The following is a 115,343-nucleotide window of genomic DNA, read 5'->3' as shown; positions in this document are numbered from 1 at the left end:
CGGGAAGCCACAAAATGTTTGAGAAAAACCAGAATGCTGTAATCAACAGAGTTTTCGACAGAGATGATGCTCCCGTAAAAAGACCTGTTACAGCGTAATTAAGAATAATATCCAATTAAAAAAATAAAAAATACTCAATATGTCAGTTTTAGAAATGAAAGTTCCTTCACCGGGAGAATCCATTACAGAAGTTGAAATTGCAACTTGGCTTGTGAAAGATGGTGATTATGTAGAAAAAGATCAGCCCATCGCAGAAGTAGACTCAGATAAAGCAACTCTTGAATTACCTGCAGAACAAAGCGGTGTGATTACATTAAAAGCAGAAGAGGGTGATGTAGTGCAGGTTGGCCAGGTAGTTTGTTTAATTGATATGGATGCTGCCAAGCCTGAAGGTGCAAGCGCTCCGGCTGCTGAAGCTCCAAAACAGGAGGAAGCTCCGAAAGCTGCTGAACCGGCTAAACAGGAAGCTCCAAAACCGGCTGCTCCCGTAGCTGCTCCGCAAACTTATGCAACAGGAGCTCCATCTCCAGCTGCTAAAAAGATTCTTGACGAGAAAGGTATTGAAGCCGGACAGGTTTCAGGAAGCGGAAGAGACGGAAGAATCACTAAGACTGATGCAGAATTGGCTGCCGTTCCTGCTTTAGGAGGAAGCCCTTCCACAGCAACAGGTGCACGTACTACTACAACCACTAAACTTTCAGTTCTAAGAAGAAAAATCGCTTCAAGATTGGTTTCTGTAAAGAACGAAACAGCGATGTTAACGACTTTCAACGAAGTTGATATGTCTGAAATCTTCAGATTAAGAAAGCAATATAAAGAAGAATTTGCTCAAAAGCACGGAGTTGGACTTGGTTTCATGTCTTTCTTTACAAAAGCTGTAACAAGAGCATTACAGATGTATCCGGATGTAAATGCATCTATTGACGGAGATTTCAAAGTAAATTATGACTTCTGTGATATTTCAATTGCCGTTTCAGGTCCTAAAGGATTAATGGTTCCGGTATTGAGAAATGCTGAAAACATGTCTTTCGCAGGAGTTGAGGCTAATATCAAAGACCTTGCTACCAAAGTAAGAGACGGGAAAATTACAGTTGACGAAATGACCGGAGGTACATTTACCATTACAAACGGTGGTACTTTCGGATCTATGATGTCTACACCAATCATTAACCCACCACAGTCTGCAATCTTAGGAATGCACAACATTATCCAGAGACCGGTAGCGGTTGACGGACAGGTGGTAATCAGACCAATGATGTATGTAGCGATGTCTTATGACCACAGAATTATCGATGGTAAAGAATCTGTAGGGTTCCTTGTAGCGGTAAAAGAAGGTATCGACAATCCTGTTGAAATACTAATGGGAGGTGACGAAAGAAAAGGTCTTGGATTATAAAATTTAAGAAATTCTAATATTAACACAATCTCGCCCCAAAAAGGCGAGATTTTTGTATCTCTTAAGAAAATACTAAGATGATGTTCTCAAAAATGACTTCCAATATCAAAGTTTCAGTAATACCTGAATATGATAGTAAAAACAGTTATCCATCTGAAAACCGTTACGTCTTCAAGTATAATATTACGATAGAAAATGACGGCAGCTTTCCCATTAAAGTACTTAAAAGAAAATGGCTGATTTTCGACGTAGGTTTTGGATACACAGAGATTATAGGAGATGGGGTGATAGGATTGACACCAGAGATTCCCATAAGCGAAAATTTCGCTTATTTCTCCAATGTAATGCTTCGGTCCGGAGTAGGAAATATGAGCGGGAAATACCTTGTTAAAAACATGGATACCCAGGAAACCTTCGAAATTGAAATTCCAAAGTTCAACCTGCTTTCTGAAGTTTTAAGTAATTAAGAAATCCTACAAACAGAATTTGTAGCTTATTACAGTTTTTTGATATACTTATTGAGAAAAGAACCATGGATCTCTTCATTTTCTGTCATGATCAATTTTTCAAAAGCCAGAAGTGAAATTTTTGCACAGGCTTCTGCATCATCCCCGGCACGGTGGTGGTTCAGGCTTATCTGGTGATGTTCCGCTAAATGTTTCAATCCATATTTCGGAAGATAATTCCATGATTTTTTAGCCAGCTGAATGCTGCAGAGATAATTCAGTTTTGGGGTAAACATGCCGTAATGCTCGAAACAGCCTCTTAAAACACCTGCATCAAAGCTTGCATTATGGGCAATCATCAGGGTTCCATACATCATTTCTTCGGCTTCGTACCAGATTTCATCAAAAGTAGGTGCGTCTTTCACATCTTCCGGGGTTATCCCGTGAACTCCAATATTAAACCTGCTGAAATAGGGAAAGCTGGGTGGTTTGATCAGCCAGGTTTTCGTTTCCACAATTTTGGAATCCTGAACAATACAAATACCCATTTCACAAGCCGAGCTTTTTTCGTGAGTGGCGGTTTCAAAGTCTATTGCGCAAAAATCCATTTTTAATTGTGATAATTTAAATTAAATAAAGTTTAGATGTAAGTTATGAAATTTTTATGAGATCAGCTTTATTTATGGTCAAACTACCCCGTCTTTTTGCTTTGCAAAAATCCACCCCTTCAGAGAAGGGGAATTAAAGGCATTCTTAGAAAATTTATAGTTAAAATTAAACCTGGACATATTTATAATCTCGTATCTCCCATCACGAAACCCGAATCCCGCAACTACTTGCCACCTAAAAAGTGCTTAAAAATCAGCCATTTCGATTGATAGAACTCAGATTTCTGATGCTTCTGACGCAGTTTCCATGTTTGCGGCAGCTGTCCGTAAAACCCAAAATGAGCCCTTACAACAGCCCACAAGTGTGGGAATCCATTTTTAAGTCCGAAATAAATTCCGGCAATTCCATCTAAGCATAGTCTGAAAAATATGAGCCAGACAAGCTTCGGGAATGGCAGGTTTTTCAGCATCATGGAGAGATTGTTCCTGATGTTCAGGTAAGTTTTCTGTGCACTTTGCTTATTCAGGGTTCCACCGCCTACATGATATACTTTTGATCTGCCTGTGTAGAAAATTTTCTTTCCAGAGTTGATCAGCCGCCAGCAAAGATCAATTTCTTCCTGATGGGCAAAAAATCTTTCATCAAAGCCGTTCTGTTCCCAAAAATCCTTTGAACGGATAAAGAAACAGCAGCCGGAAGCCCAGAAAATTTCTGTTTCGTCATCATATTGCCCCTTATCCTCTTCCAGATCATCAAATATTCGTCCGCGGCAGTAAGGATAGCCCAGATTGTCGATGAGACCTCCGGCTGCGCCTGCAAACTCAAATTGTTTTTTATTGTTAAAGGATAATATTTTAGGCTGTATGGCTGAGATCGAAGAATCTTTTTGAAATAGATCCAATATAGGATTTATCCAGTTTTCGGTCACTTCCACATCTGAATTGAGAAGACAGTAATATTCTTTTTTTATTTCTTTTAAACCTTCATTATATCCGCCTGCAAAACCATAGTTTTTATTGTTTCTGACGATTTTTACCGTAGGAAAATGAGTCTGTACAAAGAGGATAGAATCATCGGTTGAAAGGTTGTCTATTATGTAAATATCTGCATCCTGGGAAAAGCTGACCACACTTGGAAGAAATTTTTCAAGCCAGTTTTTACCATTCCAGTTTAAGATGACAACTGCTAAATTGTTCGGCATCATTATATTTTTTCAGCATCAAACGTTTTAATGGAATCCTGGTACTTCCACTTTCTGTGGGACCAGAGATAATTATCAGGATGCTTGTTTAAGGTATTTTCCAGCAGCTGATGAAATTTTCTGACCACTTCATGTTCTGCAAACTTTTCACCTTCGGGATAGATCCTGTGATAATTTACCTGATAATAGCCGCGTTTTACTTTTTTCATTTCGCAGTAGATGAAAGCAAGGTCCATTCTGGTAGCAAGCTTATCATAGCCGATGAAAGCGGGTGTTCTCTGGTGAAGGAATTCCAAGCCGTAATTCACATTGGCAACGTGCGGTGTCTGGTCTGCCACAAACATATAGGCGGATTCACCATCGCTTTTGGACCTGAAGATATTCATGATTACTTCATTGGCCTCAAGTGCTTCATTCCCGAATTTGTTTCTTACTTTTTTCATCTGGTTTTCCCAGAAATCGCTGTTTACCTTTCTGTAGACCGGATGGCAGTGTTTCTGTGGGATAATTCTCGCAAGGGCGTTGATCCACTCCCAGTTAAAGACATGTCCGGCAAGCATAATCACATTTTTACCTTCTGCTTTAGCTTCGTGGAAGACTTCCTGATTGATATGCTGCATTCTTACCCTTGATTCTGTCTCGGAAATACTGAAAGATTTAATGGTTTCTACAAGATAATCGGAAAAATTAAGATAGAATTTCTTTCTGATGGCCCTGATTTCTTCTTCTGTTTTTTCAGGAAAAGAATTTCTGAGATTCTGGGTGATCACCTTTTTCCGGTAGCCTACCAGATAATAGTTTAAGAAAAACATAACGTCCGAAAAAATATACAATACTTTGAGCGGAAGCTTGGAAATGAAATATAATATTTTGATCAGGAAATTCATAAAACATGCAAATTTAGTGATAATAAAATTATGGTTCTATTTTTGCTTGCGATAAGTATTATTTTTTTTATTTTTATGTTATGAAAAAATTGTCGATCATAGCCTTTCTTGGATTAAGCATCCTTGCTTTTTCTCAGGAAAAAACAAATACACCGGAAGTAAGAAAGCAGGATAATGCTCTTCTGGTAAAAGCTGATCAAGCAGAATTGGATGCTAAAAAGAAAGCAGCAGAGGAAAAAGCCAAACTGCCCAAACCTTATGATCCGAAAGCGAATGCTGAAGCTGATATTAATAAACTGATTGCCCAGGCTAAAAAAGAAGGGAAGAATATCATGATCCAGGCCGGTGGAAACTGGTGTATCTGGTGTCTACGTTTTAATAACTTTGTTCAGAATACTCCTGAACTGAAGGAAGCGGTAGATAAAAACTATGTATATTATCACCTGAATTATTCACCGGATAATAAGAATGAAAAAGTTTTCTCCAAATATGTAGATATTAAGGAAAAGCTGGGTTATCCTTTTTTCATAGTTCTGGATAAAAACGGCAAAATAGTTCATGTTTTAAAAGACAGTTCGGTTCTTGAAGAAGGAAAAGGATACAGTAAGGAAAAAGTACAGGAGTTTTTTAACGAATGGGCTCCTAAATCATAAAAAAAACCGGGAAATTTTCCCGGTTTTTTTATTTACAGTAACTTCCTGATCCAGCTTAGTTTTTTATCTGAATAAGGCGGATATTTGATGTCAGGCTCGCCCCAGGTTGATTTTTCCAGGATAGATTTCTGATGCGAAAAGGCTTCAAAACCATAAGATCCGTGGTAACTGCCAATACCTGAATTTCCAACTCCGCCAAAAGGCAGACGGTGGTTACCTAAATGCATAATGACGTCATTGATGCAGCCTCCTCCAAACGATAATTTTGCCGTGAAAATCTCTTTTTCTTCAGAATTCCGGGTAAAAAGATAGGCGGCAAGGGGTTTTTCCAGTTCAAGAATAGTATTGATGGCCAGATTGAAGTTGGTAAAACTGATGACGGGAAGTATCGGGCCGAAGATTTCTTCCTGCATGATTTCATCCTCCCAGTTTACATTATTCAGCAGGGTAGGTTCTATAAACAGTTTCCTTTCGTCAGAATTTCCGCCAAAATAAACTTTATCCTTGTTAATAAGCTTTACCAGCCGGTCGAAATTTTTGCGGTTTATGATTCTAGTATAAGAGTTAGCTTCCGGTCCGTATTTGAATTCTATAATATATTTTCTCAACATTTCGAGGAACTGTTCGCGGACAGGTTCCTCAACCAAAAGATAATCAGGGGCAACACAGGTTTGCCCGGCATTGAGAAACTTTCCCCATACAATTCGTTTGGCAGCAACTTCCAGATCGGCATCTTTGGTAACAATAGCAGGTGATTTTCCACCTAATTCAAGAACTACAGGCGTTAAATTTTCTGCTGCAGCCTGATAAATGATTTTTCCAACCTTGGTACTTCCGGTGAAGAATATTTTATCGAATTTCAGTTTCAAAAGCTCTGTAGTCTCATGGATACCGCCTTCATATACATACAGATATTCCGGAGGAAAGTTTTCATTAATGAGTCTGGCCATCAGTTTCATTGTATTTTCTGCAATTTCACTTGGCTTCAAAATACAGCAGTTCCCCGCTGCAAGGGCTGCAATGACAGGAGAAAATGATAGTTGGTAAGGATAATTCCAGGCGCCTATGACAAGAACATTACCCAAAGGTTCTGTATGAATTCTGCTTTTTCCCAGTTGATTGGCCAGATTGGTTCTGACTTTTCTTGGCTTTGAAAGTGAGTTTAAATTCTTCAGATAATAATCAATATCATTCAGGATAAAGGAAATTTCCGTGGTAAATGTATCAAATCTTGACTTGCCAAAATCTCTGTCAATGGCTTCATACAAATGTTCCTCGTTATTGATAACGATATTTTTAAGTTTCTCAAGATACATTTTCCTGAACTTAATACTCTTCGTCTGTTGCGTTTTAAAAAAATCTTTCTGATGATTTACGATTTCCTGAATATTCATACGAGCAAATTTCAGAAACTACAGCAAATTTTCGGCCTAAATTACATGATATTTCTTATCGCAATTTTCACAGGATGATACAGCAATAAAGCAAATGCTGTAACTAAAGCCAGCCAGAACAATCCTGTAAAAATCTCCATATTGGAAAGAAGGATCGATTGTGCTGTTATTTTTGCTTTAAAAGCTCCGGCAGTCAGAGATAAAGATTCATTCACAGGGAGTCTGGAAAACTGAGCTCCGAATACCTGGTTCCACTGGCTGTAGAAGACAGGATTGGTATCTGTCAGATTAAAGCTTAATGTATCAGAATGTTTTAACGTTAAAAACAGCATCAGATTCTGCATTAATGCATATCCGATCGCAGTGGTCCAGAAACGGGTTGTAGTTCCTAAGGCTGTTGCATTGGAAACATATTCATCAGGCATTCCGGAAATTAAAAAGAAAACCAAAGGGGTAAACAGTAATCCCTGTGCGATTCCCTGCAGAAATAAAGGAGGACAGATCGTTGAAAGGGTAGTGTCCGGATAGAAGGTATAGGTAAACCACGCACAATCTATCGCCAGCAGCAGAAACCCGGTAAAGAAAACGATTCTGGAAGAAATGCCACGCATCAGGCAGATTCCGGATAAAATAATACCGATAAGCGTTCCCGCCACATTCCAGTATTGAATATTCACAATATAATCCCACGGCCATTTCCAGACTGTTGCCATAACACTGTAAACATTATTCAGCCCGGACCGGATCAGATAGAAAATGAAAAATAAAATCATTCCGGCGACAACATTTTTTGAACTGAAAACTTCGAAATGAAAGAGAGGTCTTTTGGAATTCCTCTGCTTAAGCATAAACAAACCTCCTGAAAGCAGAAATATAAAAAAGCACATCACTATGGTATCCGATTGAAACCACATCAGTCTTTTTCCATAAATAATAGCATATCCCCCTGACTGAAGACAGGCCCATAAGAGGAACCAGCTCGTGATATCCAGCTGATAAAGCGGCATTTTCGGAAAAAATCTGTTGGTATTGAACAGGGCAACTCCAATAATCAGGACAAAGACATGAAAATAAACCATCATCAGGATCATATGCTGAAAATCATAATTTTCAATGCTTGATTTCAGCAAAGAAGTGGTAACGGTTCCACCTGTCAGCATAATAGTATACATGAAAAGGTAGGCGATTACCTTGGCATGCCTGGTTTTCAGTTCAGCAATGATCAGCGGGAGAAAAATAGCCCCTTCCAGAAGACCGAAAATACCCTCCAGGAAACGGATGACCAGAATAACCTGATAGTTATTGGTGACGGACAGGATATACAGAATAATTACGGAAATGGAAGACATCAGCAGGACATAATATTTCACGCTGAAATAAGCCATAAACCGTTGTAAAACCAGCAGGGTAACTACAAATGTTCCGTACATCAGGATCATTAGATACTGGATGTCGTCCGAATCTACATCCATAAAAGAAGAGGTGAAGGCACTGTTGGAATGCAGCAGCGACAACAACATCAGGTGGGGAAACAATGCCAGCACCAAAAGCGGCAGCTTAAGCCATTGCGGGACCCATTTATGATAAACTGTATTATGTTGCATGGTTGTTGATGCGATGATTAGTTGATTTGATGATTAGTTGATGTGATGATGTGATGATTAGTTTGATTTGATGATTTGATGATTTTGGGATTTATTACTATGATGATCTGTTTTAATATCTGTTATCTTTCACATTAGCACATTAGCACATTAGCACATTAACACATTAACACATTAATACATCATCAAATCATCACATTACCCATCATATTTTTTTCGCGCTTACCAGAACATTCATCCCGGATAGCAGCTTTTCATTGTTTTGATTCTTATCAAGAATAATTTTTACCGGAAATCTCTGCTCAATTTTAACAAAGTTTCCTGTGGCATTATCAGGCTTAACCAAAGAAAACTGGGAGCCAGACGCCGGCGATACCGAAACTACCTTTCCTTTGAATTCAATATCCGGATAGGCATCTGCAGTGATCGTTACCTCCTGATGGGTATCAATCTGCCCGAGCTGGGTTTCTTTGTAATTGGCAATGATCCATTTTTCTTTACTTACGATCTGTACCAATGCCTGGCCTTCTTTAATCAGCTGTCCTTCCTGAATGGTTTTTTGCCAACCCAGCCGTCGTATGGGGCTGTAATAACCGTATAGGAAAGGAAAAGTCTGGCATTGTTCAGATTGGCGGAGCTTTGCTGGATCTGGCTTTTGACCGGAGCTACTTTAGTCTGCTGCTCGTTGGCACCGGCTCTTACGGCATTTTTTTGTTGTTCCAGTGCTAAAAGATTGGCTTTTGCCTGCTCGTAGGAAGCTTTTACATTTTCAAATTGCTGTTCGGTGGCAGCATCTTCTGCAACCAGGTTTTTATACCGGTTAAAATCCTGCTCTGTTTTCCAGATATCAATTTTTGCGGAAGCTATTTTGGCATCGATAATTTTAGAATCGCTTTCTTTTGTATTGACACCGCTTTCAATGGTTGTGATATTTTCAGCATTGGCATGAAGGCCGGCTTCAGCCATTTTTACCTGGTTGATAAACTCTCTGTTGTCGATCACAATCAAGGTATCACCTTTGTGCACGAATTGGTTTTCTTCAAAACGAATGGTTTTAATAAATCCTGAAACCTTGCTTGAAACCGGGGTAATGTACTGCTCAATCTGGGCATCATTTGTAGTCACATTTTTTCTTGAGAAAATATAAAAGCTTACCATCCCTGTAATTCCGCTGATGATCAGGATCCAGGCCAGCAGGGTAATGGTTTTGTTGATTCTTTTTTCCTTTTGTGTCAGTTGTTTCTTTGCCATAGTTTTTATAAGTTTCCAATCGTGTACTGGAGTTGATAGTATTTTAGTTGTCGGTTAATTTTTACGGAGATAAGGTTGGATTCAGCTTCCAGATAAGCATTATCTGCATCGATAAGCTCTGTAATCAGGCTTAATTTATTCGCATATTTGGTTTTTACAATACGGTAGTTTTCTTTGGCCTGGCCGATGGCTTCTTCAGCAATCTTTACTTTCTGATCCGTTTCTTCAAACTTTTTGTAAGCTTCATAGACGTTATGTCTTATTTTTTCGTCGTTTTCCTCGATCTGTAATTTGGCCAGATGAATATTTTCCCGGGCTTCCTGCATTCTGTATTTGTTTTTATACAGGTTTTCGATAGGATAGGTAAGATTTACCCCCAGCATTCCCAGACGGTAGGCATAAGGTTCGGGAGGAAAAAACATCATGTTTGGGTACTTGATGAAATATTCCCCGCCTGCCGTAATCTTAGGTAAATAATTCGCTTTTACAATTTTCTGATCCAGTTCTTTCAGCGAAAGATTTTTATGGGACATTTCTACAGATTCGTTTTTGTTTAAAGCTGTTTCTGTGAGTTCTTCAATATAAGGAATCGTGGTTTTGTCGGAAATAAGGTTTTCTGTATCTACGTGCATTTCCTGATTTTCCGGTAAGGAAAGAATAGTTTTAAGCTTATGTTCCGCGATCTGGATATCATTATCAAGTTCTGTCCAGCTCATCGTGTGGTTGGAAAGCTGTAAAGACGTTCTCAGGACTTCATTTACCGTTACGACTCCGTTGGCTTTTAAACTTTTTACCTGTTTGATATTGATGGAATCTTCTTTCATTTTATCATTAATAAGGCTTTGCTGCTCTTTTAAATGATGAATCTGAAGAAAGGCCGTAATGATCTCCATTTTAAGCTGTCTTTCGTCCAGATGGGTTCTTAATGCCGAGATCTCGGTGTCAATAGATGCTTTTTTTCTGTGTTCCTGATTTTTCCGCCCATGTACACCGGAATGGATGCTGAAAGCGTAAAATCATACATCCCGTTAATGACATCATATCTGGTGGCTTTATTGAAAAAGCCATTTTGATGCTGAAAGAGATTCGTCACCTGGTTATAGCTGGTGTGAAATTCTATATCCGGAAGTTTTTCCATCGCAAGGTCTTTTTCCCTGGTGGCGGACATTTCCTTTTTCAGATGGCTTATCTGTATATTCTTATTGTTTTTCAGACCGGTCTCAATTGCCTGCTGAAGGCTGAGATGCTGGTAATCGATCATTTGTGAATGTAAAAAACAGCCGGCCAGCAGCAGGCACAACGTCATGCACTGATACCGGCATGCGTTAAATATCATATTCATAATTTAATTAAAGGATTTTTGCTAGATTGATTTTGATTCAGCAAAGTTACGGAGTCCCCTGTAGGACATGATTTGTGAAAACAGAAAAAGATTTGCTCATTTGCGCCAATTCAAAAAAATCTTTATACCTTTATATAATGAATGACAGCCATTTTAAAGCAGTAGAAGAAGAGGATGCAGAGTTTTACATCTACAATGTGCTCACCGGGAATGTAACTACAGATATTCATCATCACAGTTCTGCTCAGTTAGTGTATGCAGAGGGCGGAATAGTCCATGTTTTTACAGACCTCAAACACTGGTATCTTCCTGCGCGATGCTTTATGTGGATTCCTGCAGGAACGCCGCATTATATTTTTTCGACCAGTCCCAAAGTGGATCTTTATAATTTCTATTTTAAAAAAGAAGAAAATGAAAATGGCTTTTTTGATGAAATTAATATCTATTCAGTGAGCCATTTACTAAGAGAGATGATTTTGTATACCAAAGGCTGGGATGGGAAAATCACAAAAAATGACGGAGCAAAATACTATTTCCTCAAAGCTCTGAAAGGAATTCTTCCTGAGAAAAGAGATAAAAAACTGGCTTTTCCGGTTCAACATCCGTTTCCTAAAGACGAAACCCTGTTAAAGATTGCAAAATACATTCACGCTAACCTGGAAAAGCCTCTTACGATTGAATCTACGGCGAAAGAATTCGGGATGAGCACCAGAACCCTCTCCCGGAAATTTAAAGAGATTCTGGGGATGAATTACGTCCGTTTTCTCCGTGCTTTAAGAATTACCCGTTCTCTTGAACTCATGCTGGAGGGAAAGTACAATATGTACGAAATAGCCATGATGGTGGGATACAACAGCCTGTCCTCGTTCAGTAATATTTTTAAGAAGGTTATTGGGGTACCGCCTACGGAGTATCAGCAGAAGCTGAGAGGGGATAGATAAGCTGTGTTGGAGGGTTGGAAAGTAGGAGAGTTTTGGGTTCTTGATATACTGCAAGCTAACGATTTCTTAGGTAATTATAAAGAATACATGTCGACCCCCAATTCCCCTTCTCTGAAGGGGTGGATTTTTGCAGAGCAAAAAGACGGGGTAGTTAAAAATACTCTCAAACCTTACCATTTCATTTTACAGAAAATGAAGCACAAAAAAACCACTTCAAACGAAGTGGTTTATATTTCGAGAAAATTCTCAGTTTAGCTTATTAAGCTTCTTCTTCAGATTTTACTTCCTCTTTTTTAGCAGCTGGAGCAGCTACTACAGGAGCGTCAGATACAATATCGAATTCATAGTTGTATTCAACATTTCTGTGAAGTCTGATAAGAGCTGTGAATTTACCAGTTCTCTTGATTGTGTTACCAGGAATTTTGATATATTTTTTCTCTACAGAAACACCAGCTTTTCCTAAAGCTTCAGCAAGATCAGCATTGTTGATAGATCCGAATAATTTATCACCAGAACCTACTTTTGCAGGGATAGTAATAGATGTTTTCTTCAATTGCTCAACTACACCGTTAGCTGTAGCGATTAATTTAGCTTCTTCTTCTTTTCTAGCCTCTAAAGTAGCTTCTAAAGCTGCTTTGTTTTTAGGAGTAGCTAAAAGTGCAAATCCTTGAGGGATTAGGAAGTTTCTTGCATAACCAGGCTTTACGCTTACTGTATCAAACTCAAGTCCTAAGTTTTCTACGTCTTTTTTAGGATGATATCCATTGTTGTTGTCCTTTTTTTAGATGTTAGAAGTTAGATATTAAATGTTAGACTTAAAGTCTTGTTTCTAATATCTGAAATCTAAAATCAAGTTAGAATTAATTATTTTATTCAGCAACAAAAGAAGAGGTTGCGCTCTTCTCTTATTTATTTTTTTGTCTTATTTCAATAAGTCAGCTACGTAAGGTAGTAAAGAAAGGTGTCTTGCTCTTTTGATAGCAGCAGAAACTTTTCTTTGGTATTTTAAAGAAGTTCCAGTGTATCTTCTTGGTAAGATTTTACCTTGCTCGTTTACGAACTGTAATAAGAAATCAGCATCTTTGTAGTCAACGTGCTTAATTCCGTATTTTTTGAATCTACAATATTTCTTTTCAGATTTAGTATTGATATCAAGTGGAGTAAGGAATTTTACTTCAGATTCTCCTCCAGCTGAGGCTTGTTTAGCCATTTCGTCTATTGCCATGTCTTGTCTTTTTTAAAAATAGGGTTAATAATTAAGCTCTAGCTGCTTTGATTTTAGTTCTTCTAGTTACAGCATACTCAACAGCGTGCTTGTCAAGTTTTGTAGTCAGGTAACGGATTACTCTTTCGTCACGTTTGAATGCCAATTCTAAATCAGCAACTACAGTACCTTCACCTTTAAACTCGATTAAAGTGTAGAATCCGTTCTTTTTCAATTGGATCGGATAAGCTAGTTTTTTTAATCCCCAGTTTTCTTTGGCAACGATTTCACAGTTCTTTTCTTTTAAAAGATCTTCAAATTTTTTCACTGCTTCCTCTACCTGAGCATCAGATAGAACGGGAGTTAAAATGAAAACAGTTTCGTAATTGTTCATAATGTTAAATGAATTTGTTAATTATTTCGAGGTGCAAAATTAGAAAATATATTTATAATATGCAATACTGAAAGTGAAATTGTTTCGGGATGCGGGTTTCGGGATTTAATTTAAAGTTCCGGGTTCAAGGTTTAATGTTTTAGGTTCAAAGCATTTTATTAAAGTTAAAAACAACAACAACCTAACTAGCAAACAGCAACTGAAACCCCGAACCCCAAAACTCAAAACCCGCATCTACTCCTTCCCCCTGATCTCTGTCAGGAAGTTCACTTTAATTACATCATATAAAGAATGTCTGCTTACCAGAATAGAGGCAAGGGAAGAGACCATCCCGGCCAGCATCAGATGAAAGATAAGAGAATGCCTGTCGGTCATTTCAAGCACGATAATGGCAGATGTAAACGGTGCCCTGGTGATTCCGGTAAGAAAGGCAACCATTCCTCCGAGGATGACAACGTTCGTTTCGTTCGGGGATAAATGAATGGCTCCTGAGATCACAGAACCTATGCTGGCTCCTGCTGTAAGGGCCGGGGCAAAGATTCCACCTGCGCCACCCGATGTAAAAGAAAGAGCGGGACCAAGCATTCTTAAAACAGGGACGTACCATTCTTCATGTTTATCCTGGGTAAAAAGAACCCTTTCCATAATTTCTTTTCCTGAGCCCAGAATTTCACGGTTGATAAAGTAAGCAACAGAGGCAATGAACAAAGCACAAAGTATGAGGAAAAGGATATTGGCTCTGTCGGTTTTTAGTTTTCTTTTTTCCAGTCATTCATTTTAAGCATCATGACGGAAAGCTGGCTGGCCAGAATTCCTGCAATTCCCGCTACAAGAATAATGGGAAACATCACCATCAGAGAAACATCATTGGTTTTCGGATATCCTAAATATAAATAAGATCCTGCTAAAGTCTGAGCGGTTAGCCCTGCAATGATCACAGCAGTAAATAGGGCCGTTTTAAAATAATTGATGTGGGTTTTGGAAAGTTCTTCCACCGCAAATACAATTCCTCCCAAAGGGGTATTAAATGCAGCTGCAAGTCCCGCCGCTGCGCCTGTCATAATCATGTTTTTCTTGGAGATCTTCGGCCACCAGTGGGGCAGATACTCATTCACTTTTCTGAAAACCGATCCGGCGATCTGGATGGTAGGGCCTTCTCGTCCCACAGCTCCGCCACCGATGACCAGAACTACGGATGAAATGATTTTAAAAATAATAATCTTTAAGCTAAGAAGACTTCTGATTTTGGTATGTTCCTTTGGATTGGCCAGTTCTACGGCCGCCATTACCTGCGGAATACCACTGCCTTTAGCATTCGGGGCAAATTCCTTTACCAGCCACCAGGAAAGGACAAAGCCTATCGGAGCAATGATAAAGATCATCCAGGCGTGCCAGTTCATGATGAAATTCAACAGGTGTTCTCCCCATGCGAATATCTTGGCATACATCACGGCAAAAAATCCTGTGATGACAGAACCTATCCAGAAAGGAATAGCCTGCAGCAGATTATTTTTCAGCTGTTCGTTGCGGATGTTATCGAAAGACTTTTTAAGGCCTTTTTGGATGAGGAAGAGGATTTTCAGCATTTTGTATTTTTGTGGTGTGAATTTACAGCTAAATGATCAATGATATAATTTGTTTTTTAATTTAGACAAATTGCTTTAAAAACTTATCTTAAATTCAATTTCAATCTTTTAAACAGTTTCGTTTTAAACATAAAATTATTACTCAAATTTTCAAATAAAAAAATCCCAACTTTCGCGGGATTGATTTTATTGAACGATTGGTTTTTAAATCGTATTAATTCTTCGTTTTTAAATTCTGTATTTTATTAATCATATTTGAAGCATTAGTGTTGTCAGGATTTAACTCTAAAGATTTTTTATAATTTTCCAGAGCCAGGGTGTAATTTTTAATTGAAAAATAACCTTCACCCAAGCTATCAAAAGCATTGGCTGACTGAGGTTTTTCTTTAACATTTAATGCAAAAACCTTTATAGCTTCGTTAGCCCTTGAATTTCTGAGTAAAATATATCCGATATTATTTAATGTACCTTCAAAATCCCATTTTGGATCTTTTGCTTTGATCTTGTAGTAATTTTTTTCAGCATCAGGATTGTCCGGTTTAGCGAATTCAGCAATAATGGATTCTTCTGCCAGCAGATAATTATCGGTTAAATTTTTATCCATAATCGCTGCAAGATGATTAATCATGTGATATTGCGCAGGGAAAAAATTATATCCGTTTGACATCATGATGATTGCCATATTATTTTGTGGAAAAATCCTGTAAGCGCTGACATTTCCACCAGAAAAACCATAAGACGGAATATTATTCGTTTTATTGATTTCCCAGCCATACGCAAAAACATCTTTTTTGTTTCCATACTCAAATGGCTGCCACATCATGTCTTTCGTTCCCTGATTAAGAAAATCATTTTTACTCAAATGGCTGCACCATTTTAAAAAAGCGGGCAGGGTAATGGCCAATCCATTTCCCGGGTATGCCTTTTTCCTTCGACATCTGCAGACTTTTCATATTTTTTTGTTTCCGGATTGTAATTATACTTTACAATACGATTGGGAATTTTTTCAAGAGCATTTGAAGAAAAAACCACCTGGTTTTTAGCATCATAAAATTGACTGTTCAAAATGAAATCCCCGAAAGATTGCCCGGTGATTTTCTCAATAATCATCGAAAGGAGCATATAATTCGTTTGATTATATCTGAATTCATTTCCCGTTTTAAAATCCATCTTTTCTTTACTCAAACGCTCAATAGTCCTAGAACCGGAATATTCAGGTAAAATATCACTAAAAGTAATAAAATCCGGCATTCCTGAAGAATGGGTCAGGAGGTTCTTTACCTTAATATTTTGCCAGTCTTCCGGAAGGTTTTCAACATATTTTGAAACATTGTCTTCTAAAGATAATTTGCCCTGTTCGATCAGCTGGAAAATGCCGACATTGGTCATTAATTTTGAAGTAGAATAGATCCTGAACATTGAATCAGGGCCTACCTTTTTCTGATCTTCCAGGTTTTCTGCACCGTAATATTGCTCAAAAATTACTTTGTTATCCTTTATAATGCCAATAGCTAAGCCAGGAATTTGATTTGTTTTAATGGCTTCTTTTGCATAATTATCAATTAATTTGAACGGATTGGTTTGTTGTGAAAAAGTGAAGACAGAAATATTTAAAGCTAAAGCAGTCAGAAGAATTTGTTTCATATTTTAGGATTGGTGTTTGTTATAAAACAGTTAATGAGATATTCTATTACATCGTTAGTTCGTATTTGTTATAAAATGTTACAGATTTTTGAAGTGATTAAAGAAATTTCAACGTCAGTTTTAAATTATTATTGAGAGAATCTTCCATATTTGTCACTAAATAAAAAGCTTCCCTTTTGAGGAAGCTTTTATATTCATGTTGATATTGATTAAAACTGAGGGTTGAACACCGTAATATATCCTATACAATAAAGAACCAGCATAGCTGCAGTAAATATCAAATTGGTATTCCTGAGAATGTATTTTTTGTTGATATGCAGGATGAACGATTCAATAAGAATACAGACAAGCCATAATGCATGAAATCCAAACATAAATATCAGGTAACCTAAAACATCCCAGCCGTTGGCATTAAGTATTACTATAATAAAACCAATGGTACCGGCTATTAATATTCCAAGACGGATAAGAATATGTTTTACTATATCCGGTTTCTCTTTTGAAACCAATATTTTTTCATCTTCTTTGATCTCGAAAAGTTCTCTTAATTCCTGATCCATTATCGCTGTTTTTGATAAAGCTTAATAAAGAAAGGCAAGATGCCGACATAGCCCAGAAGACTTATTACACCACAAATACGGTATACGTACATGATATCATTAATGTTGAAAAATCCTATGATAAATTCGATAAAATAGGTGGCTATGATGATGCATAGTGAAATAATTGCAATTAAAGTTACTTCTTTCATATTTTAAGATGGGTTGTGATGTTTATTTAAGATTATTGTGTTTTATGGTTAGTTTCGTAATTGACTCAAATGTACAGATAATCTTTTAATAGAAAAAAACCTCCGAAAAAATCGAAGGTTTTGTATTGTAAGATGTTTTGATAAGCTCTATCTATTTTTTAATGGTCACTTATCAGTCATCCTATATTAAATTTCTGTATTCAGATCCCAGTTCTGAAGATAATCGTGAACATGCTTCAGCATCATTCCTCCTAAAGATCCGTCTACTACTCTGTGGTCATAAGAGTGAGACATGAACATCAGCTGGCGGATAGCAATGACATCTCCGTCTTTGGTTTCAAGAACTGCAGGCTTCTTAACGATCGCTCCGATTGCTAAAATAGCTACCTGAGGCTGAGGAATAATAGGCGTACCCATCAGGTTTCCAAAACTTCCTACGTTGGAGATCGTATAAGTAGCTCCCTGAGTGTCTTCAGGTCTTAATTTCTTGTTTCTTGCTCTGTAAGCCAAATCGTTAATGGCTTTTGCCAAACCTGAAAGTGACAGCTGGTCAGCATTCTTGATGACAGGAACGATAAGGTTTCCATCAGGTAAAGCAGTTGCCATACCGATATTGATATTTTTCTTTTTGATGATATTCTCTCCGCTGATGGAAACATTGATCATTGGGAAATCCTGGATAGCTTTCACTACAGCCTTCACGAAAATCGGCATGAAAGTCAGTTTTTCTCCTTCACGTTTCTCAAAAATATCTTTATGCTTATTTCTCCATTTTACAACATTGGTAACGTCTGTTTCAATGAAAGAAGTAACATGAGGAGCAATCTGTTTTGCTTTTACCATGTTTTCAGCAATGATTTTTCTCATTCTGTCCATTGGAATGATCTCATCACCTGCTGCTACAGGAACTGTGGAAACCGGAGCTGAAGCCACAGCCTGTGGTGCTGCCGGAGCTGCAGTTTGTACAGGGGCTGTCTGCTGAGCCGGCTGATTTCCTCTGTTGGAAACGTAGCCTAATATATCTTCTTTTGTAATTCTTCCTTCTAAACCACTTCCTTTAATTGTCTTAAGCTCAGATTCGGAAATGTTTTCCTGCTGTGCAATTGATTTTACAAGTGGCGACAGGTAAAGGTCACCTGAAAATTCTACATGGGAAGGAGTGGCCTGTAACGGCTGCTCGATAGTTTTTAAAGTTTCCGGATCAGGAGTGGCTGCCGGAGCTTCTGTTGTTACTTCTTCTGAAGCTGTATTTCCGCCTTCTCCTTCAATTTCTAAAATAGCAATGGCTTCACCAACTTTAGCAACTTCGTCCTTCTGTTTCAGGATTTTTACAATTTTCCCCGAAACTGGTGTCGGAACGTCTGAATCTACCTTATCTGTTGCAATTTCTACTACGGAATCATCCTCTTTTACATTATCACCTTCATTGAATAACCAAGTGATAATTGTCGCTTCCATAACACCTTCTCCCATGGAAGGAAGCAATAATTTGTATTCTGCCATTTTTAATTTTTAGATTTTGACAAATATATAAAAAAATCGGTTTTTTTATGAAATATATAATTTTAGACAAATTCAACGTAGATATTCTCGCCTACATTGAGTCCAAACAGGCTTTTTGCCCCGTTTTTTTTACTCCCTTTATAGATCGTTAGCTCCAAAAGCTGACTGTCATTGAAGATTGCTGCCGATTGCCCGTGAAATTCCGTTTCCCTGTCCCAGTCCGAAACCACTTCCGTATGGCTGGAATATACCCTTGAAAGTGTTAAATTTCTGAATTTTATGGTGAAACCTTCATTTCCTTTACCACTGCTTTCGAAGAAATCTTTGCTGATATTTGAGATTATATTTCCGAAATTATCAATATACGTTACTTCACCAATGATCATTTTTTCAGATTCATTGAAGACCGGCTTAGGGAACAGGAGCTGTTTGGAGGTGTCTATTTTCCTTCCGATCACTTCAGGAAGCCCGCCATTCGCCAGATGTACTGCTGCAGGCACAAAAACATCAGTGGAAGTGAAATTGATCACATCATCGAAGCGGTTGTTTAAGGTAATTTCGTATATGGCTTCCGGCTTTATGTCAAAAAAGATAAGACTTAAAAGTCCGTTGTCTGCTGCTAAAAAATAAGAACCGTCTGCCTTGTACAGGATATTTTTTCTCGATCTGTTGTAAAAACTGTCTACAGAAAGAATATGAATGGTTCCTTTTGGAAAATATTTGTAGGCATTCCGTACTATGTATGAAGTCTGTATGAGGTTGAAAGCCTGTATATCATGGCTAATATCAATAATATTAACCTTAGGATTTAGAGACAGGATTTTGCCTTTTACAGCTGCAACTCTGTAATCTAAATTTCCGAAATCCGAAGTAAGGGTAATAATCGACATGGATTGTGATAGAATAAATAGTGTTTCCTGCAAAGTTATTTAAAATATAAAGAAAGCCCCAAAAGATTGTAGAAAAGAATTGATATAAATTTGAAAAAAAGCTTTAATTTTAAAATCTAATAAAAATAAAATACTGCATGTTTGAATTGACATATGATTTGGAGGACATCGATGTAAAGACCTTCTATGGCGTTAATAACCAATATTTCAACTTATTAAAATCAAGCTTTCCTACGCTTAAGATCACTGGAAGAGACCATTTTATCTTTGCAATGGGCAATCAGGAAGCTTTGGATATATTAAAACAAAAACTGGATAACCTTGTAAAATTTATCTCTGAAAATAATTCTATCGCTTTAAAGGATGTTGAAAATGTTCTGAATATCAAGGATGAGAATGAAAAACAATTGATTTTTGATCAGGATATTATTGTAAAAGGCGTTAATGGAAAGATCATCAAAGCGAAGACTACCAATCTTAAAAAGCTGGTAAAAGAGACCGAGAAAAAGGATATGGTTTTTGCCATCGGGCCTGCGGGAACCGGAAAAACCTATACCAGTGTGGCATTGGCAGCAAGAGCTTTGAGAGATAAGCAGGTAAAAAGAATTATCCTGACCAGGCCCGCTGTAGAAGCAGGGGAGAGCCTTGGGTTCCTGCCGGGAGACCTGAAAGAAAAGCTGGATCCGTATTTGCAGCCGTTATATGACGCATTAAGGGATATGATTCCTCATGAGAAGCTGGAAGGATTTATGGAGAAAAAAGTAATTGAAGTGGCTCCGCTGGCTTTTATGAGAGGACGTACACTGGATGATGCCTTTGTAATTCTGGATGAAGCCCAGAATACGACTCATGCCCAAATGAAGATGTTCCTGACAAGGATGGGGATGAATGCTAAATTCATCATCACCGGAGACCCTACCCAAATCGATTTGCCGCCGAAACAGCAATCCGGATTGAAGGAAGCTATGAGAATCCTCAGAGACGTTAAAGAAATTGGTTTTGTCCATCTTACAGAAGAAGATGTTGTAAGGCATCCTGTGGTGAAAAAGATTATTCTGGCCTACAATGAAGAAGATAAAAGGCTGAAAGATTAATTTACCTGAATTTGTTGTTGTTAAATTTTTGCATTTATCGTTGATTATTTGTGATAATATTTTAGCCACTATTTGGTGTTTTAAAAAAAGCTTAGTTTTGCCACCGAATACTAAAAAATAATCATGAAAAAATTTTTACTGATTGCAGCAGCGGCTGTAGTTGGCGCTAATCTGAGCGCTCAAGAAACAAGATTTGGAGCTAAAGCTGGTTACTCACTTTCAACTTTAAAATTTAAAGACAACGGAAATTCTGAAAACACAGATCCTTCACACACTTTCTATGTAGGTGCTTTGGTAGAGCATAAACTAAGTGATAAATTTGCTCTTCAGGGGAGGTTTTATACTCGCCGCTGGGAGGTAAAATCACTGAAAGAGTAGAGGATGAGGATGAAGCAGGTACATTCTTTAATATTAAGAATAAGACCACTTTCGGAACTATTTTGATTCCTGTTTCTGCTAAATACTTTATTACTGAAGGTTTATCAGTTTCTGCCGGAGCAAGTTTCGGACTTATCATTTCTGCAAAAACAAAAACGGTAGCAGATCTTGGTTTGGGAATGATTCCTGGATTCGAAATTTCTGCAGATGATGAGAGAGACATTAAAGACCAGGTGAATACTCTAAATATTGCTCCTTTCCTAGGTGCTGAGTATGCTTTGGAAAACGGTTTGTTTTTTGACGCCAGATACAACATGGGAGTTTCTAACTTAGCTAAAGATTCCGGAGACGGGAAACTGACTAACAGCTTCTTTCAGGTAGGTGTTGGCTTCAAATTCGGAGGAAACTAATCTTTCAGAACTTGTAAAAATAGGAAGCGGGCCAAATTTTGGCCCGCTTCTTTTAGTTGTGGATGAACCTCTGCTGTTAATTTTAAGTTAATAATAAAAATAATTAGTAATTTTGTGGCATCAATCAAACTATTTAAAAAATGAAAAAGTTATTTTTACTAGGTGCTTTTGCGCTGCTGGGCGGTGCTGCACAGGCGCAGGAAGGTTTTAAACTGGGTGGTCATATCGGTGTTCCGGTAGGAGATGCCAGCGATGCCTCTTCATTTACATTAGGAGTAGATGCTGCTTATATGTGGAATATTACAAAAGGGCTTGACCTTGGGGTAGCAACAGGATATTCTCATTTCTTTGGAAAAGATCATTTCGATGATTTTGGATTTATTCCTGTAGCGGTTTCCGGAAAATATAAATTTTCTGGAGCACCTATCTTTGTAGGATTAGACCTTGGATACGGAATTTCTGTAAAAGATGGGGTAGACGGTGGTTTCTACGCACAACCTAAGTTTGGTTACCAGATGGCTACAGGTGAGCTTTATTTAGGGTATCAGACGATCAGCAACAAACGTGACTACGGTTGGTATAGAGCCAACTGGAACGTAGGTGCTATTAATCTAGGATACAATTTCTTCATTAAATAAGAAAAAGTAGAAAATAATTCAGAACTCCGGCTTTTAAGCCGGAGTTTTTATTTATATATATTGAAGTATATTTTGGGTAAAAGAAAAAACTGTCTTTAAAATATAAAAATTGGCTTAATATTAAGACTAATGTGTTAAATATTAACGGCTTAACGTCTTAATTATTGATGTTTATTGCGAAAAAGCATGTGATTTAAAGAAAATTGAAAAATTAAAAAAATTAACTATATCAGCCTCCGATTAGTAAATTGTAATGTTTTTATTCATAAAATTGTGAAAAAATCAAAACACTACTATTATTACGTTTTATTCCTGTAAAAAGCCAATATTGATCAATGATATTAATCACATTAACAAATTTTAATATTAGCAATACCCACTGTAAATTTGCCCTCAGAAAGTATTAAAATTTTTTAAAAATGAAAAAATTATTATTAGCGGGTGCTGTTGCACTTTTTGGTTTATCTAATGCACAGATCGCAAAAGGTACTGCATATCTTTCAGGACAAGTTGGTTATTCTCAGGAAGAAAACAATAACAATGATACTAAAGTGGAAAGCTTCAGAATCGTTCCAACTGCTGGTTATTTTGTAGGTACTAACCTTGCTGTAGGTTTAGGAGTAGGTTATGCAAGTGATAAAGTAACTAAAACTACAACCGGATCAATTGCGGGAGGTAGCTTTGTTTCTGAAACTAAAAGTACTCAATCTGCATTTGTTGTTGCTCCTTTCGTAAGAAAATATTGGACTTTAGCTGATAAATTATATATCTTCGGTCAATTGGAAGTTCCAATGGAATTCGGACAAATTAAAGACGAAGCTACTACAACTACTACATTAGGATCAACTACGAATACTGCATCTACTTCTGACAAAGCTAACTACACTTCAATCGGTGTAAACGTTAAGCCAGGTTTAGATTATTTCTTAAACAAAAACTGGAGCATTGAAGCTACTATCGGTGAATTTGGATACAACACTTCTAAATTAGACGTTGATGGAGCTAAGAGCGTAAACAACTACAAGTTCGGATTAAACTTATCTTCTGTAACTTTCGGAGTTAAATATGTATTTGCTAAGTAATTAACAAAGCATTTGTAAACATAGAAGCCCTAATTATTTTAGGGCTTTTTTTATCTTTAAAAACAATTTTAAATCAATAACCATGAAAAAAATCTTATTGGCATCGGCACTTGCTTTTTGTGCAGGAATGAATGCGCAAACAAAATTCGGTGTAAAAGCAGGCTATGCTTTATCAAAACTGAACTCAAATGACGATCTTGATGCATTTGAAGGCGTAAGCGGAGGATTAAAATCCAAATCAGGCTTCTACGTAGGGGCTTTGGTAGAGCATCAGTTCAACAATAAATTTGCTGTACAGGGAGAAGTTCAGTATGCAAATCTGGGTGGAAAGGTTGAAGTTTCAACAATGGGAATTACGGTTACAGAAAAGTTCAATTTCAACAGAATTGTAATTCCTGTAACGGCAAGATATTATGCTACTCCTGAACTTGGAGTGTATGCAGGACCTTTTGTAAGCTTCAGAACAAACACGAAAGTAAATATTGACGTATCAGGAGGAATGGCCAATCAACAAGCCATCAGTGAAGGCGAACAATTCCTTGAAAAGAATTTTGATGATAATCTTAAGTCTTCTGAATTCGGCTTGGTTTTAGGGGCTGATTATAATGTATACAAAGGATTATTTGTAGATGCCCGCTACAGCTTCGGACTAACGAATATGATCAAACATCCTGTAAACGACGAAAAACTGAAAATGAATTTCTTCCAGATCGGATTAGGATATAAATTCAAATAAAAAAATAAAAAACTCTCAGAAATTTCTGAGAGTTTTTTTTATGTCTTTTTCTTTTAAGCTTGCTTATTTCCCCATCATTCCGCCCATGCCTGGCATATTTGGCATTTTGCTCATCATCTGCATCATTTGTTTTCCCTGAGGTCCCTGCATCATCTTCATCATTTTGCCCATCTGCTCAAACTGCTTCATCAGCTGATTCACATCTTCAATCTTTCTTCCTGCTCCTTTTGCAATTCTCTGTTTTCTCTGAGTATTGATAATAGAAGGTCTTCTTCTTTCGTCAGGCGTCATAGAGTAGATGATGGCTTCAATATGTTTGAAAGCATCGTCACTGATCTCAACGTCTTTGATTGCCTTTCCAACTCCCGGAATCATCCCCATAAGGTCTTTCATATTACCCATCTTTTTGATCTGGTTAATCTGCTTCAGGAAATCATCAAAACCGAATTCGTTTTTAGCAATTTTTTTATGTAGTTTTTTAGCTTCTTCCTCATCAAACTGCTCCTGAGCTCTTTCTACAAGGGAAACAACATCTCCCATTCCTAAGATCCTGTCGGCCATCCTTTCTGGGTAGAAAAGATCCAAAGCTTCCATTTTCTCACCGGTAGAGATAAATTTAATTGGTTTTTCAACAACAGAACGGATCGTTAAAGCAGCACCCCTCTTGTATCACCGTCTAGTTTAGTAAGGACAACACCGTCAAAGTTTAATGCATCGTTGAATGCCTTTGCCGTGTTTACAGCATCCTGACCCGTCATGGAATCTACCACAAATAAAGTTTCATGAGGCTTGATAAAGTAATGTACAGATTTGATCTCGTTCATCATCTGCTCATCAATAGCAAGACGTCCCGCCGTATCGACGATTACGACATCATGACCGTTGGCTTTTGCAAAATTAATGGCATTTTCAGCAATAGTAGAAGGATTGGTTGAGCCTTCTTCTGTAAATACCGGAACCCCGATCTGGCCACCCAATACCTTAAGCTGGTCAATTGCTGCAGGACGATAAACGTCACAGGCAACCAATAAAGGTTTTTTGCTTCTTTTTGTTTTTAAATAATTGGCAAGTTTTCCGGAAAAAGTTGTCTTACCCGAACCCTGAAGACCTGCAATAAGAATTACGGTAGGTTTTCCCGAAAGATTGATTCCTTCCTGAGAACCTCCCATAAGATCTACCAATTCGTCATGAACGATTTTCGTCATCAACTGTCCCGGAGTAAGAGAAGTAAGAACGTTCTGTCCTAAAGCTTTATCCTGAACTCTTTTCGTAAGATCTTTTGCAACTTTATAGTTAACGTCAGCATCTACCAGCGCTCTACGGATTTCCTTTACGGTTTCCGCTACGTTGATCTCTGTGATTTTTCCGCGGCCGGAAATATTATGTAGAGCCTTGTCTAATTTATCCTGTAAACTATTAAACATATTTATTGTAAATTATAGGTTTGCAAAAATAAGGAATTTTTTACTATTATATTATATATAAGATATAGAGATTTGTTTGTATAAAAATTATAGTTCTATTTTTGCAAAATGAATTTAATGGATAGATTAATTATCATATTATTGATTTTAATATTAAATATTATTGTATATATAATATTTAAAAAGAATATTTATGGTAAAGCAGATGCCGGAATGAAGTTTTTAGTAATAAATATATTTAAGGATATCATTTGGCTTATAATTTCTTTAATGATAATTGATAAAACAAAGGAGAACTTTCTCTTTATAGTGATATGCTTTATAGCCGCATCTCTACTTATATATATACCCATAATAAAACTCATTAACAAGTCTTGATTTTTTTGATGATAAAAATCAATTTTTAATATTGGTAAAGTTTAATAAAATCGATATATTTGCACACGATTAAAAAAGAGATATGAACAGAAAAATTTCTTCATTATTTTTCGCATTTTTATTTGTGTTTATTGGCAGTTTGGCTAGTGCACAACATGAATCTGAAGGTGAGAAGTCAGCTGAAAAAGTAGAGAACAAAGAAGCCGGAGAGAGCTTCAATGCGACCAAAATGATCATGGAACACATTGGTGATTCAAACGAATGGCATTTATGGACTACAAAAGATGATAACGGGGAAGAACATCACATATCTGTTCCATTACCAGTAATTATTAAAGATAATGAAGGATGGCATACTTTCCTTTCAAGCAGTATAGCTCACGGTCACGAACATGACGGGTATACTTTAGAAGAAGGACAGGTAGTTTCTACTAAAGGAGTACAAAAAGCAACATTATTCTCAATCATTAGTGGGAAACAGAAGTCAAATGAAGTATTCTTTGATCTTTCAATTACTAAAAATGCAGCTTCAATGTTTTTGTCAGTAATTTTTATGGCGGTAATTTTCATAGGAATGGCAAGAAACTACAAGAAATCTCAATTACCAAAAGGTGCAGGTAGATTACTAGAGCCGGTAATTGTATTCATTAGAGATGAAGTGGCAATCCCAAATATTGGGTCTGTTAAGTATAAAAGATATATGCCTTATTTATTAACTGCATTCTTCTTTATTTGGTTTAATAACTTATTCGGATTGATTCCTTTCTTTCCGTTCGGAGCAAACCTTACAGGTAACATTGCAATTACTGCTGTTTTAGCAATCATTACATTATTAATTACATTATTCAGTGCTAATAAAGATTATTGGAAGCACATCTTTATGCCGCCAGTTCCGATCTTATTGTATCCTATCATGGTTCCAATCGAGATTATCGGAGTCTTTACAAAGCCTTTCGCTTTAATGATGCGACTTTTCGCTAACGTTACTGCTGGACACATTATGATCTTAGCGATTATTTCACTAATATTCATTTTTAAATCTCCGTTCTTAGGATTTGCATCTGTACCGTTGGCATTATTTGTTTCTGTATTGGAATTATTAGTTGCTGCATTACAAGCATATATTTTTACTGTATTGTCAGCATTGTTTATTGGTATTGCTGTTGCAGAACACGAGCACGAACATGGTCATGAAGAGCATGCTCACTAATTAAAAAAAGAAAAATAATTTTTAACTAATATAATTTATTTATTATGGATTTATCAACTGGAGCAGGATTAATTTACGTAGGTATCGGTTTAGCAGTACTAGGAGTAGGTCTTGGTATCGGAAAAATCGGAGGTCATGCAATGGATGCTATCGCTAGACAGCCTGAGCAAGCTGGTAAGATTCAAGGAGCAATGCTTATTGCTGCTGGTCTTATCGAAGGTGCTGGTCTTATCGCGATTATCTTTGGTGCTTTCATCAAGTAATTATCCTCAAAAAACATTCTTAGCAGTAAAGCGGTTGGCTGCTGCTAAGAATTTTAAAAACAATCCATAAAATAACACTTAAAAAAGAATCTACAGATATGGGAATTATAGAACCTGGAATTGGACTTTTGTTTTGGATGACTCTTACATTTGTTATCCTATTATTTCTTCTTGCAAAATTTGCTTGGAAACCAATCGTTAATGCGGTTAATGAAAGAGAGACTTCTATCGTTGATGCATTAAATCAGGCTAAATTGGCTAAAAAAGAAATGGAAGAGCTTAAAGCTGATAACGAAAGAATTATTCGTGAAGCTAAAATCGAAAGAGATGCTATCCTTAAAGAAGCCAGAGAAATTAAAGATAGAATCGTAGGTGAGGCTAAAGATGCTGCTAAAAACGAAGGAGACAAAATGATTGCAGCGGCTAAGCAAACTATCCAGACTGAGAAGAATGCTGCTATGGCAGACATCAAAACTCAAATCGGTGCTTTATCTGTAAACATCGCTGAATCTATCCTTAAGCAGAAGTTGGATAACAACGAAGCTCAAAACGAATTAGTTCAAAATTATCTAAACAAATCAAACCTTAACTAAGAATGCTTACATCTAAAGTAGCTAAAAGATACGCACAGGGACTGATTGATTTCACCAATGAATCAGGTCAGACCGCTGCTGTATTTTCTGAAATGAAAGATGTAGTGAAGATCATGTCTGAATCTAAGGATTTGAACAAATTTTTCCTTACGCCTTACATAGATTCCAAAAAGAAAATAGAGGCAGCAAACGAAATTTTTAAAGGTTTTTCAGCTTCTTCACAAAACCTAATCAGATTAGTGATCAAGCATGGACGTGAGAGCCAGTTGAAAAATATCGCTCAGGAATTTATCAATAAAGTAGAGGATATCAACGGGGTACAGAGAGTAACTCTTACAACAGCGACTCAGCTTTCCAAAGAAAACATTGATCAGATCCTGAGATCTACCAATCTGGTAAAAGCAGGTTCAAACTTTGATCTGAACCTAAATGTAAAGCCTGAAATTTTAGGAGGATACATTTTAAGAGTAGGAGATCAGCAGGTAGATGCGTCTGTAAAGACCAAGCTAAACCAAGTTAAAAAAGACTTTCAGTTAAATTAAAGAAAAAACAACCATACAATGGCAGAAATAAATCCGGCAGAAGTATCTGCGATCTTAAAACAGCAATTGGCCAACTTCGACACTCAATCCAACGTTGAGGAAGTAGGTACAGTTTTAACCATCGGTGATGGTATTGCTCGTGTATACGGGTTAGAAAACGTACAATACGGAGAGTTGGTGAAATTTTCTAGTGATGTAGAAGGTATTGTACTTAACCTTGAAGAAGACAACGTAGGTGTTGCTCTACTTGGTGAAAGTAAATTAGTAAAAGAAGGAGATACAGTAAGAAGAACAAACAGAATCTCTTCTATCAAAGTAGGAGAAGGTATGTTAGGAAGAGTAGTAGATACTCTTGGTAATCCTATCGATGGTAAAGGTCCTATTACTGGGGATTTATACGAAATGCCATTGGAAAGAAAAGCTCCTGGAGTTATCTTCAGACAGCCGGTAACTGAGCCTTTACAAACAGGTATCGTTGCCATCGACTCTATGATCCCTGTAGGAAGAGGTCAGAGAGAGCTTATCATTGGTGACAGACAGACAGGTAAAACTACTGTTGCGATCGATACGATCATCAACCAGAAAGAATTCTTTGATGCAGGTAAGCCTGTATATTGTATATATGTTGCAATCGGTCAGAAAGCTTCTACCGTAGCACAAATCGTTAAAACCCTTTCTGATAAAGGTGCTTTAGCATACACTGTAATCGTTGCGGCTAACGCTTCGGATCCGGTTCCAATGCAGGTATATTCTGCAATGGCGGGCGCATCTATCGGTGAGTTCTTCAGAGACACTGGTAGACCGGCATTGATCGTTTATGATGATTTATCTAAACAAGCGGTTGCTTACCGTGAGCTTTCTCTTCTATTGAGAAGACCACCGGGCCGTGAAGCTTACCCTGGAGACGTTTTCTATCTTCACTCAAGACTATTGGAAAGAGCAGCAAAAGTAATTGCTGACGACCAGATCGCGAGCCAGATGAACGACTTACCGGATTCTCTAAAGCCAATCGTAAAAGGAGGAGGTTCATTAACTGCCCTTCCGATTATCGAAACTCAGGCTGGTGACGTTTCTGCGTATATTCCAACCAACGTAATCTCTATTACAGACGGACAGATCTTCCTTGAATCAGATCTATTCAACTCAGGGGTTCGTCCTGCAATCAACGTAGGGATCTCTGTATCCAGAGTAGGAGGTAACGCTCAGATCAAATCAATGAAAAAAGTATCTGGTACCCTTAAATTAGACCAGGCTCAGTATAAAGAATTGGAAGCGTTCGCTAAGTTCGGTTCCGACCTTGATGCTTCTACTTTAGCAGTAATCTCTAAAGGAGAAAGAAACGTTGAGATCCTTAAGCAGCCGGTAAACTCTCCACTTCCGGTAGACAGCCAGGTAGCTATGATCTATGCAGGAACAGAGAACCTTTTAAGAAACGTTCCTATCAGAAAAGTAAAAGAATTCCAGGTAGAATATATCGAGTTCTTAAGATCTAAGCACCCTGATACAATGGCGGCTATTAAAGCTGGTAAAATCGATAACGATATTACAAACGTTCTTAAGCAGGCAGCTAACGATTTAGCTTCTAAATATAACTAAAATCTTCATGGTTTAAGGTTTGGAATCCCTTCCGGACCTTAAACTTTAGACCATACACTTTGAACCCAAATTAATGGCAAACTTAAAAGAAATACGAGGCAGAATTAGTTCAATTTCATCTACGATGCAAATTACCCGTGCTATGAAAATGGTTTCCGCTGCGAAGCTTAAAAAGCACAGGATGCAATCGTAATGCTGAGACCTTATTCTGAAAAACTGCAGGAAATCATCCAGAATGTAAATTCTAGCTCTGATCCTGATCAGGTTTCTGTTTATGCTCAAAAAGAGAAGTGAAAAGAATCCTTTTCATCGCTGTTACTTCAAACAGAGGTCTTGCAGGAGCTTTTAACTCATCGATTGTGAAAGAGCTTAACAATCAGTTCAGAGATAATTCTCAATACGAAATTGAAGTTCTTACCATCGGTAAAAAGGCTTTTGATGCGGTAAGAAGAACCCGTACAGTATATTCCAACGAAAGTGCTGTTTTTGACAATTTAAACTTTGATACAGTAGCACATGTTACTGAAGGAGTAATGACCAGCTTTAGAGAAGGAAAATTTGATGAAGTTTATCTGATCTACAACAAATTTGTGAATGCTGCTACCCAAGAAGTAACTGCCGAACAGCTTCTTCCGATTTCTATGGCCGAAAAAGCCGAAGAAACTCAGGTAGAAACAGATTATATCTTCGAGCCGAACAGAAACGAAATCCTTGACAATTTGATTCCTAAAGCAATCAAAACTCAGGTTTTCAAAGCGGTTTTAGATTCTGTTGCATCAGAGCACGGAGCGAGAATGACTGCCATGCACAAAGCTACAGACAACGCCCAGGCCCTAAAGAATGATCTTGTGATCTTCTACAACAAGGCAAGACAGGCTGCTATTACAAACGAAATCCTTGAGATCGTTTCAGGAGCAGAAGCCTTGAAAAATTCGTAAAAGAATTATTTTAACATAATATTAAAGCATCGATATTCTCGATGCTTTTTTTGTTATTTATATTTTATCTATCTTTGTAAACTAAAATATTATACAATTTCTAAATGGACTCGGACATAGTCAGGCTTTTGCTAGCCTTATTTCTTGTTTTACTAAATGGCTTTTTCGTAGCCGCAGAATTTTCAATTGTTAAAGTTCGTTATTCACAAATCCAGTTAAAAGCCGCCGAAGGTAACTCTATGGCGAAACAGGCAGAGCACATTATCAAGCATCTTGATGAGTACCTTTCCGCCACACAGCTTGGTATTACACTGGCATCCCTTGCATTGGGATGGGTAGGGGAAAGTGCCCTGCATCATGTGGTTGAAAGTATCTTCCATTCTCTGAATGTGGATTTAACCCAAACAACCATTACCACCATTTCAGTGGTGACCAGTTTTGTATTGATTACGGTTATGCATATCGTATTCGGAGAGCTTATCCCAAAATCAATTGCAATTAGAAAATCTGAATCAACTACAATGGCTACAGCAGTGCCGTTAAGAGTTTTTTATACGATCTTCAAGCCTTTTATCTGGTTGATGAACCTGATGTCCAATACTTTCTTAAGATTGGTAAAAATACATCCGGCTTCAGAACAGGAAATTCACTCTACAGAAGAGCTCCAGCTTTTGGTAAAACAAAGTGCGGACAGCGGTGAAATTGAAGAAGAGAACTATGAGATTATCAAGAATGCATTTGATTTTACAGATCATTCGGCCAAGCAGATCATGGTTCCAAGACAGAATATCACGTCTATTGACTTTGAAGAAGATATCAATGAGATTATCAACAAGATCATGGATAGCGGTTATTCCCGTATTCCTGTATATCTTGATTCTATCGATAATATAATTGGAGTTCTTTATACAAAAGAGATCATCAGGGAATTTGTTAAAAGAAAAGGAGAGCTTAATCATGAAGACCTGAAAGAACTGATGCGTGATGCATTCTTTGTAGTCGGAAGCAAAAAGATCTCAGATCTCCTTAAGATTTTCCAGCAGAAAAAACAGCACCTTGCGATTGTTATTGATGAATTCGGAGGAACAGAAGGTATTATAACCCTGGAGGACATTCTGGAAGAGCTTGTAGGAGAAATTCAGGATGAAGAGGATGATGAAGACAAGCTGGTAGATAAAATGGGTGATAATATTTATTGGGTTCAGGCGACACAGCCGCTGGACGAGATTAATGAGCATTTGCCTAAAAACTGCCTCTTTCCGAAGAAAGCGAATACAATTCACTGGCAGGATTTATTCTGCATGCACTGGAAGATATTCCTGAAGAAAATGATGAATTCGACCTGGAAAACTATCACTTCAAAATTCTGAAAATGAATAATAAAAGTGTAGAGCTGGTAGAATTGGTATATGAAGGCCCGAATGTGATTAATGATCTGGCCGATAAAATAGGAGAAGTTTAAAAAATAGAAATGATTTTTTTAACAGTATAAAAGATTACGAAAATCCGAAACGTCAGTACGAAGAAGAAGTGCTGGTTTTGGATGATACCGATGAAGTATATAAGCTCGTGCTCCATAATGACGATATCCATACCTTCGATTATGTGATAGATTGCCTGATTGAGATTTGCAAACATACTCTGGAGCAGGCAGAACAATGTACCATATTGGTTCATTACAAAGGAAAATGCACGGTGAAAACGGGATCAATGGATCTTCTTAAGCCAATGCATGAAAAATTACTTTCAAGGGAATTAACAAGCGAAATAGTATAAACTGAACTCTGCCATCCGGCGGAGTTTTTTATTAGGATTAATGCCTAAATTTATCAAAAAATAAAAACTTAGGAATATTTTAAATCCAGTGACTAATGTTGGATTTTTTTATTAGAAACAAATTCTGAAGGGATTGTTTTACTTGCATTCATCTAAAATAGTATATTTGTACCAACTATAAAGAAACAAAAAAAGAATGCTTGTAATAGGAATTGCCGGAGGTACAGGATCCGGCAAAACTACAGTTGTTGACAAGATACTGCAGCAGCTTGATATTGAAGGAATGAACATCCTTTCCCAGGATAATTATTATCACGACAACCCGAATCTGACACTGACCGAGAGAGAAGCGCTCAACTACGACCATCCCAAGTCAATAGATTTCGATTTAATGATAAAACATGTGAAAGCTTTAAAAAACAATGAGTCTATAGAACAGCCCATTTATAGCTTTGTCACCCATTCCCGAACCGGCGACCATGTCACTGTAGAACCTAAAAATGTATTGGTGGTAGAAGGTATTCTGGTCCTTACCAATAAGGAATTGCTGAAAGAGTTCGACCTTAAGGTATTCGTTCATGCAGATTCCGATGAAAGACTGATCAGAAGAATCAGGAGAGATACCCAGGAAAGGGGAAGAGACCTGAACGAGGTCCTTCACCGGTACCAGACCACACTGAAGCCAATGCATCAGGAATTCATAGAACCATCGAAGAATGAAGCCGATCTGATCATTCCGAACATGAGACAGAATTCCGTAGCGATTGATTTTTTAACTACTGTTATTAAAAATTCGTTGAGAAAACATTAAAAATGAAAGAAAACAAACTTATTAAAGACATTCAGCCGAAATCTGAAACATTCAGAATGATCCAGAAATATGTTCTGAACAAATACACCATTACGATCTGTATGTTCCTCGTCTGGATGATTTTCTTTGATAAAACCTCTTTCCTTGTTATTAATGAACTGAACGGCGAGATCAGCCGATATGAAGACCAGCTGGAGTACTATAAAAAAGAGTATGAAAAAAATGATACTTTTTACAAAAAGCTGATGAACAATAAGTCGGAAAAAGAAAAATACGCCAGAGAAAATTATTTTATGAAAAAACCGGATGAAGAAATCTTTATTCTGGTGGTAGACAGTACAAATGTTGCCAAAAAATAAGAAATTTAAAGAGTGAAATAGTCAATTTTGCTTCGCAGTGAATGGTCAATAGTCAATTTATGATTCACCATTGATTTACGAAGCAAAATTGACCATTCACATAAAAAATAAACAAAGCAGTGAATTGTTAAGTGTCAATTGTCAGCGATTAAAACTTCACCATTGACCTGCGAAGCAGAATTCACCATTTACCTAATTAAATGCCAATGTCAGCAGATATACTTCCAAACTGGGAAAATTTAGTAAAAAAACAACTGAAAACAGAAGACATTTATTCCATTTTAAAGAAAGAAAATCTTGAAGGAATTGATGTGAAACCGTTTTATAGTGAAGTTCAGAAACCCTTGGCAAACCTGCCGAAAGTGGAAGAAAATACTCATCTTGTAGCCAGATATCATGAAAGTTTGGAAGAAGATGTTTTTGCCTTTATTTTAGACCATAACGTCGAAAACCTTGAGCAGAAAACAATCTTTGTAAACAATAAAGACCTTGCCGGCCACATCAGCCCGAAAGAAGAGGACCAGTACTTTTCTCTGATTGATGTTTTTAATGAAAATGAAGGTACTATTGATGACCAGCTTACGAAAGAGCTTTTATCAAAAGACTTCAGGAGGAATATCTGTGTTGATATTTCACTTCATCAGAATGCTGGAGCTGCTATTTATCAACAGCTGGGAATTGCATTGGCAAAAGCCAAAGAGCTTATCGAAGTTTATGGTCCTGAAATTTTAAACAAACTGATCTTCAGAATTGCTGTCGGAGGAAATTATTTCTTTGAAATGGCTAAACTGAGGGCTTTTAAGATTATTTTTAACCAACTTTCCAGAGAATATGGGTTAAATGAAACACCATATATTTTTGCAGAAACATCTTTAAGAAATAAAGCGGTTGCAGATAATGAAAATAACCTGATCCGTTCTACCTTGGAACTGGCTTCTGCTATGATTGCAGGTGCAGATGCTGTTTTCAGCAACAATTATCTGGTTGGCAGGAGTACTGATAATTCCGAAGAGATCTCTTTTAAGCAGCAGATCGTTCTGGCTTATGAAAGTATCATTAATGTATTTGAAGATGCATCGAACGGAAGCTATTACGTTGAAGCTATTACCCGTCAGATGGCAGAAAAATCCTGGGCACTGTTTGTTGAAATAGAAGAGGCAGGAGGATATCTGGAGCTTTTGAAACAGGGAATTATTCAGAAAAAGATCTACGACCATGCTGTTGAAGAGCAAAAATGGGTAGAACAAGGAAAAATAAAGCTGATAGGAGTTAATTTATACCCCAAATTAGGCGTTAAAAGACCAATTGAAGATCTCTACAGCGAAAAAGAAATAAAAGCCGTACGTTGGGCTGAAATGTTTGAATAAGTATTCATATTGATGCCACGAATGCCCGAATATATTAAATTTGTATTCGGACACAAATGGATTATTATATGAATATTATTTATAAAGAGGAGGCCTATCGGATTATTGGGATTTGTATGGAAATTCATAATTATTTAGGTCATGGATTTTCTGAGATTGTTTATAAAGATGCATTGGAGCTGGAATTTAGAAAAGCCGGATTATTCTATGAAAGAGAAAAAGAGTACGAGGTGGTTTATAAAGGAATTGTTCTTCCGCATAAATTTTATGCAGATTTTGTAATTAATGAAAAAATTATTTTAGAAATAAAAGGCAAAAGTCAGATTGTGGATGCTGACTTAGCCCAGGCAATTAATTACCTAAAAGTTTCTGAAAATAAATTAGCATTGATTGTCAATTTTGGCGAATCAAAATTAAACTATAAAAGAGTCATTTTATAAGCAGTAGTTATTTAAAATAATGATAAGCAAAAACTATTTAAAATAAAATATTCGTGCATTCGTGGCATTCCAACCTGGAAATTCAGAACTACATCCATGCTAATCTACACGCAGATCTGCATGCTCTATTATTAAAAAATCCCCCTTTCCGGATGTTTCTATGCAGGAAATTGTCCAACAGATCAAAGGAAAGCAAACTGCCCTGAAGAAATTTCCGTTTCTGCTGAAAGAAGGAATTATTTTTCCGCCTCAACTCAATTTAGAGCAGTCTTCTTCGGAAACTACAGCCCTCTATAAGTCGCAAATCCTCAAAGGAAATAAATTCGTGGACCTGACGAGCGGTTTTGGTATCGATGCCTATTATCTTTCCGGGAATTTCAATGAAGTGACGCTCGTTGAACAGAACTCCGAATTACTGAATATAGTGGAACATAATTGGGGAATTTTAGGCAGGAAAGCATCTTTTATCAATCAAAACCTTGAAGATTTTCTGAGTACAAATAAAGAATATTTTGATGTTATTTATTTAGATCCGGCAAGAAGGGACCAGAACAAAAATAAAGTTTTTCTGCTTGAAGACCTTTCACCGGACATTCTGCAGATTAAAGATGTTCTTCTTGCTACTGCTGATCAAGTGATTATAAAACTTTCGCCGCTGATCGATCTGAAATACCTGATCTCAGTATTATCGGGTATTTTCAGGATAGAAATTATAGCCGTAAAAAATGATGTAAAAGAAGCTGTTATCTTTTTGTCCAATGAAAAAAGAGATGGCGTTACAGTGAATTGCATCAACCTGGAAAGCGGGGAATCTGGTTTTACGTTCGTATTTGGAGAAGAGGACAGTGCTCAGGCTGTATATGCTGAGCCTGAAAAATTTATATATATTCCCAATAACAGTATTTTAAAAGCCGGAGTTTTTAATCTGATCTCAGAAAAATTCGGACTTAAAAAACTTCATCCGAATACCCACATCTATACTTCGGGTCAGAAGGTTGACGGTTTTCCCGGGAGAGTTTTAGAAATGGAAATTGTTGAATCCAAGCAGATTAAAAAGAAAGAGCAGTTTAATATTATTTCAAAAAATTATCCCTTAAAACCTGACGATATCAAAAAGAAATACGGGATAAAAGATGGCGGGGAAAGCTATCTTATTTTTACACAATCCAAAAAAGGGAAAATAATTTTAAAATCAGTATAAAAATGTTGCCGAAAAAAGTAGGATTTCTTACTTTTGGGCAATCAAAAATTAAGCATGAAATCGCTTGCTGTAAAAATAATTGATACAGACTGAAATAATGCGATTCCATATGACCTTAAAAAATAAATTTTGCATATGAAAAAATTAATTATATGTTTAGCTGTTGCAACAGTAGCCGTAAGCTGTAAAAAGATCCAGGCAGGAGGAAACAAGAATACTCTGAAACTGGAAGAAGGAATAGAAAGATATTCCGACGATGTACAGGTAGGAGGTGAAGCACACGGTCATGAAGCTGCTGCAGGACATGGTTCTGAACATGCTGAGAAAAAATCTCAGGTTTCTATTGATTTGAATGGAGTTGCCCTGAAAGGTTTTGCCAACGGAATGGAAGACAGCATGATAAAGTACCTGAAGTCAGGTCAGTATGCTTCTGCAACTGAAGATGGATTAAAATCTGTATGGTATGATTTCGATAATGTGAACTTCAAAATAGGTTCTGCCAATCAGCTGGAAGCAGGTTCTCAGGAGCAGTTGGACAACCTGGCTAAGATTTTGAAAGCTTACCCGGATGCAAAAATTAAAATCGGTGGTTATACTGATAAAACAGGAGATGAGCCTAAAAATGTGAAATTATCTCAGGACAGAGCCAATTTCATTAAAGCTCAGCTTACAAGCTTAGGTGCCGGTGGACAGATCGTTTCAGCAGAAGGATACGGAAGCCAGTTTGCAAAAGTAGACGCGAAAGCATCTGATGCAGAAAGAGCGTCTGACAGAAAAATGTCTGTAAGATTTACAAAATAAGCTAAATACAATAAAGTATATAAATGCCTTGCTCAAGCAGGGCATTTTTTTTATTTTTAACGAAACAAATTTTTACAATGCAAGAGACATTAAATTACATCAACGAAAACAAACAGCGTTTCGTGGATGAATTATTTGAGTTATTGAGAATTCCTTCTATTTCTGCAGATCCGGCTTATAAAAATGACGTATTGAAGTGTGCGGACGTGTGTGCAGAGCATCTTAAAAATGCAGGGGCCGATCATGTTGAAGTATGCAAAACAAATGGATATCCCATCGTTTTCGGAGAAAAAATCATAGATAAAACCCTTCCTACGGTACTTGTATACGGACATTATGATGTACAGCCTGCCGATCCTTTGGAATTATGGAAAAAACCGCCTTTTGAACCTTATATTGAAAAAACGGAGCTTCACCCTGAAGGTGCCATCTTTGCGAGGGGTTCCGCAGATGATAAAGGACAGTTTTTCATGCATGTGAAAGCTTTTGAAGCGATGATGAAAACAAACTCACTTCCTTGCAACGTAAAATTCATCCTTGAAGGTGAAGAGGAGGTAGGATCTGTGAGCCTGGGAGATTTCGTTAATGAAAATAAAGAAAAGCTGTCTTGCGACTGTATTCTTATCTCTGATACCCACATCTACAGCAATGAGCAGCCTACCGTAACTACAGGTTTAAGAGGTTTGAGCTATGTAGAAGTGGAAGTGGAGGGACCCAACAGAGATCTTCATTCAGGGCTTTACGGAGGAGCGGTTCCAAACCCTATTCATGTGCTTTCCAGAATGATTGCCAAACTGATTGATGAAGATGGACATATTACTATCGATGGGTTCTATGACAATGTAGAAACCGTATCAGATGCTGAAAGAGCAGATATGAACAAACTTAAGGACAATCCTGAAGAATTCAAGAAATCTATCGGACTAAACGGAGTGGAAGGTGAAAAAGGCTATACAACACTTGAAAGAACTTCTATCCGTCCTACTTTAGACTGCAATGGAATCTGGGGAGGTTATACGGGAGAAGGAGCCAAAACAGTGATTCCTTCCAAAGCTTCCGCTAAAATTTCAATGCGTCTGGTTCCATATCAGACCCCTGAAGAAATTACAGAAAAATTCACGAAATACTTTGAAAAGATCGCTCCTGAGAACGTGAAAGTAAAAGTTACTCCTCACCACGGAGGAATGCCATATGTTTTACCAAGCGATACCAAAGAGTTTTTAGCCGCTAAAAAGGCTATGGAAACAGCTTTCGGTAAAGAAGTTCTTCCTTACAGAAGCGGTGGGAGTATTCCGATCACGGCAATGTTTGAAAAAGTATTAGGAGCCAAGTCAGTGTTAATGGGCTTTGGACTGGATTCAGATGCAATTCACTCACCGAACGAACATTACGGGCTGTTCAATTTTTATAAAGGAATTGAAAGTATCCCGTTATTCTTTGAAAATTATTCTAAATAATTAATATTTTATAATCATAATGTGTAAAGCGTTCCGACATCGGAGCGCTTTATGCTTTTTTATGATAATATCGCTATCAAATGATATTTTTTTAATAATCTATGTGTTTATTTTTAGTTCAACCTAAAAATAATACTATGAAAAAAATCTATCCTTTCACATTCTGCTTGTTTTCAGCATTTTCCTTTGCCCAACAGATGGTTTCTTTTGAATATTTAGACGGCTTTCATACCGGAGATATTCATGGGCAGGGGACTTGGATCAGCACACCAACAGGCGATGTACCTCCCAATGTACTCAACCAGACCGTCTGTACAGATACGGCAACGGATGGAGCCAATTCACTGAAAATAGTAAAGGAAAATACATATGGAACTCAGTCGATTCCGATAATCGGGGCATTTGATAATCTTCCCATATTGCTTTCCTATAATAGTTTTACTGTCTCTTTTGATATCAATATGTCCCAACTCAATGGATCTATCTTTAGCTTTCAGGGAGTAAGCAGTGCTGACGAGAAATATATTGTGAGACTCGATTTTGATAATACCGGTAATATTAAGGTCCTGAAAACAATTTCAGGCCAGCCTGTAATGGAATCTGCCTCAGGAAACTGGCTTCCGAATGTATGGTATCAGATAAAGGTAGTAGGTACACCGGCGGATATAAAATATTATCTGAATGGAGTTTTAATCTATTCCGGTACGGCAGCGGAGTCAATGGACATAAACCAGCTTCGTTTCGTACATGATAATGCAGACGGATCAGCCTATATCGATAATATTAAGGTGTACAATCAGCCATTGTTATCTGTAGCAGACGGTGATATGAATAAAAAGACTGTAGAAGTATACCCAAACCCTGCTTCAGATTTTATTAAGATAAGTTCTTCAGGGAAAATAAAAAGCATAGAAATCTATGATACAGCGGGTAAAAAGATTCAGGGCGGGCTGGAAAACAATAAAGTAGACATCAGAAACCTTTCCCCGGGAGCCTATCTGATTAATATAAAAGCTGAAAATGGCAATTTTTCCGGGAAGTTTATTAAGAAATAATGTAAAGGGTTAATTTTCTTGTGTTTAGAATTATTTTCACTTATTCCGATAGATATTTTTGTGTTTTACTATATTTTCAGTTAAAATATTTTATATAAGTTAATTTTTCAGAAAAATCATTTATGTTTTATGTTTTTAACAAAAATGGGTTAAATGGTATATTTTAAGTTTTTTGGTTAAAATATTGACTTATGTTATTGAATTACAGGAATATTTTTTTAAATTAGAATAAAAGTTCTATATTTACTAGACTAATTAATAATGAAAAAAATAATATCATGAAGAAAATTTTACTATCTGTTGCGTTATTTGGTTTTCTGCTGGGTAATGCTCAAATGAACTACAGTTTTGAGACATCTCAAGGATTTAACACAGGTAATATTGCCGGTCAGGGTGGCTGGGGAGGTACTGCTGCAGCATATACTGCAGTGGTTACAACAGAACAGGCTAAACCAGGGACACAGTCATTGAAAATTACAGGTAATAATGGAACCAACCATGCTTCAGCAGGGGCCATTAGCCCTACAGTAACTGTAAACGGACCTATTGTAACCGTGTATTTTAATGCCTATTTTACGGCGGCTCCTACGGCGGGAGATGAATGTGACTTCTTCTTTTCTCCGCAATCGCCGGCCCAGAGTACAATCAATGCTAGGATGAGATTCGATTACCAGAACAATATTCATGTCATTGATATGGATCCGTTGACTCTTCAGCTTGCTTACATTGACACAGGGGTAAACTTTACCAGAAATGGATGGAATACCTATAAAATACAATTGGATTTTACGAATAACGAGGCAAAATATTATCAAAACGGAACATTGATCTATACCGGAGTAGTAGCAGGAGGTACTATGGTTGGGAATATAGCGATTACCAACGATAATTATAACAGTTCAGCTTATTTTGACGGGATTCAGGTCGTAAGCGGTGTACTGGGCACATCTGAAGCAACGAAAAAAGTAGACTACAAAATGTATCCTAACCCGACTTCTGATTTTGTTGTAGTAGAATCAAAAGACAAAATAAACTCAATTGCAGTTTATGATTTTGGTGGCAAAAAACTGGATACACCGGTTTCAGATAACAAAGTGGATTTAAGAAAACTACCTGCCGGAGTATATATTCTGAATATTGAAACGTCTAACGGAAAAGTAACCGAAAGAATTGTAAAAAAATAAGATAGATAACTCTTAACATAAAACGCTCCAAATCGGAGCGTTTTTTATTTTAAAGTCAGAGAAATTATAAGATTGTTTTAAACATGCTTTACTAAAAGTATAATAATCTGTACAAATCGGTAATTGATCTGGTTGAGTTCATTAAAAAATAAACTACTGATAAATCTTAGTCCATATAAAACGCTTCAATTGGAGCGTTTTTGTTATTTTAGGGAATTAAAATTTAGCAGTATGTTAGAAAATAAAGTAGCTTATATAACAGGAGGAACCAAAGGAATAGGTTTCGGGATAGCCAGGATATTATTGGAGAATGGTATTTCGGTAGCATTTTCAGGACGCAAAAGAGATGATGTGGAGAAAGCTGAAGAAGACCTTAAAAAATATTCGGAGAATGTTCTGGGCATTGTTTCGGATGTGAGGAACCTTGAAAGTGAAGAAGAAGCGGTAAAATATGCCGTCGCCAAATTCGGAAGGCTGGATTTTGTGATTGCCAATGCCGGCCTGGGAATATTTAAGCCGGTAGATGAATTAACTGCAGCAGAATGGAACGATATGATAGAAACAAATCTCACAGGCGTTTTCTATACATTAAAAGCCTCTGTAGAAGAGCTGAAAAAGACAGAAGGTTATTATATCACGGTTTCAAGCCTTGCCGGTGCCAATTTCTTTGAAAACGGAACAGGCTACAATGCTTCTAAATTTGGAGTGGTAGGATTTACTCAGGCTGCAATGATCGATCTCAGAAAATACAACATCAAGTCTACCGTCATTATGCCGGGATCAGTAGCTACAAATTTTAACGGAAACATCCCTTCAGAAAAAGACAGCTGGAAGATCCAGCCTGAAGATATGGGAAATCTGGTGCTTGATATTTTAAAAATGAATCCCCGTGTCCTGCCCAGTAAGATAGAGTTTAGGGCAACCAAACCAGCCTGATCAGTGCATTTAATGTATTGAATAGTAAAAAAATAAGTATTATGCATGCATAATATATTTTTTAATTATATTAGCAACTGTAAAATATAACAAAATCTCGGCATAGAACGCTATGTTTTTATGCACAAAAGGGAAAAAATAAAATAGTACACATGAAAATATTAGTTTGTATCAGTAGTGTTCCGGATACTACTTCCAAAATTAACTTTACGGCAGATAAATCTGCTTTCGACAAAAATGGAATCCAGTGGGTAATTAATCCATTAGATGAATTTGCATTGACAAAAGCGGTTAAACTTCAGGAAACTCAGGGTGCAACTGTAACAGTGATCAATGTAGGAGATGCTGCTACAGAACCTGTAATAAGAAAAGCATTGGCTATTGGTGCCAACGATGCAGTGAGAGTAAACCTTGATCCAAAAGACAGCTATTCTACGGCAAAAGAAATTGCTGCTGTAGCTCAGAATGGCGGATATGATCTTATTCTTTGCGGGAAAGAATCCATCGATTACAATGGCGGGTCTGTACCGGGAATGGTGGCTCAGTTATTGAACCAGCCTTTCGTGAATGCATCTGTAGGTTTAGACGTAAACGGAAGTGAAGCTACTGCAGTAAGAGAAATTGAAGGCGGAAAAGAAACGATATCAGTAAAATTACCTGCCGTAATTGCAGGACAAAAAGGTTTGGTAGACGAAAAAGATCTTATCATCCCGAATATGAGAGGAATTATGTCTGCAAGAACGAAGCCTTTACAGGTTGTAGAGCCTGCTTCTTCTGAAGTGAAAGTTCAGGGAGTATCTTATGACAGCGTGCCGCCAAGAGCTGCTGTGAAAATGGTTTCTCCTGACAACCTGGACGAATTGGTAAGATTACTTCACGAAGAAGCTAAAGTAATCTAACAATCTTTTAATTCTTAAATTTTTTAATCTTTAAATTTAAAAAATGGCAGTATTCGTATACGCAGAAAATATAAACGGAGTTTACAAAAAAGCGGCTTTGGAGGCAGTTTCTTATACTAAGGCAATTGCAGATCAGGCAGGAGATACCGTTACGGCGATCTCTGTAAACCCAACGGATTCTTCAGATGTATTGTACAAATATGGAGCATCAAACGTTATCAACATCAAAGATGAAGGTCTTAAAAACTTCTCGGCAAAAGCCTATGCGCAAGCTGTAAGTGAAGTGGCAGACGGAAACATTATTGTATTTCCTCACACTACAGACGCTTCTTCTGTAGCTCCTATGCTTGCGGTAATGAAGAACTATTCTTTAATTACCAACGTTCTGGAAGCTCCTGAAAGCCTTTCTCCTTTCCAGGTGAAAAGAAGAGCATTTTCCGGAAAAGGATTTATGCATGCAAAAGCTGAAGGAAATGGCGTGATCATCACGGTTTCACAAAATGCCTTCGGAGTAAAAGAAAATGCAGTATCAGGTTCTGAAGAAGTGAAAAACTTATCAGTAGCGAATGAAGATACTAAAGTAATTTCTCACGAGCAGAGTTCAGGTAAATTAGACCTTAAAGAAGCTGAAATTGTTGTTTCTGCAGGAAGAGGGATGAAAGGTCCTGAAAACTGGGGAATGATTGAAGATCTGGCCAATGTTCTTGGTGCTGCTACAGCATGTTCCAAACCGGTTTCTGATATCGGATGGAGACCTCATACAGAGCACGTAGGACAGACAGGTAAAGCAATTTCACCTAATCTTTATATTGCAGTAGGTATTTCCGGAGCTATCCAGCACTTAGCTGGGGTAAACTCTTCTAAAACTATTGTAGTGATCAATAACGACGCTGAAGCACCGTTCTTCAAGTCTGCTGATTATGGAGTAGTAGGAGATGCATTCCAGATCATTCCTGCATTAACGGAGAAGATCAAAGCAATTAAAGGATAAAAAAGTCAATAGTGAATTTTGCTTCGCAACACAATAGTCAATTCTAAGATTGACATGAAGTAATTCACGATTCACAATTTTCACAATAAAAATAAAAGCTCGGGCTTTTCCGGGCTTTTATTTTTGCGTAAAAACTGAAATCACAATAAAAAATTAATCTATATTTGTAGCTATGGATTATAAACAGCTAATTATTCGCGGAATATCGTACAGCCAGACCCAATCGGGGGCTTACGCATTGTTATTGGAGCATGAAGAAACACATATAAAATTACCTGTTGTTATAGGAAATTTCGAGGCTCAGTCTATTTCGCTGGGACTGGAAAAAGACATCCATCCGCCCCGTCCCCTTACTCACGATTTATTCACAAAATTTATAGTTTCTGCCCATTATGAGTTGGTTTCAGTAATTATTTACCAGATCGTAGACGGCGTATTTTTCTCTAATATTAATTTCAAAAATAAAGCTAATAATGAAGAGCTCATCCTGGATGCAAGGACTTCTGATGCGGTAGCGATGGCAGTAAGATTTGATGCGCCTATCTTTACCACCCAGCAGGTACTTAATGAAGCGGGAATTCTTCTTGAGCTGGAAGATGTTTCAAAAGAAGAGCAGCCGTTCTCTGAAACCGTGCAGTCTGAAGACAATTTAAAAGCCCTATCTATGGAAGAGCTTCAAAAATTGCTTGAAGAAGCCGTAAAAGAAGAAGATTTTGATACTGCTTTGGAAATTCAGGAAGAAATTAAAAGGAGGAAGAAAAAATTGATTAAAAGAGATACTTTATATAAACTATGAATTTAAAATTACGACTTACCATCCTCAGCTTTCTCCAGTTTTTTGTTTGGGGAGCATGGCTGATTACGATGGCTAATTTTTGGTTCGGCACAAAACATTGGGATGGAGCACAGTTTGGAGCTGTTTTCGGAACAATGGGGATTGCTTCCATTTTTATGCCGACTATTACCGGAATTATTGCCGACCGCTGGGTAAATGCGGAAAGAATTTTTTCGGCTCTACAAATTTTGTATGGTTTGGTTCTTTTCTTTTTGCCTCATACAGAAACTCCTGACTCTTTTTACTATGTAATGCTGGTGGCAATGTGCTTTTATATGCCGACAATTGCCCTTGCAAACTCTATCTCTTATACTGTTTTAAAGAACAGTAATCTGGATGTGGTGAAAGATTTCCCCCGATTCGTGTTTGGGGAACAATAGGTTTCATTGTGGCAATGTGGGTAACCAATCTTACTGGAAATAAAGCTACGGAAGGCCAGTTTTACATTGGAGGAGCGGCAGCTATTATTTTGGGAATATATGCATTAACCTTACCGAAATGCCCGCCACAGAAATTAATAGATAAAAATGCCCCTCTGTTCGAGCAATTAGGACTGAATGCCTTCAAACTATTCGGGAACTATAAAATGGCGCTGTTCTTTGGGTTTTCAATGCTTTTGGGAGCCGCCCTTCAGTTGACCAATGCTTATGGTGATGTTTTCCTGAGTGAATTTTCTCATTTCCCTAAATATGCAGATTCATTTGTAGTTCAGAGATCTACAATTGTGATGTCTATTTCCCAGGTTTCTGAAACCTTATTTATTCTGGCAATTCCTTTCTTTTTAAAGCGATACGGAATTAAAAAAGTAATGCTGATTTCAATGTTTGCATGGGTATTGAGATTCGGATTCTTTGCATATGGAACTCCTGACGGATATGGAGTTTCATTGATCATTTTATCATGTATTGTTTATGGGATGGCTTTCGATTTCTTCAATATTTCGGGATCGCTTTTCGTGGAAACAACTACTGATAAAAAAATCCGTTCTTCTGCACAGGGATTATTCATGATGATGACCAATGGTTTCGGGGCCTATTTCGGAAGTAATATTGCAGGTTGGGCTATTGATAAGTTCTTTACGCACAAATTTACAAATGCGGCAGAATTATCATCTTATCTAGATACAACACCTGATAACCAGAGTTTTCTAGAGATTCTTAAAAATACATTCAATGCTGCAGTAAATGCAGACGGGACGTTATCATCTGCAGTAATGCTAAGAGACTGGCAAAATATCTGGCTGGCTTTTGCGGCATACGCTTTGGTTCTTGCCATTCTTTTTGCATTTTTGTTTAAACACAAACATGATCCGAAAGATGTGGCGAATGTAAATCATTAATTTTATTGCACTGATTATTAAAATATTACATTGCACTTTTGAAAAAAGGTGCAATTTTTTTTATTTTCAGGCAACCTTTTATAATTAATTTCGTCTTATAGATAGAAACTGATACATGGAGAACCTTGAAAAGAATTTTTTACTGGCAAAAAAACAGGACAGGATGGCCCAAAAGGCCCTCTATGAAATGTTTTCGGCGAAAATGCTTGCCATATCAAATTCTTATACAAACAATCTTCATGATGCGGAAGATATCCTGGTAAGTGCATTTATGAAATGTTTTACCAAACTGGATGAATGCAGGGACTGGAAAAGCTTTCCGTTCTGGCTGAGGAAAATAGTCGTGAATGATTCTATAAGCTTCGTCAGGAAAAACAGGAATATCCTGTATGCAGATATAGAAGTGGCAGATGATTGTTCCGATGAAGATCTGGATGAAGGTCTCGAACACATCAATCTGGAAGAGATATTCTCACAGATGCCGGCAGGGTACAGGCTGATCTTCAACCTGTATGTCTTTGAAGAAAAAAACATCAGGAAATTGCAGAAATCCTGAATGTTTCAGAAGGTACCAGCAAAAGCCAGCTCAGCAAAGCAAAGAAATGGCTTGCAGAATTTTTAAAAGCAAAAGAAAATGAAAAAAGAAATACTGAAACAATTAAAATCTGATTACGAAAGGCTCGAAATAAAGCCTTCTGCAGATCTTTGGGACAGGATAGACCAGAATCCGGAGAAAACTCCGGAAACGGTATCCAAAACGTCTTTTCAGTGGTGGAAATATGCTGCTGCCGTGCTGGTATTGATTTCTGTAGGTACACTTATCTATTATAACAAATCCGGAAATGAATTTAATTATAAAAAGACAGATTATATCGTTAAGCAGGTTCTGGAAGAAACAACAAGTCCTGCAAAATCTGATCTCGGAAACCAGCCTGTTATTTCAAATAAAGAGCCTGTGCAGGAAGTTGCTAAAATTGTGAATGAAGTTCATACGCAAAAAAATTCTGAAGAAGTCTTAGCTTCCAAAAAAGAAAAAAAGCAGCCGCTCCCCAAAGTTTAGAACATAAAGAGCAGATTGTGGTTAATGAACCGGAGAATAAAACAATTTACCCGGTAAAAACGGAGGATGTTAGTCCCAATCCGCCTGTAGTGGCAGAAGTTCAAAGGCCAAAATCCAGCTATATCAATGCAAATGAGCTTCTTCAGGGTAGAGAATTTGATAAAAACCGTGCAAAAGCAGATAAAGACGACCACAAATTTGGCGTTATCCGTTTTAATAAAGTAGTTCCGACGGTAGGTAACGTAACTGTTTTAGGAGTGACCGTTTACCTGGATTCCAAATAAATCTGAAAATTTTATAAAATAAAAATACTGTCCTTGAACAAGGTCAGAGCCAGAATATTGTCTAAAAAATTAATAAAAATATGAGAACAAAGTTAGCCTTAATGACTGCCATAGTAGCTTTTACCTGCAGTTTCGCACAGGAAACACCGGAATTGAATCCGAAAATAAATCGCTACTCACAAAAGATCGATAGTATCGTAGTATCGGAAAAATCAAAAATGAATACAGAACTGGATGCTATAGATAAAAACTTCAGCGAAAAAAGATCAGCATTGAGGAAAAACTGAAGCAGCGGGAAGAAACTGCACAGAAATACCAGCAGATCATTAACGGGAAAGTTGATGCGCAGCAACAGGAGCTTGAAGCGGCAACCAAAGAAATCGTTAAAAATTCTGTTTTTATGGACCGGGATTCGGTGCGTTCTAAAAACGAATTCAGGATTGGTCATGATGGTGTAAACGTGAAATTTGGGCAGAATAAAAAGAGAAATGATCCAAAATTCTTTCTGAGGACCGTTGACCTTTCCGTAAGTATAATGGGAAGCGGGCTTACATCGAAAGACGAACCCTTCAATTTTTATAACCGTGATTCAGATACCAGAAATACGATCATTAATTCGTCTCAGTTTGCCTTGCGTTACGAAGATCAGATCGGAGGATTCAGAAGTCCTGTTTTCTACCGTTTAGGATTGGGGATGAGATCAGACAGATATGTTCCAAAATATGAAAAGGTTTTCAGACAGGATAATAACAGTCTTTTTGTAGATGATTTTGACCGTGGTAGCTTAAAGAAAACCAAGCTGAATGTTCATTATCTCTACATGCCCCTGGATCTCAGATTTGTTCTGAATCCAAAGTATACAGAATATAAAGGCGTGAAATATCTGGATAACAAGAAGCAACAATTGAGCCTGATTCTGGGAGTATACGGCGGGCTAAGACTGGCAAGTACCAACTATATCAAATATTCGAACGAGAACTCCAGGAGAATTGTAGAAAGAGAAAGAATGATGCACGGCATGAACGACTTTGTTTTTGGAGGTAAATTCGGGATCAGCTATGCAGGCTTTAATCTGTTTGTTCAGAAAGATTTTACCCCGGCATTCAATGACAGTGCCCTGCTGAAGAAAAAATATGGTCTTCAGATCGGTCTTGAGATCGCCAACCTTGATTTTTAAATTAATAACAAATGTTAGTTTTTATTGAATTAAATATAAATTTTGAAGTTTTTCTTTGTGTCTGATGAATGTCTTCATGAAGATAAACCCTTTTTAAAACACACTGTTTAAAAGTGTGTTTTTTTTGTATTTTGGCACTTTAGTAAATATGAAAAATATTCAGTTATTAGGATTGATTTTGGTGGTGATAGGCAGTTTTCTGCCTCTTGTTCATGTTCCTGTTATCGGAAACTGGAACTACTGGAAACTGGATCATTACCTGGCTATTGCATGCTGGATTTTTGCTGCATGTGCAGTTTTTGGTATTGTGAATAACAATGGGAAAGTAGTAAGACTTTTTGGAATACTTTTGATCCTGTTATTTGCATTCACGCTTGTGGCAGTTAAAATGCAGTCTCTGGAATATTTCAGCTTTCTTCCATTTAAATCCTGGAGAGAAGCCTTTGCAGGAACTGTGAAACTGAAATGGGGCTGGATTGCAGAGTTTTTAGGAGCTTTCCTTATGGTTTTTGCTGTAGGGAGCAAGAAAGTAAATAATAGAACACAGATATGAGACATTTAAAATTAGGATCAGCAGTTTTATTTGCACTGGTATTTTCTCAGGCTAAATCTCAGAAAACGGCTTTTGATAAACCCGACCAGCCGGCTAAATGTAAAAATATCAGAGACGGGAAATTTGTAAGGGTGAATTATCCGGAAGGAATCTGGCATATGACTATTAAAGATAATATCCAGACCGAATATTTCAACAATGGCAAAGATTATATAAAATCGACCCTTGTTTTTGTGGACGATTGTAATTATAAAGTTATTGTTCTGGAAAAAACGAATAATGATGACCGTATCCATACAGGGGATGTTTTCAGTAATAAAATTGTAGAAACTCAGGATAATTTACTGAAAGTACAATCTAAAATTGCAAACGACCAGTATGAAATTATCTACGTGAAAGTAAAAAAATAGAATAGTTATAATGATGCTGCAAGGCACATTTCATTAAAAAAGTAAAATATAATACACATGAAAGAAGTATTCATCGTTTCCGCAGTAAGAACACCTATAGGGAGTTTTATGGGAAGCCTTTCAACCGTTCCTGCTACAAAGCTGGGTTCTGCCGCTGTAAAAGGAGCATTAAATAAAATTGGTCTTGATCCTAAAAACGTTCAGGAGATCTATATGGGAAATGTGCTGCAGGCAGGAGAAGGCCAGGCGCCGGCCCGTCAGGTGGCTTTAGGTGCAGGTTTATCTGTTGAGACACCTTCTACTACAGTAAATAAAGTATGTGCTTCAGGAATGAAAGCCGTAACGATGGCAGCACAGGCTATTAAAGCTGGTGATGCTGATGTGATTGTTGCCGGAGGTATGGAAAACATGTCTTTGGTTCCGCATTACTACAATGCAAGAGTAGCTACCAAATTAGGCGACATCAAACTTCAGGACGGAATGTTGCTGGATGGTCTTACAGACGTATACAACAAAGTACATATGGGAGTATGTGCAGAGAAATGTGCTGTAGATTACAGTATTTCGAGAGAGGAACAGGATAATTTTGCCATAGAATCCTATAAAAGGTCGGCAAAAGCATGGAGCGAAGGAAAATTCACTGAAGAAGTGGTTCCTGTTGAAATCCCTCAGAGAAAAGGAGATCCTGTAATTTTTGCAGAAGATGAGGAATATAAAGCGGTAAATTTCGACAGAATTGCAACGCTTCCTACCGTATTCAAAAAAGAAGAGGGAACGGTTACAGCTGCCAATGCATCTACATTAAATGATGGTGCTTCCGCTCTGATCCTTGTTTCAAAAGAGAAAATGGAAGAATTAGGTCTTAAGCCTTTGGCAAGAATCGTTTCTTATGCTGATGCAGCCCAGGAGCCTGAAAACTTTACAACTGCCCCTTCAAAAGCACTTCCGATTGCCCTTAAAAAAGCAGGTCTGGAGCTTTCAGATATTGACTTCTTTGAATTTAACGAAGCATTCTCTGTAGTAGGTCTTGCCAACAACAAGATCTTAGGACTGAATGCCTCTAAAGTAAACGTAAACGGTGGAGCAGTAGCTATTGGACATCCGCTTGGAAGTTCAGGATCCAGAATCATTGTTACATTGATCAATGTATTGAAGCAGAATAACGCCAAATACGGTGCTGCAGCGATCTGTAACGGTGGTGGTGGAGCTTCTGCTATTGTGATTGAGAATTTGTAATAAGTTTAAAATCAGAAGCTTAAGGCTTCAGAAATATATAAAACGAGGTTTTCAGAACCTCGTTTTTTGTTTTCCGGGAAAAGCTTGATATACAATGGTTTCCTTTTCGGAAAGTCTGTCGCAAAGGAATATGAGACTTCCGAAAAGAGAGAACGTTATTTGCCGGCTTCAGCTTTACTTTTCCAGTATTCTACCAGCTCTTTCAGCTCTTTGATGCGTTCTTCGTATTGCTCGATAAGCTTTTCTGAAAGCATATTAAGTGTGCCAATATTAGTATCAACATTGATAACTCCTTCATTTCTTTCTACAGTATTAATATTTGTTTTTCCCTCGTCTAGTATTTCATTGATGTCTACATCTAGTTCCTGCGCTATCTTGTGGAGAAGAATAGAATTTGGAATGCTTTTATCAGACTCAATACTCGAAATTGTAGTTTGAGCAACATCTAAACGAAAGGCAAGATCTTCTTGTGACATTCCTTTAACCTCTCTATATTTTCTCACTTTGCTTCCGATACTCATTTTAGCATTATTTTGATCAAAAATAGCAATATTTTGTTAATATCCAATCTGCATAAAAATTAGTTTTGTAAAAATATAATCACTATTGTGTGATTAGAAATTTTTTATATATTTAACAAATCAAATTAACACAAAACCTATGAGAAAAAATTTTATTCTCCGGCTGTCATTTATGATAGCCTGCTCTCTTTCTTTACATTCCTGCCATACCGAAGATTTTCAGGATGAAATTTCCCGGCAAAGTACAGAAAAAGGTAAACTAAAAGCCTTTGAAGATTTTGAAAAAAGAATCCACACTTCTTTATCTGCCAGAGAAGGGGCAGAGGATAGTTATGCTTATCCTTTTGCTGAAACCCTTTACCAGGTTTTTGAAAAGAACCCTGAGTATAAAAAAAGCTTTCAGGAAGTTTTTGGTGAAGTAGATTTTGGGGTAGCTTCCCAAACGTTTGGAGAGGCTGAAAAACTGGTGTACTTTCCGATATTAAAAAATGGGAAACTAAACTATATTCTCTCATGTGCCATTAATGAAAAAAGGACGGATGCCTATTACAAAATTCTTGAACCAGGAGAAGTGAAAGAATATGAAATCGTTACCAATACATTTGCCAATTACTACGGCAGTATCTCTAACCCTACAGCCAGGAATGAACCGACCTATAATATTGAAGAAATAATTATTGAGTGGACCGACCCAATACCCTGGTGGTGGTATATGACCTATGGGGGAGCCAACACTCCCGTTCCTTTTCCTGGTCCTTCGGGAGGAAGTGTAAGTGTTCCTAATCCCCAGACGCATCCTATTGGGGGGAATAACAGTAATGGGAATAGCCCATGTGAGAAAATAAAAACTAAATTTAGTAATATTAAATTTAAAGAAAAATTTAGTTCTATGACTGCTCCAGAAGTATTTGACCTAGATCATGAAATGGCTGCTTACATGCGATATCCGACGTTAGGAACCAATACACCTCCCTCTTTTGTAAATGTAGATATGTCTTCTTGTTCTACAGATGGTGACCTTCCATCCTTCACAGAAGGTATGGCAGGATTAATGCATACCCATAATAATGCAAGTTGTAGTGGAGGAACACCAATAAAAGTACCATCCCCTACAGATATACAGACATTTTTAAATACATTGCTTCCGGAAGCAGGACAATATGCAGGCGGTTATGATAGTGCATATTCTATTGTAGCAACTTCAGGAGGAAATTATATGATTGCTTATAGCGGTACTAATTATCCTGGCTCTATGAATTATAATGAATGGGAGAGCCTTAATAAAAGCTATGAAAAAAAATTTCAAGATTTATATAACTATAATGATAATGTTACACAGGCTGACCTTGAAAGAGTTTTCACTAAATTTATGAAAGAAGAAGTAAACAGAGAGGGGTTGGAAATTTATAAAGTAACTGCAAATTCTTCTACAAAGCTAGAATACGATCCAAATTCACCAAATATGGTGGCAACACTCCCTTGTCCCAATTTTTAAAATACAATTTTATGAAAAATATATTTTTAACTCTATTAATAATAACAGCAATAAGTTGTAAAGCACAGATATATCCACTGAGAACATTTACAGATATTCCAGAAAATTCTTATTTGAAAGATACTAATAATGAATTACAATATTATGAAGGAACCTGGAAAGGAATCTGGGATAATAAAATAATTTATGTCAATTTTAAAAAAATTATAAATAAATATGATGAAACATTCAAACAATATAGAGATATTCTTATTGCAAGATTTAAGGTTACAGACATTAATGGTAATATATTATTTGATAATACTAATTTACCAGACGATGAGGTAAAAATTGAAGGAGGTAGATTTAGAAAATCCAATGATAAATATACATTTGTCTATGTAGATCCTGATCTATGTATGAGAACTGGACAAATTTTCATCAACTTTATAGATGCAACAAAAACAAAGCTACAGTGGAAATATTCTCAAAGTGAGAATTGGATAGGCGCAGATTGTTTTTATCATGGATGGGCACAAGCGGATCGACCACAACCTTTACCCAATGATATTGTATTAATAAAACAATAATAAAAGCCTCTTCGGAGGCTTTTTTCAAAAGATGAAATATGAATAAATATTTTTTATATAAAAGATTAAAGCAGTTATTATTTTCCATATTTTTTTTATCTGCTTCATTTAATTCCCAGGTTATTAAAGATTCAGTATTAGGCAGGCCTAAATTTGTGAAAGAATATGTAGTTTTTCTAAATGATTCCGGTCCATATACTTTTATGAAGGGAGACGATGAGTATGGCCATGCAACCATTATGCAGCCGGAAAATTTGCGAAGAAGTATGAGGGGAACATGGTTTGGGACAGATTTCTGTAGATATATAAACAATGAAACATACTATGATAAAAATAGAAATATAACAAAAGAAACATGGTACTACAAATCAGGAAAAATTGTAGATGATTATGATTATACATATGATAATTTGAACAGGTTAGTTACAGAAAAATCCAAAAATGATTATTCCCAGCAAACTTCACATTATTTTTATAATAAAAATGAAAAGACTGCAAAATTTAGAGAGCATTATTCTAAATGGAAAGATGAACCGATGGAAAAATATGTTAGTAATAAGGAAAGTTTTAAACCTTTATTTGTTACGAAGTTTGATACTCTTTCAAAAACAGATAGTATTTTCACAATTACAAATAATATTTGGAAAAAAATGCTAATGGTTCTTTTAGCAGAAGTAATGATACAATTTATCATAAAAAGTTAAGCAAAATAAAGATCTATGATAGTTTATATAAATTAATTGAAGAAAAATCATTCAATTATGAAGATGATCTTCAAAACCGGAAAATATTTTTAACCCAACATCTTAAATATGAATATGATAATTCTGGGAATCTAACAAAGTGGACTAATTTCTCCGATGGAAATCTTTATTCTTATATTATGTCTGAAAATGGAAAAATAATTAAAGAAGAAAAAAATATAATGCGGGAAAAACTTCATATATAGTCTACATTTATACCAAAGCTCAAAAATTAGAAAGAGAAACAACATATTATAATGATAAACTTTGGTATGACAGTAAGTTTGAATATAAAGACAATCATATAACCAAATTATATTATCTGGATAATTTCGGGCAAGAGGATAAGCAAAAAAGTACAGCAGTAATTGTTTTTAAATATAAGTTCGATAAACATAAAAACTGGATAGAAATAATTAAAAATGTTAATGGGAAAGATTTATATAAATGGATCAGAGAAATCCAATACTATTAAAGCTAAAGTAGTTTTATATAAAAATGATATAGAAGATTTACTTTTTTCTCATTAATTTGTTTAAACTGTTCAGATTACCTGCTGGTGGTATCAAAATAAATTTGCCTTATGAGCCTGCTGATATAATTTTTACTAAACAATAATGACATGCCTCTTCGGAGGCTTAATTTTAAACACAGATTATGAAAATTATATTTATACTCTCATTATTGTTTTGTAGTCAGTTGCACTTTTCTCAAGGAATTGACAAAGTAGAATTTCATTATTTTAATTCGGTAATTATTGGAAGTGAAATTAATATAGTGTTTGAACCTGTTAGAAATAATAAAGTTAAAATTATAACTAAAAGGAAAAATGAATCTTTTACTAAAAAGATTACTCAAAATAAGTTTTTAAAATTGTGTGAAGCAATTTCTGAAATTGATACGATCAGAAATAATGATAATTTAGCTAAAGGAAAAGATTCGATAAAGTATACCTGCCTTGATGGATCTGATATTTTCATTACATCTTTTCAAAAAAAGTCAAAAAAGAGTATTTTATGGAATGTTTGTCTCCATTGGATAGAAATTCTCCAGAAAGAAAAGGACTTTGGAATGTTGTCAAACTTCTGGCTGAAATTGTTGGGATACGAATTGAAGAGTTGTATTAGCAAATAAAAATTACACAGAATTTAAACTGAATTATAATAAATTGTGATGATATTTTACATTTAATTCAAACTAAAAATAAAAACCGCCAAATATCCGGCGGTTTTTCTATTTTTGTGCTACTAATATTTATTTGAAATGTCTGAAATTGAGAATCAACAGCCTCAAAACATAAAGAATAATCCAAGGATTATGAAAGCCTGGGCTGTTTACGACTGGGCGAATTCCGTTTATTCACTGGTTATTACCTCTACTATTTTTCCTATTTATTATTCCATACTTACTACCGCTTACGAGAAAAAGGAGTATGTGGAAGAAACAAAATCATGGATCGATGTTCCGGTAAGGCATATGATCAAGATCTTCGGAAAAGAATACCAGCCTGATGCGGTATACGGATATTCACTTACCATATCATTCTTTATTGTGGTGCTGCTTTCTCCGTTCCTGTCTTCATTAGCGGATACTATTGGAAACAAAAAGTCGTTTTTGCAGTTTTTCTGTTATCTGGGGGCTACGTCTTGTATGGGTCTTGCCATGTTTACAGGAATGCATAACGTGTTTTTAGGACTTCTTTTCAGCATTACTGCTAGTGTCGGGTTCTGGGGAAGTCTCGTGTTTTATAACTCCTTTCTGCCGGACATTGCAACCCGGGACAAGCAGGATGCGCTGTCAGCCAAAGGATATGTTTACGGATACATTGGTTCTGTAGTTTTGGTAGTGATCTGTCTGGTACTGATTCAGGTTTTTGCAAAAGGAGCGGCGCAGCAGCTTTTATTCACGAGAATAAGCTTCCTGCTGACCGGTGCATGGTGGTTTGGGTTTTCTCAGTATACCTTCAAGCATCTTCCGCAGTTCGGGGATGTTAAAGAAAAACTTCCTAAAGACCTGGTTCTTTTAAACTATAAGAATATTTTCAAAAAGCATGAAGAGCAGGGAGGTTTCTTTGAGGTTCTTAAAGATAATCTGAGTTTCTATAAAGATATTGCGAAGGAAAGTTTCCATGAGCTGTTTAAAGTGGGAGACGTACTGTTTAAAGATAAAAACCTGAAGTTTTTCCTTTCCAGCTTCTTTTTCTATAGTGTCGGGATGCAGACTATTTTCCTGATGGCAACCTTGTTTGGAAAAAGTGAAATCAATCTGGCTCAGGATAAGCTGATAGGAACTCTTTTGGTTATTCAGATTGAGGCAATCATCGGGGCGGTAATATTCTCCAGATTATCAAAAAGAATAGGCAACAAAAATGTGATTTCCATTGCTATTATTTTATGGATTGTTGCATGTCTCTGGGCCTATTTCCTGAACAAAGAAAATCCTACGGTAGAATATCAGTTCTATGGAGTGGCAGCAGTAGTAGGGCTTGTGATGGGTGGTCTTCAGGCAATGTCCAGATCTACCTATTCAAAGCTTCTTCCGGAAGATTCTATGGAAAACACTACTTATTTCAGCTTTTACGACGTGCTGGAAAAGATAGCCATCATTATCGGGACATTTATTTTTGCTACATTAATTGAGCATTTTAATAATATGCGTATTGCAGCCCTTTCCATGACGTTATTCTTTGCTGCAGGGCTTGTTCTTATCCGTTTTCTAAAAGTAAACATGCTGAAAAACAGGGATACGCTCTAAAAGTATTAACAAAATAATAAAAAAGATGTCTTATATAATCAGGACATCTTTTTTTATAAACACATGTTAATTTATTGACTTGCTGATTGGCATTTTAATTGCAGCTGTTCTGCATCAAATTAATATAAATATTATGAAAAAAACACTCATCTTATCTGTTCTTTTTATAGGAATAGGTCTGGCAAATGCCCAAAAAACGGCTAAAGTAAATTCTCAGCACGGAACAACCAAACAAGTAGATAAACATCTTGAAATTGATGGTATAGGCCACAATAATTCTTATACTTTAGATGGAGGAAGTGCAGAGATTTCGGGTGGTAACAATACGATTACAATTAATGGCTATGCAGATAAACTTGAGGTATCCGGCACTGACAATACAGTTTATGTAGATAAAGTAACCCGCATTATTCTGGAAGGCGGCAATAATAAGGTATTTTATAAATCTTCACCTACAAAAACAGGGAAGCCCGGTGTTGCTATAACAGGAGTGGGTAATAGTGTCAAGAAACAGTAATACATTAAGTAGTTTAAAATAAATAATTAGGAGAGCTGGATATAATTATTCAGCTTTTTTGGTATCAGGCTCTTGAAAAGTAAACTTATTGTCTCAAATTAAGATATTTTCGATTGGGTAAATATTTATTGTGATTTGTTGAAAAAGTATAATAAAATGATAATTATTTTTCACTTAATGTTGATTTTTTTTTATTTTATTTGCATATCTAATTAAGTGAAAATGATTAAAAAACTATTATTCCTATGCCTTGTGCAGTGCTTTGTTTTGGGCTTTTCGCAAAAACTGAGGCCTGTTGCACAGAAAATTTCTGAATTTCATGCGGAGAAAAAAACTTTTCAGAAGTATGATTTGTTTGAAGTGAACAGTACGTCTAAAAAGCTCTCAGAATATAAAAGAGCAGCTACGGATATCACGGTTCTGAACCTAAAATCTTCTGAACTGAAAAAACTGGTTAATGAAAAGCCCGAATACCTTGAAGTAAGTTTTCCTTTCAACGGAGACAGGCAGATTACAGTCGAACTTTATAAGAACCAGATCTTTACCAATGAGTTTAAAGTGGTTACCAATAAAGGGGAAATAGTAAACTATACTCCGGGTGCTTATTATATCGGGATTGTGAAAGGGGACAACACTTCTATTGCAGCTTTCAGCTTTTTTAATGATGATATTGTGGGGGTGGCCTCTACTTCCGAGCTTGGAAATGTAGTATTGGGAAAAGCAAAGAATGCTGAAGATTTTGTGAGCTATTCGGAATCCAAACTCACTGGCGCCAATCCTTTCGTTTGCGGTGTAGATGAGTTAAAAGAAAACCAGTCAAAAAACGCCTCATTCGATCCGTCTGTAAGCAATAAAGCCATGACGGAAAATTGTGTAAGAATTTATTATGAGGTGTGTTATAAGCCTTATCAGAATAATAATTCAGATATCACAACTACTACCAACTGGCTGACAGCCATTCATAATAATATTGCCACTCTTTACAGCAATGACGATATTAAAGTGGCTCTAAATGAAATCTATATCTGGACCACACCGGATCCTTACACTGGAAATCCGAATACCAACCTTGGGAATTTTAGAAATAATAGACAGACGTTTAATGGCGATTTAGCCCATCTTATCAATGCGCCTGCCACTACCAGCGTTGCTTATGTAAATTCGTTATGCGGTACTTACAGACATGCTTATTCCGGTATTTCACAGACTTATTCCAATGTACCGGTCTATTCATGGACGATTCAAGCAATGACACACGAAATGGGGCATAGCTTAGGCTCTCCTCATACCCATGCCTGTGCCTGGAACGGAAACAATACTGCCATTGATGGATGTGGAGCTCAGGCAGGCTACAGTGAAGGCTGTACAGGACCTATTCCTTCCACAACCGTGAAGGGGACAATTATGAGTTACTGCCACCTGATTTCCGGTGTGGGAATCAGTTTTAATAATGGTTTTGGGCCACAGCCTGCTGCCCTGATCAGGAATACGGTTGATTCCAAGCCGTGCCTGGGCACAAACTGTACTACCGCCTGTACTGCAACCGTTACAGGGATGAATGTTTCGGATATTACCCAGGTTTCAGCAAATGCTGCCTTTACTGATGGTGTTTCCACATCATGGAAATATAAGCTTACCAAAATGGATGAAACTTCTGTGACATCAGGGACTACGAGTTCACAGAATCTTAGTTTCAGCGGCCTTCAGCCTGCAACGTATTATAAATTATCGGTAGGAACAGCCTGTTCAGGATCCAATGCTTTCCAGAAAACACAAGTATTCCTTACGGATGCTTCCTGGTGCGACGGTGCTTTGTTTACAGATACAGGCGGCCAGACTGCAGGGTACAGAAATGATGAAACAATCATCAAGACATTTTACCCTTCTTCAGGAAAGCTTACCATGACGTTTACAGAGTTTGCACTGGAGCAGGATTATGATTTTATGTACGTGTATAATGGCCCTTCTACAGCCTCTCCCGTGTTTGCCAATGGAAATAACCTGACAGGAAATACAGTACCAGGTCCTTTTACTTCTACGCATTCTTCAGGAGCTATCACGGTAAAATTTGTATCGGATCCGGGAGTGACAGATAATGGCTGGAAAGCGAATTTCTCCTGCAATGTTCTTGGTGTGAATGAGGTGACTAAAAATGATAATCTTATCAATATCTATCCGAATCCTGCCAAAAATATGATCGTTATTTCTTCTAAAGATGCTTTAAAATCTTATAAAATTTATGACGAAGCAGGAAGACTCATAATATCTGAATCTTCATTAAAAGGAAACAAGCAGGAAGTAAATATTTCATCCATCCAGACAGGAAATTATATTGTAACGGTGGAGACAGAGAAACAAACGGTGAATAAAAAATTGATCAAGCATTAATCCTATTTTATAACCATTCAATAATAAAAGCCTGAGATTTCAGGCTTTTTTTGTTTACTAAAAATGACTTTTCTTTTCTAAGAAGCCCATTTATATGCAAATAAATTGGAATTCGGCTTGAGTTTTGCTTATATTCAGCAGAATAATTTTTAACTTTGCAAAAAGATTTATTGTCAAAATGACGAACCCTCTATTTTATGCAAAAATAATTCTCTTTGGAGAATATGGGATGATCGAAGACTCCCAGGGACTTGTAGTACCTTACAGCTTCTATAAGGGAACCCTGAAATTCTCAGATTTGAGCTCTGAATTTGAACTTAAATCGAACAAACATCTGCAGAAATACTCTGATTTTCTTGCAACCCTTGATCTTTCTGATGATTTCAAATTAGATATCGAAAGCTTTAAAAATGATATAGCATCCGGACTTTTCTTTGATTCCAATATTCCTCAGGGATATGGAGTAGGAAGCTCTGGAGCTTTGGTAGCTGCTATTTTTGAAAGATATGCGCTCAAAAAACTTGATCCTGAACAAATTTCGAAAGACAACCTGAAAAAGCTGAAGGCTGTTTTTGGTGAAATGGAAAGCTATTTCCATGGTAAAAGTTCGGGAATGGACCCTTTGATCTGCTATATGAATCTGCCCATCCTTATCGAGAATAAAGAAAACCTGGACAGGGTTTCTATTCCTGAAGGAGAAGAAGGTAAAGGAGCCATATTCCTGATCGATAGTGGAATTACCGGCGAAACAGGACCTATGATCCAGATTTTCTTTGAAAAAATGAAAACAGAAGGGTTCCGCAAAACGTTAAAAGAAGAATTCATCCGTTATAACAACGCATGTATCGAATCTTTCCTTAAAAAAGACATGAATCCTTTCTTCAGAAATCTGAAAAAGCTTTCTTACTGGGCCTATGAACATTTCCGTCCGATGATTCCGGAAAGTATTTTCAATATCTGGAAAAAAGGACTGGACTCTAATGCTTATTATCTGAAACTTTGCGGAAGCGGAGGTGGAGGATACATTCTGGGCTTTACCAAAGACTATGCGAAAGCAGAAAAAATGCTTGAAGGTTTCCAAAAAGAAGTGATTTACAGATTTTAAACAGGGTGGAATGAATTCTGAAAAAGAAACTTTCCAACCTAAAAACGATGTCTCTAAATCTATTTTTTACAGATTCTCACAGTTCGTGGGTTTTCTTATCGGTGCCCGTGTTTTTGTAGCTGCACTTCTTACCTTTGCCCTGTATGTTTCTACGTTTTTCCTCTTCAACCAGGATGAAACCTTTAGAAAGTTCGTCTTCGATTTTAAAGTACACGGCATTATTTTCTGTACCGTTATCTCAATTCTGTCCGGCGGAATTATTAACCAGTTTTACGATCTGGAAAAAGACCATGTGGCTAAGCCATTCAGGACCAGGATCCAGAGCTTTATCAAGCAGAAATATTTTTTGTATGCTTATCTTGCCCTAACTGCAGTTTCTCTCGGGGTCGCTTGGATGATTTCTCACAAAGTTTTTGCCTTTTTCCTTGTCTATCAGTTTTTTATGTGGTTTTACAGCCATAAACTAAGCAGACTGCTGATCATCAATAATCTTACTTTTGTAAGTCTTACTTTGTATCCTTTCTTCGGAATGATGGTCTATTATGAAACCTTTTCCAAAAAGGTACTGCTGATGGCCGTTTTTCTTTTTTTAATTCTTTTATGCATTGATATTGTAAAAGATATGCTGACGAAAAGCGTGGATAAGGCATTCGGGTATACAACCATTCCTAACTATTTTAAAAATAAAAATACCCAGATCATTATCATTTCCCTGTTGGTTACGACCATAGCTGTTTCAATGAAACTTATTTCTAAAACAGGGATATCAGGTTTTATGGCGTATTATTTTACGGCAGGAATGTTTGTCATGATTTTTTGTATTTACCTGCTGCTTAATTCTACCCGGAGAAGTAAATTCTTTACACTCAACATCTTAAGATTTTGGGTTTTTGTAGGAATTATTGCCATGCTTCTGAATGGAATTGAAAGTAAATTCTAGAAAATTTTCTTTAAATAAACAGAGGTTATTATTACCTTTGCGAAACTAAATTTAATAAAAAGGAATGCCCATTTTTAACGATACTAAAGTTGCATTTGCAGACAAGTCTGATGCACAATTAAGAAAGGCTTACTGGATGTTTAAAATGATTGAACAGCCTGCTCTTACCAGTCTTGGAACCTCTGTCCTTAATTTTACAGTACACAACAATTTTCCTTTCGTAACCGGAATTGTAAAAAGCACTCTGTTTGAACAGTTCTGTGGTGGCGAAACACGTGAAGAGAGTATGAAAGCGGTAAAACAGCTTTTCAAAAGAGGCGTGGGAAGTATTTTCGATTACTCAATTGAGGGTAAAGAAGATGAGGAAACCTTTGATGCAGTCTGCAAAGAGATCAAGGATATCATTAGATTTTCGGTAGGAAATCCTGCTATTCCTTTTATTGTATTTAAACCGACTGCTTTCGGAAGAATTGACCTTTATGAAGCAGTAGGAAAAGGAGCCGAGCTTACCACAAGCCAGAAGGAAGAATGGGCAAGAGTCGTAAGAAGGTTCGATGAGGTATGCAGCCTTTGTCATGAAAATGACAAGAAAGTAATGGTAGATGCCGAAGAAACCTGGATGCAGGATTCGGCGGACCAGCTTTGTGAGGAGATGATGGAGAAATACAATCAGGAAAAACCGATTGTATGGAATACCATCCAGATGTACAGAACCGGAAGACTGGAGTACATGGAAGCCCATCTGCAAAGAGCCAGAGAAAAGAATTACTTTATAGGCTATAAGATTGTGCGCGGGGCTTATATGGAAAAGGAAAGAGCAAGAGCAGCTGAAAAAGGGTACGCAGATCCTATCCAGCCCAATAAAGAAGCTTCAGACAGAAACTATAATGCCGGAATTGATTTTGTGATGAATCATTTGGATAAAGTGTCTGCTTTTTTGGAACCCATAATGAAGTATCTTCCGAATTGGTTATGGATAAAATGAAAGCCAAATCTCTGGATAATGGTAATCCACATGTTTATTTTGGACAGCTTTACGGGATGAGTGACAATATCACCTTCTATTTATCAGATAAAGGCTATAATGTAGCTAAATATCTCCCATATGGACCGGTAAAGGATGTTGTACCTTACCTTACGAGAAGAGCCAGAGAAAATACTTCTGTAGCCGGACAAACCGGAAGAGAATTGGGCCTTATCAAAAAAGAGCTTGAAAGAAGAAAAAAATAGTATTTTAAAATATATTATAAAAACCTGGCCATTTTCTCCGGCCAGGTTTTTTTAGGGCTCAAAACTTTCAAATTTTCCATTTTCATAGAACAGAACGATCCGCTTAATTTTATTTCCTTGATTATCAGTCAATTGATTAAATGCATAATCTTTAGGAATTCCTAATCGCTGAGAATCGGATAAATTTTCCTTTGTCTTATATGGGGGTGGTATAAACGATTCTCGCGGACTCTCTTTTAGAGAGTCAATTTCTTCTTCTGCTCCGAAGTCTTCATCATCTTTCATCATTGTAAACAAGTCGGGTAGCGGAACAGGTTTTCCTTTCTCATCCTGTTCCTTTTCTTCCATAGCAGATGGATCCGCAGGCAGTTCCGATTTAAGCATTTCGCCTTCACCTGTCACCAGCCAGTCCCAAAGGATTTCCGGAAACCTTGATTTAATCTTTATAATGAATTCCAGAGAGGGTTTGTTTCTTCCGGATGTAATATGTGAAATAGAGGAACGCTGTACGTCGATCTCATCTGCAAACTCAGAAGGGCTGAGATTGGAGTACTCTATCACTTTGGAAATTCTCTCATTTAAGCTCATAAATAAAATGTTAATTGCTTTACAAATGTAAAATATAAAATTTACATAAGCAAATTACAAATGTGTATTAAATGGAAGATTTAATAATAAACATTTGTAAATCAATAATAACTATTTGTTTTACAATTAATTATATTTATATTTCTGTTTATTTGTTAGAATTAAATAATGTAAAATCAATGCATATTACTATAGGTTTACAATTAATTCCGTCTTTTATGTAAGAGTAACAAACTTATACCCATTAATGTAACTAATTGATTAATAATATTATATAATTCATTAAATTTCTTTTACATGAGACAAAAAAAGAGTTTAATGTACTGTTTACATTTGTTTATTTATGAAATATACTGATTATTAGATAATTATATACTTAAAAACATTTTAAAAATTGCTTATGTCGATTAAAGAGATTTTTACTGTTTGATTCTTATATTTGAGCTAAATTTTCATGTCTTTCTATTAAAAACTTAAATTTACATATGTATACAATGAAAGTTATCTAAGTTTTCCACAATTGTAATGTTTAGCTTTATTATACTTATTTATAGATAAACAACTATTTACAGACTTAAAGTACTCTTATAGATGTTATTGATATAAATATTTTAAAATACTCATTTTCAGTTAATTAAATTTTTTGTTTTAAATTATATTCAATTAACAATTTTATCCACAGACAAAATGTCAGTCTTGTTTGTTTAATGAAGTTACAGTTGTAAATCGCCTTTTTTTGCTTCAAAATCCTTAAATTTGACTCTTGTAAATTATTGATAATGAATTTTGAACAAATCTATTCTCCGAATCCTAATTTCTCAAACCGCTATATTTCCCCTGAAAAATTATTTTCTTACCTACAGGACAATCTCAGCAATTATGTTCAGGAGATTGGAAGGTCTTATTTAGGCAAGCCCATTTATAAGCTGACCATAGGAACCGGTGCTATTCATGTTCTTGCCTGGTCACAGATGCACGGAAATGAATCAAATGCCAGTCATGCAATGCTTGATCTCCTGGAAACTCTTGATAAGGCTCCGAAATTGAAAGAGGATCTTTTTAGTAAGATCAAACTGGATTTTATTTTTATGCTCAATCCTGACGGCTCAGAAAGATGGGCAAGGCTGAATGCTGCAGATATTGATCTGAACAGGGACTTTCATAATGAATCGAGTACGGAAATCAAGTTTCTCAAAGCAGCTGTTGCTTCAAATAAATATGATTATGCACTGAACCTGCACGAGCAGAGAACTATTTTTACTACAGACGGCATACATCCGGCAACACTTTCTTTTTTGGCCCCTTCCGAAAATGTGGAACGTACAGTGACAGATAACAGGAAAAAATGTATGGCTGTAATAGGACGGGTTTATGAACATTTGAAAGAACTGATCCCGAACCAGATCGGAAGATATTCGGATGAATTTTATCCTACTTCCACAGGGGATAATTTTATTAAGGCAGGAATGCCCACCATTTTATTTGAAGGCGGACATTTTATAGATGATTACACAAGAAAAGGCACCAGAAAATACTACACCGTCGCTTTATACTACGCACTAAAGGCAATCAGTGAGCTAAACTCTGATATCGAAGGCTGGGAAAAGTATCTTGAAATTCCTGAAAACCAGGAAACGCATTATGACATTATTTACAGGAATGTAAAATTGAATACCGATCACGAATGTATTCTAGATGTGGCTGTTCAGTACCGGGAAATCATAGAAGAAGGAAAAGATGAAATATCTTTTGTACCTTTTGTCATGGAAGTAGGAGATGTGAAGAAAAGAAAAGGCTGGCTGGAAATAGACTGTACAGGGAAAAAGTTTGTAGCTGCCACTAAATATCCCAAATTAGATGCCCCTGTAGAATTTACCATAGAAGACTAAAATCAATCTTATTACCGGATCAATTTTTCAGGACAAAAAAAACTAATGTCTCTCCGGTTAAATTTAAATTATAAAAAATAAGGCACAAACATCTGCCAAATCTGCTCAATCAGCGAGACTTTACCTTAAAACAAAACGTCCTCAAGAAATATTACTTTTTGAGGACGTTATTATTTTTTATATGGAATGACTAGTTTACTACCTTGATTCCATTGGCTACAAACCTGATCTCTTCCTTAGGACTCGTAATAGCATCAATTTCAGCCTGAGGCTTTTTAGCATCTTCGGCATAGTGCTTCTGCTCATCTATTGAAGTCACTTTTCTCTCCGCAGTACCTTCCAATACAACATTTTTACCTTTCAAAGCGGTTGGTACAAAGAAAGCGTAATCTTTCATTTTTACAAAAAACTGGGAATTATCTTCAGTCTGAATCGTAAGCCAGCAGCCTTTTTTCTCACAAACATCAGTTACTTTTCCTTTAACTGCTACATTTTCAACCTTTTTGTTATCCTTTTTAAGCTTTTTGTTTAATTTATCTACCGTAATGGCTTTTGATTCCGAATTTACTGCAGATCCGTATGTATCACCTACAATAGCATTTTCTGCCGGTGGCCCAACTTTTTTCTGTGAAGTCTCCTGTGCAAAAGCTAATGTTGAAACACTTAGAGCTGCTGCGAATAATATAGCTTTGAATTTCATTTTTAATATTTTTTTCAAAAGTACTAATTAAAATTGAATAATAATTCGGTGAAAGCTTGATAAAAAACAGATGGTGCAGTAAATTTTAAACAAATTTCAAAATCAATGTCAGATTTGTTTATATTTGACGCCTATACTTGAATATGCAGAAAAAACTGAAACTTTGGGATGCCATTATGCTCGTAATGGGATCCATGATCGGAAGCGGAATTTTTATTGTAAGTGCCGATATGATGCGAAACCTGGGATCCGGTTTCTGGCTGATAATAGTCTGGATCATTACCGGAGTAATGACGGTAGCGGCGGCGATAAGCTATGGAGAGCTTTCGGCATTGTTTCCAAAAGCAGGCGGGCAGTACACCTATCTTAAGGAGATTTTCGGAAAAAAATGGGATTTCTTTATGGCTGGGGTCTGTTCACCGTAATCCAGACCGGTACTATTGCGGCTGTGGCAATGGCTTTCGGGAAATTTACAGCTTATCTCGTTCCTTCACTGAATGATGCAGCTCCTCTTTTCCAGAGTGGTGAATTCAGGATCACCTGGATACAGATTCTGGCAATAGCTGTTATTCTTTTGCTTACTTATATCAATACAAGAGGTGTAGAAAGTGGTAAACTGCTTCAGAATATATTTACAGGATCAAAGATTATTGCTTTGCTGGGTTTGATTGCGACCGGATTCATCCTGGTTGATTTTTCGCACATGGCTGAAAATTTCAGTCTGGGTACGGATTCATTCAGCAACCTTAAAAAAGATATCAGTGGTAACTTCCTTAAAGAAGGTTGGGAACCCATCAGTGGAATGACTTTACTTGGAGGAATAGCAGCAGCTATGGTAGGCTCTGTTTTTAGTTCTGTAGCCTGGGAAAGTGTGACTTTTGTTTCCGGGGAAGTGGAAAATCCTAAAAGAAACATTGTTAAATCGATGATTTATGGAACCTCTGCAGTAATGATCCTTTATCTGGCAGTCAATTACGTTTATCTGAATGCTTTGGATAGAGATAGTATTGCTTTTGCAGCCAATGACAGGGTAGCGGTTGCGGCTTCACAGAATATTTTCGGAAGTGCCGGAACTATTATCATTGCTGTTCTTGTAATGATTTCTACATTCGGATGCGATAACGGGTTGATCCTGGCAGGAGCAAGAGTATTCCAGACCATGGCAAAAGACGGTATGTTCTTTAAATCTGCCGAAAAAAACAATAAAAATGAAGTTCCTGAAAATGCATTATGGATGCAGGGAATCTGGGCTTCGGTACTATGTCTTAGCGGACAGTATGGTAATCTTCTGGATATGATTTCTTTTGTGATCGTTCTGTTTTATATGATTACCGTTTTTGGGGTTATTTATTTAAGATTCAAAAAGCCTGATCTGGAAAGACCTTACAAAACATGGCTGTATCCCGTAACTCCTCTTATTTACCTGCTGATAGGAATAGGATTTTGCGTACTTCTTCTGATATACAAACAGCAATACACCTGGCCAGGCTTCCTGATGGTACTTCTGGGACTTCCTGTGTATTATTTTATTAACAGAAAAAAGCAAACAGATCAATAGAATAAAATTGAACCATATTTATACTATTTAAGGGCTTCCAAACGAATGTGGAAGCCCTTTTTTCAATAATATTTTTGATGTGTTTCCGGTTTATTTCATGAAAATGTGTATTTTGGTATTTCTTTTTGAGAAACTAGACTATGAAATAAGAAGTTGACTATGGATACACCAAATTACAGAATGCCTTTTGTCCCTTCAACACTAATGACTGAAGGGGAAGCATCGATATCTGCGACATGGGCGAAAGCATCGCGCACAATATCATGCTCCTGATCACCACAAAAAAAGGCGAAAACAGATATGATGACAATTATGGAAACGACGTTTGGAATCTGGAATTCGATAATGGAGTTACCAGTGCCGTTTGGGAAAGCGTTTTCATTAAAAGCCTCAGAAGGCAGATTCAGGAATATGAACCCCGTATTGTGCAGCCACAGATTGAAGCCCACATTCAGTTTGTTGAGCATAGCTACGATACTAAAGAACACACGGAAATCAAAAAGAAAGTAAGAATTGCCATCAATGCAAAAATGGAGGCAACAGGAGAGCGTTTCAGCTTTTCTACAGAATTATTTTTAAGTCCGATGTCTATTGATTAATTGTTTTAACAGCAAGAAAAATTATGAACTTAGATCAAAATATATATTCCAAAGAATCTGTAAAGGCAAGAATGCTTCAGAATGCCACCAAAGTGTGGGGACTGAAAAGCCCGCAGTCTCTGGATCCTTTTGTAAAATTACTGATAGATGCATTCAGTACGGAGGTCTTTAAAGCCAATAACGAGATCCAGACGGTTAATGCAAGAATTCTCGAAAAACTGGCGAAGCTTCTGACACCATCTATTTATACCCATCCGATGCCTGCCCATGCAGTTGCTTTTACAATGCCTTATGAATCTTCTGAAATTCTGCTGGAACATACCGAATTCTTCTTTCGTAAGCAGATGACATCTACTGTGAAATCGGAATCGGATAAGCAGCTTAATATCCCTTTTACACCGGTAGGAAATGTAAGAATCAATAAGATCCAGACCGCTGTAATGTTTGTAGGAAATACCTGCTACAGTGTGGACGACAGACTTAATAAAATACCGGTAGCAAGATTTCAGGGAAAACCGGAGGATTACAGAAAAATCACAATCGGGGTAGATGTAAGCAGATATGCCAGTGAAAATTTCCCTAAATATATCAGCGTTTTCTGTTCAAATCCTGCCTTTGAACATATAGACTTTGTATACAAACTTCTTCCTTACATCACGGTTACCAGCAATGGAAACCCACTTTTTGTAAGAGAAGGGCTGAGTTACCTTACCAACAGCCAGCAGGATGGATATGAACAGATGTTCAGGGAACAGTCGATCCGGAATAAAGCCATCGAAGATATTAAAAGCATTTACCGCCACAAGTTTATTGAAATCACAGGGCTTTCCGGAAGCCTTTTTTCAGAACCCGGAGTTTTGCCTCAAAACCTGAATTTTCTTAGTGAAAAAGAAGAGATCAGAAAACAGCTTGGAGACAAGCGCTACCTGTGGCTTACTTTTGAATTTCCACCTCAGTTTTCTGCTGAGATTTTAGATAATTTTTCATTTGTAATGAATGCTTTCCCTATTTATAACAGGGGCTGGAAGAAAACAGAATACAGTCTGGACATTATGGGGAATAATATTCCACTGGTTACAGACGAAGGCGAGCATTTCCTGTATGTAGACGAAGTTCAGGACGGGGATGGAAGAAGATATACCGAAATTCCGTTTACGCCTGCAGATGACCTTAAAAAAGGGCTGTACACGGTAAGAAAAGGAGGAATGGAGCGTTTTACAAATAGAAATGCTGTAGATATGATAGCCAATGTGCTGGAGCTTACAAGGGATGAGATTGCTGCATTTTCACTTTTAAACAGAGATAACGTGAAAGGAGTACTCAGTGAAATGTCTGACAAAATGAAGACAATGGTACAAAAAGTGAATAATGCAAAAAGAAATATCAGACAGGAGCTGAATTATGTGATCATGGAGCCTGTAGAAAAAACAGACCATACTTATGCTTCTTTCTGGGTTACACACTGTACGCTGGCCAACCATATGCGTCCGGGGACAGAGCTTTCCAACCAGCTGAAATCGCAGACCGTTGTACTTCTCACGGAAACTATTGGAGGGGCAGAAGAGCAGAAAGGAACAGACAGCATTCAGGCTTACCGATATGCTTTAACGACGAGAGACAAGATCATTTCTCTGGAAGACGTTAAAAATTACTGCAGAATGGTACTGAAAGATGAAGTGAAAGAAGTAAGGGTAAGAAGAGGAACGATGATCAGTAATCGCCCCAAAGAAGGATTTGTAAGAACGGTTGAAATAGAAATTATTCCTCAGAATTATTCTTTCTATGGAAGGGCTTACTGGGAAAATATGGCTAATATCCTTAGAAACCAGATTATTTCCAAAGCCATTGACGGAATTGAATACGTAGTGAAGATAAGCAATGAAGATGTTGATCTTGATGAAATATAAGCTAAACCAAACTATAAAAATATGAGAAAAATTGTTGTACTCGCAATGGCCCTGACCTTTACATCGGTCAGCATGATAAGTTGTAAAAAAGATATCGACAAGCTGGGTAAATCTGTCATGAACCTGGGTAGTGCCAATGAAGCTAATGCTATTATTGATTTTAATAATAACTTTTTAGATTCTTATAAAAGCACATCCAAACATATAGAAAGCATTCTTAAATATGCCGATGAAGCCTCTGTGAAAGCAAAAGGAGGAAATGTTATGATTATGCCTATCGTGATTGGTTCTATGGATTATTCATTCGGGAAGATCAAAGACATACCATCTGGTTTTGGAAAAGACAAAGCTGCCATAGAAGCCGATTTTAAGATTTATAAGGCTAAAAAGGAAAGTATAGAGAAAAAGTTTGAAGAACTTAAGTCTTATATGAATTCCGAAGATTATAAAGACGACAAAGGAGCAAGAGCTGAAACAATAACAAAAGAGATTGAAACCGAAGCCAAGGCATTATTTATTTCAGGTGAAAATATTGTGGCCAGGATCAAACCGGCGACCGATGCAGCAGAAGAAGTAATCCTGAAGGATCATCCTATGAAAGAGTATATTATTTCTTCCAAAAACGTGATGAATTCTCTGGATTCCAATATAGATGTACTGGATAAGCAATATTCAGGAAAGTTCAGTGAAGCGGAAGTTCAGAAAAAATATGATGAGCTGGCCAAAGCAGTGGAAGCAAATTCAAAGTTAGAATTCACTGTAAAAGACTCGCAGTATTCCTACAAAAAATCGTTGTTTGAAAGCTTCAATAAAAGTGCATCAAGCTTTTTGGATACTTATAGAAAACTGATCCGTGATTCCAAAGGAACAGGAAAAATATCAGATAGTGATATCAGCCAGATCGATTCTGCCTATGAATCTGTACTGAACTCCTACAATTCATTTGTGAAATAGCAGAAATATGAAATTTATAGAAAAAGACCGGTACAATGTATCGGTCTTTTTTGTCTCAAAAATAAAGTATTAACAAAGTAATCCCGAGCAAAATCGGAGAATTGAAAAATTAACTAAAATTAAGCTTTAATAAAAATTTTCACGCTAACACAATTCCATAAAATTCCGTAATTTTGCACATTGTGATTTTCAGGCAGAATCACACCGAATTATGAGTAAATCAACAGAATATATAGAAGTTTACGGAGCACGTGAACACAACCTTAAAAATATTAATGTCAAGATCCCACGTAACGAGTTGGTGGTCATTACCGGCCTTTCCGGAAGCGGAAAATCATCACTGGCTTTTGACACCATTTTTGCAGAAGGACAGCGTCGTTATATTGAAACATTCTCTGCTTATGCACGCCAGTTTTTGGGCGGTTTGGAGCGTCCTGATGTAGACAAGATAGAAGGGCTTTCTCCTGTAATTGCCATAGAGCAGAAAACTACAAACAAAAACCCAAGATCCACTGTAGGAACTGTTACGGAGTTGTACGACTTTCTTCGTTTGCTGTTTGCCAGGGTTTCTGATGCATATTCTCTTTCTACGGGGAAGAAGCTGGTAAGCTATACGGAAGATCAGATTCTGGAAACCATCAAGGAAAACTACAAAAGGGAAAAAATAATGCTTCTTGCTCCTGTTGTACGTTCCAGAAAAGGACATTATCACGAGCTTTTCGTACAGATGGCAAAAAAGGCTATGGCCAGGCCAGAATTGACGGCGAGCTGCAGGATATAGAATATGACCTGAAACTGGACCGTTACAAAACCCATGATATCGATATTGTGATCGACCGATGGATCATTGGAGAAAATGCCACCGAAGCCAGAATGGAGAAATCCTTGCGTACTGCAATGGAAATGGGCGAGGGTATCATCGGAATCCAGAAGCTGGGAGATACTGAGATAGAATACTTCTCCAAAAACCTGATGGATGCGGAAACCGGCCACTCGCTTGCCCTTCCGGAACCCAATACATTCTCTTTCAACTCTCCGAAAGGAAGCTGCCCGGAATGTAAAGGATTGGGAACGATTAAGAAAATCAACACAGACTATTTTATTGATAATCCTAAACTTTCCATTAACCAGGGGGATTGCTGCCGTTGGAAGATATCAAATCCAATAAGTGGATCCTGTCCCAGATCAAAAATATTCTTGAAATTTTCGGATTGGGTATGGCCACGCCAATGCAGGATATCCCTGAAGAGGCTTTGGATTATATTTATAACGGATGTCACAAAGAATTTAACAAGGACCTGAAATATGCAGGGATTACCAAAAAAATAAAAATAAGCTTCGATGGTTTGATTGCCTTTATGGAAGAAATCATTGATGAAAAAGAATCTTACGAAGCCGTACTTCTGGAGAGGCATTTCACTACCGAAGAAACATGCCCGGAATGTGGCGGGACCCGTCTTCAGCAAGCGAGTTTAAGTTTTAAAATAGACGGGAAAAATATTGCTGAAATCAATGCTCTAAGCTTATCTGATTTGAAAGAATGGTTATCAGATGTTAAGGATAAATTTTCAGAAAAACATAAAATCATCGCCCACGAAATCCTAAAAGAAATTGAAACAAGGCTTCAGTTCCTTCTGGATGTAGGTTTGGATTATCTTAGCTTAAGCAGAAGCTCAAAAACCCTTTCCGGCGGTGAATCCCAGAGGATACGTCTTGCCACACAGATCGGGTCACAGCTTGTTAATGTATTGTATATTCTGGACGAACCAAGTATCGGACTTCACCAGAGAGATAACGAAAGGCTGATTAATTCCTTAAAAAACCTCAGGGATATAGGAAATTCCGTCCTTGTAGTGGAGCATGATAAAGACATGATCCTGGAAGCTGATGAGGTGCTGGATATTGGCCCCAGAGCTGGAAAATTCGGTGGGGAAATACTCTGGCAGGGGAAACCTAAAGATCTTTTAAAGGCAGACACCATTACGGCACAATACATTAATGGAGAAAGAAAAATAGAAGTTCCTGCGGAAAGAAGAGCCGGAAATAGTAAAAACATCCTGTTAAAAGGAGCTACAGGGAACAACCTTAAAAACGTTACCCTTGATATTCCATTGGGGAAACTGGTTGTAGTAACCGGAATTTCAGGAAGCGGAAAATCTTCTCTGATTAACGGAACATTGTATCCGATCCTTAATAAACACTTTTACAGAGCAGTTCAGGAACCTCTTCCGTATAAAAAGATTGAAGGCCTCGAGAATATTGATAAAATTGTAGATGTAGATCAGACACCAATTGGAAGAACACCACGTTCGAATCCTGCAACCTATACAGGAATGTTTACAGACATCAGAAACCTGTTTGCAGAATTACCGGAAAGTAAAATCCGTGGTTATAAGCCGGGAAGATTTTCTTTTAACGTAAAAGGAGGAAGATGTGAAACCTGTCAGGGGGAGGATTGAAAGTAATTGAAATGAACTTTCTTCCCGATGTCTATGTTCATTGCGAAACCTGTAACGGAAAACGTTTCAACAGAGAAACACTTGAAGTACGCTACAAAGGAAAATCGATCTCTGATGTCCTGGATATGACGATTGATGAAGCCGTAGATTTCTTCCAGCCGATCCCTAAGATTTTTACTAAAGTGAAAACACTTCAGGATGTAGGATTGGGATATATTACTCTCGGACAACAGTCTACTACGCTTTCAGGAGGTGAGGCACAACGTATCAAGCTGGCAACAGAACTTTCAAAAAGACAGACAGGAAATACACTTTACATTCTGGATGAACCGACCACCGGATTGCATTTTGAAGATGTAAAAATCCTGATGGATGCCATTAATCAGCTGGTAGAGCTAGGAAACTCATTCATCATCATTGAACATAATATGGATGTGATTAAACTGGCAGACCATATTATTGATGTTGGCCCAGAAGGTGGAAAACATGGCGGACAGATCGTGGCCCAGGGAACTCCTGAGGAAATTGTGAAATCGAAGAAAAGCTTAACAGGAAAATTTCTGAAACGGGAACTGGAATAAAGGAGGCAATAGCTCTCATTACATAAAACCCCCGGCCGGACTTTTAGTCCGGCCGGGGGTTTATAATTTTAATTCAGAACCTACAAAGGCGATATATATACCTCTATTTTCGTTCCGTCATAGTTGAATGTCCCATCTTCATTAGGTTTCCCTAAAACCCACTTCATATCTACCGGAACCGACCATGCCGTACCCAGTGAGAAGCCGTTTACCGATCTGATCTCTGAACAGTTTCCTGTAGTAATAGCAGAGTGAAACCATGTTTTATCCCTCACTCTATAGAAACCAATTGCTTTTCCTTTAGGGATTACCGAGTAACCGTTCCATTTTTCGCCTGCGGAATAATTGAATTTATTAAGCCATCCCTGAGCCCTGAACTGAACAAGCTCATCCGGAGAGATAGCGGCCCCCGCATATAAAGGGCATACGCCACTACATCATGGCATACTCCTTTGTTGTAATTGCTGATATCATCCTGGCCGGAAAGAAGACCATTAGAGATTAATGATTTTTTCGCCGGATTTAATTGCCCCGTGTGGGCTCCTTTTGGTGTGATCATTTCAATATTATTTTGTTGTTTTGGTGTATTTAAAGATACATAATATATTATAAACAATATTTCACCATAAAGACATATGCTGTTGAGGTATTTTAATCCCTTTGAAATTTTCTATGAATAATGAAAACTTTGAGTATTAAATTGTAATAAACGATGGAAAGAAGTGTTCTATATTTATCAGACATAAAATTAAAACTATATGAAAAATTTAAAGAAGCTGACGAAGTCAGATCTGAAGTCAGTGTACGGAGGAGAGCCAAAAAAATACTGTACCTATTGCGAATGGGCAAATAAAGTAATTTGCAGCGAAATTCCAATCGTTCAGTGCCCTTAAAAATAAAGCCGCTTTTAAGCGGCTTTTTTATTTATGATAAAGTTTTAGTTGCTATTTATTATTTTGCGTGAAATCCTTCATACCTGTTTTCAGATCCTTAATACTGCTGATACTGTCAAAAACAATATTGTCAATTGCCCATCCGTTATCTGAATTTATTAAATGTACTTTATCTGTCCATTTTACTGTTGGATCAGCTAAGTTGTATTCGAAATCTATTTTTGCATCTGCTGAGGTACCGGAGGGGTTTAAAGTAACAGATTTTACTTTGTAGCTGCTGTACCCTTCATACAAACTTGAAAAAACAGCCCCTTCAAACAGTAAAGGCTTTTCATCAGGATGATTACTTTTTTTTACTTTTTCAATATCAGCCTTAGATGTTTTTACAGCTTCTTCCAATATTCTTTTCAGCTCCGGGGAAAAAAGGCTGTCAGAGAATGGCTTATGATAAAGAGCATAGTTAGATGTTCCGTAGGTACTGTAAAGTTCATTGATTTTTTTGCTTATTTCTTTTTCTGCAGATGCTTTTGGGAGGGATTCAGTTTTCTGGCAGCCTGTAAAAAAGAAGAGAATGCTTAGATAAAAAAAGATTTGTTTCATTTGTGTTTTTAATTTTACTAAACGCTCAAATCATGTGCCATATTTTTAGATGAGTTTCTGTTTTTTTAAGCTTGATATAAAATGATCAGGCAATCATAAAATTTTATACATTTGACTATTAAAATATGATCTGTGAATCCTATTCTTGACGTTGTTTTACGCTCCCTCAGTGTTTACCTTTTTATGGTAATTGCTATCCGTCTTTTTGGTAAAAACCAGCTTTCCCAGCTCAATGCAGGAGATGTGGTATTACTTCTGCTTATTTCCAATGCGGTTCAGAATGCTATGGTAGGACAGGATACCTCGCTTCAGGGCGGACTTGTCGCAGCACTTGTTCTTTTCGCTGCCAATTTTATTCTGAAAAGACTGATGTTCTCCAATCGTAAATTTGAAACATTTATGGAAGAAGATCCTGTCATTCTGATCAGGGACGGAAGAGTGGATCAGACTGCTTTGAACAGGGTGAAGATTACCCGGGATGAGCTGGAAGAAGCCATAAGGGAGCACGGAGTAGAGAATATAAAAGATGTAAAACTTTCCATCCTTGAAGTAGATGGAAATATCAGCGTTATTTCAGAAGATGAAACTGAAAAGCAAACCCATTATACAAGAATCAAAAGAAAGAATAAAAGAAAATACCATTAAATAAAGTATGAATTACGAATTAAGAGAAATGCTTCCCGGCGATGAAAAAAAAGTGCTGGAGATTTATAAGCAGGGATTAGATGGGGGAATGTCCACTTTTGAAACAGAAGTTCCTACGGCTGAAGCATGGAATATGGATTATTTCAACGATTGCCGCTGGGTTCTGGAAAACGAAAACAATGAAATAGTGGGATGGTGCGCTTTGAAGCCGGTAAGCAAAAGGGAATGCTATAAAGGAGTGGCTGAAGTAAGCATTTATTTCGACAATAGATACCAAGGGAAGGGCTTGGGATCAGTTTTGCTGAAAAAGATGATCCTTGACAGCGAAAACCATGGTTTCTGGACACTTCAGGCCAGCATTTTTCCCGAAAATGAAGCATCAATAAAGTTTCACCAGAAAAATGGGTTCAGAACTGTGGGAGTCAGAAAGAAAATTGGAAAACTTAACGGCCAGTGGAAAGATGTTATCCTGTTTGAAAAGCGAAGTGAAATTGTAGGTTAAGCAGCAGATAATCTTTAAATTAAATACCCAATACCTTGGTAAATCTCCGGATTCAAAGGCAGCTCAAGTCTTCCGGCGCTCCAATATAGAAATTCCCAAAAACCTATTTTGGCATTAACCTTGTTATTCCATTACTGAAATTTGAAAAAGTGGAAAATATGAAAGGTTTACTTAAAATGGTCGGGGTAATAACCGTTACGTTAATGATGACTTCATGTGTGGTGCATGATCATCACGCAAGAAGGCTCCCGCCGGGGCAGGCTAAAAAAGTATATGGTGGAAGCGCAAGATACTATGCACCTGGACAAGTTAAAAAAAGAGTGTATTATTATGATTATGACAACAGAGGTCATCATCATAAAAACAAAGGACACAAACATCACAGAGATTGAAAAAATAAAAAAGCCCTGATTTTTTCAGGGCTTTTGATTTGTATTTAAAATCTTGATTTTTTAGGGTTCAGGAACGTATTGAAAATCATGACATCGGTTCCGAACTTTTTCTCGACCCTTTCTGAAATATTCAGCATTTCACTTTTAATGAAATCATCCCTGAGATCATCATTATCAAACAGCAGGAGAAGATTGTAATTCTTACCTTCATCAATATAATCACTGTGTACTTCAGAAAGAATATATTTGTTCACATCCATCAGGTTTTCTGCCATCAGAACCAGTGTTTCGTCGATATAATTTTCCCATTCTTCAATATTGTTTTTGGTACAATGGAAAGTTATACTTAATAAGCTCATATTTTATGAATTTTTAAGATTTTTTGGATAAATTCTACCACAAAAATCGGTAAAAAATTCGTAAATTAGCCCGTTAATAAAAATTGGAAATAAATAATTTTCAGACGCACAGCTAAAGGTCTGACTGTCATTATAATAAAATTTGTTTATGCAAAAGAAGGAGAAAGACTGATTCCTATCAACATTGTTGATGAAATGAAATCGTCTTATATCGATTATTCGATGTCGGTTATCGTTTCAAGAGCGTTACCGGATGTAAGAGACGGCCTGAAGCCCGTTCATAGAAGAGTACTTTATGGTATGTACGGATTAGGGGTTTTTTCTAACAGAAAATATTTGAAATCTGCAAGAATCGTTGGGGATGTTTTGGGTAAATACCACCCGCATGGAGACTCCTCAGTATATGATGCGATGGTAAGAATGGCTCAGGACTGGAGCTTACGTTATCCTCAGGTAGACGGGCAGGGTAACTTCGGGTCAATGGACGGCGACCCGCCTGCAGCAATGCGTTATACCGAGGCAAGACTTAAAAAAATATCTGATGAGGTTCTTTCCGACCTGGATAAAGAAACCGTTGATTTCCAGAATAACTTTGACGACAGTTTACAGGAGCCTACCGTACTTCCTACCAAAGTTCCTAACCTTCTGGTAAACGGTACTTCCGGGATTGCAGTAGGGATGGCCACCAATATGGCGCCGCACAACCTTTCAGAATCTATTGATGCGATATGTGCTTACATCGATAACAGAGAAATTACCATCGATGAGCTGATGCACCACATTACAGCACCGGATTTCCCTACAGGAGGGATCATCTATGGGTACGACGGTGTAAGGGATGCTTTCCACACGGGAAGAGGAAGAGTAGTACTGAGAGCAAAAGTGAATTTCGAGGAAATCGGAAACAGAAATGCTATCATCGTTACTGAAGTCCCTTACCAGGTGAATAAGGCCGACATGATCGCCAGAACAGCAGAGCTTATAAAAGATGATAAAATTGTTGGTATTCATGAGATCAGAGACGAATCGGACAGAAATGGTCTGCGTGTCGTTTATGAACTGAAAAATGATGCCATTCCAAATGTTGTCTTAAACTTATTATATAAATATACAGCCCTTCAGACTTCTTTCAGTGTTAATAATATTGCATTGGTTAAAGGAAGACCGGAACAGCTGAACCTAAAGGATATCATCCACCATTTCGTAGAGCACAGACACGAAGTGATCGTGAGAAGAACTCAGTACGAGCTTAAGAAAGCCAAAGAAAGAGCTCACATCCTTGAAGGTTTCATGAAAGTAATCGGAACTCAGGATGCTCTGGACAGAGCCATTTCTATTATCCGCCACAGTGCTAACCCTCAGGCTGCAAAAGAAGGCTTGATCGAAGCATTTGAACTTTCTGAAATCCAGGCTCAGGCTATTCTTGATCTTAGACTGGCACGTCTTACAGGAATGGAGCTGGATAAGATCCGTGACGAGTACGATGCGATCATGAAGGAGATCATGAACTTGGAAGATATTTTGGCTAATGAGTCAAGAAGATTCGAGATCATCAAAGAAGAATTGCTTGAAATCAAAGAAAAATATGGTGACGAAAGAAGAACCGCTATCGATTATTCAGGAGGAGAAATGTCTATCGAAGACATCATTCCGAATGAAGCAGTGGTTCTTACGATTTCACACGCAGGATATGTGAAAAGAACTTCACTTTCCGAATACAAAATTCAGAGCAGAGGTGGTGTAGGAAACAGGGCAGCGACTACAAGGGACGAAGATTTCCTTGAATATATTGTTTCTGCAACCAATCACCAGTATATGCTATTCTTCACAGAAAAAGGAAGATGTTATTGGTTAAGGGTATTTGAAATTCCTGAAGGTTCAAAAACATCCAAAGGAAGAGCGGTACAAAACCTTATCAATATTGAGCAGGACGACAAGATCAAAGCTTACATCAGAACCAATAACCTGAAAGATGCCGAGTACGTAAACCAGATGAGCGTAGTGATGGTAACCAAAAATGGTACGATCAAGAAAACATCTCTTGAAGCTTACTCAAGACCAAGGGTGAATGGGGTGAATGCTATCGAAATCAGGGATAATGACCAGTTATTGGGTGCATACCTTACCAACGGAAACTCTCAGATCATGATTGCGACCAAAAACGGTAAATGTATCCGTTTCCCTGAAGAAAAAGTAAGAGAAGTAGGTAGAGGATCAATAGGGGTACGTGGTATCACTATGGACGATAATGACGAGGCAATTGGTATGATTGTTGTGAATGATGTAGAAAAAGAAACAGTTCTTGTTGTTTCCGAAAAAGGATACGGTAAAAGAACTGCTGTAGAAGACTACAGAATTACCAACAGAGGAGGAAAAGGAGTTATCACCCTGAACATTACCGAAAAAACAGGAAATCTGATCGCCATTCAGAATGTGACAGACGAAGACGGATTGATGATCATCAATAAGTCCGGTGTTGCCATCAGAATGAATATGGACGAAATGAGAGTAATGGGAAGAAATACCCAGGGGTAAAAATGATCAACCTTAAGAAAAATGACGAAATTGCAGCCATTGCAAAAGTAGAAATGGATAAAGAGGTAGCAGATGATTCTGAAGAAAATGAAGAAGGGACAGAAATTGTAACTGATAACCAGGAAAACAGTACACAACCAGAGGCGGAAAAAGAAAACCCGGCTGAGGAAAATGAGAATTCTGATTCTGAAGAATAAAAAGTACAATTAATATAATATAGTTATTATGAAGAAACTCATTTTAGGTATAGCAATCGTAGCTTCTGCTTTCGTTTTCGGTCAGAAGAATGATGTGAATGCCAAGCTGCAGGAAGCGAACAAAGCTGCAATGGATGCATATAATGCAAAGAATTATACCGTTGCCGCGCCTAAGTTTTTAGAAGTTTATAACTTATTAAAAACAAATGGTCAGGATGATAAGATATATATGTATTATGCAGGATTAAGCTATGCTTTGGCAAATAACAGCGACGAATCCATCAAAATATATACTGAGCTTATCAATTCAGGTTTCACGGGGGTTCAGACAACCTATACTGCAAAAGATAAAAAATCCGGTCAGGTAATGAATCTGGATAAAGCAACCTGGGATCTGATGAAGAAGAACTCTGATTATTCAGATTTCAAAACAGAACAGACCCCAAGTGTGGAACCGGAACTTTATGAAACATTAACGACTTTGCTTCTGAATGCAAAGAAACCTAATGAAGCATTGGCCATCATTGATAAAGGATTGGCAAAATATCCGAATAATGCTAAACTTAAAGATGCTCAGGGAACTGCATATTTCGAATCCGGAAATACAGATAAATTCATTGGGGCTCTTAAAGAACAGCTTGCTAAAAATCCTAATGACGCTACCAACTGGTATAATCTTGGAGTAATGCAGTCTAAGAATCCTGCTACAGTAGAAGATGCAGTAGCTTCATTCAAAAAAGCAATTGAAATCAAGCCGGATTTTGAGAATGCTTACCAGAACCTTGTGTATACAGTAGTTGGTGACGATTCTAAAATTGTAGAACAAATCAATGCATTAAGAAAAGATAAGCCGGATGAGGCTACCAAACTGATCGATGCGAGAAGAGAAAGATTTGCGAAAGCACTTCCATATGCTGAAGGATGGTACAAAGCTGCACCGGAAAGTCTTGATGCTCTTACGGCATTGAAAGAGATCTACGTGGTAACAAAAAATACCGATAAGCTTAAAGATCTGAAAGCTAAGGAAGCTGAATTAAAAGCAAAAGCGAAATAATAACTTCTTAGCTGAATAATAAACAAAACCGGAGCAGAAATGTTCCGGTTTCGTTCTTTTTTAATCTAAAAGACAGCGCTGTTTTTTACCTTCATTATCCTTAAATTTCACCTTAAAAATTCTCTGTAATTCCGTATCTTTGAGAAAAATTTTACAAGATGATTGAGTGGAAAACCGCCAAAGAATACGAAGATATTACCTATAAAAAATGTAACGGGGTAGCAAGAATTGCTTTCAACAGACCGGAAGTAAGAAATGCCTTCAGACCCAAAACCACTTCAGAACTTTATGATGCTTTTTACGATGCTTATGAAGATTCCTCAATAGGAGTTGTTCTGCTTTCAGGAGAGGGACCAAGCCCCAAAGACGGAGGTTGGGCTTTCTGCAGCGGAGGAGATCAGAAAGCAAGAGGCCATCAGGGTTATGTAGGGGAAGACGGGAGACACCGTCTGAATATTCTTGAAGTGCAGCGTCTGATCCGTTTTATGCCGAAAGTAGTTATTGCGGTGGTTCCGGGATGGGCTGTTGGTGGTGGACATTCACTTCATGTGGTTTGCGATCTCACTTTAGCCAGTAAAGAACATGCAATTTTTAAGCAGACCGATGCTGATGTTACAAGCTTTGATGGAGGATACGGATCTGCATACCTTGCAAAAATGGTAGGCCAGAAAAAAGCCCGTGAAATATTCTTTTTAGGAAGAAACTATTCTGCTCAGGAAGCTTTGGATATGGGAATGGTGAATGCTGTAATCCCACATGCAGAACTGGAAGATACCGCCTACGAATGGGCTCAGGAAATATTGGCAAAATCCCCGACTTCCATCAGAATGCTGAAGTTTGCCATGAACCTTACAGATGACGGAATGGTTGGCCAGCAGGTATTTGCCGGAGAAGCAACACGTCTGGCTTATATGACGGAAGAAGCTCAGGAGGGAAGAAATGCATTCCTTGAAAAAAGAAAACCTGACTTCGGAGAAAATCAGTGGATATCTTAAACATTGGCAATCAGCAATAAGTAATGAAAAATTACTCATTACTTATTGCCTATTACTTATAAACTATGTCAGATTGGATAAAAGCCGCAAGGCTAAGAACTTTACCGCTTTCCCTAAGCGGGATCATTATGGGAGCTTTCATTGCAAAATGGAGACTTTACGGACAAGGCGGAATATGGGACTGGAAAATTTTTGCTCTGGCACTTCTGGTAACCCTTTTGTACCAGATTTTATCGAACTATGCCAATGACTATGGAGATGGCGTAAAGGGCACAGATGCTAAAAGGATCAACGAAGCAGAATCCAGGGCAGTAGCTTCAGGAAAAATTACGGCAAAACAGATGAAAAATGCAGTGATTATTTTCTCTTTACTGTCATTTATTGCTACAATTGGTTTATTGTATGTTGCTTTCATTCCGGATTATATGAATGAATTTTATATTTTCATAGGATTGGGGGTAGCTTGTATTTTAGCGGCAATTGGTTATACGGTTGGGAAAAAACCTTATGGATATATGGGATTGGGAGATCTTTTCGTATTTATCTTCTTCGGTTTGGTTTCGGTTTGTGGAAGTTATTTCCTGTTCACGAAAACGTTCAGCTGGGATATGCTGCTGCCGGGAACAGCAGTAGGAATGATGAGCATGGCAGTTCTTAATCTTAACAATATGAGAGATATAGAAAGCGACAGGCTGTCCGGGAAAAACAGCTTTGCCCTCAGGATTGGTTTCAAAAATGCAATGATCTACGAAATGATCCTTTTACAGCTTCCTTTGATCTTAATTCTTATATTTTTAGGGTTAAATGGTTTTATACAGTCTCAGAATTACTATGTTTTCATCGTAATGATCTTACTGATTCCATTTTCTAAGCTCAGAAGAAAAATCATGTCTGTAAAAGAGCCTAAAGATCTGGATCCATTCCTGAAACAGGTGGGTATCCTTACTTTTACAATGGCAGTGCTTACAGCGATAGGACTTAATTTCTTTAAATAATATTATCACGCTTATGAGTTCAGATATTTATGTTCAGGCCCAGATGCTTATCAGAAAACCGGTTGAAGATGTTTTTGAAGCATTCATCAACCCTGAAATAACCACCAAATTCTGGTTTACGAAATCTACCGGGAAACTGGAGGAGGGTAAAACCATTACCTGGGAATGGGAAATGTATAATGTAAAATCGGATGTGCTCGTACATGAGATCATTCCTAATCAGCTGATAAAAACAGAGTGGGGAGATCCTGCAGTACATGCGGATTATGAATTCAAAGAAATGGAGAAAGGAACCTTGGTTATTATTAAAAGCTACGGATTCAACCAGACAGGTGAAGACCTTTTAAAAGTAATTAATGATAATACAGGCGGTTTTACAACAGTTCTGGACGGTTGTAAGGCTTATCTTGAACATGGAATCAAGCTGAATTTAATTGAAGATAAATTTCCTGCAAAGTAAGTTTTAATCTTACAGTGTTTAAGCATTATTCAATATTATTTTTATTGTTAACGATATAAAAATTTAAAAATGAAAATACAATTTTTAGGACAAAACTGTTTTTTGTTTACTTACAAAAACAAAACAATTTTAAGTGATCCTTTTTACAATTACAAAAAAGCGGAATCCAGCTTTGATATAGCGGCTCAGAAAATAGATTATATCTTACTTACCCACGCTCACGGCGATCATATTGCTGATGTGGAAGAAGTGTTACAGTTTCACCCGGAAGCAACAGTTATTGCTGTTCCTGAGATCTGTGCTTACTTCAAAACGGCAAAAAACAAAGATGATGTGAACTTAGGAGGATCGGCAAAAATCGACGATCTTAAAATTTCCATGGTACCGGCTCATCATACGAGTTCGTTCCCGGATGGAAGCTATGGAGGTGTTCCTGTGGGTTATATTTTCAGACTGCCTGAAGGGAAGAACATCTATATGGCAGGAGATACGGGTGTAATGGCGGATATGGAGCTTTTTCCAAGACTTTTCGGAAACATAGACCTGTCTATCCTTCCTATCGGAAGCCACTACACGATGTGCCCGAGAAAAGCAGCTTTTGCCGCAGCGGAATTATTGAAAACCCCAAAAGTAATCGGTTGCCACTTTGATACATTTCCTGCTATTGAAATCAACCATGAAAGTGCATTAAAGCATTTTGCAGATAAAAATGTAGAACTTGTTCTTCCGAAACTGGGAGAGGAGTTTGAATTTTAAATAAAGATGAAAGGTAATTTGAAAATTGGAATGGAAATGCTGAAAAGTATAGAAACAAAAAAAGATAATTTTCCAATTACCTTACTTCAACTTAAACCAAAAAAAATGGCAAGCTACCTAAATCACACCGCTACGACCGATTACCTTTGCTGTGTTCCCACCCTGGAGGATTCTCAGGAGCTGGTTGTTTAGGACTTGCCGTTGCAAAGGTAGGAATATTTTATAAACTTCAAAACATAATTAGAGAAAATTAGTCGAAAAAATGCAGTGACAAAGCTAAACGGCTGGAATTTAGTGCAATAATTTTTCAATTTTTTTCTAAAAAATCAAACATGACGAAAAGTCCATCAACATTAGGAATTTTACTTTTTATCGCTACAATGATCATCTTTTTTGTGGCCTATTACTTTTTCTCGGGAATTAATTATTTTGATACCTCTTTGAAAATCAACGCATTTGTTCTTCCGGTTCTGTATACGGGGATAGCCTTCTGGTCCGTGAAATCTTTCTGGAACAAAAACAGAGTGGTAACTTTTAAAGATGCATTTTCAAGAGCGTTCATTCCGATGTTTATCGGGGGAATTTTATCCATCTTCAGCATCTATGCTTTCCTTAATTTCGTGGATACGGATGCAAAAAAATTGTTGAACTACCAATATGTACAGAGACAGAAAACAGAGCTGGATACTGAATATCAGTCTGCAAGGAAGATATTGAAACATCAGAAAGATATTGATGAATTAGACAAAAAATACAAAGAAAGACTGCCAAGTTTTTCTCCTGAAGCCATTAAAGGAAAAGATATGCTTACGGCAAGTCATTTTTCAGGATATTTTGCAGCAATTCTTATATTTTACGTAGTTTTGTCAGTGTTTTTTGGAGCATTTTTCAGAACAAGAACGGTGTACCAGGAAACAGAAAACCAAGAATAATTTTTATTAAAATTAAATGAATTTATCTATAGTTATTCCGTTATTAAACGAAGAAGACTCTTTGGAACAGCTTTTTTCAAGGATTGACAATGTCTGCTATTCCAATAACCTGTCCTATGAAATCTGGTTTGTAGATGACGGAAGTACAGATTTATCGTGGAGCATCATCGAAAATCTGAAGGTTCAACACCCTCAGATCCACGCCATCAAATTTTCCAGAAACTATGGAAAATCACAAGCCCTTCATGCCGCTTTCGAAAGAACGAACGGGGAAGTAGTGATTACCATGGATGCTGATTTACAGGACTTTCCGGAAGAAATTCCTGAACTTTATAAAATGGTCACGGAAGATAATTATGATATCGTTTCAGGCTGGAAAAAGAAACGTTTTGACAACGTAATGACGAAAAATGTTCCGTCGAAACTCTTCAATGCGGCAGCAAGAAAAGTTTCAGGCGTTTACCTTCACGATTTCAACTGTGGTCTTAAAGCTTACAAAAAGCAGGTGGTAAAATCCATCGATGTGTATGGAGACATGCACCGTTATATTCCTGTTTTGGCAGCCAATGCCGGGTTCAGAAGAATTACCGAAAAAGAGGTTCAGCATCAGGCAAGACCTTACGGAACTTCAAAATTCGGGACCGAAAGGTTTATCAGGGGTTTCCTGGATCTTGTAACGCTTTGGTTTGTCAGCAGATTCGGAGGAAGACCTATGCATTTTTTCGGGGCTGTGGGAACAGTAATGTTTATCGTAGGATTCCTTTCCGCACTTTGGCTGGGAGTTTCAAAACTGATTGATGTCGCTAGAGGAATTTATGGACATCTGATCACGAACAATCCGTGGTTTTATATTGCACTGACGATGATGATTATGGGAACACTGCTTTTTATAGCAGGATTCTTAGGAGAAATGATCATCAGAACAAACAGGGAACATAAAAATTACAATATTGATGAAGTAATTTAACATGGAAAGTAAATTACCGAAAATATATTCTAAACAAGCCATGATCTATTCAACATCACTTGAAAATAGTTAAAGAAATGTATTAAATCATTGAAATGGATAAAAAAGTTGTTTGAACTGCGGTCGTTCAATCTCCGATGAGTTTTGTGCTCATTGCGGACAGAAAGCGGACACAGCAAGAATAACTCCACATTCTTTGGTTAAAAATGATATTCTTGGATCGATTTGGCATGTGGAAGCTAAATTTTTCCATACTTTAAAAAATATTTCATTCAGACCGGGAGAAACCGCGATGGATTATATTTCAGGAAAAAGAATCAGGTACAACAATTTTATATCGTTGTTACTGATTCTTTTTGGTTTTAATGTATTAGGCTATCATTTTTACGAAAAATTTTCACCCGCAGAAGTTCTTTCGGATGACGTTCTGGATATGAAAAATTTTTTCTCCAGATATTCCAAAACAATTTTATTTGTTATCATTCCGATGCTCGCCATCAATGCTTATTTTTTATTTAAAAGAATGAATTTGAATATTGCGGAGCATTTTATCATCGGAACAGTAAGTCTTTTAGGAATTTTAATCTTATTTTTGTTGGACGATATCGTGAGCCTGATCGGTTTGTGGAAACCTGTTTCAGGGATTTTCGATTTCATCGACAAAATTATATTCGGTCTTTCTGTTCTCTTCCCGGCAATTACGTATTGGAATGCTTTTAAAAAATCATACTCAAAACCAGGTTTACTGTGGCGGGTATTGGTTCTTTATGTTCTGATGGGAGTGGAAAGTACGGTGATAAGTCTGATTTTATATACAATATTTTAAATTAAAATGAAAAATACATTCTATACGTTATTATTATTGGCTGTAGTATCCTGCGGAAAAGTTTCTCCCAAAGGAAATATAGAAAGGAAAGACATAGATGTTTCAGAATTCGTGAATCTGGATCTGGAAGGTAAATTCCGCGTATTTTATGCCAGAGGAGCCAAAAATTTTGTAGAGATTGAAACTTATCCGAATGTGGCAAATAATCTGGATGTGGACGTTGATGACAAAACCCTTTTCATCAAAGAAAAAAGAGGTACAAAAGGTGTGGACTTCTACAATGTAACGATCTATTCAAAATATAATCTGGAAAAAGTTACTGTTGCAGATTTTGTAGAAATGAATATTTCGAGCGAAATTAAGACCGATAATTTTAGGCTTAATATAAAAAATAATGCTACTTTTATGGGTTCAGTGAACACGAGAAGAGCAGAAGTAGAGATGCGGAACAGAAGCCGGGCCAATTTTTTGGGACAAACCAAAAATGCAGTGATAAAAATCTCTGATACAGCAAGTTTGATTGCGCCTTATTGGAAAATAGAAAACCTGAATATTGACTCCAAAAACGGAAACTATGCAGAAGTTAACGTAAAAGATTCCTTAAAAGGAAATATTCAGAATACAGCAAAATTTATTTATTATAATGACCCGATCCGAGCGTTTAAAATTGATAAAACGACTAAGGTTGAGAATAAAAAGCTGGAATGATAAGAAGATGGGAGATGGAAGGCAAAAATTTCTCCCACCTTCCAGGCAAAAAAATAAACAATAATAAAATAAAGCAGAAACTTTGAATTTGGACGTAGAACTTTCCCATCTTCAAACCTTCATGCTTCCAAACTTAAATACAAATATGACAACATTAGAAAAAGCTAAACTTTGGTTAGGTGATACATTCGATAAAGAAACAAAAGATGCTGTACAGCTGTTGATCGACAGCAATTCTCCGGATCTGGAAGATTCCTTCTACAGAGAACTCGAATTCGGGACAGGAGGAATGAGAGGTATCATGGGAGTAGGAACCAACCGATTGAATAAATATACTTTAGGCCAGGCTACACAGGGATTGGCCAATTATATGCTTCAGCAGTTTAAAGGAGAGGAAATCAAAGTGGCTATCGCTTATGATGTACGCCATAATTCAAAAGAATTCGGGAAACTGGTAGCGGATGTTTTAACTGCCAACGGAATTAAAGTACTTCTTTTCAAAGATCACAGGCCGACTCCGGAACTTTCTTTCACTGTAAGAGACAAAAAATGTAACGGAGGAATTGTACTTACGGCCTCTCACAATCCGCCGGAATACAACGGGTATAAAGTATACTGGAATGACGGGGCACAGATTGTTCCGCCGCATGATGAAGCCATTATCAATGAAGTATATTCCGTGAAATTTGACGAAATTAAATTCAATGGAAATGATGACCTGATCGAATGGATCGGGGAAGAGCAGGATGATGTCTATATTGATGCCTGTATTGAAAATTCAACCTATCAGAATGTAGGGAAAGAAAATTTAAATATTGTTTTCACCTCGATCCACGGGACTACTTATACTACAATTCCGAAAGCTTTGGAAAAAGCAGGATTCAAAAAAGTGGATCTGGTAAAAGAGCAGATGATCCCGAGCGGTAATTTTACCACGGTAGAATCTCCAAATCCGGAAGAGCCGGCAGCACTGGAAATGGCACTGGATCTTGCAAGAGTGACCAATGCAGATATTGTGATCGGTACAGATCCGGACGGAGACAGACTAGGGATTGCTGTAAGAAATCTTGACGGTGAAATGCAGCTTCTGAACGGAAACCAGACCAATACCATCCTTACCTATTATATTTTAAATGAGTGGAGAAAGCAAGGAAAAATCACAGGAAAAGAGTTCATCGGCTCTACGATTGTAACTTCAGATATTTTCTTTGATATCGCCCAGAAATTTGGTGTTGACTGTAAAGTTGGATTAACAGGTTTCAAGTGGATCGGAAAAATGATCCGCGAAGCAGAAGGAAAAGAAAAATTCGTTTGCGGAGGTGAAGAAAGCTTCGGTTTTATGACCGGTGACTTTGTCCGCGATAAAGATTCTTGCGGAAGTATCCTTTTGGCGTGTGAAATTGCTGCGTGGTGTAAAGCCAATGGAAGAACAATGTACCAGTACTTGATTGAGATCTACCAGGATCTGGGAATGTACTATGAAGGATTGGTCAATATCGTAAGAAAAGGAAAAGAAGGAGCTGAAGAAATTCAGAATATGATGAAAAACTTCCGCGAAAACCCGCCTAAAGAACTGGCCGGATCATTAGTGGAAGAAGTGAAAGACTTTAAAGAACAAACCAGCTTCTCTGTTTCAAAGAACGAAACAAAAGTAATGAACGACATTCCAAAATCGAATGTGCTGATTTATTATACCCAGGATGGCACCAAAGTATGTATAAGACCTTCCGGAACAGAGCCGAAGATCAAGTTTTATATTTCTGTAAAAGATACCGTTGCTTCTGAAGCAGATTTCAGGGATAAATTAAAATCTCTGGAAGCTAAAATAGAAGACGTAAGAAAAGATTTACAATTAACATAAGAAAACAGGGTTTAGGATTTAGGAATCAGGGAATTTGATCCCCAATAAGTCCTGAAACCTAATCCCTAATCCCAAAAAAATATAAATTTAAATAAAGAATAAAGTGAAAGTTTCAAAATTAGCGGCGAACCTGATTGGTTCCGAAATTGTAAAAATTGGTAATGAAGTAAATGATTTAAAAGCAAAAGGAGCGGAAATAGCCAATCTTACTATTGGTGACCTGAATTCTAATCTCTATCCCATCCCGGCACTGCTGAAGGAAGAGATTCAGAAGGCATATCAGAATAATCTAACGAATTATCCGCCTGCAAACGGACTTTTATCTTTAAGAAATGAAGTTTCCAGAGACCTGAAAAACAGATGGAACCTGGATTATTTACCCAACGACATTTTAATTACTGCCGGATCCAGACCATTGATCTATGCAGTGTATAAAACAATCATTGACGAAGGGGACAAAGTAGTATATCCTACACCGTCATGGAACAACAATCACTATGCTTACCTTACTTCTGCAGAAGCAGTAGAAGTGAAAACAACTCCTGAAAACAATTTCCTGCCAACTGCTGATGACCTGAGACCTCATTTGGGAGGTGCCGTTCTTTTGGCATTGTGTTCACCATTGAATCCTACAGGAACCATGTTTACAAAAGAACAGCTTTCAGATATCTGCGAACTGGTTCTTGAAGAAAACAGAAAAAGAGGAGCAGATGAAAAGCCGTTGTACCTGATGTATGACCAGATCTATTCTAACCTTACTTTTGGGGCAAAACATGTAGATCCGGTTTCTCTTTTCCCTGAACTGAAAGAATACACCATCTATATCGACGGGATTTCTAAATGTCTTGCTGCAACGGGTGTCCGTGTAGGCTGGGGATTTGGTCCGTCTCATATTCTTGATAAAATGAAAGCCCTTTTAACGCACGTTGGAGCATGGGCACCTAAACCAGAGCAGGAAGCTACCGCTAAATTCTTTGAAAATACTGAAAACGTAAATGTCTTTGTAGAAGATTTCAAAGGAAAGCTGGAAGAAAGCCTGAAAGTGCTTCATGGCGGAATCCAGGATTTGAAAGGAAAAGGATTAGCTGTAGAAAGCATCGAACCCATGGGAGCCCTGTATCTTACCATTAAATTAGAATATATTGGAAAAACTAAGCCGGATGGTTCTGTTATTGAAAACTCTTCCGACCTGGTATTCTATTTGATCAACGATGCCGGAGTTGCTTTGGTACCGTTTTCAGCTTTCGGGGAGGCAAAATCTGAGCCTTGGTTCCGTGCTTCCGTAGGTGGTTTAGCGGTTGATGAGATCAAAGTGATGCTTCCTAAGCTTGAAAATGCACTGAACAATCTGAAATAATTTTTCAATGTAATAATGTATCAGCATGACAGTTTATCAATATTTTAAATGCTAAACCGTTATGCTGTTATATGATAAAATAAACGCTTCGGCTTCGCTCAGCATTGACACGTTTTCACAAGCAGTTAGAATTAGCAGTGTCACGCTGAGCAGAGTCGAAGTGTTTTTGAAATAAGATATAATAATCGAGTGGTATTAACTTTAATAATCTATCAATGAAAATCATAGCCGTTATTCCCGCACGTTACGAAGCCAGCCGCTTTCCGGCAAAGCTTATGCAGATGTTGGGTGAAAAAACAGTCATCACGACCACCTATCAGAATGTTGCAGAAACCGGGCTGTTCGATGAAGTATTTGTGGCTACGGATTCACCAATTATTTTCGATGAAATTGTGAGTAATGGAGGAAAAGCTGTCATGACCGGTCAGCATGAAACCGGAAGCGACCGTATTGCAGAGGCGGTACAGAATATCGACTGTGATATTGTTATCAATGTCCAGGGTGACGAACCTTTCCTTAAACTGGAGCCTTTAAAGCAGCTTATTGAAGTTTTTAAAGAAGATGATAACCAGGAGATTTCTCTCGCTTCATTAAAGATAAAACTGACGGAAAAAGAAGAAATTGAAAATCCGAATAATGTAAAAGTAATTACAGACAACAATGGATTTGCCCTTTATTTCAGCCGTTCTGTAATCCCTTTTCACAGAGAAATTTCTTACGATGTGAGCTATTTTAAGCACATTGGAGTATATGCTTTCAGAAAACACGCACTGCTTCAGTTCTCCAAGCTGGAAATGAAGCCTCTTGAAATATCAGAAAAGATCGAATGCATCCGTTACCTGGAGTATGGAATGAAAATCAAATTAATAGAAACCAATTTTATTGGAGTAGGGATCGATACTCCTGAAGATCTGGAGAAAGCCAGGAAATTGATTTAAGCCAAAAAGTGGAAATAATATGTTCTTGGCATTTTTCCAATTGTCTTTCACTTCTTTGCTTTTTCGCCCAATTCCCCTTATATTTGAAATATAAATAAGATTAATGAAGAAATTATTTTTTGTATTCGTGCTGATACTTTCACAGTTGTCTTTCGCGCAAACAGCAAAAGAGATTATAGAGAAAAATATAGAACTGTCCGGAGGATTAATGAATTGGAAGCTCTTAAATTCAGTACTGTTACAGGGAAAAGTGATCCTGGGGGTTAAAGATGAATATCCTATAAAGATTTTTCAGCAGCGTCCCAATCTTACTAAAACGGTGATCAGCATCGGTGGAAAAGAAACGGCAATTGAAGGCTTTGACGGAACTAAAGGTTATGCAATGAATTATGCAGCCAACAAACTTCAGGTGTATCCTGAATATGTCCCTGAAAGTTTTGATAATGACTTTATCGACTGGGAAAACAAAGGTTTTGATGCCAAATATCTGGGAAAGGAAAAAGTAGGTGAAATCTACTGCCACAAAGTGGAATTAACTAAAAATGTAAATAAAAATATTTATTATTTTGATGTTAAAACCTATATGCTTTTAAAAGAAATTAAAAAGGACGAAACACTGACGTATGCCGATTACAAGAAAGTAGGGAATCTTTCAATGCCTTTTAAGATTGAATCTTCAAGTACTAAAAAGGATGGAGACTTCGTTATGATCCTGAACAGAATAGATGTAAATAAGGTTTTTCCTGCCAATACATTTAAATTCTAGGCTGAAGCATAAGAATGAATAAATTGCATTTTTTGACAAATAACTGTGGCAGAGCTGCCCGCTAAAATTTATAGGGATGAAAAAGATTTTCTTATTGCTGCTTTCCTTTGTGGCATTTTTACAGAACTGTACCAATCAGAAAAGTGAAATTTCTCAAGCTAAAACCAATGAACTTATGGGTAAAACAATATATGATTTCAAAGTAGAAAGCCTTGATGGCAAGGAGATCAACTTTGCAGACTTTAAAGGAAAAAGATCCTTATTGTAAATACAGCATCAGAGTGCGGATTTACGCCGCAGTATGCAGATCTTGAAAAAGTGTATGAAGAATACAAAGATAAGCTTGTTATTGTAGGTTTTCCAGCCAATAATTTTGGAGGCCAGGAACCCGGAACCAATACTGAAATTGGTGCATTCTGCCAGAAAAATTACGGGGTTACATTTCCTTTAGCAGCTAAAGTTTCTGTAAAAGGGGATGATACAGCTCCGATTTTTAAATATTTAACAGAAAAAGAACTTAACGGGGTTAAAAATACGACGATCCTTTGGAATTTCACCAAATTCCTGCTGGATGAAAACGGAAAACTGATTGATACTTTTGTAAGTACTACCAAACCTACGGATGAGGCTATTACGAAGTATTTGAAGTAAGATAAAGCATACATAACGTTTCGGCTCCGCTCAGCGTGACAGTTTAAACAATACAAGTAGTATTAGAAATGTCACGCTGAGCGGAGTCGAAGCGTTTATAAACAACCGATAATATGCTCAAGGTATCCGAAAAAAATATATTTTTATAAAATAAAATTTTGCTCATGAAAAAACTAATTTTTACCCTTTGTATTCTGGCTTCTTTTATGTTGGGTTTTGCCTTTAAATCAGCTACAGAAAAGAGTTCGGATGATTTAAAAAGAGTTACGGGAATCGGTGGAATTTTCTTTAAATGTAAAGATCCTAAAAAGATGAGGGATTGGTATAAAGATCATCTGGGACTTAGTATCAATGAGTATGGAGCTGTATTTGAATGGTATCAGGGCTCAGACAACTCTAAAAAAGGATTTAGCCAATGGAGCCCTTTCAGCGAGAAAACGAAATACTTTCAACCTTCTGAAAAAGATTTCATGATCAACTACCGCGTCCAGAATCTTGAAAAGCTGGTTGAACAGCTGAAAAAAGAAAATGTTACCATCGTTGATAAGATTGAAACCTACGAGTATGGTAAATTTGTACACATTATGGATATCGAAGGTAATAAAATAGAGCTTTGGGAGCCTAATGATATTGAATATGAAAAATTAGGAAACAGTATAGGTGCCAAAACTACTAAATAAAAATGCTCAGCCGGCTTTTAATGATCAGTTTTTTCCGCAAAGCAGAAAATATTCCCCAGTTTAATGCTGGAGTAGCCGTTGCTTTTTATTTTGGACGAATTGATCATAGCTTTAGCCAGAACATCTGTAGGTAAAGGCTTCTGGCTTTCCAAAAGTCCCAGTTTGTTTGCAAATTTTATAATCCTGCTGCCCAGAACTTCCCCGGTTCTTTCTGAATCCTTTCTTTCAAGCATTCCGGGTTTGAAAATGGTAATTTTATTGAAATGGAGTTGCTTGACGGCTTCTTCCAGTTCACCTTTCATTTTCGAATAGAAAATTTTAGATTTTGGATTGGCTCCGTAAGCCGATACAAGAACATAATCTTCCACGTCGTTTTCCTTCGCTGCCTTGGCAAATTCATACTGGTAATCGAAATCTACTTTTCTTTGAGCTTCTTTGCTTCCTGCATCTTTCAATGTAGTTCCAAGACATGAAAACACAATGTCGCCCTTTACTTTATCTTTCCATTCTTCCGGTTTTTCAAAATCAACTACATGAACATTCAACTTATCATTCTGGATATCCACAGGTTTTCTTACGAAGATGTCAACTTCTTCAAACTCCTTATCGTTAAGCAGTTGCTTAACCAGATCTTTTCCTGTAGCGCCTGTTGCGCCGATGACCAAAGCTTTCATAATAATTGTGATTGGTGATGATATTATTTCTTTCTTAAATTTACTAAATTTGAAATTAATATCAATGATCATTAATCACTTATCATTTATAAATTCATGGATGCCAACGAAGTTTTAGATTATTGCCTGACAAAAAAAGGAGTTACAGAAAACTTTCCTTTTGATAATGAAACGCTTGTGATGAAGGTCGGGACAAAAATGTTCCTGTTAATGCCTTTGGAAAAGCAGCCGTTAAGTATCAATGTAAAAACCGATCCTGAGTGGAGCGCAGAACTTCGAGAACAGCATCCGCAGATCACCGGAGCATTCCATATGAATAAAACCCACTGGAATTCTGTAATTACAGATGGATTGAAAAAAGATTTGATCTTTAAACTGATCGATCATTCTTATGAATTAGTATTTAATTCACTGACCAAAAAAGCAAAAGAGGAAATTGTAAACAGTTAGAACTGAAACTCCCGGGTCAGTCTTTTATCTTCATCCAGTCTTTCAATAAGCTTTTCAAGACCTTCAAATTTAATCTCGTCATGCAGAAAATCCCTGAACTTTACAGTAATCTTTTCATCATAGATATCACCTTCAAAATCAAGGATATACACTTCAACGGTTAATTTTTCTCCATTTACAGTAGGATTGGTACCGATGCTGAGCATTCCTTTATATTGCTGTCCTTTTACTTCAGTTTCTACGATATAAGCTCCTTTTTTAGGAAGAAGTTTGATCGTTTCAGTTTCGATATTAGCGGTGGGATAGCCGATGGTTCGTCCGATCTTTTTTCCATGAACAACGGTGCCGGAAACAGAGTAGGAGTAACCCAGCATTTCATTGGCTTCCTTAATGTTACCTGTTAAAAGAGCATTACGGATTTTAGTGGAACTGATATTGTTTTCGTGGATGTTGATAGCTTCCATTTGCTCCACAACAAAACCGAGTTCTTTTGAAAGTTTCTGAAGAAGTTCAAAATTTCCGCTTTTATTTTTTCCGAAGGAATGGTCGTAGCCTATAATAAGGTATTTTACATTCAGCTTATCAATCAGGATCTGGCGTACAAACTCTTCTCCTGTGAGATTTCTGAACTCTTCATCAAATTCTTTCAGGAATAAATGATTAATACCATATTTTTCAATCAGCTGTTTTTTCTCCTCCAGCGTATTGAGAAGCTTAAGGTCTTCATTCGGGTTGAAAACAAAACGGGGATGCGGCCAAAAAGTAAGGATAGCAGTTTCCAGATTATTCTCTGTGCCCACATTGATCAGTTCATCAATAATACTTTTATGTCCCAGATGTACTCCGTCAAACATTCCCAGAGACAATGCTAAAGGCTTTTGAGAGGAGTAATCTTTAAAATTCTTGAAAATTTTCAAAACGGAAAAATTTGACTGCAAATATAGGTATAATGTAGCAATGTATCAATATAACAGTTTACCAATATTTCCAACTGGAAAATGAATGTCAGATTGATAAACTGCTCGATTGCTAAATTTCAAAAAAGTATGATAAAAATCTTTTTTTACCAATTGTGGGTTTATGAAGAATCATTATATTTGCACCAAGAAAAAATTTAGCAATGGCAAACCAAATTAAAGGTAAAATTTCTCAAATTATTGGTCCGGTAATCGACGTTGTCTTCACAGATGTGGAAGCTGTTCCAGCAATCTATGACGCGTTAGAAATTACAAAAGAAAACGGTGAAAAAGTAGTTTTAGAGGTAGAACAACATATTGGCGAAGATACAGTAAGATGTATTGCAATGGACGCTACTGACGGTCTTAAAAGAGGGCAGGACGTAATCGGATTCGGAAATCCTATTATGATGCCAATCGGTGAGGCTGTAAACGGAAGACTATTCAACGTTGTTGGTGATGCTATCGACGGACTTCAAGATATTTCTAAGGATGGTGGTCTGCCAATTCACAGACCAGCTCCAAAATTTGATCAACTTTCAACTTCTGCAGAAGTTTTATTTACAGGGATTAAAGTAATCGACCTAGTTGAGCCTTACGCAAAAGGAGGTAAAATTGGTTTGTTCGGTGGTGCCGGTGTAGGTAAAACAGTATTGATCCAGGAGTTGATTAACAATATTGCAAAAGGACACGGAGGTCTTTCAGTTTTTGCCGGAGTAGGTGAAAGAACGAGAGAAGGAAATGACCTTTTGAGAGAGATGCTTGAATCAGGAATTATCAAATATGGTGATGATTTCATGCACTCTATGGAAAACGGAGGTTGGGACCTTTCTAAAGTAGACTTGGAAGCTATGAAAGATTCTAAAGCTGCATTCGTTTTCGGACAGATGAACGAGCCGCCAGGTGCAAGAGCGAGAGTAGCCCTTTCAGGTCTTACATTGGCTGAGTATTACAGAGACGGTGGTGAAAGCGGACAAGGTAGAGACGTACTTTTCTTCGTAGACAACATCTTCCGTTTTACACAGGCTGGTTCTGAGGTATCTGCACTTCTTGGTCGTATGCCGTCAGCGGTAGGTTATCAACCGACTCTTGCTTCTGAGATGGGTGCGATGCAGGAAAGAATTACTTCAACTAAAAACGGTTCAATTACTTCAGTACAGGCGGTTTATGTACCTGCGGATGACTTAACTGACCCGGCTCCTGCAACTACGTTTGCTCACTTGGATGCAACTACGGTACTAGACAGAAAGATTGCTTCATTAGGTATCTATCCTGCGGTAGATCCATTGGCTTCTACTTCAAGAATCCTTGCTCCTGAGGTTATTGGTAACGAACATTATGACTGTGCTCAGAGAGTAAAAGAAATTCTTCAGAGATACAAAGCACTTCAGGATATCATCGCGATTCTTGGTATGGAAGAACTTTCTGAAGAAGATAAATCAGTAGTTTACCGTGCAAGAAAAGTTCAGAGATTCCTTTCTCAGCCTTTCCACGTAGCTGAACAGTTTACAGGTATCCCAGGATCATTGGTAGACATCAAAGATACTATCAAAGGATTCAACATGATTATGGATGGTGAATTAGACCATTTGCCGGAAGCTGCTTTCAACCTGAAAGGAACTATCGAGGAAGCGATCGAAGCCGGGCAAAAAATGCTAGCTGAAAACGCTTAAGAAAATTTTAAATGTTAAATTTTAGATTTTAGATTGAAAAATCATTTAAAATTTAAAATCTATAATCTATAATTCATAAAAAAATGAATATAAAAATTTTAACACCAGAATACGTAGTTTTTGAAGGAGAAGTAAACTCTGTATTGTTGCCGGGAAAAAATGGTGAATTCCACATCATGAAAAACCACGCAGCTATTGTTTCTTCTTTAGTCGGAGGTAAGGTGAAGCTTTTTACTTCTTCTGTGGAAGAGTCTTATGCTAAAAACTTTACTAAAGAAAATGAGAAAGATTCTGTTTTTTCTTATCCTATCAAAAGCGGTGTTGTAGAATTTAATCATGATAAAGGAATTATCCTTTGTGAATAATTAAATGAAAAGCTAAATATATTTTCAAGAAAGTGTAACTTTGGTTACACTTTTTTTATGTTGTGTAAAAGTCTGATTGTATGAAGAGAAGCATCATCATATTCTTTACCGTTCTGGGAATCCTTTGTAATGCCCAAAATTTCAAAACCAAAAGAGGTATTATAAGTCTTGACGGTGTTCATGTCGCCAAGATCTCCAACAAGTCCAATATCTATACGTTCATGGATCTGAATGATACCCCCATGTATACCATAGAATTTGTAGATAAAAGCATTGTGGATTCTGTCAGAGACAGTTACATTAAACTGAACAGGATTTATAACCGTGATAAAACCATAGAGCTGGATTATATTTCTCCGTCGGCATTTTCCGGTGAAGAAAAATCAGCAGTATATACCTCTATAAAAGGGTTGAAAATCATTGATAACAAAGGCATCAATGTCAAAAATCTTGATGAACTTTTTTCAAACGTTCCGAAAAGAAAGCTGGATACTAAAACAAAAGATGCTTATGCGATCAGAAAGAAAATAGACAAAATGGATATTGAGGTCAATAAAGTAGGAGAGATTCTCAGCAATGGTGTTCCTGTAGGCTATTTTTCCAATTTACCTGTAAGCTTTGGTTCTGAAGACACTATTATGGATAAAACCCCTATAGATATTGAGATCTATGATGCTAAAAGCAAGCTGATCGGAAGGTATATCACAACAACAAAACAGCTTAAAACAGCTGGAGGGAAGTCTTTTACCATTTACAGGGAAATGTCCGGGAGAGCTTCTATCCTGAAATTCCCAACCTATAAAGCATTAGCAGAACGCATGGCGATTATGGACCCTAATTTTATTAAAGTTCAGGAAAAGGTATCTGTTGGTACCGTATCAAAAGAAGCTTCCAATTAATACGATTGTGATAAACAAAACTTTATATCAATAGGAACGGGCTTTAGCCCGTTTTTTATTAAAGATCCAATTTTGTCTGGCTTTGCCAAATTTATAGAAGTTGATATGTTATGCCTGATTAACCACCCCGTCAAAAATTCTTTTTGAATTTTTGCCACCCCTCCGGAGGAGGGGAACATTTTGCCATTTATTCGATGATGGTGAGAAATTTTGATTTATTTTTTTATGCAATATTATGATCCTGAGAAAACAGGTTTTATTCATCAGAAAAATAAAAACTGATAGAAAATTTCCCAATTTTAAAAATCCCTGAGAAAAAAACAAAAATTTTTATAAACTTAAAATCACTCCGTTTTCCTTAAGTTGTTGAATAGGTTTTGAGAACCAGAATAATTCGAAATCATCAAAATTTTCTTCAAACTGATTCTTAAGTTGCTGAGCGGTAACTTTTTTCGGGTTTTCTATAGAATTTTCTTTCAGGACATTCAGAAGCCATTCTGCTTTATCCTGCTCCAGATCAATCTTTATAATGTTCGTTTTTAAATGGAATGTAAGAAGCGTATAGGTACCGGAGTATTTCTTTTTATTTTTTACGCGATTCTCAGCGATTACGTTTTTCGTCAAAAAAACAACTTTTGAACTGCCTTTAAAGCCAAATTGATTTTCATCCAGAAGACAGTCGTGAATATAGTCAGGATGAATGGTTGTTCTCGGAATTTTAAAATCAAACCAATCCTGAAGCGGAATTTCAAAATTGATTCCGTGCATATAATTGAAAAGGGACTTTTTCAGTCCGAAGCTGAATTTACTGTGATCGATTCCCGTTTTGTCTTTAAAATCAATATCATTATTGGCAAACAGAATTTCTTCCTTCACAGGAGTCACCCCGAACTCTTCAGGATTGATCCCGACAGGTGAATGGGCAGTCATGGCAAACTGATGCCAGAATCCACTTTGCAGAATTCCCATTTCAAACATTTGTCTTACCATTTCCAAAGAGTCCACCGTTTCCTGTACGGTTTGGGTAGGGTAGCCATACATGAGATAGGCATGAACCATAATCCCGGCCTCTGTAAAATTTCTGGTTACCTGCGCAACCTGTTCCACCGAAACTCCTTTTTCGATTAATTTCAATAAACGGTCACTGGCTACTTCAAGACCTCCGGAAACTGCAACGCAGCCTGAGAGTTTCAGGAGATAACATAAATCCCGGGTAAAACTTTTTTCAAACCGGATATTGGTCCACCAGGTAACGACCAGATTCCTCCGCAGAATTTCCAGTGCAACTTCCCTCATTAATGCAGGCGGTGCGGCTTCATCTACAAAATGAAATCCTGTCTCGCCGGTTGTTTTGATGAGTTCTTCCATCCTGTCGACCAATATTCTGGCGGAAACAGGTTCATAGATCCTGATATAATCCAGGGAAATATCACAGAAAGTACATTTTCCCCAATAGCAGCCATGGGCCATCGTCAGCTTGTTCCATCTTCCATCACTCCACAAACTGTGCATTGGATTGGCAATTTCAATGACAGAAACATATTGATCCAGCTTCAGGTCAGTATAATCGGGAGTACCGATTTCGGCCTGTTTATAGTCGTGACGTTTGGAGTTATTTTTATAGGTAACTTTTTGATCTTCAATTAAAAATGTTCTTTTGTATTCTGCAGTTTCGGTGGGAATATTCAGGTTTTCGTAAAGAAGTTCAAGAGGAAGCTCACCATCGTCAAGGGTAATAAAATCAAAAAATTCAAAGACCCTCTGATCTTTTACTTCTCTCAGTTCGGTATTGGGAAAACCCCCACCCATTGCAATTTTAATGTGCGGATAATGTTTTTTGATGTATTGAGCGCCTCTGAAACCTGCATACAGATTTCCCGGAAACGGAATGGAGAAACAAACTAATTTAGGCTGGACAAGTTCTAAGTTTTCCTGGAGGATTTTTAAGGTGAAACCATCAATAAATGTCTGATTATCTGCTAATTTAGAGTACAGTTCATCAAAAGAATTGGCACTTTTCCCCAGACGTTCGGCATATCTGCTGAATCCGAAATCCGGATCAATATTTTCAATAATATAATCTGAAATATCTTCTAAATACAAAGTGGCGAGATGCTTGGCTTTATCCTGAAGTCCCATATTCCCAAACGCAAAATCCATATCATCCAGCTGGTTGAAACGGGATGCCTCGGGCAGGAAATTCATGCTGCAAATTTGTCTTGCCAATGTTGGATTTTTCCCTTGCAGAAAAGGAATAACCTGATCTATTGTTTTTAAATATTCTTCCCGGAGCGCATAAATCCGCTGTGAGTTCTCCGATATTTCCTGAAGATTAATTTTGATGCTGAAAATTTTCTCTAATCCGCTTTTTGAAAACAATTCCAAAATGACATCAAGTCCCAGATCGATCTGATGACTGGAAATATTTTTGGTATTCAGAAAACCTTTTATATAAGCTGTTGCCGGATATGGAGTATTGAGCTGGGTAAAAGGCGGAGTAATGAGAAGCAGGTCTTTCAACAGAAAATTTTTCAAATTAGTTATCAACCTGGTTGTAAAATATTGATTTACATTATTTTAATTCTTTTCAAGTTCACCAGATTCTATTGGCAAAGATAGTTAAATTGTATCGTATGCCGCAACGGGGCTAACGAAATTAATGTTTATACATTTTCTAAAATCTCGCTGCGTTTTGATTTTCTATTGTCTGCGATCACATTCAGGATAACACCCAAAAGAATCAGTGTGATACCGATGAGCAGATTAAGGGTAAATCTTTCATGAAACATTAAAACGCTTACCATTACGGCAACCACCGGTTCCAGTGCCCCCAAAATAGCCGTAGGAGTAGATCCGATATATTTTATAGCATAAACCAGACACAGACTGGAAATTACAGTCGTCAGAAAAGCAAAGACAACAAAACTAAAGAAAACGGACAGGGAAGGAATGGCAAAAGACTCTCCTTCTGTAAAAGCTTTTATCATAAAAAATCCTGAGGTGAATAGCATGGAATAAAAGGAAAGCTTAAATCCTGATACTTTCATATCCGATTTATTAACGATCACCATATACAATGCATAAAACAGAGAACTCAGCATTACAACCCCCAAACCTGCGAAATTGATTTCCAGGCCTTTCTCTTTAAGCATAAGACAATAACGCCTGCAAAAGCTAATAACAAAGACCCTACAGAAAGCCTGGTCAACTTTTCCTTATAAACGAAAAACATGATCAGGGCAACAATGACCGGATAAATGAAGAGAACGGTGGAAGCTATCCCCGGTGTAAGAAAATCATAGCCAATAAATAAAAATTCTGAGGAAAGAGCATAGCAGACGCCCAAAACAGAAAGGATGAAAGCTTCTTTTCTATTGATCTTTAAACTCTCTTTGGAATACAGCAGGTATCCGCCGACCATCATTGCTGAAAATAAAAATCTATAGAACAAAGTAATGTCCATAGAAAAGTGAGCCTGCTTGAGCGGAAGGATAAAAATGGGAATCAGCCCGAACGAAACGGATGACAAAATTCCTAACGCATAACCTTTGAATTTCATTTTTATTATGATTGAAAATAAAACATTCCATAAAAAAACCACTGAAAATTTTCAGTGGTTAATATCTTTCTCATTAAATCGGTTTGAAACTTAAACCCTGCTCCTGCAGCAGCTTCTGTTCCTGCTCTTTATAATGACCACTTACTAATTTATCATGAATAGCTTCAAACGCAGCTAATGTTTCATTGATTTCCGCATCGGTGTGCGAAGCGGTAGGAATTAACCTTAACAGGATCATTCCCTTCGGAATTACCGGATAAACCACTACAGAGGTAAAAATTCCGTAGTTCTCTCTTAAATCTTTTACAAGAAGAGTAGCTTCTACCGGAGTTCCCTGCATCATGACAGGAGTTACGCACGTGTTGCTGTCCCCGATATTGAATCCTCTTTCTTTAAGACCGTTCTGAAGTTTATAAGTATTTTCCCAAAGTTTAGCTTTGATTTCAGGTCTTGTTCTTAAAAGTTCCAGTCTCTTTAAACCTCCGATTACCATTGGCATGGTAAGAGATTTGGCAAAGATCTGAGATCTTAGGTTGAATTTCAGATATCTGATGATTTCTCTATCACCTGCAAGAAAAGCTCCGAAACCTGCCATAGATTTGGCAAAAGTAGAGAAATAGACATCGATCTGGTCCTGGCATCCCTGCTCTTCACCAGCTCCGGCTCCTGTTTTTCCAAGAGTTCCGAATCCGTGTGCATCGTCTACTAATAATCTGAAGCTGTATTTGGATTTAAGATCGCAGATTTCTTTAAGTTTTCCCTGCTGTCCTCTCATCCCGAAAACTCCTTCTGTAATCACAAGAATACCTCCTCCGGTTTCTTCTGCTACTTTCGTTGCTCTCTGAAGGTTTTTTCAAGACTTTCAATATCATTGTGTCTGTAGGTAAATCTTTTTCCGGAGTGAAGTCTTACTCCGTCTACAATACACGCATGAGAATCCACATCATATACAATCACGTCATTTCTGCTTACCAAAGCATCAATGGTAGAAACCATTCCCTGGTAACCGAAATTCAATAAATAGGCTGAATCCTTTTGTACAAAATCTGCCAGTTCTCTTTCCAGCTGAAGGTGCTGATCCGTTTCACCGGACATTGCTCTGGCGCCCATAGGGTAGAACATTCCATATTCTGCAGCAGCTTTGGCATCAGCCTCTAATACTTCAGGGTGATTACATAATCCTAAATAGTCATTGGCACTCCAGAAAATTACTTCTCTTCCCTGAAACTGCATTCTCGGACCAATAGGTCCTTCCAGTCTTGGGAAAATAAAATAACCTTCACCGTAATCTGCAAACTGTCCAAGAGGTCCTGGATTTTCTTTTATTCTTTCAAAAATATCCAACATTTTGTATCGTAATTTTTTAAGTAAAAAAGCCTTTCCTGTAAAACACAAAAGGCTTGATTTGTATCGTGGTTTAATTAAATCTATTTAATAAATTCTGTCTTGAAAACTTCATCGTAGTTGTGTACGCAGTTATTCACAAAACCTTGTTCAGCCATCCATTTATCGCTGTATACCTTGGTGATATATCTCGATCCGTGATCAGGATAGATTAATACTATAATATCATCTTTGGTCAGCTCGTGAGACTGGGCATACTGGATCAACGCCTGGGTTACAGCTCCTGTTGTATATCCTCCCATGATAGCTTCTTTAAGGGCTATTTCACGGGTTCTGTAGGCAGACATCTCATCATTTACCCTTACAAACTCATCTACTTTGTCAAAAAGAAGCGCAGAAGGGATCAAATTTTTCCCCATTCCTTCAATCTGATAAGGATGAACATCTTCTTTATGGATTTCTCCCGTCTCGTGGTAGCTCTTCAGGATAGACCCGTCAGCATCCACACCGATAATCTTGATAGCAGGATTTTTTCTTTCAAAAATTTACCTGAACCGGACAATGTTCCACCTGTTCCAGTGCAGGCAAAAAGGTGGGTAACCTTGCCTTCTGTCTGCTCCCAAATTTCAGGACCGGTAGTCTGGTAGTGCGCATCAATATTCAATTCATTGAAATACTGATTGATGTAAACTGAATTTGGTGTTTCTGAAGCTATTCTTTTAGCAACCTCATAATAAGATCTCGGATCATCTGCAGCAACGTTGGCAGGGCATATGTATACCGTAGCCCCCAATGCTTTTAAATAAGCAATTTTCTCGGGCTTTGTTTTGTCGCTTACCGCCAGAATGCATTTATATCCTTTAATAATACAGACCATCGCAATAGAAAACCCGGTATTTCCTGAAGTAGTTTCTACAACTACAGAATCTTCCTTTAATAAACCTTTCTTCTCAGCGTTTTCTATAATATGAAGTGCTATTCTATCTTTTGTGGAATGTCCAGGATTATATGATTCTAACTTGGCATAAACGGTTGCAGGAATATCTTTTGTAACAGTATTAAGCTTCACCATAGGAGTATTTCCTATTAGGCCAAGAATATTATCGTAAACATTACTCATTATTTGTTATTTTCAATAAAAATCTGACCGCAAAAATACAAAAAAATAAATAATTACTAAACTTTTGTTTGATTTCAAGCCTGTGATTCAGCAAAATTTATTTTCTGATTTGCAATCTTAGCTGAAGTACGATCGCAAATACTACGCCAAAATTTTTAAATTTTGTTAAAAACACCATAGAATGGTATAAAAGCCTTATTTTCGCGTAATTGATTTTATACTATGAAAAATTGGACTTTTAGGCAATGGAACACCGTTTTAGGATGGGTGATTTTCGTCATTGCATTTTTCACGTACTTGTCGACCATAGAACCTAATTTCAGCTTCTGGGACTGCGGTGAGTATATTTCCTCTGCGGTAAAACTTGAAGTAACGCATGCTCCCGGAGCAGCCTTATTCCAGATTGTGGGTGCTGTGGCAGCCATTTTTGCTTTAGGGAAGGGTGAAAATTATTCTATCGTAATCAATGCAATGTCTGCATTGTTTAGTGCTCTGACGATTTTATTTTTATTCTGGACGATTACCCATTTTGTAAGACGGTTGTTGAACAAGGATTTTGATGAAGTGACCAGACACCAGGAAATTTCCATTCTTTTTGCAGGAGCTGTAGGAGCTTTATGCTTTACTTTTTCGGATACTTTCTGGTTTTCTGCAGTGGAGGGAGAAGTATATTCCATGGCTTCCATGTTTATTGCTTTACTCGTTTGGCTGATTACCAAATGGGAAAATGAATACCTTGCCAAAGACAGCGAAAGATGGATTATCCTTATTTTCTTTGTATTAGGGCTGTCTGTAGGGGTTCATATGATGTGTATGCTTGCAGTTCCTGCGGTATGTTTAGTGTATTATGCAAGAAATTATAAATTTACCTGGAAGAACTTTATCTGGGCGAATGCCATCACCTTGGGAATTTTGATCATTGTATTCAAAATCATCTTCCCATTAATTATGACGATGTTCGGAAGACTTGAAATATTCTTCGTCAACGGTCTTGGACTTCCTTTCCATTCAGGAACAATCGCTGCTTTTATTTTAATGGTGGCAGCTTGTTACTTCATGATTAAATATGCTAGAAAAGCTAAGAGAAATATATATCAGACTGCTGCATTGTCAGTAGTATACATGATCATCGGTTTTTCATGCTGGATGGTTATTCCTATCAGAGCGAATGCCAATCCACCGATGAACCTTAATGATCCCGATACTGCAATTGGTATGCTGGATTACTATAACAGGGAGCAATACGGTGACTGGCCTACTATCTATGGTCAAAATTACACAGCTTTCCTTGATGCCAACGGAATTGAGAAAAACGAGGACGGAAGCTTTAAAACAAAGAAAACCGGTGAAATTTATGAAAAAGATGAAAAAACCGGAACTTACAGAAAAACAGGTGACCGTTTCAATTATACATTCAGCAAATCTCAGGTGAGCTTAATGCCAAGGATGTTTAATGAAGATAAAGAGGTAATGGCGAACTACATTTCCATGTACGGAGCGCCTGATTTTACTTTCAACTATGCCAATGAAGATGTGGCAGATAATCCACAGGCCAAGCAGATTTTTGACGAACTGAGAGGGAAGTATGAAGATAAAACCATTACTGCAGCCGATTACCTGAAGGTTAAACCATACAATTTAATTAATGTTCAGAAGCCTTCTCTGGCCCAGAATATGGATTACTTCATCACCTTCCAGAACGGATATTACTTCGTAAGATACCTGATGTGGAACTTTGTGGGAAGACAGAACGACCTTGAAGGAAATATGGAGAACACGAAAGGAAACTGGATCTCAGGAATTTCTTTTATCGATAATGCTTTGCTTGGTAACCAGGATAAAATGCCTGCTAAATTCAAGAATGAAAGTACGGTAAAATTCTTCTTTTTACCATTGATTTTAGGGCTGATCGGTTTCTTTTTCCAGTTGAACAGGGACTTTGGAAGATTCTATGCCCTGCTTTCATTATTTATTTTAACCAGTGTCGGAATTATTTTCTATACCGGTGTAAAACCTTTCGAACCTAGAGAAAGAGATTATGCAATGGTAGGTTCATTCTATGCATTTGCTATCTGGATCGGTCTTGGAGCAGCGGCCATCCTATGGTTTATCCAGTCAAAAGTTAAATCCAATGGAGCGAATATTGCTCTGGGAGTAGTTTTATTGGGAGTTCCTTTTATGATGGGCTTCCAGAACTACAATGTACACGACAGAAGTAACAGGTATACAGCTTATGACTATGCCTACTCAGTATTAAAATCACTTCCTAAAAATGATATCTTATTTGTTTATGGAGATAATGATACTTACCCTGTGTGGGCTATCCAGGAAACGGAAAGATTCAGAGATGATGTAAAGGTGGTTAACTTTACCCTTGCTTCAACTCCATGGAACTTAGATCAGATTAAAAGAAAAACATACAACGCAGCAGGGATTCCTAGTGAGCTCACTCACGAAGATTACAGAGACGGAGTGAACGACCAGATCTATATGATGAAAAAAGAAGACTGGGAAGGAGTTTTCTCTATGCTGAAAGAGCAAGGCGTTCCCGATACCCAGTTCGGAGCCTTCAGAAAATACCTGACGCAGGATTCACTGACGTTGAAAGAAGCTATTGATTTTATTAAATTCAAATCTCCTGAAAAAGATGAGCTTTTAAAAATGTATTTCGGAGAAGAAAAGTTTGAGAAATACAACATTCTTCCGGTAAATAAATTCATTCTTCCTGTTAACAAAGAAAATGCTTTAAAAGCAGGAATCATTACCCAGGCAGACCTTCCGAATGTAGTAAACCAGATCATGATTACCTATAAAGGAAACACCCTTTATAAAAATAACCTGATCCTGATGGATATGCTGGCGAATTTCGACTGGAAACGTCCGGTTAACTTCTCATCAGGAGGAATTTATGACAGCGAAAATATCTTCTATCTTGATGAATATCTTCAGTTTGACGGTTTCAGCTACAGACTGGTTCCTATCCATACCACTCCGAATGCAGATGGAGATATGGGTAGAGTAGATACCAATTCTTTATATAATGTGGTGAAAAACTTCAGATGGGGTAACTTTAAAGATCTGAACGCTCACTTTGATGAAACTGCCACTTCCAATATTATGAGCTACAGAATGTCTGCCAGCAGAGCAGCTTCAGCATTGGCATTAAGCGGACAAAAAGCAAAAGCTATAGAATTACTGGATCTTGCGTCAAAAGAAATTCCTGCTGAAAAATATAATGATCCGCGTTCATTAAGCGCTATGGTAACCGGATATATTATTGCAGGACAGGAGAAAAAAGGACTTGAGCTGGCAGAAATCCTTAAAAAAGGTATTTTTGATGAATATGATTACTATTTAAGCCTTGCTCCGGCTGATCAGAGTTTTGCCAGAAGGCAGATGAGATCAAAACCGATGGAATATTCTCTGATAGTAGGTGCGGTTACAGATGCCTATAAAAAATTGGGACAGAATGAAAAAGCCTATGCATACCTTGTAAAATCCATAGAGCCGATTGATAAAAAGTTCAATGCGTTTATCAAAGATCTTCAGCAGATGGGTAAAGAAAAAGCAAGGAATGAATCTGAAAAAGTACAGAAAATCACACCTTTCTACCAATACCTTTTTGATGTGATGGAACCTTACGATTCTACTTATTCAAAAGAGAAAGAGGATCAGATTACCACAGCAATTATCAAAGCAACGCAATAAACAGCTAACAAAAACGGAACTTCGGTTCCGTTTTTTTGTTATTGGGTTTCATCAATTTTAAGATTATATTTGTGGAACTAAAAATGCGTGATGGCAAAAAATAAAAATAACAGGCTCCCAATCTATGCTGTAATTTTTACGGTAACTTTTAAACTTCTCTTTTTACTGACTCATTATATCCAGGAAGATGCATTCATTACCTGGAGAGTAGCCCAGAATCTCCTGGATTATGGGGTAATAGGATTCAATGGAGAAACCCGAATTTCGGCTTCTACCACTCATCTGTATGTATTTGTATCTTATTTTTTCAACCTGATTTTCGGTAAAGAACATTTTGTTGAACCCCTTCTGATTTTTAATTCCATACTTTTTACGATAGGAACATTGTTTCTTTCCCATCTTACCCTAAAAAATCCGTGGCACAAAGCTATTTTTATATTTTTAATAGGCATACTGCCGCCTGCAATCAAGATTTCTATACTGGGAATGGAATATGGAATTCTCTTCTTCCTGGAAATGTCGCTTCTGTATTACGGTTTCAGCAAAGGCAAAAAGTGGGCGTTGATCCTTTTGCCTGTTTTGATTATGTTTACAAGGATCGATACAGTTATTTTCCTGGGAATTGTATTTCTTGTCGATGTTTTTTGGAACAGAAAAATCAGATGGAACTATGTTTTCGGAGGAATTTTGGGTCTTATATGGACGCTTTCCTTCAACTGGCTCTATTTTGGGGAATTGGTTAATAATACTATTGTGGCCAAAAAGCTTCTTTACGAACACCATTTCACCTTCGCTCAAAATCTCAAATATTTCTTTGTCAGCTTCGGGAATTTCTGGGGAATGCTGAAACTTCCCGGAAACTTCAATCCAGTGACAATCATTATCCTTATTTTTGAATTGCTGTGTTTTATTTATCTTGTAAGACAGAGAGACAAGAGGAATTATTTTTTATGGATCATCTTTATTTTCGGATGGGCGAAACAGATTATTTTTATCTCCCAAAAAAGTTTATTCGACTGGTATTACTGGGTTCCGCAGCTTTTACTTTTCGTTCCGGTTCTTATTTTTGTTTTGGAGCAGAAAGAGAAACGGAATCTATGGCTGTCCCTGTTAGTTGTATTTTATATCCTTCCGATGACTGCTTTCCAGACTATACATTCTATTGCAACAGGAAACGGAGAGTGGAATTACCGCAGACAAATCGGACTGTTCCTGAATACTTACGAAAAAGATAAAAACCAATGGATCTTTTTGGAACCCGCCGGTTATGTACCCTATTTTTCAGGTTTAAAAGCGATTGATGAAGTAGGATTGGTCGACAAGCAGATCCAGACCGAAATAAAGAAAGATAAGCCTCATTACTGGATCAATACCGTAAAAAACAGAAAACCGAAATACCTTCTTTCTTATAAAAACCTCTTTGAAGGAGACGATGCAGAATATTATCAGGCCCATTATAAGCTTCTGAAAGAATTCAGGATAAAAGACCACCTGAACAGCGACAATAAAATCTTAGAAAAAATCTACCATTTTAAGCCGTCAGGAACAGATTATAACTTATATGTTAAGATTGATTAAATATTAAAAGATTAAAAAATTAAAGAATTAAAAGATTTGTAGAGAAAGAAACAATCACCCTCAAACTCTATTACTCTCAAAATCTCAAACCCTCAAACCCTCAAAACTATAACCTAATCCCTCAAGAAAATGAAATACTGTGCTTTTCTCCGCGGTGTCAACGTAAAAGGAACCAATATGAAAATGGCCGATGTGTGCCAGGTTTTTAAAGAGGCAGGCATGCAGGACGTAAGTTCAGTACTGGCTTCAGGAAATATTGTTTTTTCCTCTGATAAAAAGGCCGGAGAACTCAAGACAATTTTAGAAAAAGCGATGTCTGATCATTTTTCTTATGAAGCCTTTTTATTTATAAAATCTCAGGAAGAAACACAGGTATTCTGGGACAGCATTCCCTTTGAAAAAAATGATGATCTGCATACGTATGCTTTTGTAGGAAATCCCGGGGTGGAAAATATTCTGATGGCAGAATTTGAAGCCGCTTCCAAAACTGAGAACGAAAAAGCAGTAATTGCCAAAGATATATTTTACTGGCAGGTTCCAAAAGGAAATACACTGGATTCTTCTTTCGGAAAGGTTTTAGGTAAAAAGAGCCTTAAAGATCAGTTCACCAGCCGGAATATGAATACTTTTGAGAAGATTTTGAAAAAAATGAATTAAAAAAACAGGCTTCATATAGAAGTTGTTTAAACTTTTATTTTTATATTGATTATTTTTAACCACTTAAGTTTTTTTAGAGCCAAGCTTTATGCATAAGAAATACACCTAAGTTTTGTGAAAGTCTTTGATTTTCATCTTATGTGAACTTTTCTTCGGAATCATTTTAAACTTACTTAGGTGAACTAAAGTGTTTTAAAATGAAAGCTTTTGTGACTTTTGTGGTTTTGTAAAGTTTAAACAACTTTATAGTATAAAACCTGTTTCTCAAAATTTAAAACCTGTTTGAACTATTTTCTTTGTTCCAGAAGTTCAAGGGATTCATTATTTTTTGTTTCAAATTGAAAATTCCGGAAATCTTTATCTCCTGAAGTTTCCAATCTGAAACTTTCTAACGGGGCTATCTCTGTTTTTAAATTTTCACCTTCAAAATCCAGTACATGTCCGCCGTGTTTTTTGTCTGATGAAATAAAGTGGAAGTGAAACCCTTTCACATTGATTCCGTTTAAATATTCAGGGAGATAAAAACCAACCAGAGTGCCTTCAGCATTTGAAAAATCAAAGATCTTTTGCCTGTCAGCAATAGAAGTGAGGGTAGGAAACGGTTCTTTTTCCACAGGAGGGAAAGCCCTGGTCTTCATATGAGTAAACTTTCCTGTTATTTTAATGGCAAACATTGAGTTTTTACTTGACAGAACTTCATTTATTTCCTGCAGAGCCTTCTGATAATCCGTTTTATTTTTAATAATGAAAATGCGATCGGGTTGGAAGAACGTTACAAAAACCAATGAGGACTTAAACTGGTCTTCAGGCGTAACAGTTTCGCCTGTAGCTTTTGTCTGGTATACTTGTCCGTCCAGTAGGGTAAGCTCTCCATCTAGCATATCAGGAGCACCCAGACCGAAGTCACCTTCTGATTTTAAATTCTCAAGCGAAAGGGTACCTTTATAAAGTCCGCCTATAAACGCATCAGCAATTCCATGCTGATAGAGCTGATTGTATTTCACTGATTTCATTGGATGATCCGTTGCTGTATTTTTAAGTAAAGAATTGCTGTTATCAGCCTGTTGTGCATTGAAGTGATTACTTGCCGCCCATAAAATGAAATAAAAGATATTTTTCATATTATCGTTGTCCTCCAATAGCCAAACCTCCGTCTATCAGGATACTTTCTCCCATTACAAAAGAGGCTGCAGGGCTGCTTAGCCATACAACCAGTTCTGCTACTTCCTCAGGAGCGGCAAAACGTCCTATCGGAGCATGCTTTTTAAACGGTTCTATTGCTTCTTCAGCATTTTATCCGGGGAAAAACCTGTCAAACATGGGAGTACGGATGTATCCCGGCTGAATATTGTTGATGCGGATGCCTTCGGATGCTGTTTCAATGGTCAGAGCTTTTGTAAGCCCGTCTACAGCAGCTTTGCTTGCCGAATACACTGCCGAGCCGGAAGATGCTCCTCTGGCCAGCCATGAAGAGGTGTTGACAATGGCTCCGCCGGTTCCCTGCTTTTTAAACTGTTCAATCTCGTATTTACAGGCCAGCCAGATGCCTTTGGTATTGATATTCATCACCCTGTCAAATTCTTCTTCAGAAGTGTTGTCAATGCTTGAAAACTGCCCTTCAATTCCTGCATTATTGAATGCGATATCCAGTTTCCCGAAGTGCCTGATGGTTTCATTAATCAGATGCTGAACCTGATCGCTTTTTGAGACATCTGTCTGTACAAAATGTACATTTGGACCTACGGCACGCAGTGTTTCCAAAGCTTCATTCCCCTGCTGCTCCCTGCGGCCGGCAATAACCACCTGTGCGCCGTTTTTTAAAAATAATTTGGCTGCGGCAAGGCCGATACCTGTCGTACCTCCCGTAATGAGTGCTGTTTTTCCCTGAAAAGTAGGATGTGTCATAATTCGTTATTTAGAATGACACAAAGTTCGCCTGTACTGCCATAGAATAATTATGCAGAACAAATCAAAGATTATGATTTGGAAAGAATTCTTTTTCTGAACTGATTGGGAGAATCTCCAGTCCTTTTTTTAAAAGAAATAATAAAATTGGAAGAATGCTCAAATCCCAGAGCATAAGCAATTTCACTTACACTCCAGTTGCTGAACTGTAATAAGGATTTTGCCTCTTTGATGATCCGTCCGGTAATCCATTCTGAGGTGGTTTTGCCTGTTGTTTCTCTAAGTGCTTTATTAAGGTGGTTGGTATGTATATTGAGCTGTGTGGCAAATTCGCTTGCATTTTTTAATAGGATAACACTATTTTGGCTAACCGGAAACTGATGTTCCAGAAGCTCTGAAAATAAAGCACTTATGCGTTCAGCGGCATTAGAATGCTGGCCATACGTTTGTGGCGGCTGCATTTTCAGTGCCTCATGCATAATGATCTGTATGTAATTTCTGAGAAGACTGTATTTATTATCGTAATCTGAATGGGCTTCATTCAGCATATTTTCATAGAGGTTTTTCAACAGCTGTACGCTGGCTTCATCCGGGAAAAAGATATGATCTCCGCCTGCTTTAAACAGAGGTGATTGAGATAAACTTTCACTTTTAAGCTCCTGGTTTACAAATTCCTCTGTAAAAAGACAGAAATAACCTGTTTGTACTGAAGATTCAGGTTCCCAGGAATAGGGAATCAGCGGATTAAGAAAGACAATAGAAGGTCTGTCGATGCGGATAAATTTATCAGCATAGCTCAATATTCCCGTTCCTTCGCACATCATTGATATTTTATAGAAATCCCTGCGGTAAACAGGCTTTAAGCTTTTGCTGCACTCAAAATCCTCTCTGCGATAGACGTTACATTGAGTATCCTGGTCATGTTCTCTTCCGTGCAGACCATAAAATTCTTTCAAAGTTTCCCTCGCTTTCATAGGATAAAGGTATAAAATAATAATATACAACCCGTATCAGGAATGGTTAAAGCCCCTAAATAATTTTCAATTCTGAAACTTTATAAGTATTTTTACTGAACTTTTTAATTGAAATAAAAATGATCCAGTATTTAGATAATATCCAACACAAAGATTCAAAAAACTTTTTCCTTATTGCCGGTCCGTGCATCATTGAAGGCGAAGATATGGCGTTAAGAATTGCAGAAAAAGTAATCAGCCTAACAGACAAATACAATATTCCCTATATCTTCAAAGGAAGCTTTAAAAAAGCCAACAGAAGCCGTGTAGATTCTTTTACAACCATCGGTGAAGAAAAATCCCTTGAAATTCTTAAAAAAGTAGGAGAGACCTTTAATATTCCTACGACAACGGATATTCATGAAAATGAGCATGCAGCTTTAGCCGCACAATATGTGGATGTGCTTCAGATTCCGGCATTTCTGGTTCGCCAGACCGATCTTTTGGTAGCTGCAGCGGAAACCGGAAAATGCGTAACCCTTAAAAAAGGGCAGTTTCTTTCTCCTGAATCCATGAAATTTGCCGTTCAGAAAATCACAGATTCCAATAACCAGAAAGTGGCTATTATTGAAAGAGGAAATTCTTTCGGATATACAGACCTTATTGTAGATTACAGAGGTATTCCTACGATGAGAGAGTATGCGCCGGTTATTCTGGACGTTACCCACTCATTACAGCAGCCTAACCAAAGCTCCGGCGTTACAGGCGGAAGACCGGATCTTATCGA

107 protein-coding genes, 1 other RNA gene and 15 pseudogenes (2 of these 123 only partly in view) are annotated in these 115,343 nt (G+C 37.2%); 86 read left to right on the top strand and 37 right to left on the bottom strand.

What is annotated here, in order from left to right; genetic code table 11:
- The 3 genes and pseudogenes from N4G44_RS10825 to apaG form a co-directional block, all read left to right on the top strand.
- Positions 1-98 (top strand): annotated as a pseudogene (locus N4G44_RS10825) (2-oxoglutarate dehydrogenase E1 component) (it extends 2,715 nt beyond the left edge of the window).
- 41 nt (positions 99-139) lie between these two features.
- On the top strand, positions 140-1,396 hold the full coding sequence (gene odhB / locus N4G44_RS10820) for a 2-oxoglutarate dehydrogenase complex dihydrolipoyllysine-residue succinyltransferase (protein WP_184159252.1): 1,257 nt from the start codon (positions 140-142) through the stop codon (positions 1,394-1,396).
- A gap of 77 nt (positions 1,397-1,473) precedes the next feature.
- Complete coding sequence (gene apaG / locus N4G44_RS10815) at positions 1,474-1,863, top strand: Co2+/Mg2+ efflux protein ApaG (protein ID WP_040994780.1); 390 nt, start codon at positions 1,474-1,476, stop codon at positions 1,861-1,863.
- Positions 1,864-1,892: 29 nt separating this feature from the next.
- Here apaG and N4G44_RS10810 read toward each other — a convergent pair whose 3' ends face one another.
- The 3 genes from N4G44_RS10810 to N4G44_RS10800 form a co-directional block, all read right to left on the bottom strand.
- Positions 1,893-2,450 carry a 3'-5' exonuclease gene (locus N4G44_RS10810; protein ID WP_048504335.1) on the bottom strand — a complete coding sequence of 186 codons (558 nt, stop codon included), beginning with the start codon at positions 2,448-2,450 and terminating at the stop codon, positions 1,893-1,895.
- 224 nt (positions 2,451-2,674) lie between these two features.
- Positions 2,675-3,652, bottom strand: coding sequence for a glycosyltransferase family 2 protein (locus N4G44_RS10805; protein WP_474928325.1), 978 nt, complete (start codon positions 3,650-3,652; stop codon positions 2,675-2,677).
- A gap of 2 nt (positions 3,653-3,654) precedes the next feature.
- Positions 3,655-4,539, bottom strand: coding sequence for a lysophospholipid acyltransferase family protein (locus tag N4G44_RS10800; protein WP_474926700.1), 885 nt, complete (start codon positions 4,537-4,539; stop codon positions 3,655-3,657).
- An 80-nt stretch (positions 4,540-4,619) separates the two neighbouring features.
- Here N4G44_RS10800 and N4G44_RS10795 point away from each other — a divergent pair, with 80 nt between their 5' ends.
- Positions 4,620-5,192, top strand: a complete 573-nt coding sequence (locus N4G44_RS10795) for a thioredoxin family protein (RefSeq protein ID WP_474926699.1) — start codon at positions 4,620-4,622, stop codon at positions 5,190-5,192.
- 32 nt (positions 5,193-5,224) lie between these two features.
- On the opposite strand, the gene N4G44_RS10790 is transcribed toward N4G44_RS10795, so the two are convergent.
- From N4G44_RS10790 to N4G44_RS10765, 6 genes are all read right to left on the bottom strand, one after another.
- On the bottom strand, positions 5,225-6,586 hold the full coding sequence (locus tag N4G44_RS10790; RefSeq protein WP_474926697.1) for an aldehyde dehydrogenase: 1,362 nt from the start codon (positions 6,584-6,586) through the stop codon (positions 5,225-5,227).
- A 41-nt stretch (positions 6,587-6,627) separates the two neighbouring features.
- A complete protein-coding gene (locus tag N4G44_RS10785) occupies positions 6,628-8,190 on the bottom strand; it encodes an MFS transporter (RefSeq protein ID WP_474926696.1) in 1,563 nt (520 codons plus the stop codon).
- A 205-nt stretch (positions 8,191-8,395) separates the two neighbouring features.
- Entirely contained in the window at positions 8,396-8,707 is a 312-nt protein-coding gene (locus tag N4G44_RS10780; protein WP_474926694.1) for an HlyD family secretion protein, read from the bottom strand.
- A 17-nt stretch (positions 8,708-8,724) separates the two neighbouring features.
- Positions 8,725-9,441, bottom strand: a complete 717-nt coding sequence (locus tag N4G44_RS10775; RefSeq protein WP_474926692.1) for an HlyD family secretion protein — start codon at positions 9,439-9,441, stop codon at positions 8,725-8,727.
- Positions 9,442-9,446: 5 nt separating this feature from the next.
- Entirely contained in the window at positions 9,447-10,334 is an 888-nt protein-coding gene (locus N4G44_RS10770) for a TolC family protein (protein ID WP_474926690.1), read from the bottom strand.
- Positions 10,335-10,363: 29 nt separating this feature from the next.
- Complete coding sequence (locus N4G44_RS10765; protein ID WP_474926689.1) at positions 10,364-10,777, bottom strand: hypothetical protein; 414 nt, start codon at positions 10,775-10,777, stop codon at positions 10,364-10,366.
- A gap of 143 nt (positions 10,778-10,920) precedes the next feature.
- On the opposite strand from N4G44_RS10765, the gene N4G44_RS10760 reads away from it, so the two are divergent.
- Positions 10,921-11,724 carry a helix-turn-helix domain-containing protein gene (locus tag N4G44_RS10760; RefSeq protein ID WP_474926688.1) on the top strand — a complete coding sequence of 268 codons (804 nt, stop codon included), beginning with the start codon at positions 10,921-10,923 and terminating at the stop codon, positions 11,722-11,724.
- A gap of 259 nt (positions 11,725-11,983) precedes the next feature.
- Here N4G44_RS10760 and rplI read toward each other — a convergent pair.
- The 9 genes and pseudogenes from rplI to N4G44_RS10715 all read right to left on the bottom strand — a co-directional run bounded on the left by rplI (position 11,984) and on the right by N4G44_RS10715 (position 19,696).
- Positions 11,984-12,489, bottom strand: a pseudogene (gene rplI / locus N4G44_RS10755) (50S ribosomal protein L9).
- A gap of 157 nt (positions 12,490-12,646) precedes the next feature.
- The gene (gene rpsR, locus N4G44_RS10750; protein WP_034706728.1) at positions 12,647-12,949 is read right to left on the bottom strand and encodes a 30S ribosomal protein S18; all 303 of its coding nucleotides are present in this window, start codon (positions 12,947-12,949) and stop codon (positions 12,647-12,649) included.
- 31 nt (positions 12,950-12,980) lie between these two features.
- The gene (gene rpsF, locus N4G44_RS10745) at positions 12,981-13,322 is read right to left on the bottom strand and encodes a 30S ribosomal protein S6 (RefSeq protein WP_034706729.1); all 342 of its coding nucleotides are present in this window, start codon (positions 13,320-13,322) and stop codon (positions 12,981-12,983) included.
- A 234-nt stretch (positions 13,323-13,556) separates the two neighbouring features.
- Positions 13,557-14,908: pseudogene (locus N4G44_RS10740) on the bottom strand (chloride channel protein).
- Positions 14,909-15,122: 214 nt separating this feature from the next.
- Positions 15,123-15,812, bottom strand: a complete 690-nt coding sequence (locus tag N4G44_RS10735; protein ID WP_474926687.1) for a hypothetical protein — start codon at positions 15,810-15,812, stop codon at positions 15,123-15,125.
- Positions 15,785-16,552 (bottom strand): serine hydrolase domain-containing protein, encoded by a 768-nt coding sequence (locus tag N4G44_RS10730; protein ID WP_474926686.1) that lies wholly within the window; start codon positions 16,550-16,552, stop codon positions 15,785-15,787. Before N4G44_RS10730 ends, N4G44_RS10735 begins: the two co-directional genes overlap by 28 nt.
- A gap of 209 nt (positions 16,553-16,761) precedes the next feature.
- Positions 16,762-17,112 (bottom strand): hypothetical protein, encoded by a 351-nt coding sequence (locus tag N4G44_RS10725; protein WP_474926684.1) that lies wholly within the window; start codon positions 17,110-17,112, stop codon positions 16,762-16,764.
- Between the two features lie 377 nt (positions 17,113-17,489).
- Complete coding sequence (locus tag N4G44_RS10720) at positions 17,490-18,806, bottom strand: dihydrolipoamide acetyltransferase family protein (protein ID WP_474926683.1); 1,317 nt, start codon at positions 18,804-18,806, stop codon at positions 17,490-17,492.
- A gap of 62 nt (positions 18,807-18,868) precedes the next feature.
- Positions 18,869-19,696, bottom strand: a complete 828-nt coding sequence (locus tag N4G44_RS10715) for an SAM hydrolase/SAM-dependent halogenase family protein (protein WP_260544540.1) — start codon at positions 19,694-19,696, stop codon at positions 18,869-18,871.
- Positions 19,697-19,833: 137 nt separating this feature from the next.
- Here N4G44_RS10715 and N4G44_RS10710 point away from each other — a divergent pair, with 137 nt between their 5' ends.
- The 6 genes from N4G44_RS10710 (at position 19,834) to N4G44_RS10685 (ending at position 24,034) form a co-directional block, all read left to right on the top strand.
- Positions 19,834-20,790 carry a PhoH family protein gene (locus tag N4G44_RS10710; RefSeq protein WP_073059485.1) on the top strand — a complete coding sequence of 319 codons (957 nt, stop codon included), beginning with the start codon at positions 19,834-19,836 and terminating at the stop codon, positions 20,788-20,790.
- Positions 20,791-20,913: 123 nt separating this feature from the next.
- Positions 20,914-21,168 carry a hypothetical protein gene (locus N4G44_RS10705; RefSeq protein WP_474926680.1) on the top strand — a complete coding sequence of 85 codons (255 nt, stop codon included), beginning with the start codon at positions 20,914-20,916 and terminating at the stop codon, positions 21,166-21,168.
- Entirely contained in the window at positions 21,108-21,578 is a 471-nt protein-coding gene (locus N4G44_RS10700) for an outer membrane beta-barrel protein (protein WP_474928324.1), read from the top strand. The genes N4G44_RS10705 and N4G44_RS10700 overlap by 61 nt, the downstream gene beginning before the upstream one ends.
- 140 nt (positions 21,579-21,718) lie before the next feature.
- Positions 21,719-22,216 (top strand): hypothetical protein, encoded by a 498-nt coding sequence (locus N4G44_RS10695; protein ID WP_474926679.1) that lies wholly within the window; start codon positions 21,719-21,721, stop codon positions 22,214-22,216.
- Positions 22,217-22,635: 419 nt separating this feature from the next.
- A complete protein-coding gene (locus N4G44_RS10690) occupies positions 22,636-23,298 on the top strand; it encodes an outer membrane beta-barrel protein (RefSeq protein ID WP_474926678.1) in 663 nt (220 codons plus the stop codon).
- An 82-nt stretch (positions 23,299-23,380) separates the two neighbouring features.
- Positions 23,381-24,034, top strand: a complete 654-nt coding sequence (locus N4G44_RS10685) for a porin family protein (RefSeq protein ID WP_474926676.1) — start codon at positions 23,381-23,383, stop codon at positions 24,032-24,034.
- 63 nt (positions 24,035-24,097) lie between these two features.
- Here the strand turns inward: N4G44_RS10685 and ffh are convergent.
- Positions 24,098-25,458, bottom strand: a pseudogene (ffh, locus tag N4G44_RS10680) (signal recognition particle protein).
- Positions 25,459-25,918: 460 nt separating this feature from the next.
- Between ffh and atpB the strand changes: the two are divergent.
- From atpB to N4G44_RS10525, 31 genes and pseudogenes are all read left to right on the top strand, one after another.
- A complete protein-coding gene (atpB, locus tag N4G44_RS10675; RefSeq protein ID WP_474926675.1) occupies positions 25,919-27,046 on the top strand; it encodes a F0F1 ATP synthase subunit A in 1,128 nt (375 codons plus the stop codon).
- 44 nt (positions 27,047-27,090) lie between these two features.
- Positions 27,091-27,309: an ATP synthase F0 subunit C gene (locus N4G44_RS10670; protein WP_007844726.1), complete on the top strand. Its 219-nt coding sequence runs from the start codon at positions 27,091-27,093 to the stop codon at positions 27,307-27,309.
- A 98-nt stretch (positions 27,310-27,407) separates the two neighbouring features.
- Positions 27,408-27,902 carry a F0F1 ATP synthase subunit B gene (locus N4G44_RS10665; RefSeq protein ID WP_474926672.1) on the top strand — a complete coding sequence of 165 codons (495 nt, stop codon included), beginning with the start codon at positions 27,408-27,410 and terminating at the stop codon, positions 27,900-27,902.
- Positions 27,903-27,904: 2 nt separating this feature from the next.
- The gene (gene atpH / locus N4G44_RS10660; RefSeq protein WP_474926670.1) at positions 27,905-28,444 is read left to right on the top strand and encodes an ATP synthase F1 subunit delta; all 540 of its coding nucleotides are present in this window, start codon (positions 27,905-27,907) and stop codon (positions 28,442-28,444) included.
- Positions 28,445-28,462: 18 nt separating this feature from the next.
- Positions 28,463-30,040: a F0F1 ATP synthase subunit alpha gene (gene atpA, locus N4G44_RS10655; protein ID WP_429934196.1), complete on the top strand. Its 1,578-nt coding sequence runs from the start codon at positions 28,463-28,465 to the stop codon at positions 30,038-30,040.
- A gap of 73 nt (positions 30,041-30,113) precedes the next feature.
- Positions 30,114-30,978: pseudogene (gene atpG / locus N4G44_RS10650) on the top strand (ATP synthase F1 subunit gamma).
- A 104-nt stretch (positions 30,979-31,082) separates the two neighbouring features.
- Positions 31,083-32,440 (top strand): annotated as a pseudogene (locus tag N4G44_RS10645) (hemolysin family protein).
- A 26-nt stretch (positions 32,441-32,466) separates the two neighbouring features.
- Complete coding sequence (locus N4G44_RS10640; RefSeq protein ID WP_474928323.1) at positions 32,467-32,754, top strand: ATP-dependent Clp protease adaptor ClpS; 288 nt, start codon at positions 32,467-32,469, stop codon at positions 32,752-32,754.
- A 196-nt stretch (positions 32,755-32,950) separates the two neighbouring features.
- Positions 32,951-33,565 (top strand): uridine kinase, encoded by a 615-nt coding sequence (gene udk / locus N4G44_RS10635; RefSeq protein WP_040994842.1) that lies wholly within the window; start codon positions 32,951-32,953, stop codon positions 33,563-33,565.
- A gap of 2 nt (positions 33,566-33,567) precedes the next feature.
- Positions 33,568-33,924: an FtsB family cell division protein gene (locus tag N4G44_RS10630; RefSeq protein WP_474926667.1), complete on the top strand. Its 357-nt coding sequence runs from the start codon at positions 33,568-33,570 to the stop codon at positions 33,922-33,924.
- 206 nt (positions 33,925-34,130) lie between these two features.
- The gene (locus tag N4G44_RS10625; protein WP_474926664.1) at positions 34,131-35,291 is read left to right on the top strand and encodes a methylmalonyl-CoA mutase family protein; all 1,161 of its coding nucleotides are present in this window, start codon (positions 34,131-34,133) and stop codon (positions 35,289-35,291) included.
- Positions 35,292-35,359: 68 nt separating this feature from the next.
- Complete coding sequence (locus tag N4G44_RS10620; RefSeq protein WP_474926663.1) at positions 35,360-35,731, top strand: GxxExxY protein; 372 nt, start codon at positions 35,360-35,362, stop codon at positions 35,729-35,731.
- A gap of 160 nt (positions 35,732-35,891) precedes the next feature.
- Positions 35,892-36,932, top strand: coding sequence for a class I SAM-dependent methyltransferase (locus N4G44_RS10615; RefSeq protein WP_474926658.1), 1,041 nt, complete (start codon positions 35,892-35,894; stop codon positions 36,930-36,932).
- Positions 36,933-37,067: 135 nt separating this feature from the next.
- The gene (locus N4G44_RS10610) at positions 37,068-37,733 is read left to right on the top strand and encodes an OmpA family protein (protein WP_474926657.1); all 666 of its coding nucleotides are present in this window, start codon (positions 37,068-37,070) and stop codon (positions 37,731-37,733) included.
- A gap of 77 nt (positions 37,734-37,810) precedes the next feature.
- Positions 37,811-39,190: a dipeptidase gene (locus tag N4G44_RS10605; RefSeq protein WP_474926654.1), complete on the top strand. Its 1,380-nt coding sequence runs from the start codon at positions 37,811-37,813 to the stop codon at positions 39,188-39,190.
- 137 nt (positions 39,191-39,327) lie between these two features.
- Complete coding sequence (locus N4G44_RS10600) at positions 39,328-40,245, top strand: T9SS type A sorting domain-containing protein (RefSeq protein WP_474926652.1); 918 nt, start codon at positions 39,328-39,330, stop codon at positions 40,243-40,245.
- Positions 40,246-40,523: 278 nt separating this feature from the next.
- The gene (locus tag N4G44_RS10595; RefSeq protein ID WP_474926651.1) at positions 40,524-41,429 is read left to right on the top strand and encodes a T9SS type A sorting domain-containing protein; all 906 of its coding nucleotides are present in this window, start codon (positions 40,524-40,526) and stop codon (positions 41,427-41,429) included.
- Positions 41,430-41,660: 231 nt separating this feature from the next.
- Positions 41,661-42,365, top strand: coding sequence for an SDR family oxidoreductase (locus N4G44_RS10590; protein ID WP_474926649.1), 705 nt, complete (start codon positions 41,661-41,663; stop codon positions 42,363-42,365).
- A 152-nt stretch (positions 42,366-42,517) separates the two neighbouring features.
- Positions 42,518-43,264 (top strand): electron transfer flavoprotein subunit beta/FixA family protein, encoded by a 747-nt coding sequence (locus N4G44_RS10585; RefSeq protein WP_048504299.1) that lies wholly within the window; start codon positions 42,518-42,520, stop codon positions 43,262-43,264.
- A gap of 43 nt (positions 43,265-43,307) precedes the next feature.
- The gene (locus tag N4G44_RS10580; RefSeq protein ID WP_474926646.1) at positions 43,308-44,255 is read left to right on the top strand and encodes an electron transfer flavoprotein subunit alpha/FixB family protein; all 948 of its coding nucleotides are present in this window, start codon (positions 43,308-43,310) and stop codon (positions 44,253-44,255) included.
- 172 nt (positions 44,256-44,427) lie between these two features.
- Entirely contained in the window at positions 44,428-45,051 is a 624-nt protein-coding gene (locus N4G44_RS10575) for a bifunctional nuclease family protein (RefSeq protein WP_474926643.1), read from the top strand.
- A pseudogene (locus N4G44_RS10570) lies at positions 45,048-46,429 on the top strand (nucleoside permease). The gene N4G44_RS10575 and the pseudogene N4G44_RS10570 overlap by 4 nt, the downstream one beginning before the upstream one ends.
- A gap of 115 nt (positions 46,430-46,544) precedes the next feature.
- Positions 46,545-46,985 (top strand): RNA polymerase sigma factor, encoded by a 441-nt coding sequence (locus tag N4G44_RS10565; protein ID WP_474926642.1) that lies wholly within the window; start codon positions 46,545-46,547, stop codon positions 46,983-46,985.
- Entirely contained in the window at positions 46,970-47,098 is a 129-nt protein-coding gene (locus tag N4G44_RS10560; RefSeq protein WP_474928322.1) for an RNA polymerase sigma factor, read from the top strand. Before N4G44_RS10565 ends, N4G44_RS10560 begins: the two co-directional genes overlap by 16 nt.
- Entirely contained in the window at positions 47,064-47,489 is a 426-nt protein-coding gene (locus N4G44_RS10555) for a hypothetical protein (RefSeq protein WP_474926639.1), read from the top strand. Before N4G44_RS10560 ends, N4G44_RS10555 begins: the two co-directional genes overlap by 35 nt.
- 17 nt (positions 47,490-47,506) lie before the next feature.
- Entirely contained in the window at positions 47,507-47,773 is a 267-nt protein-coding gene (locus N4G44_RS10550) for a hypothetical protein (RefSeq protein WP_474926638.1), read from the top strand.
- 80 nt (positions 47,774-47,853) lie between these two features.
- Positions 47,854-48,060 carry a hypothetical protein gene (locus tag N4G44_RS10545; RefSeq protein ID WP_474926636.1) on the top strand — a complete coding sequence of 69 codons (207 nt, stop codon included), beginning with the start codon at positions 47,854-47,856 and terminating at the stop codon, positions 48,058-48,060.
- Positions 48,061-48,173: 113 nt separating this feature from the next.
- Positions 48,174-48,950: a hypothetical protein gene (locus N4G44_RS10540; RefSeq protein WP_474926634.1), complete on the top strand. Its 777-nt coding sequence runs from the start codon at positions 48,174-48,176 to the stop codon at positions 48,948-48,950.
- Between the two features lie 148 nt (positions 48,951-49,098).
- Entirely contained in the window at positions 49,099-49,503 is a 405-nt protein-coding gene (locus N4G44_RS10535) for a hypothetical protein (RefSeq protein ID WP_474926632.1), read from the top strand.
- Entirely contained in the window at positions 49,500-49,913 is a 414-nt protein-coding gene (locus tag N4G44_RS10530) for a hypothetical protein (protein ID WP_474926630.1), read from the top strand. The genes N4G44_RS10535 and N4G44_RS10530 overlap by 4 nt, the downstream gene beginning before the upstream one ends.
- A gap of 57 nt (positions 49,914-49,970) precedes the next feature.
- A complete protein-coding gene (locus N4G44_RS10525) occupies positions 49,971-51,149 on the top strand; it encodes an acetyl-CoA C-acyltransferase (RefSeq protein WP_474926628.1) in 1,179 nt (392 codons plus the stop codon).
- A gap of 155 nt (positions 51,150-51,304) precedes the next feature.
- Here the strand turns inward: N4G44_RS10525 and N4G44_RS10520 are convergent, their stop codons facing one another.
- A complete protein-coding gene (locus N4G44_RS10520) occupies positions 51,305-51,670 on the bottom strand; it encodes a helix-turn-helix domain-containing protein (RefSeq protein ID WP_474926626.1) in 366 nt (121 codons plus the stop codon).
- Positions 51,671-51,809: 139 nt separating this feature from the next.
- Here N4G44_RS10520 and N4G44_RS10515 point away from each other — a divergent pair, with 139 nt between their 5' ends.
- From N4G44_RS10515 to N4G44_RS10470, 10 genes and pseudogenes are all read left to right on the top strand, one after another.
- Positions 51,810-53,165 (top strand): hypothetical protein, encoded by a 1,356-nt coding sequence (locus N4G44_RS10515; protein ID WP_474926624.1) that lies wholly within the window; start codon positions 51,810-51,812, stop codon positions 53,163-53,165.
- Positions 53,166-53,176: 11 nt separating this feature from the next.
- Positions 53,177-53,734: a DUF6705 family protein gene (locus N4G44_RS10510; protein WP_474926622.1), complete on the top strand. Its 558-nt coding sequence runs from the start codon at positions 53,177-53,179 to the stop codon at positions 53,732-53,734.
- A gap of 38 nt (positions 53,735-53,772) precedes the next feature.
- Positions 53,773-54,438, top strand: coding sequence for a hypothetical protein (locus tag N4G44_RS10505; RefSeq protein ID WP_474926620.1), 666 nt, complete (start codon positions 53,773-53,775; stop codon positions 54,436-54,438).
- A 696-nt stretch (positions 54,439-55,134) separates the two neighbouring features.
- On the top strand, positions 55,135-55,611 hold the full coding sequence (locus tag N4G44_RS10500) for a hypothetical protein (protein WP_474926619.1): 477 nt from the start codon (positions 55,135-55,137) through the stop codon (positions 55,609-55,611).
- 129 nt (positions 55,612-55,740) lie between these two features.
- Positions 55,741-57,231: an MFS transporter gene (locus tag N4G44_RS10495; protein ID WP_474926617.1), complete on the top strand. Its 1,491-nt coding sequence runs from the start codon at positions 55,741-55,743 to the stop codon at positions 57,229-57,231.
- Between the two features lie 133 nt (positions 57,232-57,364).
- Positions 57,365-57,748 (top strand): DUF3060 domain-containing protein, encoded by a 384-nt coding sequence (locus tag N4G44_RS10490; protein ID WP_474926614.1) that lies wholly within the window; start codon positions 57,365-57,367, stop codon positions 57,746-57,748.
- Between the two features lie 222 nt (positions 57,749-57,970).
- Positions 57,971-60,136 carry a M12 family metallo-peptidase gene (locus tag N4G44_RS10485; RefSeq protein WP_474926613.1) on the top strand — a complete coding sequence of 722 codons (2,166 nt, stop codon included), beginning with the start codon at positions 57,971-57,973 and terminating at the stop codon, positions 60,134-60,136.
- 178 nt (positions 60,137-60,314) lie between these two features.
- Complete coding sequence (locus N4G44_RS10480; protein ID WP_474926611.1) at positions 60,315-61,241, top strand: mevalonate kinase family protein; 927 nt, start codon at positions 60,315-60,317, stop codon at positions 61,239-61,241.
- Between the two features lie 10 nt (positions 61,242-61,251).
- Positions 61,252-62,181 (top strand): UbiA family prenyltransferase, encoded by a 930-nt coding sequence (locus N4G44_RS10475; RefSeq protein WP_474926608.1) that lies wholly within the window; start codon positions 61,252-61,254, stop codon positions 62,179-62,181.
- Positions 62,182-62,245: 64 nt separating this feature from the next.
- Positions 62,246-63,411, top strand: a pseudogene (locus N4G44_RS10470) (proline dehydrogenase family protein).
- A 51-nt stretch (positions 63,412-63,462) separates the two neighbouring features.
- Here the strand turns inward: N4G44_RS10470 and N4G44_RS10465 are convergent.
- Positions 63,463-63,999 carry a helix-turn-helix domain-containing protein gene (locus N4G44_RS10465; protein WP_474926607.1) on the bottom strand — a complete coding sequence of 179 codons (537 nt, stop codon included), beginning with the start codon at positions 63,997-63,999 and terminating at the stop codon, positions 63,463-63,465.
- A 779-nt stretch (positions 64,000-64,778) separates the two neighbouring features.
- Between N4G44_RS10465 and N4G44_RS10460 the strand changes: the two genes are divergently transcribed.
- The gene (locus N4G44_RS10460; RefSeq protein ID WP_474926605.1) at positions 64,779-65,888 is read left to right on the top strand and encodes a M14 family zinc carboxypeptidase; all 1,110 of its coding nucleotides are present in this window, start codon (positions 64,779-64,781) and stop codon (positions 65,886-65,888) included.
- A 190-nt stretch (positions 65,889-66,078) separates the two neighbouring features.
- Here N4G44_RS10460 and N4G44_RS10455 read toward each other — a convergent pair whose 3' ends face one another.
- Entirely contained in the window at positions 66,079-66,588 is a 510-nt protein-coding gene (locus N4G44_RS10455) for a DUF4920 domain-containing protein (RefSeq protein WP_474926603.1), read from the bottom strand.
- A 209-nt stretch (positions 66,589-66,797) separates the two neighbouring features.
- Here N4G44_RS10455 and N4G44_RS10450 point away from each other — a divergent pair.
- The 5 genes and pseudogenes from N4G44_RS10450 (at position 66,798) to uvrA (ending at position 74,646) form a co-directional block, all read left to right on the top strand.
- Positions 66,798-68,146, top strand: a pseudogene (locus tag N4G44_RS10450) (APC family permease).
- A gap of 236 nt (positions 68,147-68,382) precedes the next feature.
- Positions 68,383-68,745: a GPW/gp25 family protein gene (locus tag N4G44_RS10445; protein WP_474926600.1), complete on the top strand. Its 363-nt coding sequence runs from the start codon at positions 68,383-68,385 to the stop codon at positions 68,743-68,745.
- 23 nt (positions 68,746-68,768) lie between these two features.
- Positions 68,769-70,652 carry a type VI secretion system baseplate subunit TssF gene (locus N4G44_RS10440; RefSeq protein WP_474926598.1) on the top strand — a complete coding sequence of 628 codons (1,884 nt, stop codon included), beginning with the start codon at positions 68,769-68,771 and terminating at the stop codon, positions 70,650-70,652.
- Positions 70,653-70,673: 21 nt separating this feature from the next.
- Entirely contained in the window at positions 70,674-71,606 is a 933-nt protein-coding gene (locus N4G44_RS10435) for a YiiG family protein (protein WP_474926596.1), read from the top strand.
- 211 nt (positions 71,607-71,817) lie between these two features.
- Positions 71,818-74,646: pseudogene (gene uvrA, locus N4G44_RS10430) on the top strand (excinuclease ABC subunit UvrA).
- An 80-nt stretch (positions 74,647-74,726) separates the two neighbouring features.
- On the opposite strand, the gene N4G44_RS10425 reads toward uvrA, so the two are convergent.
- A complete protein-coding gene (locus tag N4G44_RS10425) occupies positions 74,727-74,921 on the bottom strand; it encodes a hypothetical protein (RefSeq protein WP_474926595.1) in 195 nt (64 codons plus the stop codon).
- A gap of 32 nt (positions 74,922-74,953) precedes the next feature.
- Positions 74,954-75,205, bottom strand: a complete 252-nt coding sequence (locus N4G44_RS10420) for a hypothetical protein (protein WP_474926593.1) — start codon at positions 75,203-75,205, stop codon at positions 74,954-74,956.
- A gap of 199 nt (positions 75,206-75,404) precedes the next feature.
- Between N4G44_RS10420 and N4G44_RS10415 the strand changes: the two genes are divergently transcribed.
- On the top strand, positions 75,405-75,539 hold the full coding sequence (locus tag N4G44_RS10415; protein ID WP_474926591.1) for a bacteriocin-like protein: 135 nt from the start codon (positions 75,405-75,407) through the stop codon (positions 75,537-75,539).
- Between the two features lie 51 nt (positions 75,540-75,590).
- Here the strand turns inward: N4G44_RS10415 and N4G44_RS10410 are convergent, their stop codons facing one another.
- Positions 75,591-76,139, bottom strand: a complete 549-nt coding sequence (locus N4G44_RS10410) for a hypothetical protein (RefSeq protein WP_474926590.1) — start codon at positions 76,137-76,139, stop codon at positions 75,591-75,593.
- A 132-nt stretch (positions 76,140-76,271) separates the two neighbouring features.
- On the opposite strand from N4G44_RS10410, the gene N4G44_RS10405 reads away from it, so the two are divergent.
- The 3 genes from N4G44_RS10405 to N4G44_RS10395 all read left to right on the top strand — a co-directional run bounded on the left by N4G44_RS10405 (position 76,272) and on the right by N4G44_RS10395 (position 77,678).
- Positions 76,272-76,784, top strand: a complete 513-nt coding sequence (locus N4G44_RS10405; protein ID WP_474926588.1) for a DUF421 domain-containing protein — start codon at positions 76,272-76,274, stop codon at positions 76,782-76,784.
- 7 nt (positions 76,785-76,791) lie between these two features.
- On the top strand, positions 76,792-77,286 hold the full coding sequence (locus N4G44_RS10400; protein WP_474926585.1) for an N-acetyltransferase family protein: 495 nt from the start codon (positions 76,792-76,794) through the stop codon (positions 77,284-77,286).
- 158 nt (positions 77,287-77,444) lie between these two features.
- Positions 77,445-77,678, top strand: coding sequence for a hypothetical protein (locus N4G44_RS10395; RefSeq protein ID WP_474926583.1), 234 nt, complete (start codon positions 77,445-77,447; stop codon positions 77,676-77,678).
- A 44-nt stretch (positions 77,679-77,722) separates the two neighbouring features.
- Here N4G44_RS10395 and N4G44_RS10390 read toward each other — a convergent pair whose 3' ends face one another.
- The gene (locus N4G44_RS10390; protein ID WP_474926582.1) at positions 77,723-78,037 is read right to left on the bottom strand and encodes a DUF4286 family protein; all 315 of its coding nucleotides are present in this window, start codon (positions 78,035-78,037) and stop codon (positions 77,723-77,725) included.
- A 195-nt stretch (positions 78,038-78,232) separates the two neighbouring features.
- Here N4G44_RS10390 and gyrA point away from each other — a divergent pair.
- The 6 genes and pseudogenes from gyrA (at position 78,233) to N4G44_RS10360 (ending at position 85,029) form a co-directional block, all read left to right on the top strand.
- Positions 78,233-80,769 (top strand): annotated as a pseudogene (gene gyrA / locus N4G44_RS10385) (DNA gyrase subunit A).
- A 28-nt stretch (positions 80,770-80,797) separates the two neighbouring features.
- The gene (locus N4G44_RS10380; protein WP_474926581.1) at positions 80,798-81,823 is read left to right on the top strand and encodes a tetratricopeptide repeat protein; all 1,026 of its coding nucleotides are present in this window, start codon (positions 80,798-80,800) and stop codon (positions 81,821-81,823) included.
- A 158-nt stretch (positions 81,824-81,981) separates the two neighbouring features.
- The gene (locus tag N4G44_RS10375) at positions 81,982-82,818 is read left to right on the top strand and encodes a 1,4-dihydroxy-2-naphthoyl-CoA synthase (RefSeq protein WP_429934151.1); all 837 of its coding nucleotides are present in this window, start codon (positions 81,982-81,984) and stop codon (positions 82,816-82,818) included.
- A 65-nt stretch (positions 82,819-82,883) separates the two neighbouring features.
- Complete coding sequence (gene menA / locus N4G44_RS10370; protein WP_474926578.1) at positions 82,884-83,813, top strand: 1,4-dihydroxy-2-naphthoate octaprenyltransferase; 930 nt, start codon at positions 82,884-82,886, stop codon at positions 83,811-83,813.
- A gap of 13 nt (positions 83,814-83,826) precedes the next feature.
- On the top strand, positions 83,827-84,273 hold the full coding sequence (locus N4G44_RS10365; protein ID WP_474926575.1) for an SRPBCC family protein: 447 nt from the start codon (positions 83,827-83,829) through the stop codon (positions 84,271-84,273).
- A 69-nt stretch (positions 84,274-84,342) separates the two neighbouring features.
- On the top strand, positions 84,343-85,029 hold the full coding sequence (locus N4G44_RS10360; RefSeq protein ID WP_474926572.1) for a metal-dependent hydrolase: 687 nt from the start codon (positions 84,343-84,345) through the stop codon (positions 85,027-85,029).
- Between the two features lie 103 nt (positions 85,030-85,132).
- Here N4G44_RS10360 and ffs read toward each other — a convergent pair.
- Positions 85,133-85,230, bottom strand: an RNA gene (gene ffs / locus N4G44_RS10355) — signal recognition particle sRNA small type.
- A 131-nt stretch (positions 85,231-85,361) separates the two neighbouring features.
- Between ffs and N4G44_RS10350 the strand changes: the two genes are divergently transcribed.
- The 10 genes and pseudogenes from N4G44_RS10350 (at position 85,362) to N4G44_RS10305 (ending at position 94,715) form a co-directional block, all read left to right on the top strand.
- Positions 85,362-85,961: a DUF4199 domain-containing protein gene (locus tag N4G44_RS10350; protein WP_474926568.1), complete on the top strand. Its 600-nt coding sequence runs from the start codon at positions 85,362-85,364 to the stop codon at positions 85,959-85,961.
- A gap of 16 nt (positions 85,962-85,977) precedes the next feature.
- Positions 85,978-86,928 (top strand): glycosyltransferase family 2 protein, encoded by a 951-nt coding sequence (locus tag N4G44_RS10345; RefSeq protein ID WP_040994933.1) that lies wholly within the window; start codon positions 85,978-85,980, stop codon positions 86,926-86,928.
- A gap of 112 nt (positions 86,929-87,040) precedes the next feature.
- The gene (locus tag N4G44_RS10340; protein WP_474926566.1) at positions 87,041-87,754 is read left to right on the top strand and encodes a DUF3667 domain-containing protein; all 714 of its coding nucleotides are present in this window, start codon (positions 87,041-87,043) and stop codon (positions 87,752-87,754) included.
- Positions 87,755-87,760: 6 nt separating this feature from the next.
- Positions 87,761-88,462: a GIN domain-containing protein gene (locus tag N4G44_RS10335; RefSeq protein WP_474926564.1), complete on the top strand. Its 702-nt coding sequence runs from the start codon at positions 87,761-87,763 to the stop codon at positions 88,460-88,462.
- A gap of 145 nt (positions 88,463-88,607) precedes the next feature.
- Positions 88,608-90,323: a phospho-sugar mutase gene (locus tag N4G44_RS10330; protein WP_474928321.1), complete on the top strand. Its 1,716-nt coding sequence runs from the start codon at positions 88,608-88,610 to the stop codon at positions 90,321-90,323.
- A 103-nt stretch (positions 90,324-90,426) separates the two neighbouring features.
- Positions 90,427-91,680 carry a pyridoxal phosphate-dependent aminotransferase gene (locus tag N4G44_RS10325; protein WP_474926562.1) on the top strand — a complete coding sequence of 418 codons (1,254 nt, stop codon included), beginning with the start codon at positions 90,427-90,429 and terminating at the stop codon, positions 91,678-91,680.
- A 215-nt stretch (positions 91,681-91,895) separates the two neighbouring features.
- Positions 91,896-92,618, top strand: coding sequence for a 3-deoxy-manno-octulosonate cytidylyltransferase (gene kdsB / locus N4G44_RS10320; RefSeq protein WP_474926560.1), 723 nt, complete (start codon positions 91,896-91,898; stop codon positions 92,616-92,618).
- A 103-nt stretch (positions 92,619-92,721) separates the two neighbouring features.
- Complete coding sequence (locus tag N4G44_RS10315) at positions 92,722-93,384, top strand: histidine kinase (RefSeq protein WP_474926558.1); 663 nt, start codon at positions 92,722-92,724, stop codon at positions 93,382-93,384.
- Positions 93,385-93,460: 76 nt separating this feature from the next.
- A pseudogene (locus N4G44_RS10310) lies at positions 93,461-94,035 on the top strand (glutathione peroxidase).
- Between the two features lie 164 nt (positions 94,036-94,199).
- Positions 94,200-94,715: a VOC family protein gene (locus N4G44_RS10305; protein ID WP_474926557.1), complete on the top strand. Its 516-nt coding sequence runs from the start codon at positions 94,200-94,202 to the stop codon at positions 94,713-94,715.
- A 17-nt stretch (positions 94,716-94,732) separates the two neighbouring features.
- On the opposite strand, the gene N4G44_RS10300 is transcribed toward N4G44_RS10305, so the two are convergent.
- On the bottom strand, positions 94,733-95,389 hold the full coding sequence (locus N4G44_RS10300; RefSeq protein ID WP_474926555.1) for an NAD(P)H-binding protein: 657 nt from the start codon (positions 95,387-95,389) through the stop codon (positions 94,733-94,735).
- 96 nt (positions 95,390-95,485) lie between these two features.
- Here N4G44_RS10300 and N4G44_RS10295 point away from each other — a divergent pair, with 96 nt between their 5' ends.
- Complete coding sequence (locus N4G44_RS10295) at positions 95,486-95,839, top strand: MmcQ/YjbR family DNA-binding protein (RefSeq protein WP_474926553.1); 354 nt, start codon at positions 95,486-95,488, stop codon at positions 95,837-95,839.
- On the opposite strand, the gene N4G44_RS10290 is transcribed toward N4G44_RS10295, so the two are convergent.
- Positions 95,836-96,756 carry a bifunctional riboflavin kinase/FAD synthetase gene (locus tag N4G44_RS10290; protein ID WP_474926551.1) on the bottom strand — a complete coding sequence of 307 codons (921 nt, stop codon included), beginning with the start codon at positions 96,754-96,756 and terminating at the stop codon, positions 95,836-95,838. The two genes, N4G44_RS10295 and N4G44_RS10290, sit on opposite strands and share 4 nt — an antisense overlap.
- A 203-nt stretch (positions 96,757-96,959) precedes the next feature.
- Between N4G44_RS10290 and atpD the strand changes: the two genes are divergently transcribed.
- The 3 genes from atpD (at position 96,960) to N4G44_RS10275 (ending at position 99,732) form a co-directional block, all read left to right on the top strand.
- Positions 96,960-98,468, top strand: a complete 1,509-nt coding sequence (gene atpD / locus N4G44_RS10285; RefSeq protein ID WP_474926549.1) for a F0F1 ATP synthase subunit beta — start codon at positions 96,960-96,962, stop codon at positions 98,466-98,468.
- 83 nt (positions 98,469-98,551) lie between these two features.
- On the top strand, positions 98,552-98,833 hold the full coding sequence (locus N4G44_RS10280) for a FoF1 ATP synthase subunit delta/epsilon (RefSeq protein ID WP_474926548.1): 282 nt from the start codon (positions 98,552-98,554) through the stop codon (positions 98,831-98,833).
- Between the two features lie 80 nt (positions 98,834-98,913).
- Positions 98,914-99,732, top strand: coding sequence for a hypothetical protein (locus N4G44_RS10275; protein ID WP_474926547.1), 819 nt, complete (start codon positions 98,914-98,916; stop codon positions 99,730-99,732).
- 330 nt (positions 99,733-100,062) lie between these two features.
- Here N4G44_RS10275 and N4G44_RS10270 read toward each other — a convergent pair whose 3' ends face one another.
- The 5 genes and pseudogenes from N4G44_RS10270 to N4G44_RS10250 form a co-directional block, all read right to left on the bottom strand.
- A complete protein-coding gene (locus tag N4G44_RS10270) occupies positions 100,063-102,252 on the bottom strand; it encodes a B12-binding domain-containing radical SAM protein (RefSeq protein WP_474926546.1) in 2,190 nt (729 codons plus the stop codon).
- Between the two features lie 143 nt (positions 102,253-102,395).
- Positions 102,396-102,884, bottom strand: a complete 489-nt coding sequence (locus N4G44_RS10265) for an EamA family transporter (protein WP_474926543.1) — start codon at positions 102,882-102,884, stop codon at positions 102,396-102,398.
- The gene (locus N4G44_RS10260) at positions 102,833-103,291 is read right to left on the bottom strand and encodes an EamA family transporter (RefSeq protein ID WP_474926541.1); all 459 of its coding nucleotides are present in this window, start codon (positions 103,289-103,291) and stop codon (positions 102,833-102,835) included. The genes N4G44_RS10265 and N4G44_RS10260 overlap by 52 nt, the downstream gene beginning before the upstream one ends.
- A 73-nt stretch (positions 103,292-103,364) precedes the next feature.
- A pseudogene (locus tag N4G44_RS10255) lies at positions 103,365-104,638 on the bottom strand (aminotransferase class I/II-fold pyridoxal phosphate-dependent enzyme).
- Between the two features lie 80 nt (positions 104,639-104,718).
- Positions 104,719-105,755, bottom strand: a pseudogene (locus tag N4G44_RS10250) (PLP-dependent cysteine synthase family protein).
- Between the two features lie 222 nt (positions 105,756-105,977).
- Here N4G44_RS10250 and N4G44_RS10245 point away from each other — a divergent pair.
- From N4G44_RS10245 to N4G44_RS10235, 3 genes are all read left to right on the top strand, one after another.
- Positions 105,978-109,463 (top strand): glycosyltransferase family 117 protein, encoded by a 3,486-nt coding sequence (locus N4G44_RS10245; protein ID WP_474926539.1) that lies wholly within the window; start codon positions 105,978-105,980, stop codon positions 109,461-109,463.
- Positions 109,464-109,553: 90 nt separating this feature from the next.
- Positions 109,554-111,041, top strand: a complete 1,488-nt coding sequence (locus N4G44_RS10240) for a hypothetical protein (RefSeq protein WP_474926537.1) — start codon at positions 109,554-109,556, stop codon at positions 111,039-111,041.
- 129 nt (positions 111,042-111,170) lie between these two features.
- Positions 111,171-111,698 (top strand): DUF1697 domain-containing protein, encoded by a 528-nt coding sequence (locus tag N4G44_RS10235; protein WP_474926535.1) that lies wholly within the window; start codon positions 111,171-111,173, stop codon positions 111,696-111,698.
- Positions 111,699-111,985: 287 nt separating this feature from the next.
- Here N4G44_RS10235 and budA read toward each other — a convergent pair whose 3' ends face one another.
- The 3 genes and pseudogenes from budA to N4G44_RS10220 all read right to left on the bottom strand — a co-directional run bounded on the left by budA (position 111,986) and on the right by N4G44_RS10220 (position 114,577).
- Positions 111,986-112,819 carry an acetolactate decarboxylase gene (budA, locus tag N4G44_RS10230; RefSeq protein WP_474926532.1) on the bottom strand — a complete coding sequence of 278 codons (834 nt, stop codon included), beginning with the start codon at positions 112,817-112,819 and terminating at the stop codon, positions 111,986-111,988.
- A gap of 1 nt (position 112,820) precedes the next feature.
- Positions 112,821-113,603: pseudogene (locus N4G44_RS10225) on the bottom strand (SDR family NAD(P)-dependent oxidoreductase).
- A gap of 71 nt (positions 113,604-113,674) precedes the next feature.
- On the bottom strand, positions 113,675-114,577 hold the full coding sequence (locus tag N4G44_RS10220; protein ID WP_474926530.1) for a helix-turn-helix domain-containing protein: 903 nt from the start codon (positions 114,575-114,577) through the stop codon (positions 113,675-113,677).
- A 119-nt stretch (positions 114,578-114,696) separates the two neighbouring features.
- Between N4G44_RS10220 and kdsA the strand changes: the two genes are divergently transcribed.
- On the top strand, positions 114,697-115,343 hold the 5' portion of the coding sequence (gene kdsA / locus N4G44_RS10215) for a 3-deoxy-8-phosphooctulonate synthase (RefSeq protein ID WP_474926529.1). It continues 163 nt past the right edge of the window; only the first 647 of its 810 coding nucleotides appear in the window; the start codon lies at positions 114,697-114,699; the stop codon falls past the right edge of the window.

Source organism: Chryseobacterium sp. GTID13, assembly GCF_056172655.1.
Note: the sequence above shows the minus strand (reverse complement) of the source record. Positions and strands in the feature narration are given on the sequence as shown.

Coding starts and splice junctions, on each gene's coding strand:
- odhB (WP_184159252.1), top strand. CDS start 140: ATGTCAGTTTTAGAAATGAAAGTTCCTTCACCGGGAGAATCCATTACA.
- apaG (WP_040994780.1), top strand. CDS start 1,474: ATGATGTTCTCAAAAATGACTTCCAATATCAAAGTTTCAGTAATACCT.
- N4G44_RS10810 (WP_048504335.1), bottom strand. CDS start 2,450: ATGGATTTTTGCGCAATAGACTTTGAAACCGCCACTCACGAAAAAAGC.
- N4G44_RS10805 (WP_474928325.1), bottom strand. CDS start 3,652: ATGCCGAACAATTTAGCAGTTGTCATCTTAAACTGGAATGGTAAAAAC.
- N4G44_RS10800 (WP_474926700.1), bottom strand. CDS start 4,539: ATGAATTTCCTGATCAAAATATTATATTTCATTTCCAAGCTTCCGCTC.
- N4G44_RS10795 (WP_474926699.1), top strand. CDS start 4,620: ATGAAAAAATTGTCGATCATAGCCTTTCTTGGATTAAGCATCCTTGCT.
- N4G44_RS10790 (WP_474926697.1), bottom strand. CDS start 6,586: ATGAATATTCAGGAAATCGTAAATCATCAGAAAGATTTTTTTAAAACG.
- N4G44_RS10785 (WP_474926696.1), bottom strand. CDS start 8,190: ATGCAACATAATACAGTTTATCATAAATGGGTCCCGCAATGGCTTAAG.
- N4G44_RS10775 (WP_474926692.1), bottom strand. CDS start 9,441: ATGGCAAAGAAACAACTGACACAAAAGGAAAAAAGAATCAACAAAACC.
- N4G44_RS10770 (WP_474926690.1), bottom strand. CDS start 10,334: ATGGAGATCATTACGGCCTTTCTTCAGATTCATCATTTAAAAGAGCAG.
- N4G44_RS10765 (WP_474926689.1), bottom strand. CDS start 10,777: ATGATATTTAACGCATGCCGGTATCAGTGCATGACGTTGTGCCTGCTG.
- N4G44_RS10760 (WP_474926688.1), top strand. CDS start 10,921: ATGAATGACAGCCATTTTAAAGCAGTAGAAGAAGAGGATGCAGAGTTT.
- rpsR (WP_034706728.1), bottom strand. CDS start 12,949: ATGGCAATAGACGAAATGGCTAAACAAGCCTCAGCTGGAGGAGAATCT.
- rpsF (WP_034706729.1), bottom strand. CDS start 13,322: ATGAACAATTACGAAACTGTTTTCATTTTAACTCCCGTTCTATCTGAT.
- N4G44_RS10730 (WP_474926686.1), bottom strand. CDS start 16,552: ATGAAACAAATTCTTCTGACTGCTTTAGCTTTAAATATTTCTGTCTTC.
- N4G44_RS10725 (WP_474926684.1), bottom strand. CDS start 17,112: ATGGATCAGGAATTAAGAGAACTTTTCGAGATCAAAGAAGATGAAAAA.
- N4G44_RS10720 (WP_474926683.1), bottom strand. CDS start 18,806: ATGGCAGAATACAAATTATTGCTTCCTTCCATGGGAGAAGGTGTTATG.
- N4G44_RS10715 (WP_260544540.1), bottom strand. CDS start 19,696: ATGTCGATTATTACCCTTACTTCGGATTTCGGAAATTTAGATTACAGA.
- N4G44_RS10710 (WP_073059485.1), top strand. CDS start 19,834: ATGTTTGAATTGACATATGATTTGGAGGACATCGATGTAAAGACCTTC.
- N4G44_RS10705 (WP_474926680.1), top strand. CDS start 20,914: ATGAAAAAATTTTTACTGATTGCAGCAGCGGCTGTAGTTGGCGCTAAT.
- N4G44_RS10695 (WP_474926679.1), top strand. CDS start 21,719: ATGAAAAAGTTATTTTTACTAGGTGCTTTTGCGCTGCTGGGCGGTGCT.
- N4G44_RS10690 (WP_474926678.1), top strand. CDS start 22,636: ATGAAAAAATTATTATTAGCGGGTGCTGTTGCACTTTTTGGTTTATCT.
- N4G44_RS10685 (WP_474926676.1), top strand. CDS start 23,381: ATGAAAAAAATCTTATTGGCATCGGCACTTGCTTTTTGTGCAGGAATG.
- atpB (WP_474926675.1), top strand. CDS start 25,919: ATGAACAGAAAAATTTCTTCATTATTTTTCGCATTTTTATTTGTGTTT.
- N4G44_RS10670 (WP_007844726.1), top strand. CDS start 27,091: ATGGATTTATCAACTGGAGCAGGATTAATTTACGTAGGTATCGGTTTA.
- N4G44_RS10665 (WP_474926672.1), top strand. CDS start 27,408: ATGGGAATTATAGAACCTGGAATTGGACTTTTGTTTTGGATGACTCTT.
- atpH (WP_474926670.1), top strand. CDS start 27,905: ATGCTTACATCTAAAGTAGCTAAAAGATACGCACAGGGACTGATTGAT.
- atpA (WP_429934196.1), top strand. CDS start 28,463: ATGGCAGAAATAAATCCGGCAGAAGTATCTGCGATCTTAAAACAGCAA.
- udk (WP_040994842.1), top strand. CDS start 32,951: ATGCTTGTAATAGGAATTGCCGGAGGTACAGGATCCGGCAAAACTACA.
- N4G44_RS10630 (WP_474926667.1), top strand. CDS start 33,568: ATGAAAGAAAACAAACTTATTAAAGACATTCAGCCGAAATCTGAAACA.
- N4G44_RS10625 (WP_474926664.1), top strand. CDS start 34,131: ATGTCAGCAGATATACTTCCAAACTGGGAAAATTTAGTAAAAAAACAA.
- N4G44_RS10620 (WP_474926663.1), top strand. CDS start 35,360: ATGAATATTATTTATAAAGAGGAGGCCTATCGGATTATTGGGATTTGT.
- N4G44_RS10615 (WP_474926658.1), top strand. CDS start 35,892: ATGCAGGAAATTGTCCAACAGATCAAAGGAAAGCAAACTGCCCTGAAG.
- N4G44_RS10610 (WP_474926657.1), top strand. CDS start 37,068: ATGAAAAAATTAATTATATGTTTAGCTGTTGCAACAGTAGCCGTAAGC.
- N4G44_RS10605 (WP_474926654.1), top strand. CDS start 37,811: ATGCAAGAGACATTAAATTACATCAACGAAAACAAACAGCGTTTCGTG.
- N4G44_RS10600 (WP_474926652.1), top strand. CDS start 39,328: ATGAAAAAAATCTATCCTTTCACATTCTGCTTGTTTTCAGCATTTTCC.
- N4G44_RS10595 (WP_474926651.1), top strand. CDS start 40,524: ATGAAGAAAATTTTACTATCTGTTGCGTTATTTGGTTTTCTGCTGGGT.
- N4G44_RS10590 (WP_474926649.1), top strand. CDS start 41,661: ATGTTAGAAAATAAAGTAGCTTATATAACAGGAGGAACCAAAGGAATA.
- N4G44_RS10585 (WP_048504299.1), top strand. CDS start 42,518: ATGAAAATATTAGTTTGTATCAGTAGTGTTCCGGATACTACTTCCAAA.
- N4G44_RS10580 (WP_474926646.1), top strand. CDS start 43,308: ATGGCAGTATTCGTATACGCAGAAAATATAAACGGAGTTTACAAAAAA.
- N4G44_RS10575 (WP_474926643.1), top strand. CDS start 44,428: ATGGATTATAAACAGCTAATTATTCGCGGAATATCGTACAGCCAGACC.
- N4G44_RS10565 (WP_474926642.1), top strand. CDS start 46,545: ATGGAGAACCTTGAAAAGAATTTTTTACTGGCAAAAAAACAGGACAGG.
- N4G44_RS10555 (WP_474926639.1), top strand. CDS start 47,064: ATGAAAAAAGAAATACTGAAACAATTAAAATCTGATTACGAAAGGCTC.
- N4G44_RS10545 (WP_474926636.1), top strand. CDS start 47,854: ATGAGAACAAAGTTAGCCTTAATGACTGCCATAGTAGCTTTTACCTGC.
- N4G44_RS10540 (WP_474926634.1), top strand. CDS start 48,174: ATGGACCGGGATTCGGTGCGTTCTAAAAACGAATTCAGGATTGGTCAT.
- N4G44_RS10535 (WP_474926632.1), top strand. CDS start 49,099: ATGAAAAATATTCAGTTATTAGGATTGATTTTGGTGGTGATAGGCAGT.
- N4G44_RS10530 (WP_474926630.1), top strand. CDS start 49,500: ATGAGACATTTAAAATTAGGATCAGCAGTTTTATTTGCACTGGTATTT.
- N4G44_RS10525 (WP_474926628.1), top strand. CDS start 49,971: ATGAAAGAAGTATTCATCGTTTCCGCAGTAAGAACACCTATAGGGAGT.
- N4G44_RS10520 (WP_474926626.1), bottom strand. CDS start 51,670: ATGAGTATCGGAAGCAAAGTGAGAAAATATAGAGAGGTTAAAGGAATG.
- N4G44_RS10515 (WP_474926624.1), top strand. CDS start 51,810: ATGAGAAAAAATTTTATTCTCCGGCTGTCATTTATGATAGCCTGCTCT.
- N4G44_RS10510 (WP_474926622.1), top strand. CDS start 53,177: ATGAAAAATATATTTTTAACTCTATTAATAATAACAGCAATAAGTTGT.
- N4G44_RS10505 (WP_474926620.1), top strand. CDS start 53,773: ATGAATAAATATTTTTTATATAAAAGATTAAAGCAGTTATTATTTTCC.
- N4G44_RS10500 (WP_474926619.1), top strand. CDS start 55,135: ATGAAAATTATATTTATACTCTCATTATTGTTTTGTAGTCAGTTGCAC.
- N4G44_RS10495 (WP_474926617.1), top strand. CDS start 55,741: ATGTCTGAAATTGAGAATCAACAGCCTCAAAACATAAAGAATAATCCA.
- N4G44_RS10490 (WP_474926614.1), top strand. CDS start 57,365: ATGAAAAAAACACTCATCTTATCTGTTCTTTTTATAGGAATAGGTCTG.
- N4G44_RS10485 (WP_474926613.1), top strand. CDS start 57,971: ATGATTAAAAAACTATTATTCCTATGCCTTGTGCAGTGCTTTGTTTTG.
- N4G44_RS10480 (WP_474926611.1), top strand. CDS start 60,315: ATGACGAACCCTCTATTTTATGCAAAAATAATTCTCTTTGGAGAATAT.
- N4G44_RS10475 (WP_474926608.1), top strand. CDS start 61,252: ATGAATTCTGAAAAAGAAACTTTCCAACCTAAAAACGATGTCTCTAAA.
- N4G44_RS10465 (WP_474926607.1), bottom strand. CDS start 63,999: ATGAGCTTAAATGAGAGAATTTCCAAAGTGATAGAGTACTCCAATCTC.
- N4G44_RS10460 (WP_474926605.1), top strand. CDS start 64,779: ATGAATTTTGAACAAATCTATTCTCCGAATCCTAATTTCTCAAACCGC.
- N4G44_RS10455 (WP_474926603.1), bottom strand. CDS start 66,588: ATGAAATTCAAAGCTATATTATTCGCAGCAGCTCTAAGTGTTTCAACA.
- N4G44_RS10445 (WP_474926600.1), top strand. CDS start 68,383: ATGGGCGAAAGCATCGCGCACAATATCATGCTCCTGATCACCACAAAA.
- N4G44_RS10440 (WP_474926598.1), top strand. CDS start 68,769: ATGAACTTAGATCAAAATATATATTCCAAAGAATCTGTAAAGGCAAGA.
- N4G44_RS10435 (WP_474926596.1), top strand. CDS start 70,674: ATGAGAAAAATTGTTGTACTCGCAATGGCCCTGACCTTTACATCGGTC.
- N4G44_RS10420 (WP_474926593.1), bottom strand. CDS start 75,205: ATGATCACACCAAAAGGAGCCCACACGGGGCAATTAAATCCGGCGAAA.
- N4G44_RS10415 (WP_474926591.1), top strand. CDS start 75,405: ATGAAAAATTTAAAGAAGCTGACGAAGTCAGATCTGAAGTCAGTGTAC.
- N4G44_RS10410 (WP_474926590.1), bottom strand. CDS start 76,139: ATGAAACAAATCTTTTTTTATCTAAGCATTCTCTTCTTTTTTACAGGC.
- N4G44_RS10400 (WP_474926585.1), top strand. CDS start 76,792: ATGAATTACGAATTAAGAGAAATGCTTCCCGGCGATGAAAAAAAAGTG.
- N4G44_RS10395 (WP_474926583.1), top strand. CDS start 77,445: ATGAAAGGTTTACTTAAAATGGTCGGGGTAATAACCGTTACGTTAATG.
- N4G44_RS10390 (WP_474926582.1), bottom strand. CDS start 78,037: ATGAGCTTATTAAGTATAACTTTCCATTGTACCAAAAACAATATTGAA.
- N4G44_RS10380 (WP_474926581.1), top strand. CDS start 80,798: ATGAAGAAACTCATTTTAGGTATAGCAATCGTAGCTTCTGCTTTCGTT.
- N4G44_RS10375 (WP_429934151.1), top strand. CDS start 81,982: ATGATTGAGTGGAAAACCGCCAAAGAATACGAAGATATTACCTATAAA.
- menA (WP_474926578.1), top strand. CDS start 82,884: ATGTCAGATTGGATAAAAGCCGCAAGGCTAAGAACTTTACCGCTTTCC.
- N4G44_RS10365 (WP_474926575.1), top strand. CDS start 83,827: ATGAGTTCAGATATTTATGTTCAGGCCCAGATGCTTATCAGAAAACCG.
- N4G44_RS10360 (WP_474926572.1), top strand. CDS start 84,343: ATGAAAATACAATTTTTAGGACAAAACTGTTTTTTGTTTACTTACAAA.
- N4G44_RS10350 (WP_474926568.1), top strand. CDS start 85,362: ATGACGAAAAGTCCATCAACATTAGGAATTTTACTTTTTATCGCTACA.
- N4G44_RS10345 (WP_040994933.1), top strand. CDS start 85,978: ATGAATTTATCTATAGTTATTCCGTTATTAAACGAAGAAGACTCTTTG.
- N4G44_RS10335 (WP_474926564.1), top strand. CDS start 87,761: ATGAAAAATACATTCTATACGTTATTATTATTGGCTGTAGTATCCTGC.
- N4G44_RS10330 (WP_474928321.1), top strand. CDS start 88,608: ATGACAACATTAGAAAAAGCTAAACTTTGGTTAGGTGATACATTCGAT.
- kdsB (WP_474926560.1), top strand. CDS start 91,896: ATGAAAATCATAGCCGTTATTCCCGCACGTTACGAAGCCAGCCGCTTT.
- N4G44_RS10315 (WP_474926558.1), top strand. CDS start 92,722: ATGAAGAAATTATTTTTTGTATTCGTGCTGATACTTTCACAGTTGTCT.
- N4G44_RS10305 (WP_474926557.1), top strand. CDS start 94,200: ATGAAAAAACTAATTTTTACCCTTTGTATTCTGGCTTCTTTTATGTTG.
- N4G44_RS10300 (WP_474926555.1), bottom strand. CDS start 95,389: ATGAAAGCTTTGGTCATCGGCGCAACAGGCGCTACAGGAAAAGATCTG.
- N4G44_RS10295 (WP_474926553.1), top strand. CDS start 95,486: ATGGATGCCAACGAAGTTTTAGATTATTGCCTGACAAAAAAAGGAGTT.
- atpD (WP_474926549.1), top strand. CDS start 96,960: ATGGCAAACCAAATTAAAGGTAAAATTTCTCAAATTATTGGTCCGGTA.
- N4G44_RS10280 (WP_474926548.1), top strand. CDS start 98,552: ATGAATATAAAAATTTTAACACCAGAATACGTAGTTTTTGAAGGAGAA.
- N4G44_RS10275 (WP_474926547.1), top strand. CDS start 98,914: ATGAAGAGAAGCATCATCATATTCTTTACCGTTCTGGGAATCCTTTGT.
- N4G44_RS10265 (WP_474926543.1), bottom strand. CDS start 102,884: ATGCTTAAAGAGAAAGGCCTGGAAATCAATTTCGCAGGTTTGGGGGTT.
- N4G44_RS10260 (WP_474926541.1), bottom strand. CDS start 103,291: ATGAAATTCAAAGGTTATGCGTTAGGAATTTTGTCATCCGTTTCGTTC.
- N4G44_RS10245 (WP_474926539.1), top strand. CDS start 105,978: ATGAAAAATTGGACTTTTAGGCAATGGAACACCGTTTTAGGATGGGTG.
- N4G44_RS10240 (WP_474926537.1), top strand. CDS start 109,554: ATGGCAAAAAATAAAAATAACAGGCTCCCAATCTATGCTGTAATTTTT.
- N4G44_RS10235 (WP_474926535.1), top strand. CDS start 111,171: ATGAAATACTGTGCTTTTCTCCGCGGTGTCAACGTAAAAGGAACCAAT.
- budA (WP_474926532.1), bottom strand. CDS start 112,819: ATGAAAAATATCTTTTATTTCATTTTATGGGCGGCAAGTAATCACTTC.
- N4G44_RS10220 (WP_474926530.1), bottom strand. CDS start 114,577: ATGAAAGCGAGGGAAACTTTGAAAGAATTTTATGGTCTGCACGGAAGA.